We start from the raw sequence: 113225 nt of genomic DNA on the forward strand, positions 1-113225 counted from the left end.
ATGACGATGCCGGCCGACCCCGTCCAGGACCTCTGGTCGTCAGTGCTCGGGATCCTCGCCGACGACGAGCGGATCACGCCGCAGCTGCACGGTTTCCTGAACCTCGTCGAGCCGAAGGGCGTCCTCGCCGGGACGCTCTACCTCGAGGTCCCGAACGACCTGACCCGCGGCATGCTCGAGCAGCGCATCCGGGTGCCCATCACCGAGGCCGTCGCGCGCATCGGGGACGACTCGGTGGCCAACTTCGCGATCACCGTGAACCCCGACATGGCCTCCGAGCCGCGGGTCGACGCCGTCGCCGTGCCCTCCTACGCCGAGCCGGTGCAGGAGCACGTGCCGCAGACCGCCGCACCGCGCCAGTACATCGAGGCGCCGTTCGTCCCGAGCCCGGTGGACTCGCCCGGCACCGGTGGCCGTCCGGAATCCCGGCTCAACCCGAAGTACAACTTCGACAACTTCGTCATCGGTGCCTCCAACCGCTTCGCGCACGCGGCGGCGGTCGCGGTGGCCGAGGCGCCGGCGAAGGCCTACAACCCGCTCTTCATCTACGGCGACTCGGGCCTCGGCAAGACGCACCTGCTGCACGCCATCGGGCACTACGCCGAGAGCCTCTACCCGGGGATCCGCGTCCGCTACGTGTCGAGTGAGGAGTTCACGAACGACTTCATCAACTCGATCGCGAACAACCGGTCGAACCAGTTCCAGCAGCGGTACCGCGACATCGACATCCTGCTGATCGACGACATCCAGTTCCTGCAGGGCAAGGACTCCACGCAAGAGGCGTTCTTCCACACGTTCAACACGCTGCACGACCACAACAAGCAGGTCGTCATCACCTCGGACGTCGCGCCGAAGCACCTCACCGGGTTCGAAGACCGGATGCGCAGCCGCTTCGAGTGGGGTCTCATCACGGACGTCCAGGCGCCCGACCTCGAGACGCGCATCGCGATCCTCCGCAAGAAGGCGCAGTCCGACCACCTGCAGGTGCCGGACGACATCATGGAGTTCATCGCGTCCAAGGTGTCGAGCAACATCCGCGAGCTCGAGGGCACCCTGATCCGGGTGACCGCGTTCGCGAGCCTCAACCGGACGGCCGTCGACATGGCGCTGGTGCAGACGGTCCTCAAGGACCTGATCACGCTGGACGAGGACAACGTCATCGCGCCGACGGACATCATCAACCACACCGCGGAGTACTTCAAGCTCTCGGTCGACGACCTCTACGGCTCGTCCCGGTCGCAGGCCATCGCCACGGCTCGCCAGATCGCGATGTACCTGTGCCGGGAGCTCACCAGCCTGTCGCTGCCGAAGATCGGTCAGCTGTTCGGCAACCGCGACCACACGACCGTGATGTACGCCAACAAGAAGATCGCGGAGCTCATGAAGGAGCGTCGCTCGATCTACAACCAGGTCACCGAACTGACGAGCCGGATCAAGCAGGACCGTCGGTACCGGTAGCGCGTACCAGCCCGCCACCCCCCGTCCAGGAGGCCCGTCCCACACCCGGGATCGGCCTCCTTCTGCGCGCGTCCACCATCTGAGACGGTTCCATGCGGCGGATTCCCCACAGTGTGGAAAGCCTGTGGATAACTGTGGAGGACACGCCGCCCGCTTGTACACAGCTGGAGGGGTGCCTGTGGAAACTGGGGAGAGAAGTGGATAGATGAACTTTGCTCATCCAGAGGTCGCTCACACGCCACCAACAAGTCACACGGTTGTAGTTCCCAGTCGGGGAGCGGCATCCCCAGAGTTGTCCACAGTGTGCACAGGCGTTAAGACCATTACTCCTCTCTTCTCTCTCCTTCTCCCTGGGCCAACCTCTGGGGACGGCGAATGACACGGATCGGTGGTCTGCCGCCGCTGTGCCACAATGGGGGCCGCCGGGCAGTCAACCGATCGACAGGGGTCCACGCCGTGAAGTTCGAGGTCAACCGGGACGTCTTCTCCGAAGCCGTCTCCTTCGCGGTGAAGCTCCTCCCTCAGCGAACGACCCTCCCGATCCTGTCCGGTGTGTTGATCCACGCCGACGGCGATCGTCTGACGCTGTCGTCGTTCGACTACGAGGTCTCGGCACAGACCTCGATCGCCGCGCAGATCGACGACCCGGGCACGGTGCTCGTCTCCGGCCGGCTCCTCAACGACATCGCGAGCCGACTGCCGAACGCCCCGGTGAGCTTCTCGACCGAAGACTCCCGCATCACGGTCACCTGCGGCTCGGCGCACTTCACGCTGCTGTCGATGCCCGTCGAGGAGTACCCGACCCTCCCCGAGATCGGTCCGCAGACCGGCGTCATCCCGGGCGACTCGTTCTCCGAAGCCGTCTCGCAGGTGGCCGTCGCCGCCAGCCGTGACGACGTCACCCCGGTCATCACCGGCGTCCAGCTCGAGGTCGGCGAGCACGACGTCTCGCTCATCGCCACGGACCGCTACCGCGTCGCCGTTCGCACGATCCAGTGGGACTCGGGCCGCGCCGGCGACGACGGCGACGCAGCCACGACCCTCCACGCCCTCGTCCCGGCCCGCACCCTGCAGGAAGTCGGCCGCACCTTCGGGTCGGCCACGACCGTCTCGGTCTCGATCAGCGGCGGCTCGGACCGCGAGCTCATCGCGTTCCACGCCGACGACAAGACCGTGACGTCGCTGCTCATCAAGGGCAACTACCCGCCGGTCCGCCGGCTCTTCCCCGAGGCGGTCCAGGACCACGCGGTGATCAACACCGCGGAACTGGTCGAAGCCGTCCGACGGGTCTCCCTCGTCCTGGAGCGCGAAGCCGCACTCCGGTTCTCCTTCACGGTCGACGGGCTCACGCTCGAGGCGATCGGTTCCGAACAAGCGCAGGCGTCAGAGTCGATCGATGCGTTGCTGACCGGTGAGGAAACGGTTGTCTCCCTGAAACCGGCCTTCCTCCTGGACGGGTTGAATGCAGTGCACTCCGAGTTCGTCCGGATCTCCTTCACCAAGACGGAGAACCCGAACAAGCCGGGCCCGGTGTTGATCACCGGACAGTCCTCGCGAGAGGAACCGGCCACGGACGGATACCGGTACCTTCTGCAGCCCAACCTGCTGCTGCGCTGAGCGCAACAGACATCCAGCGCTGGCGGGTGGAAACCAGCACCAGCGCGACATCGACGAAGAAGAGGAAATCATGCAGATCGGTCTTGTCGGCCTCGGGAAGATGGGCAACAACATGCGTGCGCGTCTGCGCAACGCAGGGATCGACGTCGTCGGGTACGACGCCAACCCCGCCGTCTCGGACGTCCCCGACCTCGGCGCACTCGCCAAGGCCCTCTCCGGCCCGCGTCTGGTCTGGGTCATGGTCCCGCACGGGAAGATCACCGACGACGTCATCACCGACCTCGCCGAGGTCCTCGAGCCGGGCGACCTGGTCATCGACGGCGGCAACTCGAAGTGGCTCGACGACGAGATCCACGCCAAGCAGCTGGACGCCAAGGGCATCCGCTACATGGACGTCGGTGTCTCGGGTGGTGTCTGGGGCAAGGACAACGGCTACGGCATGATGGCCGGCGGCGACGCGGCCGACGTCGAGCGCGCCATGCCCGTCTTCGACGCACTCCGTCCCGAGGGCCCGCGCGAAGAGGGCTTCTCGCACGCCGGCGGCATCGGCGCCGGCCACTACGCGAAGATGGTCCACAACGGCATCGAGTACGCGATCATGCAGGCGTACGGCGAGGGCTACGAGCTCCTCGAGGCCAAGGACATCATCACGGACGTCCCCGCCGTCTTCGCCGGATGGCAGCGCGGCACCGTCGTGCGCTCCTGGCTGCTCGACCTCCTCGTCCTCGCGATCAACGAGGACCCGAAGCTCGACGCGCTCGAGGGCTACGTCGACGACTCCGGCGAGGGTCGGTGGACCCTCGAAGAGGGCATCGAGCTCGCGGTGCCGATGCCGGCGCTCTCCGCGGCCATGTTCGCGCGCTTCGTCTCGCGTCAGGGCAGCGCGTCCCCGACGATGAAGGCCGTCGCCGCACTCCGCAACCAGTTCGGCGGCCACGCCGTCAAGAAGGCGTAGTCGGTCGAGGTAACCCCCTCGACCCGTCTCGGCCCGCGTGCACGTCGACCATCTCCAACTCTCCGACTTCCGGAACTACCGGGAGGCGGACGTCGACTTCGCACGCGGGCCGAACCTGTTCGTCGGCCGCAACGGCCAGGGCAAGACCAACCTCGTCGAGTCCATCGCCTACCTGTCGACCCTCGGGTCGCACCGGGTACCGACCGACGCCGCCCTCGTCCGGCAGGGTTGCGACTCCGCGATCGTCCGGGCCCGACTGGCGCATGAAGACCGGAGCATCCTCGCCGAGGTGCAGATCAACCGGACCGGCTCGAACCGCGCGCAGGTGAACCGCTCGGCGATCAAGCCCCGCGAGCTCCCGCGCTACTGCACGAGCGTGCTCTTCGCACCGGAGGACCTCGCCCTCGTCCGGGGCGAACCATCCGGTCGCCGTCGGATGATCGACGAGCTCCTGGTCCAGATCGCGCCGCGGATGCAGGGCGTCCTGGCCGACTACGACCGGACGCTCCGGCAGCGGAACACCCTGTTGAAGTCGGCGCGGGCGACCGGAGCGAAAGCCGGGGCCCTCTCGACGCTCGACGTCTGGGACGACCGGCTCGTCGAGTTCGGTGCCGAGATCATCGCGGCCCGCGACCACCTCACCCGGCGCCTCGCCCCGTTCGTGACCGAGTCGTACGCGACCGTCGCGGGCGAGCGGCACCAGGCGTCGATCGCCGGCGTGCTCAGTGTCCGGGGTGCCGACCCCGAAGACGCGGCCGCCACCGACCCGGTGCTCGGGACCCCGGAGGAGCCGGTCTCGATCGCGTCCGCGGCCGAGGCGTTCCGCGGTGCCCTCGAGCGTCGTCGACGCGACGAGCTCGACCGCGGCCTGACCCTGACCGGCCCACACCGCGACGACGTCCTCTTCGAGCTGAACGGGTTACCGGCCCGGGGGTACGCGAGTCACGGCGAGTCCTGGTCCTTCGCGCTTGCCGTGCAACTGGCATCGGCGACCATCCTCCGGGCCGAGTCATCGCTCGGCGACCCGATCATCATCCTCGACGACGTGTTCGCCGAACTCGACGAGTCGCGCCGGGAACGCCTGGCCGGAGCGGTCGCGGACTACGAGCAGGTCCTCATCACCGCGGCGGTGCACGGCGACGTCCCGGGCCAGCTCGCCGCCCACACCGTGCGGATCGAAGCCGGCACGATCGTGAGCGACGAGGCGGACGCTGACCGGGCCTCCCGTCCGGACACCACCCCGGCGGCGTCCTGATGCCCGCGCCCCGGAAGCCCGCCGAACCGTCCCGTGTCTACCAGCACTTCAAGGCGATCTTCGGCGACCCGTCGAAGCGCGGGCTCGACGCGCGCCGACGCCGAGCCGCCGGCCAGGACCCGGACTCCGTGCCGTACGGCAAAGGACGCGAACCCACCGGGCTCGGCGACGTGATGGGCGCGCTCACCGCCGAGCTCGGCTGGACCGAGCCGCTGGCACGCTCCGAACTCTTCGTGGACTGGCCGAGCGTGGTCGGCGACGAGCTCGCGAAGCACTCCACCCCGGTGACGATCGAGGACGGCGCCCTGGTCATCCGGTGTGACTCGACGGCCTGGGCGACGCAGCTGCGACTCATGCGCGGGACGGTCACGACGACCATCGCCCAGCGGTACCCGGCCGCGGGCGTCGAGTCGATCCGGGTTTCCGGGCCCGACGCCCCCACATGGAAACGCGGCCTCAGGTCGGTCCAGGGGCGCGGCCCTCGCGATACCTACGGTTGACCAGACGAAATCATCCATCCGTCTGAGATTCGTCGCTCTGTGGGGCGTACGGCCCCCGGACCCGGGCCTCGCTGCGGTAGACTGGGGAGTGCAGTGTGCGGGCGTTCCGCGCGCAGGCAGGAGCACTCCCGACATGACATCTGAATCTGACGACGACCAGCGAGACCCGCAGAGTGACGAGGCCCAGCCGCAGGAGCAGGCCCCGCAGAGCGAACCATCGTACGGCGCAGACCAGATCCAGGTGCTCGAGGGCCTCGAGGCCGTCCGCAAGCGCCCGGGCATGTACATCGGGTCAACGGGCCCACGTGGTCTCCACCACCTGGTGCAGGAGATCGTCGACAACTCCGTCGACGAAGCCCTGGCCGGGTACTGCGACACCATCGACGTCACCATCCGTGAAGACGGCGGCGTCCGCGTCATCGACAACGGCCGTGGCATCCCCGTCGACATCCACCCCAACGAGGGCATCTCGACGGTCGAGCTCGTCCTGACCGTCCTGCACGCCGGCGGCAAGTTCGGCGGCGGCGGGTACGCGGTCTCCGGTGGTCTGCACGGTGTCGGTTCCTCCGTCGTGAACGCGCTCTCGAGCGAGCTCGACGTCGAGGTCCGTCGTCAGGGACACGTCTGGCGCCAGAGCTACACCGACGGTGTCCCGGTGTCGCCGCTGTCCCAGGACGAAGCGTCCGACGAGACCGGCACCACGATCACCTTCTGGCCGAACGCCGAGATCTTCGAGTCGGTCGAGTTCGACTACGAGACCCTGCGCACCCGCTTCCAGCAGATGGCCTTCCTCAACAAGGGCCTGCGCATCACCCTCGTCGACGAGCGCACCCCGGCCGAGGGCGAAGAGGCTCGCAAGGACTCCTTCCGCTACGAGCGCGGTCTCGCCGACTACGTCGAGTACCTCAACGCCCAGAAGAAGGCCGACCTGGTCCACCCGGACGTCATCGGCTTCGAGTCCGAGGACCCGGAGCGCAAGATCGCGCTCGAGGTCGCGATGCAGTGGAACACCTCCTACCAGGAGAGCGTCCACACCTTCGCGAACACGATCAACACGCACGAGGGCGGCACCCACGAAGAGGGCTTCCGCTCCGCGCTGACGTACCTGGTGAACAAGTACGCCCGCGAAGCGAAGATCATCAAGGAGAAGGACGACAACCTCACGGGTGACGACATCCGCGAAGGGCTCACCGCCGTCATCTCCATCAAGCTCGGCGAACCGCAGTTCGAGGGCCAGACGAAGACCAAGCTCGGCAACACCGAAGCGAAGGGCTTCGTGCAGCGCGTCGTCGGTGCCGAGCTCACGCACTGGTTCGAGAGCAACCCGACGCAGGCGCGCGACGTCGTGCGCAAGGCGATCCAGGCCTCCCAGGCGCGCCTCGCCGCCCGCAAGGCGCGCGAGACCACGCGACGCAAGGGCCTGCTCGAGTCGGGCGGCATGCCCGGCAAGCTCAAGGACTGCCAGTCGAAGGACCCGACCCTGTCGGAGATCTTCATGGTGGAGGGCGACTCCGCCGGTGGTTCCGCCGTGCAGGGCCGCAACCCGATGACGCAGGCGATCCTGCCGTTGCGCGGCAAGATCCTGAACGTCGAGAAGGCCCGGCTCGACCGCGCCCTCGCCAACCAGGAGATCCAGTCGATGATCACGGCGTTCGGCGCCGGCATCGGTGAGGACTTCGACCCGGACAAGGCCCGGTACCACAAGATCGTGCTGATGGCCGATGCTGACGTCGACGGCCAGCACATCACCACGCTGCTGCTGACGCTGCTGTTCCGCTACATGCGTCCGCTGATCGAGCGCGGCTACGTCTACCTCGCGCAGCCGCCGCTGTACCGCCTGAAGTGGACGAACGCGGCCGACCAGTACGTGTTCAGCGACCGGGAGCGCGACGCCATGCTGCAGGCCGGCATCGCCGCGGGCAAGCGCATCCCCAAGGACAACGGGATCCAGCGCTACAAGGGCCTCGGCGAGATGGACTACAAGGAGCTGTGGGACACCACGATGAACCCGGACACCCGGACGCTCCTGCAGGTCACGCTCGAGGACGCCGCCGCGGTGGACAGCGTGTTCGCCACGCTCATGGGTGAGGACGTCGACGCCCGTCGCCAGTTCATCCAGCAGAACGCGAAGGACGTCCGCTTCTTGGACATCTAGGCCGGGAGGCGCGGCGTGAGCCGCGTCGACCCGACCCGACCCCTCGTGGTCGCGCCCGGCGCGACCAACGGACGACGAGCCTCCAGGCTGTCAAGGAAGGCAACGCAAGCACATGGCTGACGACAACGAGAACGGCGCCGACGAGCCCGAGATCGTGCACGGCGACAGCGGGGACATCGTCGTCTCCGGTGACCGCATCTCGCAGGTCGACCTGCAGCTCGAGATGCAGCGCTCGTACCTCGACTACGCGATGTCCGTCATCGTCGGTCGTGCCCTGCCGGAGGTCCGTGACGGCCTCAAGCCGGTGCACCGCCGCGTGATCTACGCGATGTACGACGGTGGCTACCGTCCGGACCGGGCCTTCTCGAAGTGCTCGCGTGTGGTCGGCGACGTGATGGGGCAGTTCCACCCGCACGGTGACAGCGCGATCTACGACGCCTTGGTCCGCCTCGTGCAGCCGTGGTCGCTGCGGTACCCCCTCGCGCTCGGCCAGGGCAACTTCGGTTCGCCCGGCAACGACGGCGCAGCGGCCCCGCGGTACACCGAGACCAAGATGGCCCCGCTCGCCCTCGAGATGGTGCGGGACATCGAGGAAGAGACCGTCGACTTCCAGGACAACTACGACGGTCGCACCCAGGAGCCGTCGATCCTGCCGGCCCGGTTCCCGAACCTGCTCGTCAACGGCTCCGTCGGCATCGCGGTCGGCATGGCGACGAACATCCCGCCGCACAACCTCCGCGAGGTCGCTTCCGGTGCGGTCTGGGCGCTCGAGCACCCCGACGCCACGCGTGAAGAGCTGCTCGAAGCGCTGATGCAGCGCATCAAGGGCCCGGACTTCCCGACCGGCGCGCAGATCCTCGGCACCCGCGGGATCGTCGACGCCTACCGGACCGGTCGCGGGTCGATCACGATGCGCGCCGTCGTCAGCGTCGAGGAGATCCAGGGCCGCACCTGCCTGGTCGTCACCGAGCTGCCGTACCAGGTCAACCCGGACAACCTGGCGATCAAGATCGCCGAGCTCGTCAAGGACGGCCGTCTCGCCGGCGTCGCCGACATCCGCGACGAGACCTCGGGTCGTACCGGGCAGCGCCTGGTCATCGTGCTGAAGCGTGACGCGGTCGCCAAGGTCGTGCTCAACAACCTGTACAAGCACACCCAGCTGCAGGAGAACTTCGGCGCGAACATGCTCGCCATCGTCGACGGGGTGCCCCGCACCCTGGCGCTCGACGGCTTCATCAGCGCGTGGGTCGACCACCAGGTCGAGGTCATCGTCCGCCGCACCCAGTTCCGTCTGCGCGAAGCCGAGAAGCGTGCGCACATCCTGCGCGGCTACCTGGCCGCGCTCGACGCCCTCGACGAGGTCATCGCGCTCATCCGCCGGTCGCCCGACGTCGAGGAGGCCCGCAACGGCCTGATGGAGCTGCTCTCCGTCGACGAGATCCAGGCACGCGCGATCCTCGAACTCCAGCTGCGTCGTCTGGCCGCCCTCGAGCGCCAGAAGATCCACGAGGAGGCCGAGGCCCTCGAGCTGAAGATCGCCGACTTCGAGGACATCCTCGCCCGACCGGAGCGCCAGCGCACGATCATCATCGACGAGCTCACCGAGATCGTCGACCGCTTCGGGGACGACCGTCGCACCGAGATCATGCTCGGCTTCGACGGCGACATGAGCATGGAAGACCTCATCCCCGAGGAAGAGGTCGTCGTCACCATCACCCGCGGTGGCTACGTCAAGCGCACCCGCAGCGACCAGTACCGCTCGCAGCACCGCGGCGGCCGTGGTGTCCGTGGCGCCCAGCTCCGTGCGGACGACGTCGTCGACCACTTCTTCGTCACCACGACGCACCACTGGCTGCTGTTCCTCACCGACCAGGGCCGCGTCTACCGGGCCAAGGCGTACGAGCTGCAGGAAGCCGGGCGTGACGCCAAGGGCCAGCACTCGGCGAACCTCCTGGCCATGCAGCCGGACGAGAAGATCCAGCAGGTCCTCGACATCCGCGACTACGAGGCGGCGCAGTACCTGGTGCTCGCCACCGAGCAGGGTCTCGTGAAGAAGACGGCGCTCACCGAGTACGACACCAACCGCACCGGTGGCATCATCGCGATCAACCTCCGCGAGGGCGACAAGCTCCGGTCCGCACTGCTCGTCGACGAGCACGACGACCTGCTGCTGGTGTCGCGCCACGGCATGTCGCTGCGCTTCACGGCGACGAACGACACGCTCCGCCCGATGGGTCGCTCGACCTCCGGCGTGAAGGGCATGTCCTTCCGCGGGGACGACTCGCTGCTGTCGGCATCGGTCGTCTCGGACGACGGCTTCGTCTGGGTGATGACCGAGGGCGGCTACGCCAAGCGCACCTCGGTCGACCAGTACCGCATCCAGGGCCGTGGTGGTCTCGGCATCAAGGTGGCCCGTCTGGCCGCCGATCGAGGCGACCTGGTCGGTGCCCTGATCGTCGGTGAGGACGACGAGGTGCTCGTCGTGCTGCAATCGGGCAAGGTGGTAAGGTCTGCCGTGGCCGAGGTCCCAGCCAAGGGCCGGGACACGATGGGGGTCGTCTTCGCGCGGTTCGCGGAGAACGACCGGATCATCGCTGTGGCCCGCAACAGTGAGCGGAACCTGGACGACCAGGAGGACGCCGAGATCGAGCCTGCAGGCCCGGTCGAGACCGTCAGCCCGGACGAAGCGGTCGCCGACGCCGCCGACGCAGAGCTCGTGGAGGAAGTCTCCACCGACGCACTGCCCACCGACGCCGCGCCTGTCGAGGCCGGAGAGGACGAGTCAAGCAATGAGTAGTGTCGCCGAGAAGCTCCAGCGGAAGGCGAAGCGGCCCGTCGGGACTCGTCAGGTCCGACTCCGCCTGGTCTACGTCGACTTCTGGTCGATGGTGAAGCTGTCCTTCCTCATCGCCCTGGCCGGCTCGATCGTGATCGTCGTCGCCACGGCGCTGGTGTGGGTCATCCTCAACCAGACCGGTGTGTTCGACCAGATCGACAGCCTGTTGAAGGACGTCACCGGTCAGAACAGTTACTCGATCATGGACCAGTTCTCGCTGGGCCAAGTCCTCGGGTTCTCGATCGTCGTCGGCATCCTCAACGTCGTCGTCGGGACCGTGCTCGGCGCCATCGTCAGCGTCCTGTACAACCTCAGCGTGCGGATCACGGGCGGCGTGCTCGTGGGCTTCACCAACAACTGACCCGGTCCGGGTGGGCCGACTCGCTCGATTTCGCTCCGGCGCGATCGTGGGGTAGGCTTTCATCCGGTCTGAGGGGCTATAGCTCAGGCGGTTAGAGCGCTTCGCTGATAACGAAGAGGTCCAAGGTTCAAGTCCTTGTAGCCCCACCACAATTCAACTCCCGCGTCGGAAGTCTCGGCGTTGCGGCCCGTTCGGTCGCTTCGGGGCCTTAGCTCAGTTGGTAGAGCGCTGCCTTTGCAAGGCAGATGTCAGGAGTTCGAATCTCCTAGGCTCCACTCGAGAAGCCCCTGGTTGCGACTGTGTCGCTGCCCAGGGGCTTCGTTCTTTGCCCATACGCGCCGCCGCCCCTGCGGCGCGTATGGGTCGCCGGCGTGGCCGTTGAGCGCTGCCCGGGTTCGGCGTGCCCACCCTCGGTCCGCCGGCTCGCCGTGGGTCTCGCGTCGAGAGGTCACGAGTCGTCGGTTGGCGGGCCTCCAGGCGACGGTTCGTGACCGGTCGGCGGATCTCCTGCGGGGTGTCGTGGCAGGTCGGGCGGCGGCGCCTGGTGGCCGAGGTCGCAGGACCTGCCGTGTGGTGGTCGTCGAGGTCGCCCGAACTGCCGGGGCCGGCGACGTGCGGCGGCAGGTTGTGCGACTTCGGCGGGTGGGTGGCGGCGTGTTGTGCGACCTCGACGCCGGGAGGTGGCGTGTGGCCGAGGTCGCAGGACGTGCCGTGTGGTGGTCGTCGGAGTCGCCCGATCTGCCGGGGCCGGCGACGTGCGGCGGCAGGTTGTGCGACGTTGGCGGGTGGGTGGCGGCGTGCTGTGCGACCTCGACGCCGGGAGGTGGCGTGTGGCCGAGGTCGCAGGACCTGCCGTGTGCTGGTCGTCGAGGTCGCCCGAACTGCCGGGGCCGGCGACGTGCGGCGGCACGTTGTGCGACGTCGGCGGGTGGGATGCGGCGTGTTGTGCGACCTCGCGGCGAGGGGCAAGGGGCGTGGGCGGGGTCCGGCGGGCGAAGGCACGCGCACCCCGGGGACGACGAAGGGCCCCGGCGCAGTGCCGGGGCCCTTCGAGCGAACCAGGAGATCAGGCGGCGGGCTTGCCCGCGTTGTCCGCGTCATCGGCGACCCAGAGGTCGTCGTCGGCACGGAGCGTCTGGTACGCGGCGTACGCAGCACCGGCGACTGCCACGACACCGACGATGATGAGGGCGACCCCACCGAAACCGATGCCCTTCTTCGGTGCGACGGCCGGAACGTACTTGCCGGCAGCCTTGCGCGCGGTCTTGCTGCGCTTCTGTGCTTCCTTCACGATCTTCTGCACGCGGGGGTCCTTCGCCAGGTCCCCGACGCTGAGCACGGAGCCAGCGGTGGAGATGAGGCCGGGAACGACCTCCGACTGGAACCGGTGCGAGGCGTTCTGTGCTGCCGAGGTCGCAGCGTGCACCCCGGTCGCGACCGCGGGACGGAGCCCGTTGTCGATCGCGTTCTGCACGCGGGGAGCGAAGTCCTTGCGCGCAGCATCTGCTGCGTGCTCACGGGCCTCGGTCAGGATGGCGTTCGCGTGCTCCAGGACCTTCCGCTGCTCACCGAGCAGTGAGGCGGTCTTGCCCTTGAGCTTCTTGATCTGCTTCCGGCGCTTGCGCGGGATCTCGATCGACATTCGGTACCTCCATGGCTCGACGTGACCCCATCCTGCCACCCGAGTGCCTGACAGGTCACAGAACCCTGGCTGTGGGTCCCGTGCACATCCAGCGGCACATGCGAGAATCGGGTCATGTCTCTGCACACCGCTGTCGCAACGATCCACACCAACAAGGGCGACATCCGCGTCAACCTGTTCGGCAACCACGCACCGAAGACCGTCCAGAACTTCGTCGGTCTCGCGACCGGCACCCAGGAGTGGACGCACCCCGGCACCGGCAAGGTGTCGACCGACAAGCTCTACGACGGTGTCGTCTTCCACCGCATCATCAAGGACTTCATGATCCAGGGCGGCGACCCGCTCGGTCAGGGCATCGGCGGCCCGGGCTACCGCTTCGACGACGAGATCTCCCCGGAGCTCACGTTCCAGAACCCGTACATCTTCGCCATGGCGAACGCCGGCCTGCAGGGTGGCCGTGGCACCAACGGCTCGCAGTTCTTCATCACCACGGTGGCGACTCCCTGGCTGCAGGGAAAGCACACCATCTTCGGTGAGGTCGCCGACGACGAGTCGCGTGCCGTCGTCGACGCGATCGAGGGTGTCCCGACCGACGGTCGTGACAAGCCCGTCGAGGACGTCGTCATCCAGAGCATCGACGTCGAGGACGTCTGAACCGAGTGACCGACTCCACCTCGGCTTCGTCCAACACCTGTTACCGGCACCCTGACCGGCAGAGCTTCGTGCTCTGCCAGCGCTGCGGGCGGACCATCTGCCCGGAGTGCCAGACGCCGGCAGCGGTTGGGGTGCACTGCCCCGAGTGCGTGCGTGAGCAGCGGGCGAAGTTCACCGAGAACCGTCGCGCTTCCGGTCCGAGCAGCCTGACGGTCGCTCGGCGCCGGTTCGCGATGCTCGACCAGAAGGGGACCGTCGTCCTCATCGCGGTCTCGGTCGCCATCTGGCTGCTCGACCAGGTGTCGGGTGGGTTCCTGAGCCAGTGGCTCGCGTACAACTCGGCCCTGCTGCCGACCCAGCCGTGGCGCATCGTCACCGTGCTGTTCGTGCACTCGGGCGTCTTCCACATCCTGTTCAACATGTTGGCGCTGTTCATCTTCGGACGGATGCTCGAGAACATGTTGGGCACGTGGCGGTTCCTGGCGCTCTACTTCATCTCGGGCATCGCCGGTTCGATGCTCGTGACGTTCCTGGCTCCGGGGACATGGGTCGTCGGCGCCTCGGGAGCGATCTTCGGGTTGTTCGCGGCGTTCTTCGTGCTGCAGCGCAGCCTCGGCAACAACGCCGTGCAGTTGCTCGTGATCATCGGGCTCAACCTGGTGATCGGGTTCCTGCCCGGCACGAACATCTCGTGGCAGGCCCACGTGGGCGGTGTGCTCGCCGGCTTCGTGACCGGGTTCGTGTTCTCGCGGACGCGCAACGTCCGGCAGCGCGGGTTGCAGATGACGCTGCTCGCCCTGGAGGCCGTGGTCGCCATCGCGCTCTGCTTCGTCGGGTACGCGGTCACCACCGGCTGACGCCTGGATACACCAGAACGCCCCGTCGCTCTCGCGACGGGGCGTTCTGTCGTTGGTGCGTGATGTTGATCCGTCTCGGGCTCCGATGCCGTGCCGAACTGCGTGCCGAACGCCGAACGCCGAACGCCGATCGCCGATCGCCGAACGCCGATGCCGTGACGTGCCTGGCTGTGATGCCACGCCACGCCGTGCTGGGTGTGCCGTGATGCCGAGGCTCGCCGTCCCCTCCTGTGCCGTCCTGGGTGTGCCGAGGCTCGCCCTCCCTCCCGTCCCTGGGCGGGTGTGCCGTGTGGTGCCGAGACCCGCGGTCCCGTCCTGTGTCGGGGTGGGTGTGCCGTGTGGTGCCGAGACCCGCGGTCCCCTCCTGTGTCGGGATGGGTGTGCCGTGTGGTGCCGAGACCCGCGGTCCCCTCCTGTGTCGGGATGGGCGTGCCGCATCGTGCGAGACCCGCTGAGTCTCGCTGTACCGTCCAGTCCAGTCCCGTCCCGTCCCGGGCCGAGACTTGCCTCGGCGTGCCGTTCCGTCCCGTCTCGTTCCGTGCCGTGTTCCGGCGCCATGCATGCTGGGCCGTGCCGTGCCGTGCCGTGCCGCGGCGTGTGGTGCCGACACGCACCGAGTCGCGCCGTGCGGTGTTGCGGTGGCGTGCGGGTTGCGCGGTGGCGAGCTGAGCCGTGCAGGCTGCGACGGTGGGACGCGCCGTGCCCTGCAGCGGGGCGGCGCCGGCTGGGCGCGAGCGACGCCTCCCCAGAGCAGACCAGCGTTCGAATGGCGTCCCGACCAGGACGAGATCCGGCAGGTCCCGTGCCCACCGCCTCGTTCTCCACACCCATCCGCCGAGTTGTCCACAGCTGGGGATAGATCGGTGAGTTACACGCGTGTGATTATCCCCACTGTGGAGGAGCCTGTGGAGAACTCCGGGGCGCGGGTGGGGACAACCGTGTGGAGAACGTACGGATCTGTGGAGAACGGGGTTGAGCCTCCCGACCGGGACGCCCTCGCGCCGGTTGCTTGTGGACAGAGCCGACCAGAGCTGGTGCTGGCGCGAACGACGACGCCCGCCGCACCGGAACCGGTGCGACGGGCGTCGAGGAAGCGTTCGAGCGGGTGGTCAGCGCCACCGCGTGGTCATGAGGAAGCCGACGAACATGATGCCGAAGCCGATCAAGATGTTCCACGAGTTCAGCGACGGGACCGGGAGCGTGCCGCCGGAGACGTAGAAGACGATGACCCATGCGAGTCCGATCAGCATGAAGCCGAACATGACGGGCTTGAACCACACGGGGTTCGGCTGGTCCCCCGCGGTGTCGACCGAGTCGGCTCGGGTCGTCCGGGCGGGCTTGGTGCGGTCCTTGTCCATGGCCATGGCCGGTATCCTACCGTCACCATGCGTGAGTTCCGGCCTCGTCGGACGTGACTCACATCCCCCACGAGTACGGTGAACGGCCAATGACCAAGATCCTCGTCGTCGACAACTACGACAGCTTCGTGTACACCCTCAACGGCTACGTCCAGCAGCTCGGTGCGGACACCGACGTCGTGCGGAACGACGCCTTCCCGGAGAGTGAGATCGCCGACCGGATCGCCGAGTACGACGGCGTCCTGCTGTCTCCTGGCCCGGGCACCCCCGCCGACGCCGGCGTCTCGATCCCGACCGTGCGTGCGGCCATCGCGGCGGACAAGCCCCTGCTGGGCGTCTGCCTCGGACACCAGGCGATCGCCGAGGCCCTGGGCGCCACGGTCACGCACGCCGACGAGCTGATGCACGGCAAGACGTCGCAGGTCGACCACGACGACAGCGTGCTGTTCACCGGTGTCCCGCACCCCTTCACGGCGACGCGGTACCACTCACTGGCGATCGTCGACGGCACGGTCCCGGACGAGCTGACGATCACGGCCCGGACCGCGGGCGGCGTCATCATGGGTGTGCAGCACCGTGGCGCACCGGTCTACGGCGTGCAGTTCCACCCGGAGTCCGTCCTCACCGAGGGTGGCTACCGGATGGTCGGCAACTGGCTCGAGACGGCGGGCCTCAGTGGCGCCGCCGAGCGGGCTGCTGGACTCGGCCCGCTCATCTCCGGACGCTGACCAGCCGACGGCTGACCGCCCGACGGCTGACCATCGGCACGCTCCGGCCAGGTCGATGGAGTCGGCCCGACCGGCCGTTCCGGCCTGACGAGCCGAGTCGGCTGACCGGTCGCGGCGTGCCGGTCGTGTCGGCCCCGTTGTTCGCCTCGGACTGATCGGCCGCCGTCAGGACGTCGACCCCAGTGGTCAGTTGCCCCTGTCGCCCGGGTTCAGCGATCCGCCGCCGCCGTTCGTCGCGCCGCCACCGGTGGCCGCACCGCCGCCGTTCGACGTGCCGCCACCGGGTGCCGGCTGGCGCGACGGCTGCCGCTGCGGCTGTGCCGAGGCTGCGCAGTAGGTCAGCGTGACCGTGGTGCCCTGGGGGACGTCGCCCGCGGGCACGCTCTGCTGCGTCACCGTAGTGCCCGTGCAGGCGTACGACGGCGCGGGCTGCACGGTGAGACCCTTGCCGGCGAGCGTGGACCGGGCGGTGTCGAACGGCTGCTGTGTGACGTCCGGCAGCTGGACCTTGCCGTTCGACACGACGAGGTTCACGACCGAGCCCTTGGCCTGTGTGACGCCCGACGCCGGGTCGCTGCTCAGCACCGTGCCCTCGGGCACCGTCGGCGAGTAGTCCGAGCTGACCGCGCCGACCGAGAAGCCCGCGGCGTCAAGGGCCTTGGTGGCGGCGTCCTGCGTCTGCGACCGGACGTCCGGCACGGCGATCTGCTCCGGTCCGGTCGACACGACGACCCGGATCTCCTGGTCACGAGCAACGGAGGTCTTCGCGTCCGGGACGGTCCGGATCACGTCGTCCTTGTCGACGCTGTCCGAGGGTTCGTCGTCGCGCGCAGCCTTCAGTCCACGACGTTCGAGTGTCGCCTGGGCTTGGTCGTAGGTCTGGCCGGCGACGCTGGGCACCTTGATCGACGAACTGACCGGCGGCTTGCCCGGCTCGAGGTTCGCGACGAAGTAGGCGACGGCGGCGATGACCGCGATGGTGAGGACGATCCCGAGCCAGATCCAGGCGACGGGGGGCCGGTTCTGGGTCCGCTGGGGTCGGCGCTCGGAGGTGTCGTCGAGTTCGCGGAAGGCGACGTCGGCGTTGGCGGCCGCACGGGGGTTGACCCCGAACAGCAGCGCGGCGTCGTCCGCCGCGGCGGCCGCGAGCTTCTTCTTCGAGATCGGGACGTGTCCGGCGGCGGCCTGCTGCAGGTCGCGGCGGAACTCCGCAGCGTTCTGGAACCGACGGGTGCGGTCCTTCACGAGGGCGTGCAGGGTGACGGCGTCGAGTGCCGGCGAGACCGTCGACGTCATCGTGGACGGCGCGACGGGCTGCTCGCTGACGTGCTGGTAGGCGACGGCGACCGGGGAGGCGCCACGGAAGGGCGGGTGTCCGGTGAGCAGCTCGAACAGCACGATGCCGGTCGAGTACAGGTCGGTGCGGGCGTCGACGACCTCGCCGCGGGCCTGCTCCGGGGAGAAGTACGACGCGGTGCCGAGGATCGACGTGGTCTGCGCCACGGTGGCCGATGTGTCCGTGATGGCGCGGGCGATGCCGAAGTCCATCACCTTGACCTGGCCCGAGTGGGTGATCATGACGTTCGCGGGCTTGATGTCGCGGTGGACGACACCGGCGCGGTGGGAGAACTCGAGCGCGGTGAGGATGCCCTCGACGATGCGCGCGGCTTCTTCCTGCACGACCGGACCCTCGGCGACGATCTCGCTCAGCGGGCGGCCCTCGACGTACTCCATGACGATGAAGGGGACCTGCACCTCGGCGCCCGAGGACTCGCGCACGGTCTCTTCGCCGGCGTCGTAGACACGGACGATCGTCGGGTGGGCCATGCGGGCCGCCGCCTGCGCCTCCTGCCGGAAGCGCGTGCGGAACGCCGGGTCGTTCGCGAGACTCGGCTTGAGCAGCTTCACGGCCACTCGCCGGCCCAGTCGCGTGTCGGTGCCCACGTGCACGGTGGCCATGCCGCCGCGTCCGATGACGTCACCGATCTCGTACCGGTTGGCGAGGAGCGTGATCCCCGCGGTCACACCTTCAGGCACGTACTCCTCCGAATGTCCGTCCGGGCAAGTGTACGGCAGGGGTCTCTGGGGGGACGCTGGCTGGCCGTGCTCCACGAGCAACCGTTACCGGAACGTGGCGAGGCCCCGACACGTTCCGTGCCGGGGCCTCGCGGGGGTGGTGCAGGTGGTGCGTCAGTCCTGCGGCGTCGCCGTCGAGGTCGGCGCGTCCGTCGGCTCGACGGGGGCGACCCACGTGGCGGTGGCCGGGTCCGAGGTGCTCGACGCGGCGAGGTTGCCACACGTCACCGTGTAGGACAGGGTGACGTCGTCGCCGGCCTGGTCGGCCTGGATGTCGACCGACGTCTCCGAGGTGTCACCGCTCGTGGCGCCGCTGGCGTCCTTGCCGCCGGAGACCGTCCACGAGTACTTCGAGACGGTGTACCCGGTCGGGCAGGTGGCGGTCGACCAGCTGAACGTCACGGCTCCGGTGGCGGAGACCGCGCCGGCGCTCGGGGTGTTCGGCTTGTTGACCGACGGCGGCGCGGTGTACTCACGCAGGGTGATGAGTGCGCCGTCCGACAGGCTGCCGGTGGGGCTGATCGACTGCACCGTGTTCGCCTGCTCGGCGGTCTCGGCCGGATCGCCGTCCTGCACCTGGACGGCGAAGCCCATGCTCTGCAGTTCCGTCTGGACCTGGTCGGTCGCCCGCCCGATGTAGTCGGCGGGGTTGATCGTCGTCCGGGTCTCGGTCGGGGTTGCCGACGGTTCCTGGCTCGGCGCCTGCGACCTCGTCTGCGACGGAGCACTGCTCTGGGACGCGGACGGGTCGGGGTCCTGGTCTGCGTTCGCGAAGACGAGCACACCGATCACGATCGCCGCGATGAGCACGACGGCGCCGACGAGCCACCAGATCCAGGCGCGGCTCTTCTTCTCGTCGGTGTCGTCCTCGGGACCGGCGGGGCTGCGCGGCGCACCGCCACCGACGACCGGCGCGTTCGCCTGGGTGCCGATGAGGGCGGTGGCGGCGTCGTTGCCCGGGGGCGGGTTGAACGCGACCGTCCCGGCGCCGCCGATGGCCGGCACCGCCACGGTCGCCGCAGCGACGTCACCGCGACGGAGGGCCTGGGCGGCGCGGGCGAGGTTCGCCGCGGTCGCCGGACGGTCGGCGGGCTTCTTCGCGATGCAGGACATCACGAGGGCGGCCACCGGCTCCGGGACGGTCCCCGGCAGCGCGGGCGGCTGGTCGTTGATGTGTGCCATCGCGATGGCGACCTGCGACTCGCCCGTGAAGGGTCGACGACCCGCCAGGCACTCGTACGCGACGATGCCGAGCGAGTACACGTCCGTCGACGGCGAGGCGGGATGGCCGCTCGCCTGCTCCGGCGACAGGTACTGGACGGTGCCCATGACCTGGCCGGTCGCGGTGAGCGGGACCTGATCGGCGATGCGGGCGATCCCGAAGTCGGTGATCTTGACGCGGCCGTCCGGCGTGATGAGCAGGTTGCCCGGCTTGATGTCGCGGTGCACCAGGCCGACGGCGTGCGCTGCCTGCAGGGCATTCGCGGTCTGGGCGACGATGTCGAGGACCTTGTCGACGGGCAGGGTGTGCTCGCGCTCGATCATCGTGGACAGGGCTTCGCCGGGGACGAGTTCCATCACGAGGTAGGCGCTGCCGTCTTCCTCGCCGTAGTCGAACACGTTGGCGATGCCCTCGTGGTTGACGAGTGCGGCGTGCCGGGCCTCGGCGCGGAAGCGCTCGAGGAACCCGGGGTCGCCGAGGTACTCGTCCTTGAGGATCTTCAGGGCGACGGTGCGCCCGATGACGAGGTCAGTCGCCTGCCACACCTCTCCCATGCCGCCGATGGCGACTCGGGAGGAGAGCTGGTACCGCCCACCGAAGGTGAGTCCGCTGGTGGGTCTCATTTGTTCAGCACCGCCTCCATGACCTTCTTCGCGACGGGAGCCGCGACCGTGTTGCCGACTCCGGACTGCCCGAGCCCGCCGCCGTTCCCGACGACCACGGCGACCGCGACCTCCGGGTCCTTGGCCGGGGCGAAGCCCGTGAACCAGAGAGTGTAGGGATCGCCCGTGCCGCCCTCGGCCGTGCCGGTCTTGCCAGCGACGTCGACACCGTCGATCTTCGCATTCGTTCCGGTCCCCGCGTTCACGACGCTCTGCATCGCTTCGGTCAGGTCGGACGCCGCGTCGGACGACAGCGGGGCGCTGTACTGCTTCGGCGAGAACGAGTCGACCGTCTTCAGGTCGCTCGTCTCGATCGACTCGACGAGCGACGGCTGCATGACACGCCCGCCGTTCGCGATGCCGGCGGAGACCATCGCCATCTGCAGCGGGGTCACGCGGTCGCTGGCCTGGCCGAACGAGCTGAGCATGAGCTCGGCCGTCGACTCGGGCTCCGGGTACTGGCTCGGGGTCGCCGAGGTCGGCACGTCGATGACGTTGCCGAAACCGTACTCGTCCGCGGTCTTCTTGATCGTCTCGTAGCCGAGCTTCCGGCCGAGTTCGGCGAACGGGATGTTGCACGAGTACTGGATCGCGACGCGGAGCTTGACCTGGTCGCCACCGCCACAGCTGCCGCCCTCGGCGTTGTTGATCCGCGAGCTGCTGCCCGGCAGGGTCAAGGTCGACGGGTTCGGCAGTGTCGAGTCGAGCGTGTAGTCCCCGCTCGCCAGGGCCGCGGAGGCGACCACGAGCTTGAACACCGATCCGGGCGTGTACAGGTCGCCGGCGATGGCACGGTTCGCCAGCGGCTTCGAGGCGTCGGCCTCGAGCGCCTGGTAGCGCGCGATGACGTCCTTGGTGTCGTGCGAGGTGAGGGTGTTGGGGTCGTAGCCCGGCTTCGACACCATCGCCAGGATCTTGCCCGTCTTCGGCTGGATCGCGACGACCGCGCCGGTGTTCGCGCCGAGGGCGTCGTACGCGGCCTGCTGCACGTCGGGGTCGATCGTCAGGTTGACGTTGTCGCCCTGGACGTCCTGTCCGGTGAGGATCGCGTTGAGGTTCTGGAAGAACGAGTCGTCGCTGTTGCCCGACAGCACGGCGTTCTCGGCGCTCTCGATGCCCGAGTTGCCCTGACCGATCGTGAAGTAGCCAGTGACGGCCGAGTAGAGAGCGCCGTTGTTGTACTTGCGCTGGTACTGGTACTGGTCGTCGACCGCGGTGGACTCGGCGATCGGCTTGCCGTCGACCAGGATCGCCCCACGCTTGGTGGAGTAACTGTCCAGGATGGTTCGGGAGTTCCGGCTGTCGGCACGGAGCGAGTCCGCCGCGAAGAACTGGATGGACGTCGTCGACACGAAGAGCGCGACGAACATGAGCACGACGACGGTCGAGACGCCGCGGAGTTGGCGGTTCACCGGCGCTCCTTCCTGGACCGGCCACGGCCGGTGTTGCCCCGCTCCGACAGCGCACCCTGCTGGACGCGCTGTTCGGCGGGGATCGAGTCGGTCAGCCGCAGCAGCATCGCCGCGATGATCCAGTTCGCCACGAGGGACGAACCACCTGCCGCCATGAACGGCGTGGTGAGTCCGGTGACCGGGATGATCCGGGTGATGCCACCGACGACGACGAAGACCTGCAGGGCGATCGTGAAGCCGAACCCGATGCCGAGCAGCTTGCCGAAGTCGTCCTGCGCCATGAAGCCGACGCGGATGCCCCGGGAGACCAGCACCACGAACAGGCCGAGGATCGCGAAGACCCCGATCAGCCCGAGCTCTTCACCGAGCGAGGCGATGATGTAGTCCGCGTTGGCGACCGGCGTGATGTACGGCCGGCCCTGCCCGAGCCCGGTGCCGGTGATCCCGCCGTTGGCGAAGCCGAACAGGCCCTGCACGAGCTGGTAGCTGCCCTGCGTCTGCCGCAGGAAGATCTGCTGGTCGAACGGGTCGAGCCACTGCTCGAAGCGGCCCTGCACGTAGACCAGGACGCTCGCCGCGATGAGGGCACCGCCGATGAACAGCACCAGGCCGATCACGACCCAGCTGAGCCGGGCGGTCGCGACGTAGATCATCACGAGGAACAGGCCGAAGTACAGCAGGGCGGTGCCGAGGTCGCGCTGGAAGACCAGCACGCTCATCGCCACACCCCAGATGATGAGGATCGGGCCGAGGTCACGGGCACGCGGGAACGTCATGCCGAGGAACTTCCGGCCGACGATCGACAGGCTGTCCCGCGCGGTGACCAGGTAGCCGGCGAAGAACAGCGCCATGGTGATCTTCGCGAGCTCACCCGGTTGGAACGAGAACGGTCCGATCCGGATCCAGACCCGGGCACCGCCGATGTTCGTGCCGATGCCGGGCAGCATCGGCAGCAGGAGCAGCACGATGGTGAGCAGCATGAAGATGTAGCGGTAGCGCTGCAGGAACCGGTGGTTGCGCACGAGCAGGATCGTGATGATCGCGAACACCATCGCCAGCAGGGTCCACGCGATCTGCTTGACGCCGATCGCCGCCCACCCGGAGACGCCGTTGTGGATGTCGATCCGGTAGATCTCGGCGATCCCGATGCCGTTGAGCACGAGGGCCACCGGCAGGATGAACGGGTCGGCGTTCTTCGCGACGACGCGCAGGATGACGTGCATCACGAGCGCCAGGCCGAGGATCGAGGCCGCGGTCCAGAGCACCGAGGTGTCGAAGACGCGGCCCTTGGTGCCGAGCTGCACGAGCACCATCGCACCGCCGCAGATGCCGCAGGCGATGACGAGCAGCACGAGCTCGAGGTTCCGGGCCCGCGCGGGCTCCCGGAGCTTGATCGTGATCGCCTGGGTCAACGAGGGTGCGGCCGTGGCGCTCATCGTGCGCTCCTCGACGGGGAGGGTGACGGGGACCGGGGCGTTGCGGACCCCGAGGGGGAGGCGGACGGTGACGACGTCGGGGAGTCTCCCGAGCCTCCCGTCCCGCTCTGGTCCTGACCGGTCTCGGCGGCGGTGCGCAGCCGGTCGACGATCGCGCGGGCGTCCTGCAGGGACGTCGCGTTGATCGTCGAGCGGACGTTCTCACGCGTGTAGTCGGGGAGCTCGGTCAGCGAGATGTCGGTGTCCTCGTAGACGTCGGACAGCGCGATCGGTCCGATCGACTGCTGCACGCCCTTGTAGATCGCCACCGAGCCGCGGTCCGTGCCCACGTAGTAGTGGTCCTGCACGATCCGGTAACCGAGGAAGAGCGCGCCGATCAGCGCCAGGATCGCGATGACGAGTGCGATCGACCAGGACACCCGACGACGCACGCGGCGTCGGCGGTCCTCGGCGATGAGCTCGGCGAAGTACTGGTCCGACTCCGGCTCGAAGTGCGAGTCCTCCGGAGCGGCCGACACCTTGAGCGGGTGCAGCAGGATCGTGGGGAGGCGGATCGGCTTTCGGCCGGTCGACGCCTCGAAGGTCAGCGGGGCGGCGGCCGAACCGACCGTGGTGGCCGCGTCGTCGTCCTCGCCCGGCTCGGAGTCGGTGACGTCGAGCACGACGACCGTGACGTTGTCCGGGGCGCCGTGGTCGAGCGTCTCCTTGACCAGACGCTGCGTGACCTGGTTGGCGTCCATCGTGGACGCGAGCGCGTGCCGGATGCGCTCTTCTGCCAGGTACGACGACAGCCCGTCGGAGCAGAGCAGCCACCGGTCGCCCGGGCGGATGTCCATGATCGCGGTGTCGACCTCGGGCGCGGCGTCGACGTCGCCGAGCACCCGCATGAGGACCGAGCGGCGCGGGTGCACCGCGGCTTCCTCGGGCGTGATCCGCCCGCTGTCGACGAGACGCTGCACGAACGTGTGGTCGGAGGTGATCTGCTGCAGTTCGCCGTCGCGCCAGCGGTAGATGCGGGAGTCGCCGATGTGCGCGATCGCCAGCTGGTCGCCGACCCGGATCATGGCGCTCACCGTGGTGCCCATGCCGGTGAGCTCCTGGTGCTCGAACACCGTCTCGGTGATGAGCTGGTTCGCGGCGATCAGTGCCGACTGCAGTGCGAACTCGGCGTCGTGTGCCGAGGGGAACTCGCGGTCGACCTCTCGGATGCGCCGGATGGCGATCGCGGAGGCGACGTCGCCGCCGGCGTGCCCGCCCATGCCGTCGGCCACCGCGAACAGGTGCTGCCCGGCGTAGCCGGAGTCCTGGTTGTTCGCGCGGATGCGTCCGACGTGGGACACAGCGGCGCTCAGCGTGCGAGCCGTCATCCGGGACTACCGCCGCAGCTCGAACGTCGTCGTCCCGATGGTGATCGGGGTGCGTTCCGCCACGGTGGTGGGGACGGTGACCTTCTGGCCGCCCACGAAGGTGCCGTTGGTCGATCCGAGGTCGGTCAGGACCCAGGCACCGCCCTGCAGGTCGAGGCGGGCGTGGTTCGTGGAGGTGTAGTCGTCGCGGATCACGACGTTGCTCTCGCTGGAGCGGCCGATCGTGATCGGGCCGCCGCCGAGGGGCATCTCCATGCCCTCACGGGCACCCTCGGTGATGACGAGACGGGTGGCGACCGGACCCGCGGTGGAGGCGGTGGGTGCGCTGGCCTGACCGATCAGCTCGGTGAACGCACCGGGAGACGCCCCGGAGGCTGCGGCTGCGGTTCCGGCACCGGCCGGCATCGGCGGGGTGGTCGGGGTCGACGGGCCGGACTTGGGGTCGGTGGGGATCGCACGGACGCGTTGGCCGAAGAGGTCGCTGCGCAACGCGAAGACGATCACGAAGACGAACAGCCACAGCACCGCGAGGAACGCGAAGCGCAGGACGAGCAGGGTCAGGCCCGTGGTCATCGCGCACCTCCGTCGTTCTCCGGGATCACCCGGAACACCATACGGGTCCGACCGATCTCAATGGTTGAGTCCGGCTCGAGGATGGCCTGACTGAAGCGTTCGCCGTTGAGCTTCGAGCCGTTGGTGGACCCGAGGTCGTTCACCTGCGCGTGCTTGCCGTCCCAGAGGACCTCGACGTGCTTCCGGCTCGTCCCGGTGTCGGCGACCGTGATGTCGGCGTCCGTACCGCGGCCGATGACCGTGCGCCCGCGCTTCAGGTGGTGACGCTGCGACCCGATGTCGAGGACCGCCACCCAGGCCAGGTCGCGCTGCACCGTGGTCGAGTCGATCTCGAGGATGCCCGTGGAGAGGGTGCCGTCCTGCTGCAGGCGGATCGTGACCGGGCCGGAGAACGAGTAGTTCTGCGCCACCGCGTGCTGCTGCACCCGCTGCGTGAGTTCGTCGATGAGGGGCTGCCCGACGTCGTGCATGCGGGTGTGGTCCGGCGGCGCGAGTCGCACCGTGAACTCGTTCGGCACGAGGATGCGCTCGCGGGAGACCACGGCAGCCTTGGTGTCGAGTTCACGCCGCAGTGCCGCGGTGATCTCGACCGGCTGCACACCGGAGCGGAAGGTCTTCGCGAAGGCGCCGTTGACGGCGCGCTCCAACCCTCGCTCGAAGTTGTCCAGTAAGCCCATGGTCCCCACGTTCTCGGTCGTTGACCTCTGCATGGTAGTGGTTGGCTCCTGGCCCCGTCTGTGCGTGGTAGTGTTCTCGTCGCTGGCGCGAGTGGCGGAATTGGTAGACGCGCACGGTTCAGGTCCGTGTGCTGGAAACGGCGTGGGGGTTCAAGTCCCCCCTCGCGCACCAGAGCTCTTCACGCAAGAGCGAGCAGACGAAGGCCCCGATCGAGAGATCGGGGCCTTCGTCGTTCCGGCGGTCGGTCATCCGCCGACACGCCCAGCCAGCCCAGCCACGCCCGCCCAGGCCACCCGGCTCACCCGAGTGCGGCCGCGACCTCCCGCGCCGTGCCCGCCGGGTGCAGACCATGGTCCTGCGACTCGGGGACGACCACGAGCCTCCCGGCCGGCAGCAGCGCGGCGAGCCGGTCGGTCGCGGTGACCAGGAACGGCCAGGTCCGCCCACCCCGCAGCACGGTCACCGGCATCGACACGGCTGCCATCGCGGGGGAGGGCACGGGCGTCTCGCCGGTGATCGTCGCGTCGTACACGGTCGACTGGGCGACGTCGACGAGGGCGGGCCACATCGGTGCGTGCCGGATCTGCTCGATCACTTCATCGGGCAGGCCCACGGCCTCCCGCTGGAAGAGGCCGACGGCGTCCTCGGGCCGACCGGCGTCGACGTGCGCCTGCAGGCGGTCCACCAGGTCCGGTGACTGCGGTGGCCGGGACTCGTCGAAGCCGAAAGGCGGTTCGGAGAGGAAGAGGTAGTCGACGTCCAGCCGGTCGGCCGCCGCCCGGAGGGTCAGGACCGCACCCGACGAGTGTCCGAGCGCAGCCCGGACACCCCCGGCCGCCGCGGCGACGGCGATGAGGTCCTCGGCCTCCCGTTCGGGGGCGTACGGCCGGGTGTCGCCGGAGCCACCTCGGGCGCGCCGGTCGAGGACCACTCCGCGGAGTCCCACGTCGGCGAGGGCCTGCGCGAGCGGACGGGCGGCGTCGGCGGTGCTGAACGCACCGCCGGTGATGATCACACCGGGAGCATCGGCAGGGCCGATCGCCTCCCAGGCGATGGGCGTTCCGTCGGCGGAGTGGGCCTGCTGCATGGCGGCAGTCAACACCCGCCCGCAGCCCAGTGGAAGGAGCGCAATGGAAGGCGCCCAGTGGAAGAGGGGACGGACTCGGTGTCGTCCGCACCCGGGGATCAGACGGTGACGCTGCCCAGGACGCGGTGCGCGATCGAGATCGACTCGCCCGACACCACCGACAGCGGTGAGGACAGGAAGCCCACGAGGTCCGCGATCTGCTGCGGGCTGGACTCGCCACCGGCGCCGGGTCGGACCTCGGCGCTCGGCTCGTCCCGCACGGTCCCCGGGTTCACGACGTTCACGGTGACGCCGGTGCCCGCGGTCTCGTCAGCGAGGTTCTTGGCGATCACGTTCGTGGCCGCGTTGCGCAACGAGGTCGTGATGTTCCCCGACAGGTAGGCGTTCTGCCCGCTGACGACGACGACCCGGCCGAAGCCGGCCTGACGCTGCGCGGGCAGGACGGCGTTCGCCACCCGGAGGAACCCCAGGGCCTTGCCGTCGACGGCCGCGGCGACCTGGTCCGGGTCGGAACGGCGCTCGGGGTCGAGGGTGTTCGCCGCCGGGGCCGCGGTGACGACCAGCACGTCGATCCGTCCGTGCTGCTCGAGCACACGGGCGACCGCCGCGTCGACGGCGGCCTGGTCGGCGGTGTCCATCGCGACGCTGTCCGTCGCTGAGCCGTCGGTCGTGTCGGCGGTGCGGGAGGCGACGACGACGGTCGCACCCTCCTGGCGGAGGCGGTCCACGACGGCGGTGCCGATGTACCCCTTCCCACCGACGACGAGTGCGACACGGTCCTGCAGCTGGAGATCCACGTCGCTGACGGTACGCCGGTGGCCGGCCGGGTGCCGGACGGGAGGCCCGTGGCGGGGCCGCCCCGCGCCTCCCGTCCGGAGCGTGCCTGCATCGGACCGACGTGACCCGCCCGGGTCAGTACGCCCGGAGTGTGTCGGCGAGGACGTCCTCGATGCTGCGCGGCTCGCGGTCGAGGAGGTCGGCGAGCGTCGGGTCGACGGTGGCGAACTCGCCGTCCCGTGCGGCTGCGAAGAACCCGGTCATCATCGGGGCGAATGCCTCCGGGAGTCCACCCGCGACGAGTGCCGCGCGGTACTCGTCCTCGTCGACGACGGTCCGGGTGACCGTGCTGCCGGTGATCCGTGAGACGACCTCGGCGAGCTCGTCCATGTCCAGTGCACGGGACGCGGTGAGCGGCGGCGTGGTGCCGTGCAGCCGGTCGGGGTCGGTGAGGGCGATCGCGGCGGCGACGGCCAGGTCCGCCTGCGCGGTCCAGGCGACCGGACCGTCGGCGGGCAGCCGGAGCTCGCCGGTCCGGAGGCCCGCGCCGAGCATGAACGGCGCACTCGAGGCGTGGAAGCCGTTCCGCAGGGACGTCGTGGCGATCCCGGTGGCGGCGAGATCCTGCTCGGTGACGGCGTGCTGTCGTGCCGGGCCGAAGTGTGAGTCGGGCGAGGTCGCCATGTGTGCGGTGTAGACGAGGTGCTCGGCGCCGGCGGTGACCGCGGCCTCCACCGCGATGCGGTGCGGCTCGGGGTCGGCCGGGCCGGAGACGATCAGCACCCGGCTGGGGTCCGCGAACGCGGTGGGGAGAGTGTCCGGCTCGGTGAAGTCACCCCGGCGGACCTGCACGCCTCGGTCACGGTCGAGAAGATCGCCGGCACGGTGCAGGACAAGCTCAACAAGGAGTAGTCCGACCCGTTCCCCGCACGAGCCCTTCCTCCGCCGGAGGAGGGGCTCGTCCGCGTTCGCCCGGATCCGCGTTCGCCTGCCGCGTTCGCTTGGCCCACAGTCGTTCGGTGCGCGAACTGTACAACTCAACGAACTGTTTGTTGCCCTCATTGTTCACGTCGTGAAATAGTTCCCACGTCGGGACGACCAGACCGACGGCAGACCCTCGACGAGGAAGGCGCACCCATGCAGAGCACGTACCACGGCACGTCGCACGACACCCGGTTCGGCGGCTCCCACCCGCGCGTGGGACTGACCGACCCGGCCGTCATCGAGGCCTGGGTCGCCCAGCGGATCGAGGACCCGTCGCTGCTGTCCCGCCGCACCGAACTGTCCTACGCCGACTTCTTCGTCGCGCCGGCCGCCTGACCCGATCGCCTGACCGCAGGCGCCGGAGCCACCGCGTCCGCCCCACCCGCACGACCACCCGCCCGGACGGGTGAGGGAGACACCGACCCATGCCGTTGACCGTCGTCCGCCGCGAGCACGTCCACCTCTACGCCCGCGAGCCCCGCACCCGGTCCGCCAAGACCGCCGTCGACGCCCTGCTCCGGCTGCAGCACGCCGAAGAGGACCAGCTGGAACGTGCCCGGGGCGAGAGCGGCCTGACGAAGAACGAGTTCCTCACCGTCCGCTACATGCTGCAGGCACACCGCGACGGCCGGAGCATGGGCCCGAAGGACCTGGCCGTCATGCTGTCGGTCTCGAACGCCTCGGTCACCAAGATCGTCGACGGCCTGGTCGAGAAGGGCGACCTGCTCCGGGTCCCGCACCCCACCGACCGACGGGCGCAGGTGCTCGAGCCGACCGTGCAGGCCGCCCGCAAGATCGACCGGTCGTACGAGGTCTTCCACGAGGCCGTCGTCGAGGTCATCGACCACCTCTCCGCCGAGGACAACGAGGTCCTGGCGCGCTGCCTCGCGCAGATCACGGCAGCGCTCGACGCCGGCCTGCCGACACCGGTGGACGAGTACACGGTGCCGGAGGCCGGGGCTGACGCCGCCGGGCCTGCCGCCGGTTCCTGACACCCACCGGACGGGAGGCCCGTCACGGGTGGTGATCCGTGCCTCCCGTCCGCCACCGCGCCCTGATGCGTCACGTCGCTTGCGCGTCGAGTTGCCGACGCGTGGAGTTGCTCAGGATGCCGCCGCCGCCCTAGCGTTGGGCGCACCCCTGCCCCGGGGCTCCGGCACCGGAGTCAGCACCCATCGAAGGAACCAACTGAGCGCCGACAGCCGGATGAACGCTCCGGCACCGCAGCGCGCGGCGGTCGTCGTCAACCCGGTGAAGGGCAACCCGGAACGACTCCGGACACTCGTCGATGCCGAGGCAGCCCGCAGCGGCTGGGCCGAGACCGGGTGGTTCGAGACCGCTGCCGACGACGACGGGCGTGCTGCTGCGCGCGCTGCCGTCGACGCCGCGCCGGACGTGGTGCTCGTCGCGGGCGGTGACGGCACCCTCCGCGTGGTCGCCGAGGAACTGCGCGGGACCGGGATCCCGGTGTCGCTGGTCCCGAGCGGGACCGGCAACCTGTTCGCCCGCAACATCGGCCTGCACCGCAACGACATGGCCGGCGCAGTGCGGGCGGCGTTCACCGGCTCCGACCGGCCGATCGACGTCGGGATCGCCGAACTCACCGACGCCGACGGAGCGACCAGCACGCACGCGTTCCTCGTGATGGCGGGCATCGGTCTCGACGCCAGCATGGCGGCAGACACCAACGCCTGGGTGAAGAAGCGGTTCGGTTGGGTCGCGTACTCCGACCCCATCGCCCGGTCGATCGTCGGGAACCGGCAGATCCCCGTCCACTACTCGCTGGACGACGGGCCGACCCGGACGATGCACGCGCACACCGTCATCGTGGGGAACTGCGGCAGCCTCACCGCGGGCGTGCTGCTGCTGCCCCGGGCCGAACCCGACGACGGCATCTTGGACGCCGTCGCGTTCCGCCCCGAGGGCTGGCTCGGGTGGACCAAGATCGGGTACACGCTCTCCCTCAACCGGTTCTTCTCGAGCACCCGGCTCGGTCGGGTCATCGCCCGGGTGCTCCCGACGTCCCGAGCGCTCCCGACGACCCGCGCGCGGACCCTGCACCTGGAGCTCGAGACCCCGGAGCGGATCCAACTCGACGGCGACCCGTTCGGCACCGTCCGTGCAGCCACGCTCACCACGCATCACCACGGCCTCCTGCTCCGCTCCGCGCAGCCGGGAAGCGGAGGGACGGCGTCCGGCACCGGTGCACCCGCGTGAGTGCGGCCTCCCGTCCGCCACTGGCCGCGAAAACCTTCCAGCGGTAAGTTGGCACGATGACCGACCCCGTGGACGACGACGCCGGGACGCCGTCGCGCCGCGGCGGCTACCGCAAGGGCACCGAGCGGCGGGCCCAGATCCTGGACGAGATGATCCGGATGGTCGCCGAGCAGGGGGTCGACGCGTCCTCGCTGCGGTCCGTCGCGGACGCCCTCGGGATCACGCACGCGGCGCTCCGGCACTACTTCCCGAGCCGCGACGAACTGCTGCTCGCCGTTTACCGCGAGCACGAGGTGCGTGAGCAGGGTGCGCCGGAGCGGATGAAGTCCGCGATCGGCGACATGCGCGAGAGTGCCGCCCGCAACCGGGCCGTGCCGGGGCTCGTGCAGCTGTACACGACCCTCTCGGCCGACGCCGTGCAGGAGGGGCACCCGGCGACGCGGGAGTTCATGCGCGAGCGGTTCACCCGGCTGCGCGCTGACCTGGCCGACCTCATCCGGCGGGACCAGTCGTCGGGACGGATCCGGGACGACCTGGACGCGGAGGACCTGGCGAGCCTGAGCATCGCGGTGTCGGACGGGCTGCAGGTGCAGTGGCTGCTCGATCCGGACGCGGTTGACGGGGAACGGGTGTTGCGGTTGTTGGAGCGGATCGTGCCGGCGGGGGAGTCGCGGAGTGGCGGTACCGCGAACTCGGCTCTGACGTGAACGGGTCGGCGCTGATCCGGTGGGCCGCTCTCGTGATGGCAGTCGTCGCGCTCGTCGGCGGCGCAGTCCTCGGGCAGTCCGACGGTGCGGACGCACAGCTCGTCATCGCTGGGCATGGGGCCGAGACGATCAGGGCGGCCTGCTGGTCGGTCGGCGCACTCTGTGCCGCCTGTGCCGCCTGCACCTGGGCGTGGCACCTGACGCGGGCGGCACGCCGGGCGGGCCGGACGCCAGTTCGCGGGGCGGCGGTGCTCCTGTCGGTCGGGTTCGTGGCGTGCGCGCTCGGCTACGTCGCGCTCTCGTCCCTCGGCGGGTCGGTGCGGTACGTCGACGTCGGTTCGGCTTCCGGTCGCACGGTGACCATCGCCGACTACCGGTCCCTCGGCGGACGTCAACTCCAGCTCGGCTTCCGCGACGGGTGGTCCTTCCGTGCCGCCACGGGAGAGCGGGCCTGGGCGAACAGCAACCAGGTCAGGACGGACCCTGCGTCGATCGGTGGCGTCTTCCACCTGCACGTCGACGGGAGCCGGGTTGTGGTGGAGTACGGCGGCGACCGGCCGCTCGAGGCGCCGCTGCCCCGATGACGGGCGACCCCGCCGGCTCAGCCCTCCTGCCGGGCTGCGGCGAGGGCGACGTGCCCGAGGTCGTCGCGCCCGGGTTCCGCGGCAGGCCGGCGGGCCGCGCGCTGCCGGGCTGCGCCGGTGCCCCTGGTGAAGAGGTCGTCGATCCCGCGTTCGACCAGCTGGTCGTCGCCGTTGCACGTGAGGGCCGGCAGGACATGCGCGAGGAACTGCATCACGACCTCCCGCGCTGGCGCCGGACGCTCCGTCGTCGGGTCGACCAGGCACCCGTCGAGCCCCTCGAGGGAAGCCTGCCAGTTCGCTAGCCGGAGCGCTGCGGCGGGGCGGCTCGGAGCCTCCCGGCCGTCTGCGGCGTCGTTCGCCGCCGTGTCCACCAGGGCGCGCACCAGGCCGGCGACCGTGACGGTCGTGCCGGGGTCGAGCGGGACGTCGGCGACGCGGACCTCGACCGTCGGGTGGTTCGCGGACAGCCGCGCGTCGAGGTAGAGCATGCCGGGATCGAGCAGCGCGCCGGTGCCGAGCATCGCCTCGGTCACCGCACGGTAGCGGGACAGCGAGCCGAAGCGCTCCTGCGGGCCCGACGACGGCCACTGGTTCCAGAGCACCGACCGCCAGCTGGCGTGACCCGTGTCGACGCCGTCGTGGAACGGCGAGTTCGCGCAGAGGGCGATGAAGACCGGCGTCCACGTCCGGATCCGGTCCAGGACGGCCACACCTTCGTCCGGGGAGTCGATCGACACGTGCACGTGCAGGCCCGAGGTGAGCACCCGTCGCGGCAGGGCGCCGTACCGCTGCATGATCGCCAGGTACCGCGGCGACTCGGTCGGGTGCGGGGTCACCGGGCACGGCGAGGTGCCCAGCGGTGCGGCGTGCGCTTCGGCCTCGGACGCGAGCTGCTCGGTGAACGTACGGTTCGTCCGGACCTGGTCGCCGAGCGTCGCGAGGGACGAGTGCGGGCGGGTGACGAGCTCGATCGCCTCGCGGTGCATCTCGGCCACCACCTCGCCGCCGTCGCCCGGGCCGCCGGCCGCGATTGCACGGGCGAGCACCTGGTCCGCGACCGGGACCGGGTGACCAGTCCTCCGATCGATGAGCAGCAGCTCTTCCTCGACTCCCATGGTGCGCATGCAACGAGTGAATCCCCGCTCGGCTGCGCACGGGCACCGGGTGGGCGGGGCACGCGGCGGGAGGGTCCGCGGAGCGCGGGTGGCAGGCGTTGGGGAGGGAGGTGGCCGAACCGCGGGGGTGGACGTTCCGCTGTGGGGCGCGGCTACGACCGGGGTCGGTGTGAGCGGGAGGGATCGGCGGCGTGCGACTTCAGACCGATGTCTCCGATCAACCGGGCACATCGCGCGTCACGATCTTCTGGCGGCGCGCTGAGCCGCCACGTCTCCGCGACACGATGGGGGACGCCAATCGGGCCAGGGCCTGACCGACGCCTTCCCCTCGAAGGCGCGATCGGTGCCGCCTACGGCCTCGAGCGCCGCGGGCGAAGGTTTGATCGGTCGAGTTGATGCGCACGCGGGTGACCATCTGCCTCTGGTGTTGCATCACCTCTAGACCCTCGCGCAGATCTGTGGCGAAGGAGTCAAACGGACCCTAACAGCACGTAAGGGAGCGCGCCCGGCTGGCGTTGCGCTGAGGCATACCCCATCACTACTCCCAACGCACCGCACATGCCGCGCGTGTTCTCGCCGGCTCCTAGACTTCAAGCAAGATTAATCGACTAGGGGAGGGGCGATCCATGGCAGAGATGCCTCGACGGCCGCGTAATCATGCACTTGAGACTAAGTCCCGCCGCTTATTCGAAGCCGCGATACCCGACGATTGGGTAGTCACCGAAGCCGGGACGGACTATGGCGTCGACCTTCGCGTGGAGATTTTCGAGGATGGCTCCGCGACGGGACTGCAGTTCAACGTTCAATTGAACGCGACCGACGGGGACACAGGCGATCGATGGCCGATCAAGCGTCAGACCTTGAACTACTGGGAAGCACTTCCCTCCCCGACTTTATTAGCTATAGCTCACGCACCCACCGAGACTGTTAGATATCTGTGGCTGCATCTATATGCTATCCCATCGGCAAGTACCCGGTCAGTAGTGATTAAAACGACAGCCTCGCTGACCGTAGGCAACTCTGCCGAGCTAGCCACAGAAGTACGTGCATTTAAGCTAGCAAGAGAACTGTGGAAACACGTGCCTCTACCCGTCAAGATCGCAGGCGATCGCTTGAACGGCATGAATGCGACTCCCATCAAGCGCGAGATTCGCCGACTTCTGCGAAAGATTCCTTCCCTCGCAATCGCTACCGATAGCGAGACAGGCCTACCATTTGCCTCAGTACAGTTTTTAGGGGACCGAGTCGAGGTAGCTATTAGCGGGACACTGCCTCGCCCACTTAGCTGGGGAGGTATTGACGCTGACGCGCAGCGACTGAACGTTGCTTCCGACATCCTTGCAGCTATCGGTGTAGCAGCTGGGTCACTCGGTGCAGCCGACTTAGGCGCAGCGATGTTTCGGCTTGCGGCCCCGGAATCATGGATGATCGCAGAAACTGTTTCCCTCCCCGACATCATCCGGCTTCTAGCACAGACCGGCAACACTGAATCCATCCTGATACTGGTACGCCGAACCGCCGCCGTAGAGAACCACCCTAGTGCGGAAAAGGTCTTAGGTGCAGTCCTTTTAGCCCTACGAAGCGAAGACCATTAAGAGATCATCGCGAAAGTCGGTTGGACGCTCCGGGATTCTGCCCGGAAATGGGAGCAGCCTGCTCGATCACTCTATAATGCGGCTGGGCTACTGGCATCAGCTGACCCGCTCGAGGCGATCAAGCTCTACGATGCATCTGCCGCCGCAGACCATGCATACCTACAACGAGGGTACTGGTGGTGGGAAAAGGGCCGAGCATACTGGAAGGCCCAAGACGCGACTAACGCGGAAATCTGTTATCGCAAGGCAGTCTCTCTCGACGAAAAGCGGGCAGAGGGCCCGCTCGCAGACGTACTCCTTCGAACTGGCCGTTTTACCGAAGCGAAGACGGTAACTGATTCTGCTGACTTCTTGCAAAGACCCGACCAAGCCCAATGGCGGCTCACGACTCTGATGTTGGACTACGTCGTCGACGATCTGAAGATCGCTGATCAGAACCCGTTGGCCTGGGAAACAACAAGTTTCCAGCCCGGTTCCGATCCGGAACCAGACCTCGACCTGTACGCAAGAGCGGTCAGTTCGCTGCATCGAAACGCCATGGACTGCTGGGCGTACGGCGCAGTATCCACGGCCACTGAGCCTTCGTTTAGGATGAAAGCGTCGATATCCGCCGCAATTTGCTCACTTGAAATTCCGATGCTATGGGTACGAGTTATTGAAGCCGCAATGGAGGATGGCGCATTAGATCAAAATCAAAAGCTGATGATTTTGCAAGACGCGTTATTCTGCGCGTGGGCCTACAGTAACGACGAATTTAAAGAAGCAATCGAAGACGACCCCTTCATTCCAGATCAGTTGAAGCAGTCAATCATCCGTGCTTTTGATGATATCCGTCCGGGAGCGCCAGTTCCGGAGATTAGAGTCTGGAACGATGAGACAGGCGAACAGATTTTCAATTCGGCGGACGAGCAGGCTGTCTATGAGGAGCCGAAGAACTCAGTCTGAGACGTGCCTACCTCTCGCAGAGGCCGTGCTCGCTCATGCAGGTCGTCGGTACTGAAGGTCCTCACCCTTCCGCCCAAGGCTGCATTGAGATCTGCGGCGCCGAGTAGCTCTGAGGCAGGTTCCCAAACGGCAAGCGGGTTGATCGTGCCATCATTCCAAAGTGCGAATATTTCCTGAGGCTTCGCCTTCGGGTCGACGCGGGGATAGGCGCTCACCGTTACCGAAGCTACTTGAGCCCGAGCCGGAGCGGCGTACGTTACATGGGCGTGCCCGATCAGGATCTCAGACCGTCCGAATTGGGTCAAATCGACAAAAAACCGTTTTCTGTCACCGGAGAGCAGCCCTCGATCGCCAATTGAATGTAATCTAGAGCGGCCGTTAGGCTTAGCAACCAACGCGAAAGAAAAACCGATAATCCACGGCCACCGATTGTCGGAAACGCAAAAGTCGCCGGCCCGTTCGAAGGGTTTAACGGGAAGCTCCCACGGACGCACGGCGAAAACAGACAAGAATTGACTACGAGACGTGGTGTGAAGCGGGGGATACTGCACGGATCGAGTTGGCAGCCTAGTTCCAGTTTGCGACACTGAAACAAACCCTGAGTTGTGATAGTGCAGCTTGGGCCGCACCGTTGTGATGGAAGTCAACTTAGCGGATGGGCGCTGGTCGCTCACCAAGCGCCCATACCGCCAATGAGCAAAGGAGATCTCCGCTGGAGTAATGTGAATACCACCGTCTCGGACAAAGCTAAGGGTGGCGATAGGTCGAAATTCTGAGGAAGTAGCGCCTGCTCGTAAAGCGCCAATTCGAATGCCTCTTCGTAGCGGCCGCGGTTTCATGAAGTCATGATAGCAATGTGGGCTCTGGGAGCGGCGGACGCGGCGTTGAAGGCCACAGGTTGCCCGTTCCGCCAAATTGCACGACCTGACATAAGAGGCCACTATCAGCGCGATCGGCAACGGCCGGCTATCCCTCGGGGTCGCCGGCCGTTGCCGTAGGTGGGGGAGTGGCGTCAGTGCGCGGTGTCGTACGCGTCGCGCACGGCTTGGCTGATCCGGCCGCGCGAGGACACTTCGTGGCCATTGGCTGCCGCCCACTCGCGGATCTTGGCGAGTTCTTCGGAGTTGCCACGCTTCGGGGCGCTGCCAGAGGATGCGCGGCCGCTGCGGTTGCCGGTCTTGCGAGCTGCAGCGATGTAGTCGGAGAACGCTTCGCGGAGCTGCTCGGCGTTGTCGTCGGACAGGTCAATCTCGTAGTGACTGCCGTCGAACGAGAACTGAACCGTTTTGCCGCTTCCTTCTTCGATGGTGTCACCGGTGAGGTCGTCGACGAGGTGTGTGGTGACCTTCTGCGCCATGAATGCTCCTATCCGTTGAGGTGGACCCAGTCTGGCACCTCCGCATTCGGAACATGATGCTCAGGCAACGCACGATCCGGACGCGGCTAGAACGGGGGCTGCCCGCTGCGGAGGGGTGGCGACAGGATCGAGGTACTACGCCGGCATCCCGTCGGGGGCAACAGGGAGAAGCTCATCATGCAGTACGTGGTCGTGCAGGTAGTGCTCAAGGAAGAGCTGCTGGGCACTGGCTCTGGGAATCTGACTTCGGTGGAGCGAGTCCTCAACGAGCATGCGGCGAAGGGGTACCGGCTTCACACGATCACGACAACGAGCAGTGGCAGTAAGGGCCTCGGTGGCGGGGACCGAATTCAGGCGACCATGGTGTTCGAAAGCCTGTCTTAAGTGCCGCGCCGCCGGCGCCGGTCGATGAACAAGCCGACGCCGCTGTCGGATCGTCCCGAGGTACAGCGGCACCTGCACCGTGACAACGATGTAACTCGGGATCGTTTGGACGCGTTTGTCACAGATGACGATGCGACCCGGCTGCGGGTGCTCGCTGAGTTGCGCACTCGCTCGGTCGACCAGGAAACGACACTCACGCTGACCCTCCAGGCGGCAGGCATTTCCACAGTCGCGGTCATGCTCGCAGCTGTCCGTCGCGACGTGGTGCCGGCGGCACCTCACGCGGCGGACGGCGTCGTCGGGTATATCGCCTACCTTCTGGCGTGCATCGTCCTGGGGGTGTTCGCTGTGGTGATCGTGCTGCCATCAGTCTGGCGGGCAGTGAAGGGGAACCGAGACACCGCGCGGGCTGCTGTTTGGCTTGCCGCCTATGAAGACGCTCTGGCAGCGGCGCGGTCGCCTCGCCGGAGCCTGTTTCGCCGCCGATGACGTTGGGCGGGGATGGTGTGCCCGTCCGCCTCGATGAGCGATCGGCCATCGAGACAATGGCGCTCACCGCCAGCGACATGCCGAGGCGGCGGAGTTCGTGCGTCCCGGGCGTGCGTCGCTGCACACGACTAGGGCGGGTACCGTAGGCGATCACATGAGCGACCACTCAGGCGGCCACGGAACTACCCCCCTCCGATCAGGGGTTTTCAAAGCACCCCCCAATCGAGGGTAGACGGCAAATTTCCAGGAAACCCTAGGCTGCGTCCGGCGACGGCAAGTAGTGCTGTCTCGTAACTAGGGGGTCTCGTGCGCGTACTGCACCCCCAACGCTCGAAAGCCCGCAGCATCGCTGCTGCGGCGCTCGGCGCGTTGGCTCTTATCAGCTCACTCTTGGTCGCGGCTCCCGCGCAGGCGTTGAGCGACACTGGTACCGGCGGGATCTTCACGCCGACCACCGGACGCATCCTCGACACGTCGAAGGGCACCGGCGGTTTCAGCACGCCGATGGTGGCAGGGACGTACCGCACCATCAAGGTCGCTGGCTTGGCAGGCGTCCCAGATGATGGGTCGGTGGCCGCCGTTTCTCTGAACGCGACGGTTGGTTCGGCACCGGACAACGGCACACTCTTTGGCCGCCCCGATGGCAACACGGCGCGCACCACGATGTTGGTCTACAACAATCTGTCGGGGCAGTACACCTCCAACAGTGCGGTAGTCGCGGTAGGTGCCGATGGCACGATCCAGGTCATGACCGAGACCTCTGCTCGGGTCATCCTCGATGTGCAGGGCTATTACACCGCCAGTGCGGACGGGACCGCCGCCGGTGGCTTCGTGCCTCTCGCGAAGCGCATCGTCGACACGCGAGCCGGCCTTGGAGCCCCGAAGGCGACGCTCGCGCCGGGCGCCAGCGTCGATGTGCAGGTCGGCGGGGCCAACGGGGTACCCGCCAGTGCATCCGGGGCTGTTGTGAGCCTGATCGCGCTCAACACCACCGCTGCCGACGGCTACTTCACGCCGTACGAGACGGGGGCTACGAAGCCTGCGAATTCGCTTCACTACGCGCCGTCCGCAAGCACCTCGATTCAGGCCCAGGTTCCGCTGTCCGCGACCGGCAAGATGACGATCGCCAACTCGTCAACGACAGCAAGCCTGATCGTGGATCTGCAGGGCTACTTCACCGCGAGCGACCAAGACGGCGCTATGTTCACTCCGGCGTCTGGCCGGGCCTATGACACCCGTGCAACGGGAAACACGGCACTGGCCGAGCAGGAGACTCGCTCGATTCAGATCGCTGGCACCGCTGGAGTCCCGACGATGGCTTCCGGCATCAACGCGGTCGTCCTCACACTGATCGTCGCGCACGGCGGCGGGAACGGCTACGCCGAGGCATGGGCTGATGGCACCGCCCGACCCGGAACGTCGGTCGTTAACTTCAACGCAGACGAAATTCAGACGAACACCATCACCGTGCCTCTTGGTGCAAACGGGAAGATCGCCCTGCGAAATGCCGCGAAAGCGACCAACTACGTCATTGACGTGCAGGGTTGGTACGTCAATCCGATCGCGCCGACGGTCAGCTGCCCGTATGGCGATGGCACAACCACTCTTGCTATCCCGACCGCTGACTTCAACTGCACGGTCAAGGCGCCAGCCAACAGCGCTTCCGGGCAGCAGCTCACCACCACTGTTGATGGTGTTGAGGGCGATAGTGCTGCTATGAGCGATGCAGCCGCCACGACGCAGCGCGTCACCGTCCCCGCCCGGGGTGGTGACCACCAGATTCTGGCGCAGGTGCTGAACAATGACGGCTCCGTTGCCACGAGCTCGACAACCACGTTCCACCTCGGCGGCGACTGGGCGACCGAGCCGCTGACGACCCTTCCCGCGGACGGTGCCTACGCCTCGACGAGTACGTGGGTATCTGCCGAGTCGGCAAACGACATCTTCTCGGATGACACCACGGTTGTTTACACGGTGTCAGCAAGTTCGGACGGAAAGTCGAACCCGATCCTGACAAGTGGCCCCGTCGCTGGTGGATACTCCGTCCCGGACGGGGTCCTACAGGATGGTCAGACCTACTACTGGACAGCCGTGGTATCCGGGACCTCGGCGGGAGCGCCGGCCACAGTCGCAACACCTGCGCACCAGTTCGTAGCCACCAGCGCGAAGGTTTCCAACCGATGCGCAGCAGCGTTGCAGACGAAGGCTGTCAACCTCGGAGTAAGCCTAAATCGGGCTGACTACGAGTCAACGTGTGCTGGTGACGACTCGGCGGACCCGAGCGCGACTGGCGACGTTGACGACGAAGTCGGTGCAGACATGACCGACTCGTCGGATAGCAGCGCGACGACTACTGACGCCGCCACTTCGAACGGAGCCGTGTCGCGAGCCGCAAGCGCGCCTCACGCAAAGTTCGGCTCAGTGAGCGGCCACTCCCGAGGATACCTTTGGAAGGAGGTCATGAACGTGAAGTGGTATTACGACGGTGTACACGCATGGTCGAAGAAGGCATATCGCGGAGTAAAGGGATACCAGCGCTGTCACGCCGACGGCTCGTACGCTGTTGGAGCGTCCGTAACCAAGCTTGCCTGCGGAAACTACTCACCCGCCGGGAAGGACCTCTTGTACGAGACTGTCCAAGTGGACTACGCTTTCAAGGGATCGCCGTTCAGCTATGTTCAGTCCTTCCATGCTGCCATTACGAAGACGGGCAAAACCTCTGCCGGATCAGGGGTTGGCTTTTGAGTGACACGCAGGCTCTCGAGTCCCGTAGGGTGATTATTGCCGTTGTTCTCACCTTGCTCGGCGTGGCGCTGGCCACAGCTCTCTTCCCGGGGCTTGGAGCAGTGGCGGCAGTCGGAGGCTTGTTCGTACCCGTCGTGCGCAGAAGTCTACCGGCAACTATAACGGTGGTCATAGCTGGGATTGTTTCCCTGCTTATCTCGGCATTGATATTATTTGCCGTATATGGCCCGATGGATGTGAATTACACTTTCCATTAAGCTACAGGCAACATAAGTCCAATCGAAACTGCCTCCAGTCAAAAGCTGGGGGCAGTTTTGCGCGGTCGCCCGGCGCCATGGGTGCCGCGGCGAAGCGTCCACAAGAGTCAAGGACGGGACTATGCCGAGTGGGGTAGGCCCCCTGACATACACCCATCGCAAGTGGTCTACTTGGAGCATGGATGAGACCCGTCGCCGTGAGCCCCGCTACTAGCTGTGGGTGGCGCTTGGGGTCGGCGTACCATCCGTGACGCTCTCCGTGCTGATGAGCGTGATCCTAGTGACGGGGCGCCTCAGCTACTGAACTGTTCGGTCGGAAGCTTGTGGGCTGGCGAGGGCGTTCTGGCTGCCGGTTGATCTCTTACGATGCTGTGCGGAACTCGATGAGGGTGACGCCCCCGTAGGTGTTCGTTTCGGCCGGGCGGTACCCGTGTCCCAGGATCGCCTGGGTTACCAGTCGCACTTCGGGGCTGTTGGTCTGTCCGACGTACCAGACGACGTCGACGGAGTCGGAGCGTCCGACCGCGGCGCCGACGTCCCCACGGGTCGGCCAGAACCCATCCGCGGGCGGCGCCGGCGTGCGGCCGAGGTCCGTGACGCCCTGCAGTTGTTGCGGGTAGTCCACCCGCAGCTGTGTGGGCGGACGGGCCATGGTGCCGTAGATGATGCCGGCCCGATCGGTCCCGTCGGCCAGACGTTCTGTACGGATCTCGTCTGCGACGGCGTGGAAGTCTGCGGTGACGGGGATCCCCCACCGGACCTGCTTCCACGCGGAAGCTCCGAGCACGAGCAGCAGTACGAGGCCGATGACGGCGACGATCGCCGTCAGTCGGCGGCGCATGAGCGCGTCGAGGCCGGCTGCGACGAGGAGGGAGAGAGCGGGGACGCTCATCGCGAGGTACCGGTCGGTGAACGTCGGCGACACCAGGACCGTCACCACCAGCAGCCCGAGCGGCGGCACCACGAACCACGGAATGAGCAGCCCGAGCGCCGGACGGAGACGACGAGTCCGGAGCATCCACACGATGCCGACGATGGCGAGCAGCCAGCTGATGATCGCTGCAACGGTCGGCCATCGAGGGCTCTGCTGCACCAACGGCAACAGGAACGACGCGTCCCGGAACACGGTGCGGAAACCACTGGACACGGTCGGCGCTTTCAACCAGCCGATCTGTCCGCTCTGACCGGCAGCGAGGACAGCGAACGGGGCAGAGAACACGGCGACGATGACGATGACCCCAAGGCCGATCACGGCTGCTCGGTTGCCGGAACGGCCTCGACGACGCCAAATGAGTAGGACCGTCACGGCGTGTGCGGCGATGAGGAACACGATCCACAGATCCAGCAGCACTCCGGCGTACGCGACCACCGCGTAGCCGGCCCACGCCGCCGCTGCGTGCCACCGCTTCCTCGTCGTGCTCGGATCAACGGCGACAAGGAAAAGCATGGATGCGGCGACTGCGGCCAGCATCTCGAGCGCCTGGGAGCGTCCGTTCGTCGCAGCGAGCAGGACTGCAGGCGTCGCGAGGAACACGACCGCGGCGAGCACTCCTGCCCGAGCGCTGAGCAGTCGGGCACCGAGTGGCACCAGGAGCGCCGCAGCTGCCGCGGCGGCCACGGCTGATGGGACGCGGAGCGCGAGCGGCGAGTAGCCGACCAGATCGAACCAGACATGCAACACCGCGTAGTAGGCGGCGTGCACAACGTCGATGTGGCGCACCAACTCGGCGAGCCCCGCCCAGGAACGCGTTGCCGAGATGACGGAAGCGGACTCGTCAAGCCAGAGGGTGCGCTGGGCGGCCCACGCGACGTTCAGCGCCGCACCGAGTACGAAGACCACGGCCGCTGCCAACCAAACGTTGCGCTGCGGCGTCACACGATCTGCAGCTTGGTGGGACACCGCTGCAGCCTAACGGCGCTGCCACTCCCACCACCGCTGGGGTGTGAGTTGCTGCCCCACTGGCCGCTCCACCCAAGCAGGGATCGAATGCGTTATTGATGCGCGGGAGGCCTCGGAGCTGACCTTGGGCTGGGGCGGCCCGAGGTCTGGCGCGCTGGCGGGTCTCAGAACTGGCACCGTCACCGGACTGGCATACGGACCCCTCTTCTGAGACCCGGCGCGAAGCGCTGCTTCGGGCATGACGAGCGCTCTCGAAAACGGATCCCCTATCGGAACCCTGCCTCCCCCTCCCCCGCTCGCGTCCAGCAGCAACCGACGGTGACCGGTCTGGAGCCGATACTCATCCTTATGTCAGAATTGGGTGAGCTCGCCTGCCGCTGCGGTGCGTCGGCCGATGTGTGCGCCGCACTCTGCGGAAGTGCGCGTCACGGAATCTCGAGGACTCAGAATGCAGCGACGACGAGACCCGCGACGCATCCGAAGATGCCGACGATCGTCATGGCGTTCGCGAACACCAGGGCGGCACCCTCCGTTCGGACGCGCTCAAGTGCCCACGTTGCCAGGACCGTTGCGACGATGGCTACTGGGAACGAGGCGATCCAAGTGACGCCCTGGGTTTGATGAGCAGCCCTGACGTCGGCGGGAAGCGCAGGAAGGACCCCGCGGCCACTCTCGTCGGTTGCTCGGGAGGCAGCATCGATCGGAGCGGTGTGCATGTCATGTATGCCAGGACGTACGCCAGCGCGTGGCCGGCGATGAGGACGAAGGCGATCGAAGGCATGCGCCAGGCGAACATCTGCCCACGTCGGATCTGACTCACGCTTTCAGCCCGCCGCAACCGGGGTCAGTCGCCGGGGAGACCGATCTTCGAGCCGCGCGGGTCGAGGTTGCGGCGTGCGGGGGCATCGACGGCCGGGGCCGGCTCGAGCGCGAGGGCTCGGTGGCGTGCGGCGTCGGACCTCCCGATCCCCGTCACCACGGCGATGAAGGACGCCGACTGCAGCAGCATGAGCATCGGTGGCCAGAACAACACGAGCGGGGAGTCGAGCGAGCCGAGCCCCGACAGCAGCGCCCCCGCCCAGACGAGCGCCCAGGCGATCGGCAGCAGGACGAACCGGGCGGCGAGGGCGACGGACGGGCCGAGGGTGCGCTCGGCCCGGGCGAGGACCTCGTCGCGGTCCTCCGGGAACATCGCCGGAGGACGAACGGCGAACTGCCGGTCGATGCGCTCATCGCGGCGCCAGTCACCGGTCCCGGTCCCGGTGGCGGTGCCTCGGAGGTCGAGATCCCGACGGTCGACCCGGAGGAACACCCCGACCAGGCACCCGAGTGCGGCCGCCAAGCAGACGATCGCCAGGAGGCGCAGGGGCCACGGCCCGTCGAAGATGCCCCAGAGCAGATCGGCGATGACCATGACAACGCCCGAGACGACGGCGACCGTGCCGGTCACGACGGTCCGGCGTCGGAGCCGCGCCGGGTCGAGGAACTCCGACCGCCGTGTGCGGGCGATGCGCCAACCGGTCGAGAACGCGTTGCGCATGCCGTCATCCTGCTCCCTCGCCGGGGAACACGGAACGGCCGACCCTGCAGGAGGGCCGGCCGTTCCGGTGGTGGGGCTGCGGCTACTCGCCGGCGGTCAGGACCGCGGCGGCCGGGTCGAAGTCCTCCGGCAGCGGCGGGATCGCGTCGACGGACGACGTGATCTCGACGGCGGAACCCGACTCGGCGGCGTCGCGGATGCCGAGCAGCACGTCCAGGACGTGCAGGGCCACGGCACCGGAGGCGCGTTCCGGTCGGTCCTCGGCGATCGCGCGGGCGAGCTCCACGACCCCGGTGCCACGGCCCCAGGTGGAACCGACGGCGGGCAGGGTCTCGGGCTCGTCGTGCCCGTAGCGCCAGAGGGTCGACTCGCCCTCGAACGTGTTCGGGTCCGGCAGCGAGATGGTGCCGAGGGTGCCGTTGATCTCGACGAAGCCCATCCGCGGCAGAGCGTGCTGGAACGAGAACGTCGACTGGGCGGACTGCCCGCCGGCGAACTCGATGAGCGCTGCGTGGTGCGTCGGGACCTCGACGGGGAAGGTCTCGCCGGCACGGTCACCAGAGGCGATCGTGCGGCGGTCGAGCGACTTCGACGAGACGGCCTGCACGCGCGAAGCGGTGCCGAACGCGTGCACGAGCGTGGTCACGTAGTACGGGCCCATGTCGAACAGGGGGCCGGCACCGGTGGCGAACAGGAAGTCCGGGTTCGGGTGCCACGCCTCGGGTCCGGGCACGTGGAACAGCGTCGTCGCGGTGAGCGGCTCGCCGATGTCCCCGCGCGCGATGGCCCGGAGCGCCGTCTGGATGCCCGCGCCGAGCACGGTGTCCGGAGCGGTCGCGACGCGGAGGCCCTTCGCCTGCGCCGACGCCAGCACGGCCGCGGCCGAGTCGTGGTCGGTGGCAATCGGCTTCTCGCTCCACACGTGCTTGCCGGCGTCGATGATCTGCTGGTCGACCTCGGCGTGCACGGCGGGGATCGTCAGGTTGATGACGATCTGCACGTCGTCACGGGCCAGGAGCTCGTCGACGCTGCCGGAACCGGCGACGCCGTACTTCTCGGCCTGGGCGGCGGCCCGGTCGAGCAGCACGTCGGCGACGAAGCGGACCTCGACGTCGGCGAACTGGGTCAGGTTCTCGAGGTACTGCGTGGAGATGTTCCCCGCGCCGATGATGCCGATGCCGGTGCGGCTCACTTGTCGTTGTCCTTCAGCCAGGTGAGGGACTCGGTGATGCCCTCGAAGACGTCGCCCTTGTACGCGTCGAACTCGACGACGCGGATGGCCTGCGGCGCCGCGGCGAGGATGCCCGCCACGTCGACGTCGCCCTGGCCGGCCGGGGTCTGGTTCTCGAAGGCACGCTGCAGGGCCTCGGGCACGATGAGGGCGCTCTCGGACGAGGGCAGTGCGGTGCGGATGTCACCGTCGACCTTGCCGTCCTTGACGTGGATGGCGACGACGCGGTCGCCGAGGCCACGGAGCACGGCGGCGGCGTCCGCGCCACCGACGGTCGCCCAGAAGGTGTCGACCTCGAGGACGGTCTCCGGCGCGAGCTGCTCGACGAACAGGTCGTAGACCGTGCGGCCGTCGACCTTGTTCGTGAACTCCCACTGGTGGTTGTGGTACCCGAACTGCAGGCCACGGGACGCGGCCTCGGCGGTGAGGACGTTGACGCGCTCGGCGATCTTCGCGACGTCGTCCGCGGTCTGCCAGCGGTCGGTCGGGATGAACGGGTCGATGACGGTGTGGATGCCGAGGCGCTCCGCAGCGTCCCAGATCGGGGCGGTGTCGTCGGCGTCGATCACGGCGACGTGGCCGGAGGGGGCCTTCAGGCCGGTGGCCGCGAACGCACGCTCGAGGTCGGTGGCGCGCTCGACGAACGCGTAGGGCTCGACGTTCTCGTAGCCGATCTCGCGGACCCGGGCGATGGCCTGGTCGAGGTCTTCGGCGATCGCGTCGCGCAGTGAGTACAGCTGCACAGAGGTGGTGGGCATTGCAGAGGCTCCTTCGATCCTGACGTGGTGTGCGGCCGACGGAGACACTGCTCCACGGCGAGACGATCCGACGCTACCGCAGAAACCACCCGCTGTGTAGTTTTCATCCCCGTGTGACGTGATCCGTGCCTCCCGGACCGTCGTACGGTTGCAAGGTGACCGCCGCGACGACCCGCATCTTCAGCACGCCCGTCGGCCGGATCGTCGGCCACCGTGACGGCGGCGTGGTCCGCGCACTCGGGATCCCGTACGCCCGCGCCGAGCGGTTCGGGCGACCGCAACCGGTCCCGCCGTTCACGACCGACTTCGTCGCCGACACCCCCGCGCCGGTGCCGCCGCAGCCGGCGACGCCCGTGCTCGAGGAGCTCATCCACCCGATCGAGGCCGAGGTGTCCGAGGACTGCCAGGCCCTGTCGGTGACGGTGCCCGCGGACCTCGGCGAGGACGAACTGCTGCCCGTGATGGTGTGGATCCACGGCGGCTCGTACGTCGTCGGTGGCGGGGACATCCCGATCCACAACCCGCGGGCGCTCGCCGAGGAGCAGCGGGTCGTCGTCGTCGCGGTCACCTACCGACTCGGTGTGCTCGGCTTCCTCGGCGACGGGGAGCGGGTGCCGGCGAACCTCGGGCTGCTCGACCTGGTCGAGGCGGTGCGCTGGGTGCACGCCAACATCGCGGGGCTCGGCGGCGACCCGGACCGGATCACCCTGTTCGGGCAGTCCGCCGGCGGCGACGCGATCGCGCACCTGATGGTCGCCGACGGCACGGCCGGGCTGTTCCAGCGGGCCATCGTGCAGAGCGCTCCGCTCGGGCTGTCGCGTCGTCGGGCGCGGATGAACCGGGCGATGCTCCGCGCGGTCGGGACCGTTGCCCCGGACACCGCGTTGGACGACGTGCTCGCGCTGCAGGCGGCCGCCGAGAAGGTGGCGCTGCCGTACGGGCTGCGCGGCGGGATGCCCTTCGGCACGCAGTACGGGCACGCACCGCTGCCCGCCGAACGCGACCTGCCGGACGCCTGGCGCCGCGCGGCCCCGCACGTGGAGGTGCTCATCGGGTCCGCCACCGACGAGGCCGCCCTCTACGTGCCGATGATCCCGGGCCTCCCGGCCGTCGCGCGCACCCGGATCGGCCGGGCGCTGCTCCGGTGGTGGCTCGTCCGTCCGCTCAGCGAGGTCATCTACGGCCGCGACGCCCGGGCCTTCGCCGCCCGACACCGCGCCGCCGGTGGTCGGGCCGTGGTCTACCGGCTGCACCGCGGGGTGACCGTCCGGCCGACGGGGGCGGTGCACATGAGCGACGTGCCACTGCTGCTCGGCGACCGAGCGGCGTGGGCCGGCAGCCGCTTCGTGCCGGAGCAGGACTGGGCCGCCGTCGAACGGCGCGGGCCGGGTCACCGGGCGATCTGGGCGGAGTTCGCGCGCACCGGACGGGTCACCGCGGCTGACGACGAGACGCTGACGTTCGACCGGGGCTGACTGTCCACACCCCTCGAACTGGCGGTCGCGCCACCCGGGCCCGGGCCGGATGATCGTCCTCATGCCCGCGCCCGATGCCGACCTCCGTCCCCGCATCGTCCAGGCGGCGATCGAGGCATTCCGGCGCTCGGACTTCCATGCCGTCGGGCCCGCCGAGGTCGCGGCGCTCGCCGACCTCACGCCCGCAGACGTCACCGACGCCTACCCGGTGTGGGAACTGCTCGTCGTCGCCGTCATGAACCGCTGGAACAACGGCGACCGAGCGTCCCTGTGGTCGATCGCCGAACAGCACGGCGCTGCCGCGTACCTCCGCGCCCGCCTGCAGTCCGGGCTCGCCGATCCGGGGCTCGTCCGCATCCGGATCGCCACGCTCAGTGCGGCCTCGGCGCCGTCGCACCCGGCCGCCGGGTGGTTCCGGAGCCAGTACGTCCACTCGTTCGAGGACATCACCCTCGCCCTCGTGCGGGACGTCGTCGCCGGTCGCGAGCCGCGCGGGACGTCGCCCCGGCATGCCGCCGAGCAGCTGGTCGCCCTCTACGAGGGGTTGCAGGTGCAGTCGCTGATGCGCGACGACAACGACCTGCTGTCGGGGTGGGACCGGGCCGTCGCCCGGATGCGCGCCGGGTGGGGTGCGGTCGCGCTCGTCTGAGTTCTGCGCGATCGGGTGCCCCACGATCAGGCTCGTCGCGCTACGGTCGAGGGTCGCCCGGCCACCGCGCACCTGACCACTGATCTGGAGGACCCATGTCCGGCAGCACGTTCGGAGAACTGTTCCGCGTCACCAACTTCGGCGAGTCACACGGTCCTGCCATCGGGTGCGTCGTCGACGGATGCCCCCCGGGGATCCCCCTGACCGAAGCGGACATCCAGCACGACCTGGACCGGCGGCGCCCCGGGACGTCCCGGCACGTCACGCAGCGTCGGGAGCCCGACCGGGTCGAGATCCTGTCCGGGGTCTACGAGGGGCGGACGACGGGCACGCCGATCGCGCTGGTGATCCGGAACGAGGACCAGCGGAGCAAGGACTACGCGGACCTGCTCGACACCTTCCGTCCGGGCCACGCGGACTACACGTACTGGCGCAAGTACGGCCTGCGCGACCCTCGTGGCGGCGGGCGCTCGTCCGCCCGGTTGACGGCGCCGATGGTCGCGGCCGGTGCGATCGCCCGCCAGTGGCTCCGGAGTGAGTGCGACCTGCAGATCGTCGGGTGGATGAGCCAGCTCGACGACATCGCCGTGCCCTTCGTCGACGAGTCGCAGATCCCGCTGAACCCGTTCTTCGCCGCGGACGCGGCGGTCGTGCCGCAGCTCGAGCAGCGGATGGACGAGCTCCGCGCCGCCGGTGACTCGTGTGGTGCGCGGATCGACGTCGTGGCCCGGAACGTCCCGGCGGGTCTCGGCGAGCCGCTGTTCGGCAAGCTCGACGCCGACATCGCCAGCGCGATGATGAGCATCAACGCGGTCAAGGGCGTCGAGATCGGCGCCGGGTTCGACAGCGTCAGCCAGCGTGGCAGTGAGCACGGCGACGAACTGACCCCGGACGGCTTCGCGAGCAACAACGCGGGCGGGGTCCTGGGCGGGATCTCGACCGGTCAGGAGCTGCGGGTCTCGATCGCGATCAAGCCGACGAGCTCGATCCGGACCCCGCGCCGCTCGATCGACCGCGACGGAACACCGACCGTCGTGGAGACCAAGGGCCGGCACGACCCGTGCGTCGGGATCCGTGCCACGCCGGTCGTCGAGGCGATGCTGGCACTCGTGCTGATGGACCACATGCTGCTCCACCGGGCGTACGACGGGGCGGTGTCGTTGCCCGTCCCGCCGATCGAGGGCCCGGTCTGGCCGAGCGCATGACGGCCCGATGACGACGACGACGCCCGGGACGGTCCGGAGCTGGAACGGCGAGGAGGGGTGGGGAGTCGTCGACCTGGACCCGGACGTCGGAGGCGACCCGGGCCTCCCGGCAGTGGTGCGCGACGTCTGGGTGCACTTCAGCGCGGTCGTCGGGCGCGACTTCGGGTACCTGGTACCGGGCGAGCGGGTGTCCGTGGCGTGGGACGAGGCCCCGAACTCGCCGCACGGGAGGCAGGCGAGCGCGGTCGTCGTGGCCGACGGCGGGTCGGGTGGCGGGCCGATCGAGGCGTCCGACCACGGCGCGATGAGCAGCATCCTGACGATCAAGTGGGACGACGGCTCCGCGAGCTGACCGTGCCGCTGCCATACTGACCCCATGACGACGGCGCAGCCCGTCATCGGGCGTGAGCGGGAGACCGCCGCCCTCCGACATGCCGTCGGTCACGTCACCGACGGCGGTGCCGCGTTCGTGGTCGATGGGGAAGCCGGGATCGGCAAGTCGTCCCTCGTCGCCGACCTGGTCGAGTACGCGGACGGTCGAGGTCTCCGGGTCCTGACGACGACCGGCACCTTGGCCGAGTCCAGCGAGCCCTACGCCGCGCTCCACCTGCTCCTGTACCCCCTGCGGGCGGGCATCCCGGACCTGCCGCAGCCGCAGCGACGGGCGCTCGACGTCGCCTTCGGGGTCACGTCCGGGGTGCAGCCCTCGCCGCTCCTCGCCGGACTGGCGGCGCTGACCCTGCTCTCCGACGCCGCCGCGGCACGTCCGCTCCTGGTCGTCGTCGAGGACCTGCACTGGATGGACGTGCCGTCGCGGTGGGCACTCCGGATGATCGCCCGCCGGGTCGGCGAGGACTCGCTGGTCATCGTCATGACGACGCGGGACTCGGACGCGGCCGAGGACCCGGGCGTCCGACGGCTGCACCTCGCGCCGCTGGACGCGCCGGCCGCCGACCTGCTGCTCGACGGCGTCCCCGGAGCGCCGCGGGGGCAGGCTCGGCGAGACCTCGTGCTCCGCGCCGAGGGCAACCCGCTGGCGCTGCGCGAACTGGGCCGGTCGGCGTCGGAGGAGCACGCTCGCGACCGTCCGGTGGTGGGCCGGGTGGAGCAGGAGTTCGCCGGTCGCTTCGCCGGACTCGAGCAGTCGGTCCGCTTGGCGGTCCTCGCCGTGGCACTGTCCGGCAGCACTGGTGCGGAGGAGGCGGCACGGGTGGCTGCCCGGGCGTTCGGGAGGTTCCCACCGCCGACGTGGACGGAGCAGGCGTCGGCGTCGTCGCTCCTGGTCTGGGAGGCCCCGCGCGCGATCCGGTTCCGGCACCCCCTCGTCCAGTCGGCGGTCCTCGCCGTTGCGTCGCCGACCGAGCGCACCGCGGTCCTGCGGTCGCTCGTCACCGAACACGAGGACGATCCGACCCGGACGGTCTGGTGGCGTGCCGAGCTCACGACCGGACACGACTACGCCCTGGCCGAGGAGATCGCCGCACTCGGCGCGGGACGGACGGCGATGTCCGATCCGCTCGTCGCGAGCCGCGCCTACGAGCGAGCCGCCGAACTGACGTCGGACGTCGTCCGACGCGTCGAGCGACGCATCACCGCGGCGGAACTCGCCGGGCTGTCCGGCCGGATCGCCGACGCGGCGCTCCTGGTGCAGCGAGCCCGCGACGAGGCGCCGGACCGGTTGCTCGCGGCGCGTGCGGCCTGGTTCGCCGAGATCCTGCCCACCGGCCGGACGGGGCTCGCCGTCGGCGACCTCGGACCGGCACTCCACGCGGTCTCCGAGATGCAGGCGGCCGGCGGCGTCGAGGACGCCACCACCGCCCTGCTGCACCTCGCCGCGATCGCCTGGGACCACACCGCCGAGCCCGACCCGGGGGACCCGATGCTCGTCGTGGTCGAGGCACTCGCGCTGCCCGACGACGACCCGCGGGCGATCCTCCTGGCCGCGCGGACGGAACCGGTGGTCCGCGGCGACCACGTCATGGAACGCGCGCTCGCAGCGGCTCCGACGGCCGAGGACGAGGAGTCGGCGTGGCTCCTCGGCTACGCGCTCAACCTCGTCGGCGAGGTCGAGACCGCCCGGGTGCTGCTCGACCGGGCCCTCGCGAGCATGCGGGCTCGTGGTGAGTTGCGGACGTTCCCGCAGGCACTGATGGGCACCTCGATGACCACGTACCTGGCCGGGGACGTCGCGAAGGCCCGGTCCCTCGCGGAGCAGGCCGAGTCGCTCGGCCGTGACCTCGGTGACGCCGGTTTCTCGGCGGCGGCTCGTTGTGCGCTCGCCTGGTTCGACGCCCTCGAGGGGGTGGTGCCCGACGCCGAGCAGATCGCCGGCGGGACCCAGGCGGGTGCGCAGGTCCTCCGGTCCGGGGCGATGCGTGCGACGCTGCGTGGGGCTGCGGGGCTGGTCGACCTGCTCGCGGGCCGTGCGTCGGAGGCCCTCGAGCGCCTCCGTGGCCTGTCCGACCCGGCTCACGACGGGTACCACCCGTGGTTCGGCGTCGCGACCTCGCACGACTTCGTCGACGCCGCGCTGGAGTCGGGCCGACGCGGCGACGTCGAGCAGCGGCTGGCGGACCTCGAGCAGCTCCACGCGCGCTGGCACGCACCGATCGTCCGGACCGCCGTCGACTACACCCGGCTCGCGCTGGTCCCTGACGACGAGCTCGAGTCGGCGTGGGTGACACTGCAGCACGAGCGCTGGGCGATGCCGTACGTCCAGGCGCGTGCGCTCCTCCGACTGGGCCGCCGACTGCGCCGAGCACGCCGGACGACGCTCGCCCGGGCGGTGCTGCACGCGGCCCTCGACCTGTTCGCGGCGATGCCGGCACCGACGTGGGAGGAACGGACGCGCGACGCCCTCCGTGCCGCCGGCGAGCGGTTGCCGGCCGCCGGGGCACGCGACGTCGAACTCCTGACCCCGCAGGAACTCCGCGTCTGCACCCTCGCGTCGCGCGGGATGAGCAACCGGGCCATCGGTGAGCACCTGTTCGTCTCACCCCGGACGGTCGGCGCGCACCTGTACGCGGCGTTCCAGAAGCTCGGGATCTCGACCCGCCAGCAGTTGCCCGGTGTGCTGCCGACCGAGGCCGAGGCCGAGGCCGACGGCGACGCCGTGGACCGGGCAGCTCGCCCCTAGGTCATCCGGCGGCGGATCTCGGTCATCATGACCGATGTGCTGCGGTCGTGCCCGCTCGTACCTTCTGAGCGGAACCCCACGGTCACCACCGACGCCGGGCCGCGCCACGGGCTGCGGACCGGGAAGGAGCGAACGCACCATGTCCGGAGCCCCCACCATCGTCCTCGTCCACGGCGCCTTCGCCGACGCCGCCAGCTGGGCACCCGTCACGAAGCTCCTGCTCGAGCAGGGCCACCGGGTCCTCGTCCCGCCGGTATCCAACCGCAGCCTGTCCGCCGACGCGGCGTACATCCGGTCCGTCGTCGAGCAGGTCGACGGGCCGGTCCTGCTCGCCGGACACTCCTACGGAGGCGCGGTGGTCACGGTCGCCGGTGCCGCAGACAACGTCGTCGGGCTGGTGTTCGTCGCCGCGTACGCACTCGAGGAGGGCGAGAGCCTCGGCGAGCTGCAGGGCGGCTTCCCGGACAGCGACCTCGCCGCCGCCCTCGTGTACGCGCCGTACCCGGTGGACGGCGCCGAGCCCGGCACGGACGTCTCGGTGGCGATCGAGGCCTTCCCCGCCGTCTTCGCGGGCGGCCTCGACCGGGAGACGGCGGAGGTGCTGGCGGTCTCGCAACGCCCGCTGTCCGCGGTCGCGTTCGGTGAGCCCGCGGCCGTCGCCGCGTGGAAGAGCCGCCCGTCGTGGGGGATCGTCTCCAGCGCCGACCACACCATCAACCCCGACGTCGAGCGGTTCGGGTACCAGCGCGCCGGGGTCCGCCGGGCGGTCGAGCTCGACGCCCCGCACCTGGTGATGCAGACCCACCCCGCCGAGGTGGCCGCCGTCATCACCGACGCCGTCGCCGAGCTGGCCTGACCCCACACCGACCCACCCAGCACACCGCACGACCACCACACCGCACGACCACCACAGGAGGGCACCACACATGGGCTACATCACCACCGACGACGGGGCAGAGATCTACTTCAAGGACTGGGGGAACCCCGACGCGCAGCCGATCGTGTTCCACCACGGCTGGCCGCTGTCCTCGGACGACTGGGACGCGCAGATGCTGTACTTCCTGGCCGAGGGGTACCGCGTCGTCGCGAGCGACCGGCGTGGCCACGGGCGGTCGTCGCAGATCGGCACCGGCCACGACATGGACCACTACGCCAGCGACGTGTCCGCCGTCGTCGAGCACCTCGACCTGCACGACGCGGTCCACATCGGTCACTCCACCGGTGGCGGCCAGGTCGCCCGGTACGTCGCCCGGTACGGCCAGCCGCAGGGTCGGGTCGCGAAGGCCGTCCTGGTGTCCGCCGTGCCGCCGCTGATGCTCAAGACGGAGTCCAACCCGGAGGGCACCGACCTCTCGGTCTTCGACGGGTTCCGTGCCGCGCTGACGGCGAACCGCGCCGAGTTCTTCCAGGCCGTCGCCTCGGGCCCGTTCTACGGCTTCAACCGGCCCGGCGTGACGACGTCCGAACCGGTGGTCGCCAACTGGTGGCGCCAGGGCATGACGGGCAGTGCGGTCGCCCACCTGGAAGGCATCAAGGCGTTCTCGGAGACCGACCAGACCGAGGACCTGCGGGCGATCACCGTGCCGGTGCTGGTCCTGCAGGGCGACGACGACCAGGTCGTCCCGTACCGGGCCGCCGCCCTGAAGCAGGCCGAGCTCCTCAGTGACGCGACCCTCACGATCTACGAGGGGTACCCGCACGGGATGCTGACCACGCACGCGGACGTCATCAACCCGGACATCCTCGCGTTCATCCGCAGCTGACGTCGCTGCACCGACGTCGCCGACGCTGCGTCCGCAGCGGACCGGACGGGAGGCGCGGTGCCGGTGGGCCGACCAGGTCACCGGCACCGCGCCTCCCGTCCGGCACCCCGCCACCGACGCAGGCCCACGCGTGCCGACGTGGCAGGGTGGCGTCATGCCGGAGTGGGGGAACGCGAGCGGAGCACCGGTCTGGGGTGCACCGCCGGCCGCACCACCGCGTCGTCGCGGCTCTGCCTGGGCGGTCGCCGGGATCGTCGTCGCCTCCGTGGGGTTCGCGGCCTCGTTCATCGGCGCGGTGCTGGGAGTGTCGGCGCTGCTGGGTGCCGGGCTGGTCTACGCCGCCAGCCAGGGCGAAGCCGGACACGGCGGCCTGTTCCGCGAGGTCACCCGGATCGGTGACGTCTTCGTCGTGCTCCCGCTGGCACTGGTCGCCGTGGTGTGGACGGTCGTCGCCTGGCGACGCACCCGTGGACCGGACCGGTCACGGGTGACGACCGTCGTCGCGACCGTCCTGGCCTCGTGTCTGCTGCTGCTGTCGCTGTTCACCGCCCTGTTCGTGGTCTGACCGTCGGCATCACTCCAGTTCGCTGACCAGCCGCTCGCTCGCCGCCCGGCCCGTGGCTCGCGTCCCGGAGGACCGGCCGGGCGGGTCGCCAGGACGGGAGGCCCGGCGCGGCGCTCCGGCATCGGTCCGGTCCCTGGGATGGTCGGGACATGGAGTACACCGACTACGACACCCGGCTGGCGTCCTACGCCGTCGTCACCGACGGGGACCGGGTGCTGCTCGCCCGGTTGAGCTGGCCGGACGCCGGGCTCTGGACGTTGCCGGGCGGCGGGGTGGAGCTCGACGAGACCGTCGAGGAGGGCGCCGTCCGCGAGGTGCTCGAGGAGACCGGGTACGACGTGGTCGTCGAGGAGCTGCTCGGGGTGCGCTCCCACGTGGTCCCGCCCGAGCGTCGGAAGACCCGGAACGGCCGACCGATGAAGGCCGTGCAGGTGGTGCACCGGGCCCGGGTCGTCGGGGGCTCGCTGCGCCACGAGGCCGAGGGGACGACGGACCAGGCGGCCTGGGTCCCGATCGCCGAACTCGGGGCGCACCGCCACGGGTTGCTCGTGGCGCAGGCCCTGCGGTGGGCGGGCGTCACGACGGAGTGAGCCGCGCCTCCCGTCCGGTCGGTCAGTGCCCGGCGACGAACGGGTCGAGCACGGCCCAGGTCGCCTCGGGCGCCTCGAGGTGCGGCAGGTGTCCGGCGGCGGGGACCTCGGCGAACACGGCACCGGGGACGGCCGTGGCGACCGCTCGGCCGTAGGCGGGGGTGACGACGCGGTCGCTGGCGCCCCAGACGACGAGGGTCGGCACGGACACCGCCGACAGGCGCCCGAGCAGGGTCGGGTCGCTCATCGCCCGGCCGGCGAGCACGGCCATCGTCTGCCCGTTCGCCCGCAGGACCGCGCGCTGCTCCTCGGTCACGAGTGCCGGGTCCTGGTGGCCGCGCTCGGGGTCGTGCCAGGCGACCTCGGCGAGGCCGCGGGCGTCGAGCGCGAAGAAGTCCGCGATCGGTTCCCCGTCGACGACGACCCCGACGGTGTCGATGACGACAACGCTGCCGAGGACCCCGGTGTACCGGTCGTCCGCTGCGGCCCGGACGGCCATCTCGAGGGCGGTCCACCCGCCGATAGAGGACCCGACCACCAGCACGTCGCGCTCGCCGTGGTCGAGGAGCCGGGTCAGGTAGGCCGACGCCAGGTCGGCGATCGACGCGATCGACTCCGGTCGCGCGGTGCCGTCCCAGCCCGGGTGCGTCGGGGCGTGGACGTGTCGGGTGGCGGCGAGGTGCCCGACGATCGGGGCGACCGTCCGGGGTCCACCACCACCGTGCAGCACGAGGGCGGTCGGTGCGGCGGGGTCGCCGGCGCGGAGGACGGGCAGGTCGTCGGGGAGGGTGTTCGGCATGGTCGGGACTCCTGAATCAACATGTTGATCTAAATGTGTTGATACCGTAGCACCATGACGACGGACCTCGAACGGCTGGGCCAGGCGGTCAAGCGCGCGCAGTACCGGAACCACCGCACGATGGACCTCGCCCTGCAGGACGTCGGGGTGAGCCTGGTGCAGTGGGACGCCCTCCGTGCCGTCGACCGGATGCCGGGGGCGTCCGGTCACGACCTGGCCGTCGCCACCTTCCAGAGCGACCAGGCGTTCGGCACGCTGGCGTCCCGACTCGTCGAGCGCGGGCTCATCGAACGGTCGGCGGGACGCGGGCGTCGGCTCGTGCACACCCTCACCCCGACCGGGCGCGAAGCACTCGATGACGGACACCGGGTGGCCGCCCGGGTGCTCGACGAGCTGTTCGCCCCGCTCGACGAACCGGGCCGCGCGGCACTGATGGCCGCGCTGACCACCCTCACCGCGGGGGAGTGACGACCTCGGTCGGCTGCGGGTCGTAGCGGACCGCGAGCACCGTGACGTCGTCGGCGTGGTGGCCCGCACGGCCGAGCTCCTCCAGGCGGGACACCAGGCGTTCCGGGTCCGGCTCGGTCAGGGTGAACGCCTCGAACCGGTCCAGCGCGTCGAGCCCGTCGCCGAAGAGGTCGAGGACACCGTCACTGACCACGAGGACCACGTCGCCAGCGTCGAGCACCGTCTCGTGCGTGGTCCAGCTCGTCCCGACGCCGATCGGGGTGTCCGTGCCCCGCAGCCACTCGTGGCCCCCGCCCGCTCGGAGCACCAGCGCCAGGCCGTGCCCGGCGTCGACCCACCGGGCGACCCCGCGGACGTCGAGGTGCATGTGGAAGCACGTGGTGAACTGCTCGGTCGCCGGCGCGTCCAGACCGACGTCCAGGCCGGTCGCCGTGCGGCTCACCGCTTCGTCCGGTGCCCCCTCGCGCACCGACGAGCGGAGGACCGACCGCACCACCGCGGCGATCATCCCGGCGCCGACGCCCTTGCCCATCACGTCCCCGAGGGTGAAGGCCGCGCCCGCGGTGGTCGGGAACCAGTCGTAGAAGTCGCCGCCGACCGAGCGCGTCGGCAGGCACACGGCCCGGACGGTGAACGCCGCGGGCAGGTCCGCCGTCGACACGGGCAGCAGGGACCGCTGGACCAGCGCCGCCTGGGAGATCTCCGCCTCGGCCTGCCGTCGGAGCTCCTGCACCGTCTGCAGGCGGACGGAGCCCTGCCGGGCGAGCTCGTTGGTGACCCCGGCGACGGCGGTGAAGACCACGAGCACGACGACGAGCCGCACGACCTCGCTCGCGCCCAGGTCGGCGTGCCCGAGGAGCACCGGCACCAGGAAGGTCGCCGCGGTCCCGACCAGGGGGAAGAGGACGTTCTGCCGGCCGGGTCGGGCGGCGATCCAGATCACCGGCAGCAGGACCGCGGCGAGGAACGGGGACCGCGCGTCACCCGTGCCGTACCGCAGCAGGCCGATCGCGACGAAGTCGAGCGCCGGCACCAGGAGCTCGAAGCGCATCAGCGTCGGTCGGGCCGCGAGCAGTCCGGCGAACGCCAGCCCGACGACCGCCAGGGCCGTCCCGGTCCACATGCTCGTCGCGTTGGTCACCGTCAGCCAGGGCAGCAGCACGCTGCACACCGCGGCGATCACGGACACCACGACGATGACCGCCTGGTTGACCACCGGGTTCGCTCTCGCCCCGGTCCGCTCGGAGGCGGCGTCCGCTCGGTCGACCGCGGTGTCCGGGACGACGGTCCGACCGGTTGGCGTCTTCGTCATCAGGAGCTGACGCTACCGGCAGCAGGGGCCCGTGGGAACGCGCCCGTTCGTGGGGCAGACGGCTGGTCCGGGCGACGTGCCACGGGCCTCCCGGCTCGTCGCCGACGGGTCACGAGTCGGTCTCGTACCGGTCTCGATCCCGCATCGAGCGGTCGACGGCCCCGGCCGGTCCGCCAGGATCGTCCGCATGGGGAACCACCGAACCGTCCGGACGTCCGTCGTCGCCGTCACCGTCGCACTGCTCGCGACGACCGCCCTCGCCGGGTGCTCCGCCGACGACGGAGCCGGCGCGGCGCCGAGCACGTCGCGCACACCCTCCGCCGCGGCGGCGGCCGTGGACCCGGAGCAGGCGACCCCGGAGCCCATGGACATGGACCAGGACGACAGCGCTGCTGCGACGTGCGGCCAGGTCAGCGCGCTCGAGACCGTCGCGCACAACGCGCGCGACGGTCTGTCCCGCGGAGCGCTCACCCAGGCGCAGTTCGACGCGCTGGCGGCGTCGGTCCGGTTCGGGTTCGAGCACCTCGTCACCTCGGACGTGAAGGTGTCGCCGGCCGTGGACTGGGCCCAGCGGTACCTCGAGGAGCACCCGGGGCCGACGATCGACGACACGACGGCGGACTGGGACCTCCGGGTCCGGACGATCAGGACCGCCTGCACCGAGTCCGGCTCCAACATCGTCGTGTCGGCGCAGTACGGCGGCTGACCGGCGTCAGCCGCGGCGGCTGAGCGGTGTCAGCGCGGCGTCAGCCCTTCCACACCGAGACGGCGCCCGCGTGCCCGATCACCACGACCTCGATCAGCGAGACCACGCCGACGACGACGAGCAGGACCGGGCCGACGACCGCGACCGCTCGGACCGCACCGCGGTTCGTGATGCGCTCGGTGCCGAAGCGGTGCCACCCCCACCACAGCACGAGCAGCGCGAAGACCGCGATCGACCACGGCAGCAGGCCGTCGGCGAGTTCGGTGTGCCGCTCGAGCAGTGCGGTCTCCTTCTCGCGTGACTCCAACCACTCGCCCGACGACGTCGCGAGCGGCACGGAGACCAACGCCACCAGACCGATCAGCGGTGCGCCGACCGCCAGCCACCGTCGTGCGGCCGGCCAGACCGCGACGGTGATCGCGACCAGCGCGGCCACGGGGACCGCGACCGAGGTCAGGTGGACCAGGAGGGGGTGGAGCGGGAGTCCGCCGAGTTGCCAGTCCATGTCGGACCTTCCGTGCCGGGGCGACCAGGGTGGCCGCGCCGTTCCAGGCAACCGGAGCCCGCCGCTGGTGGACTGCGCGCTGGCGGGTCGGTTCGTTCGAGACCACACACGAACACCGGTCCGCGCTCGGGTGGGTGCGGTCCGGGCTGCCGCTGCCGCATGATGGTGCTGCGGGCGACCGTGCGCGGCCGACGGTGCGCGGGCGACCGGGCGGAAGGGATCCACGTGGCGAACATCCTGGTGGTCGAGGACGACCCGGAGATGGGTGCCCTCGTGGCACAGGGCCTCGGCGACGAAGGGCACGTCGTCACGGTGGTGACCGACGGCATCGCCGCGCTGACCGCCGCACGCGCCGAACCGTTCGACGCCGCGGCCATCGACGTGATGCTGCCCGAGATGTCGGGGTTCGAGATCTGCCGGCGGCTCCGCGAGATGGGACAGGACCTGCCGGTGATCCTCGTCACCGCCCGGGACGCCGTCGACGACCGGGTCTTCGGACTCGACGCCGGTGCGGACGACTACCTCACGAAGCCCTTCGCGATCGCCGAGCTGAACGCCCGCATCCGTGCCCACCTGCGTCGCCGTGCCGCCGGGGCCACGGTCCTCGAGGCCGCCGACGTCCGGCTCGACGTCGTCACCGTCCGGGCCAGCGTCCGTGGCCGGGACCTGCCGTTGAGCGTCAAGGAGTTCTCGCTCCTCCGGTACCTCATCCAGGGCTCGCCCGAGGCCCGCAGCCGCCGTGAGGTGCTCGACGAGGTCTGGGGGAGCGCCGACCACTTCGACCCCACGATCGTCGACCAGTACGTCAGCTACGTCCGCAAGAAGCTGCTCGCGGCCGGTGCCGGGGTGCGCATCAGGACCGTCCGCGGTGTCGGGTACGCGCTCGAGCTCGGGACCGCCAGGTGAGACTGCTGCGCCGGCTGTCGGTCCGGGCACGGATCACGCTGGGCAGCCTGCTGGTCGGCGCGGTCGTCCTCGCCGGCGCCGCGGTCGCGCTGCACCTGCAGATCGCACACGCCACGCTGGAGACGGACCGGTCGCTCGCCGCCGCCGACGCCGCACCCTTCGTCTCCGACCTGCGCGGGAACCCCGGGGAAGCGCCGGACCGGCCGGCCGCGGGGGTCCTCGTCGGGATCCGCTCGGCGGACGGCGACTGGGTCGTGGACGCCCTGCCCCGCGCGGTCAGCCGTGCCCTGCCGACGACGGTGCCGGGCGACGAGGTCACCCTGCGCTTCCGCACCCCGCGCGGCCCGGTCACCGTCGTCGGCGTCCCGGTCCGGAGCGCCGATCGGACCTCCGTGGTCTGGGCGGCGCGGGACGGCCGCGCCGGGCACGAGACGCTCGAGCGCATCGACCGGTCGCTCGTCGGCGGCACGCTCCTGGCGCTGACCGCGTTCGGCCTCGCCGCGTGGCTGCTGTCGACGATCGCGCTCCGCCCGGTGTCACGGATGCGTCGGGCAGCGGAGGACCTCAGCGTCGGGCGGACCGCGGGGCACCTGCCGGTCGGGCCGTCGGACGACGAGCTGGCGGACCTCGCCCGGACGCTGAACACCTTCATCGACCGGCAACGCGAGAACACCGAGCGCGAGCGGCGCATCGTGTCGGACGCCAGCCACGAACTCCGCACCCCGCTCGCCGCCCTGACCGCGCGCCTCGAGCTCGCCCACCGGTCCGCCGGCGACGCCGTGGCGCTCGAGGGTGCGTTGACGGCGGCCGAGGCGGACGTGGCGCGGTTGACGTCACTCGCGCAGACCCTCCTGGAGCTCAGTCGGCTCGACGAAGCGACCGACACCGGCCGTGCACCCGCCGTGACCACGACGGCCGAGGCGCTCGTGACCGAGGTCATGCAGGGCGTCGACCGGGCGCGGATGACCGCCGGTGCCGGTGCCGGTGGGGGTGCCGGTGGCGGTGCGCGGGACGGCGTGGGTGGCGCGCCGGTCGACGTCGACTTCACGGTCGACCTCCTCGACCCGACCGTCGGGTACGGCATCGACTCCGCCGCGTTCGGCCGCATCGTCGACAACCTGGTGACGAACGCCCTCGCGCACGGCACCGCGGCGACCGCCGTCACGATCGAGCTGGCGCAGACGCCGGACCGGGCGCTGCGCCTGGTGGTCGAGGACGACGGTCCCGGTGTCCCCGAGACGTTCCTGCCGGTCGCCTTCGAGCGCTTCGCCCGTGCGGACACCGCGCGTCGAGCCGGAACCGGCGGGGCGGGTGGCGCCGGCCTCGGCCTCGCGCTGGTGCGCGGGCTGGCCGGGCAGGCCGGCGGGACGGCCACGCTGACGAACCGCCGGACAGGAGGCGCGTCCGCCGCCGTCGTGGTCCCGCCGGCCTGACCACGTGGTGCGTCCACCCCCGATCACTCGAGATCTCGAGCGATCCCCAGTGCTCGTTCCGGGCAGATCGAGAGGGGCGGTGCCGATGCTGAACGGCACCTGATCACACGCTGGAGAGGAACGAGCCGATGATCGACACCGCTCGCCCCGCACCGAGGACCGCCCCGGTCCCACGGTCATCGCACCCATCGACACCGCATCCGCCGGCCGTCGTCGAGCCGTGGGACGTCGCCGCACGTCGCCGCCGCCGCTCCGGACGCCGCCGCCTGGCGATGGCGGACCTGCTCGTGGTGGCGACCTGGGCCTCCGCCGCGGTGGCCGTCGCCCTGTGGCTCGTGTCACCGGGCTCCCACACCGTCACCGGCGTCAGCGGCGTCCTGACCGACGCCGGGATCGTCACCGGCCTCGTCGCGACCGACCTGGTCCTCGTGATGCTCGTCCTGGCTGCCCGCGTCCCGCTGCTCGATCGCGTCGTCGGCCAGGACCGAGCGATCGCGGTGCACCGCTCCCTCGGCAAGCCGGTCCTCTTCCTGCTGCTCGGACACGGGGCGCTGCTCACCCTCGGGTACGCGGCGGCGGACGGGTCCGGTCCGGTCGCCGAGACGATCGCGCTGTTCTCGAGCCCGGACATGCCGCTGGCGTACCTGGGCCTCGGGCTGTTCGTGCTCGTGGTCGTCAGCTCGCTCGTCGCCGTCCGTCGACGCCTGCCGTACGAGGTGTGGCACGGCATCCACCTGCTCAGCTACGCCGCCGTCCTGGTCGCCCTGCCCCACATGCTCAGTGCCGGCAGCGTCCTGGCCCACGGCTCCTGGCAGCGGGCGTACTGGATCGCGCTGTACGTCCTGTCCCTCGGGCTCATCGCGGTCTACCGCTTCGTCGTCCCGGTCGTCGTGAGCCTGCGGCACCGGATCCGCGTCGTCGGCGTCGAACCCATCGCCCCCGGGGTGGTCTCGATCCACCTCGCCGGACGGGACCTGGACCGGCTCGGCGCCCGCGGCGGGCAGTACGGCGTGTGGCGGTTCTGGACCGGTGCGACGTGGTGGCACGCCCACCCGGTGTCGTTCTCGGCGGTCCCCACCGTCGACCGCGCGCGCATCACCGTCCGCGACCTCGGTGCGGGCTCGGCGCGACTCGGTCGGATCCGACCGGGTGCCGCGGTCTCGCTCGAGGGGCCGTACGGACTCTTCACGACGCACGCCCGGACCGCGCCGTACCTGGCGCTCGTCGCGTCCGGCATCGGCATCACGCCGGTCCGTGCCCTGCTCCAGGACACCGACCTGCGGCCCGGCGAGGCCACGGTGCTGTTGCGTGGCACCGACGACCGGCAGCAGTACCTGTGGCGGGAGACCGCGGCGCTCGCCGACGCCTCCGGCAGCGCGGTCTGCGCGATGGTCGGGCCGCGCGCCCGGTCCCGGCCCAGCTGGATGACGGAGGAGGACCTGCGCCGCGGGGTCACCCTCGGCTCGGTGTTCCCGCACCTGCTCGAGTCGGACCTGTACGTCTGCGGCCCGCAGTCCTGGGCCGACCTGGTGGTGCAGGACGCCCGACGGGCCGGGGTGCCCGCGCACCGGATCCACCACGAGCGGTTCGGCGCATGAGGGCCCGGGCGGTCCTCGGCGGCGTGCTGTCCTCGGTCGCCGTGCTCGTGATCGGGTGGCAGGTCGGCGGGCAGACGGCGACGACGGCGAGCCCGCCGACGTCGACCTCGGACACGAGCGGGTCGGGCACGAGCGGGTCGGACACGAGTGGGTCCGGCACGAGCGGGACCTCCGGGTCGGCAGCGTCCGGGTCCACGACGTCCGGCACCTTCCTCGGTGCCGTCGCCCAGACCCGCTACGGACCCGTCCAGGTGCGCATCGTCGTCAGTGACGGCACGATCACCGACGTCACCGCACCACAGCTCACCGACGCGGACGGCCGATCGGTGGCGATCAGCGCCCAAGCTGCCCCGGTCCTCCGCCAGGAGGCCCTGCAGGCGCAGTCCGCCCAGATCCAGGCCGTCAGCGGTGCGACCTTCACCAGCGAGGGCTACACGACGTCCCTGCAGTCCGCGATCGACCAGGCCGGACTGTGACGGTCCCCGCCGTCCCGGTCCGGACCTTCCCGACGATGGGCACCGTCGTGAGCCTGCGCGGCGCGGACGCCGAGACGGCCGCGCGGGTCCGGGCGGTCTTCGCCGGGTACGACCACCGGTACAGCCGGTACGACCCCGCTTCGGTGCTCAGCCGGGTCGCCGCCGGGACCCTCCGCCTCGCCGACACCCCCGAGGAGGTCCGTGACGTCTACGCGCTGGCCCTGACCTGGCGGGACCGGACCGCGGGTGCCTTCACCCCGCACCGCCCGGACGGGACCATCGACCTGTCCGGCGTCGTCAAGGCCCTCGCCGTCCGCGACGCCGGCGTGCTGCTCGACGACGCCTCCCCGGACTGGATGCTCAGCGCCGGCGGTGACGTCCTGGTCCGCGGCACCCACGACGGTGCACCCTGGCGGGTCGGCGTCGTCGACCCGGACCGGCGCGACGCCCTGGCCGACGTCGTGCAGCTCGACGCGCCCCGACGTGCGGTCGCGACCTCCGGCACCGCCGAACGGGGGGAACACGTCTGGCGCCGCTCGGTCCCGACCTTCGCGCAGGTCACGGTCGTGGCCGACGACATCGTCACGGCCGACGTCCTCGCCACCGCGGTCCTGGCCGGGGACGAGGCCGACCTCGCCCGCACCACTGCGGACGGCACGGTCGACGTCCTGGCGTTCGGCGTCGACGGCCGCGCCTGGGCGACACCCGGACTCGCCGCCCGGTCATGCAGCAGGATGGGGGCGTGAGCACGCCGGAGCCCCTGTCCGCCGACCAGGCCGTCGCACGCGCGGTGGCGCTCGCCGGGGCGGGTGGCCGGAGCGTGCTCGGCATCGCGGGTGCTCCCGGCGCGGGCAAGTCGACCCTCGCCCGCCGGGTCGTCACCGCGGTCACCGAGCAGCTCGGCCCGGGCGTCGCCGTCCAGGTCCCGATGGACGGCTTCCACCTGGCGAACGCCGCACTCGACGCCCTGGGCCGGCACGACCGCAAGGGCGCGATCGACACCTTCGACGCGGCCGGGTACGTGGCGCTGGTCCGACGGCTGGTCGGAGGTCCGGACGCGGAGGGTGCCGAGACGATCTGGGCGCCGGACTTCGACCGCCGCGTCGACGAACCCGTCGCCGGCAGCATCGCCGTCCCGCCGGAGACCGTGCTCGTCGTCTCCGAGGGCAACTACCTGCTCGACCAGTCCGCCCCGTGGCGCGAGCTGCCGGGACAGTTCACCGAGACCTGGGCCTGCGTGGTCGACGACGACGTGCGCATCGACCGCCTCGTCGGCCGGCACATGCGCCACGGCCGCGACCACGAATCAGCCCGGGCCTGGGCCGTGCAGGTGGACGGCGTCAACGCCGCACGCGTCACGGCGGACCTGCACCGGGCCTCCGTCCTGGTCCGGACCTGAGACCCCGCCACCGCACCATCCCGCACGACCCGACCGACAGGAGCACGACGTGACCATCGCCATCACCGGGGCCACCGGCAACATCGGCGGCGCCGTCGCCCGCGCGCTCGCCGCGGACGGCACGCCGTTCCGCATGGTCGTCCGCGACGCCGCCCGTGCCCCGGAGCTGCCCGGCACCGAGGTCGCGGTCGCCACCTACGCCGACGCCGACGCAGCCCGCGCCGCCTTCGCGGACGTCGACGTGCTGTTCCTGGTGTCCGGGGCGGAGGCCCGTGACCGGCTCGACCAGCACCGCACCGTCATCCGGGCCGCGGCCGACGCCGGGGTCCGGCACGTCGTCTACACGTCGTTCCAGGGCGCGGCCGCCGACGCCACCTTCACGCTCGGTCGTGACCACTTCTGGACCGAGCAGGCGATCCGTGACACCTCGATGGCGCACACGTTCCTGCGGGACTCGTTCTACCTGGACTTCGTCGAGGACCTGGTCGGCGAGGACGGCGTGATCCGCGGTCCGGCGGGCGAGGGGGCGATGGCCGCGGTCGCCCGTGCCGATGTCGCACGCGTGGCGACGGCCGTCCTCCGCGAGCCGTCGCGGCACCTCGACCGCACGTACGACCTGACGGGTCCGGCCGCGATCACCCTCGAGCAGGCGGCGTCGGTCGTCAGCGAGGTCCGTGGGCGCCCGGTGTCGTACCACCGCGAGTCCCTGGAGGAGGCCTACGCCTCCCGGCAGCGCTGGCAGCCCGAGCCGTGGCAGGCCGACGCCTGGGTCAGCACCTACACGGCGATCGCGGACGGGTCGCTCCGCAAGGTGTCCGGTGACGTCGAGCGGGTCACCGGCCGTCCGCCGATGACGCTCCGTCAGGTCCTGGAGGCCCGGGGGGACTGATCCGCGCCGGTCCCGTCAGCCGCACTGCTCCCGTCAGCCGCACTGCCACAGGGTCCAGCCCGTCTGCCGGTGGTGGGCTCCAGCACCGGACGGGTGGCGGGCCTCCCGGTCGGCCGGACCCGCGTGTCCGCCGAACCGGAGGTGCGACGGGTCGGACGACCCGGGCCGCACACCGGGCCCGTCCTGCCGGACCAGCCGGCAGGGGTCGTGCGCCACGTACTGGCGGACCGGGTCGTCCGCCGAGGCTCCGGTGCGCTCCACGAGCAGCCGGGCGCCGGAGCGGACCTCGGCGCCGACCTGCCCGACCGTGAAGACGGGGACGCGTCCGGAGTAGCCGCCGTCGGTGAGCACGGCCCGACCGGTGGTGGCGATCACCTCGGCGGAGACGCGCCACGAGTCGGACAGGAACAGCGGCCGACCGTCCCGCCCGCCGCCGAGCGCCAGCGCGGTCCGGACGAGCAGGCGGGTGTCCGACGGCACCGGTGTCGTCCCTCCGGTGACCGCCGGTGCCGACACGTGGAAGACCTCGCGGTCCTCGTGGGTGCCGCGTGCCGCCAGGCTGTCGACGGTCCCGACGGACGCGTCCTCCCCGGTCCCGTCGCGCTGGGCGTCCAGGGCCTGCAGTGAGAACGCGGCCGGTCCGGCGAGCAGTGCGGCGGCGGTCGCGAGGGCGACCAGGCGCCGCGCGCGCCGACGGACGGGCCGGCCCTTCGTCGTGGCGCGGCGTGCAGACCACCGGTCCGGGGGGACCACCGCGAGCACCAGTGCGACGGCGGCGGCCGCCAGGCCCGCGAGGACCGCGGGCAGTGCCAGGACCTCGGGCGTCCCGCCCGTCCGGTCCAGCCACCGCCACCAGACCGTCTCGACCAGCAGCAGTGCGGCGAGCGTGTACCGGGGCACCGGCCGGGAGGCACGCAGCAGTCCGACCGCCCCGCGCCACCCCGAGGCGGCCAGCAGGCACAGCTGCACGCCGAGCGCCGCGACGTACGCGGTGTGCGGGAGGTGCATGACCGACAGGACCGCGGCGGCCGTGACGGTCCAGACGAGCACGGTGACCGCCGTCGCCCGGGCGGCCCGACCGTCCCCGCCGGTGTGACGGGTCCCGTGCGCGCCGGTGTGACGCGTCCCGTCCGCGCCGGTGCGGGGCCGGAGGGAGGCGAGCGCGAGCACCGCGCCGAGGACCGCGGCGGGCAGCAGCCACCCGATCTGCGTCGCGTACTGCGGGTCGACGAGCTTCGTCAGACCGGTCCCGTGGCCCGCGCCGGGGATGGGGTGGATCCACGGGGAGCCGCCACCCTCGGCGGGCACCGCACCCGGGACCAGCCCGGGCAGGAACCGACCCAGCCCGTTGTACCCGAACACCATGGCGAACGGGTCGTCGTCCGTCGTGCCGTCGATCCACGGCCGCTGGCCCGCGGGCGCGAGCGCCAACGCGACCGTCCATGACAGCGACGACACGACCGCGACGGCCGCCAGGACCGACGTCCGCACGACCCGTCGACCGGAGGCGGAGCCGAGCCAGGTGCCGAGCAGCAGGGCGGGGAGGACGAACCACGCCTGCAGCATCTTCGCCTGGAAGCCGACGCCGACCGCCAGGCCCGCGGCGACGAGGGGCCACCACCTCCCGGTCAACACCGAGCGCTGCCAGCAGCAGAGCGCCACCGCCAGGGCCGCCGTGACCATCGCGTCCTCCATCGGGTGCGCGAACATCGACACGAAGACGGGCGTCGTCGCCGCTGCGGCCGCGGCGACCAGGCCGGTGCCCGGACCCGCCCAGCGCAGTCCGACGAGCGAGCAGGCCCAGATGGTGACGAGCCCCTCGACCACCTGGGGGAACGCGAGTGCCGCGGTCGAGTTCCCGAGCAGCCGCAGGCTGAGTGCCTGCGGGACCGCGAAGCCGCTGAGCTTGTCGAGCGTGACGGTCGCACCGGGGTCGAAGGCACCGGAGGCCAGCGCTGCCCAGGACTCGGACATCGACCGCGCGGCCGACTGGTAGAAGGTGAAGTCACCGCCGCGGCCGAGGTTCCAGCAGAACAGCACGAGGGCGCCGACCAGGATGCCGACGAGGGTCCAGCGTGCGCTCGGGCGTTGGTCGCGCCACCGGGCGGGTCTCGTCGTGTCGTCCACGTCCGGGAGGCTGTCGGTCCAGTCGATGGACCAGCCGCGGTGGTGCCGTCAGATCGCTGCTGATCGCCGGCGGACACTGAGACGACACCCAGCGGACGCCGAGCGGCGGACCGGACTTCCCAGCCCCGACGGCTTGGACGGCCCGGTCGGTCCGTGCGTCCTGGTCTGGCTGGACGGCCTGGTCAGCGGACCTTCCGCGCCGCAACCGACCCGACGACCCCGAGCAGCAGCACCGCGACCAGCACGGTCAGCAGCGGCGCCGTCCAGCCGCCGGTCGCCCCGTGCAGCGCGCCCGCAACGAGGGGCCCAGCCGAACCGAGCAGGTACCCGCCACCCTGCACGAACGCGGACATCCGGCGGGCGTCGTCGTCGTTCGACACCAGCCGGACGATGACGATGAAGATGATCGTGATGCCACCACCCTGGGCCGCACCACCGAGCACCGACCACAGCAGCCAGAGCTGCGGGGCGACCAGGAGCCCGAGCGGCATCGCCAGCCAGAAGAACGCGACCAGGACGATGATGACCCGCGGCCGGAACCGGCTGGCGAGCACCGGGACTCCGAGCGCCCCGACGACCGCGAGGATCTGGAACACCGACGAGCTCGCGCCCGAGGACGCCGTGTCGAAGCCGATCTCGTCGTGCAGCAGCGTCGGGATCCACGCGGTCAGGGCGTAGTACGAGAACGCCTGGCCGCCGAACGCGAGCATGAGCCCCCACGTCACCCAGCGCTTGGCGGGGTGCGGCAGGGTCTCGACCTCGGCCGTAGCGCCGCGCGACGTGACGGTCCGCACCGACCCGGTGTCGAGCACCTGGTCGATCGGCCCGGTGACGGGCAGCGGCTCCGGGTCGTGGTCGGTGCCGCGCCAGGCAGCGCCCGCGCCCACCGTGTAGGTCCAGGCGGCGGCCGCGACGAGCGCCAGGACACCCCACACCGCGATCGCGACGGGCCATCCCCAGGCGGCCGCTATCGGTGCGGTGCCGAGCGAGGTGATCATCGACCCGACGTTGAGCGCCGACGTGTACACACCGGTGACCAGGCCGACCCGCTCCGGTGACGTGTCGCGGCGGATCACGACCGGGATCACCACGTTGCCGATCGTGATGCCGATGCCGATCACCGCGGTGCCGATGAGCAGCGCGGCCTCGTGCGGGATCGACCGGACGACGGTCCCGACCAGCACGATGACGAGCGACAGGGACACCGCACGCTCCGCGGTGAAGCGGGCGATGACCCAGCTGGCGAACGGCGTCGCGAGGGCGAAGCAGAGCACCGGGATGGTGGTGAGCAGACCGGCGACCGTCGCGGTCATGCCGAGGTCGGCGCGGACGTCGCCGATCACCGGCGCCGGGGCGACGATCGGCCCGCGGAAGTTCAGGGCGACCAGGACGATCGCGGCCGGCAGCAGCCAGGCGGCTCCGCGCAGGCCGGACCGGACCGTGCCGGTGGTCATGCGGTCGGCAGCAGGATCGGCAGCAGGTCGAGCGGGGTCGCCGCCTGCGCGATGGTGTCCGCGGCCTCGGCGGGGGAGCCGTAGCCCCACTCCGCGAAGACCGTCGGGACGCCGTGTGCCGCGGCACCCTCGACGTCGTGCAGGCGGTCGCCGACGAGCACCGGGCGGGACACGTCGAACCCGCGGGCACGCAGGCGACGCAGGGCCTCCTCGACGACGTCGGCCTTGGCGGAGCGGACCTCGTCGTCGCTCGCTCCGGTGATGACGTCGATGTCCCCGGTCAGGCCGTAGTGCTCGAGGATGTACGTCGCCGGCGTCTCGGGCTTGCTCGTCGCGGTCGAGATCGGCACGCCGGCCTCGTGCAGGGTGTGCAGGACGACGTCGATGCCCGGGTACATCAGGCTGTCCAGGGCCCCGTGCGACAGGTAGTGCTCGCGGTACACGGACAGGGTGCGTTCGGTGAGCTCGTCGTCCATGCCCATCGCGATCCGGAAGGTGTCGAGGATCGGCGGCCCGACGAACGACAGCAGGGTCTCGCGGTCCGGCACCGGGACGCCGACCTGCTGGAACGTGTACGTCAGGCTCTCGAGGATGCCCGGCGCCGAGTCGCTGATGGTGCCGTCGAGGTCGAACAGGACGGCGGTGAAGGGGCGCTCCGGGCTGCTTGTCATGACCTGTCCAGCCTAACCGCGGCGGACCGTCAGGCCGCGACGGACGGCCGGGCCGCGACGCAGGGTCGGGCCGCAGCCGGATGCCGGGCCGGGCGTGCGGGGCGGGGCCGGGACGGGCCTCCCGTCAGAACAGGCGGGCGTGCCCGCCCTCGATGCCGCGCATCTCGTCGTAGTCCAGCACCAGGCAGCGGATCCCGCGGTCCTCGGCCAGGGTGCGTGCCTGCGGGGCGAACGACTGCGCCGCCAGCACGCCCTGCACCGGCCGCAGGTGCGGGTCGCGGTTCATCAGCTCGAGGTAGCGGGTGAGCTGCTCGACCGCGTCGATGTTGGCGTTGCGCTTCATCTCGACCGCGACGCTCGCACCGGCGTCGTCGCGCGCCAGGATGTCGACCGGTCCGATGGCGGTCATGTACTCGCGGCGGACCAGCGTGTGCCCGTCGCCCAGGAGTTCGATCTGCTCGGCCAGGAGCTGCTGCAGGTGCGCCTCGACCCCGTCCTTCACCAGACCCGGGTCGACGCCCAGGTCGTGGGACTCGTCGGCGAAGACCTCGTGGATGCTGACGATCAGGCGGTCCTGCGTCTTCTTCTGCGTCACCGTCCACACCTGGGTGATGCCGGCGGCGGCCTGGTCCTCGTCGGGCTCGGCGATCGCGATGGAGCACGGCGGGCTCATCCAGTTCAGCGGCTTGTAGCTGCCGCCGTCGGAGTGGACGAGCAGCGAGCCGTCCGCCTTCAGCATGAGCAGGCGGTTCGCGAGGGGCAGGTGTGCCGACAGGCGACCGGCGTAGTCGACGGAGCAGCGGGCGATGACGAGACGCACCCGGGAAGCCTAACCGGGATCGGCGGTGGCCCGGCGGGTCGGCGGGCCGGGGGGCGTGGGTGCGGTCGCGGGCAGCCGGTGCTGGCAGGGTCAGCGGCGGTCGGCGTCGACCGCGCGGTCTGCGTCGGACGGGAGGCCCGCCCCACCCCCGCCGCGCGCGTCGCCGGCCGGGGCGGTCGGCGTGGCACCCGCACCCACCCCGGTCCGCTCGCGCGCTGCGCCGGACGCCAGGCCCGCCGCGATGATGAACACGAACACGATGAGCAGCCCGTGCAGCAGCCCGACGTGGTCCCCGGCGAACCCGATGATCGGCGGCCCGGCGAGGAACGCCACGTAACCGATCGTCGCGACCGCGCTGACGCGGGCGGCGGCGGTGCGGGGGTCGTCGGCCGCGGCGGACATGCCCATCGGGAAGCCGAGGGACGCACCGAGCCCCCAGAGCACGACGCCGACGATCGCGAGTGGGACACTCGGCACGAAGATGAGCATGCCGAGGCCGACCACGGCGACGGCCGCGCTGACGCGGAGCACCGGCACGCGGCCGAACCGGTCGATGAGCGGGCTGCCGGCGATGCGCCCGGCGGTCATCGCGGCGAGGAACACCGTCAACACCGCAGAGCCGCCGTCGTTCTCGAGGCCGTGCCCGTCGATCATGGCGAGGGGTAGCCAGTCGTTCGCGGAGCCCTCGGCCAGCGCCATGCCGAGCACGATGACGCTGATGAGGAGCGTCGACGGCTGTCGCCAGACCGCCCAGCGCGAGACCGGCAGGGCGACGGGGCTGGTGTCGGTGGCCTCGGGCTCGACGTGTCGGTCGTCCCCGAACCACCGGATGGCGACGATCATCGCCAGGCTCGTGAGGACCCCGACGACGATGAAGTGCAGGGCGACCGGGATCTCCAGGCGTTCGGCGAGGGCGCCGAGGCCCGCGCCGGCGAGCGTGCCGACGCTGAACGCGGCGTGGAACAGCGGCATGATCGTCCGGCCACCGAGTCGTTCGGCGGTCGCACCGGCCACGTTCATCGACACGTCACACAGGCCGTTGCCGAAGCCGAACGCGATGAGGCAGATCCAGATCGCGGCGAAGCCCCAGCCCAGGGTGACGGCGACGCCCGCGGCGACCAGGCCGAGCGCGAGCGCGGCGGAAGCGACGAGGACCCCGCGCCGGGCACCCAGACGGGCGACGATGTGGCCGGCGAAGGTGAGCCCGCCGATCGACCCGACGGACATGCCGAGGACCAGCAGCCCCATCGTCGAGGGCGAGGCGTGGAGCGAGTCGCGGACGCTCGGGATCCGACCGAGCCAGGTGGCGATGTCGAGCCCGGAGAGCGTGAACACGACGAACACCGCGTTGCGCCAGGCGCGCGTCGTCGGTGCGGTGCGGGTGACGGCCGTCGTCATGGGTCTGTCCGATCGAATCGATTCGAGCTGGTCTGCCCGTTACGCTAACCAGCGATGGACGACACGGCAAGCGAACCCGGCGAGTCGGACGACCGCGCCCCGGTGCCCGGTGCGAGCAGCCCGGACGGCGCGTCCAGCCCGGCCGGCCCGGCCGGTGTTCCCCGCCCGCCGCGGTCGGACGCGACGGGCGGTACCCGGGTGGGGCGTGCCTCCCGGCCGACGCTCGCCGCCGTCGCCCGCGCTGCCGGAGTCGCCCCGTCCACCGCGTCCCTGGCGTTCAGCGGCAGCGGCCCGGTGTCCGAGGACACCCGCCAGCGCATCCTCGCCGTCGCCGCCGAACTCGGCTACGACGGCCCCGACCCCCGCGCCCGATCGCTGCGCCGCGGCCGGTCCGGGGTCATCGGCGTCGTCCTCGACGACCGGCTGAGCGACGCCTTCCGCGACCCGGTGAACGTCCTGACGCTCGACGGCATCGCCGAGGTCGCCGGGGCCGCCGGGGTCTCGCTGCTCCTGGTGCGCAGCCCTCTCGACGACGAACGCGGCATGGCCCCGCTCGTCGACGCACCCATGGACGCCGTCATCCTCATCGGCTGCAACGTGCGGATCGACCCCGCGGTCGCCGTCCTCCGCCGTCGCGCGATCCCCGTCGTCGCGATCGAGGCCGACGTCATCGAGGGCGCCGTCCCGATCCACCTCGACAACCGCGACGCCTCGCGCCGGGCGGCCGCGTACCTCCGCGAGCTCGGCCACGAAGCCGTCACCGTCGTCGCTCTGCCGCTCGACAGCTCGCGCGAACGCGGACCCGTCGACGCGGAGCGAGAGCGCTCGTCCACCGCCTTCACCACGATGGAGCGCCTCCGTGGCGTCCGCGAGGTCTACCCCTGGGCACCGGCCGTCGTCACCGCCGGCAGCTCCGTCGAAGAGGGTCGGATCGCCGGCGCCGGGCTCTTCGCCGCCGGACTCGACGCTCCCACCGCCGTCGTCGCGCAGAGCGACCTGCTCGCCGTCGGGGTGATCTCCGCCGCACTCGAGGCCGGACTCCGCGTCCCCGAGGACGTCAGCGTCGTCGGCTTCGACGGCATCCACGTCGACGACAGCCTGCTGCACCGCTCGCCGATCCGGCAGCTGACGACGCTCGTGCAGCCGTTCGTGCCGAAGGGGGAGGCGGCCGCGCGGGCTGCGCTCGCGATGCTCGAGGGCGAGGCGCCGGAGCCGGCGTCGTTCCGCTCCGAGCTGCAGATCGGCGACACGACGGCGCCCCCGCGGGGGTAGGCGCGCGGCGCGCGGTGGGCGCTTCGCGCCCGTGGTTCCGTCCGGCTGCGCCCAACGCAAACCGCCTCGAACCGCGGGATCCCGCGGTTCGCACGGGCGACGGTTGTGCGGGTCCGCCCTGAACCGCGGCCCTGCGGCCCTGCGGCCCTGCGGATCCGGACGCGGGCCGGACGCAGCGTCGGCCGGGACGTGCGGTCCCGGACGGCCACGCGCCTCCGCCCAACCGAATCCGGCTCGAACCGCCGGATCCCGTGGTTCGCGCGGGCGAGGGTTGTGCGGGTTCGCCTCGAACTGCGGGGTCGGGCCCGGCCCCCGCAGCGTCGGCCGGAAGGCGCCGGGCCGGCCGCGCACGCGCCTCCCGTCCGACGGTGGGGCCGGGGCGGTGTCGGACGGGAGGCGCGGACGGGGCTGGCCACGCGCCTCCGCCCAACGAAAGCCGGTCCGAACCGCGGGATGCCGCGGTTCGGGTTGGCAAGGGTTGTGCGGGTCCGCCTCGAACCGCGGGGCCGGGCGCTGCAGGGCGCGGCGTCGGCCGGGAGGCGCGGGCCTGACGGGCCACGCGCCTCCGCCCAACGCAAACCGCTCCGAACCGCGGGATCCCGCGGTTCGAGCGAGCGAGGGTTGTGCGGGTCCGCCTGGAACCGCGCGGCCGGGCGTGCCGGACGGGAGGCGCGGACCGGCCTGGCCACGCGCCTCCCGTCCGGCGGCGGCTTCGGTACTCTCGCAGCCACACGACGGAGGGGACCGAGATGGACGTGCAGGCGGCGCTGGGACGGGCGCGACAGGTGATCGCGGTCGTCATGACCCCGAAGCTCCTGGCGGGGATCGGGAACGATCGTGCCGACGAGCTCGGGGACGAACGGACCCGGGAGGCTGTGGCCCGGTTCGACTGGATCGGCGCGGACGGAGCCGTGGACGCCGCGCTGCTCGGCCAGGCGAAGGACGCGGTCGAGCTGCTCCGCTCCGACCGGGCGGTGTTGCACGTGGGTCGAATCACCGCGCTGCCGCTGGACGCCGGTGCGCGTCAGCAGGTGTCGACCGCAGTCGTCCGGCTCGTGTTCGACCGACTCGGGCCGTCACGCCGTGTCCCGGAGAGCACGCTCAACGCGGCGCTGGCGATGCTCGTCGCCGACGTCGCGCTGGTGCGGCGGGACGCCGTCGACGCGGGTGTCCTCACGCGGTCGGCGGACGGCTCGGCGTACGCGCTCCGGGCGGAGTGACCGAGTGACGGAGTGACGGAGTGACGGAGCGAACGGCCCGACCATGCCGCGGTGGGTGTGGTTGGTTGGGCTCGTGACCACGACCCCGAGCGCCCCTCCCGCGGCGACCCCCGACGCCGCGATGCTCGAAGCTGCCCGTCGTGTCGAACGGCTCGCCGAGCACGGGCCGACCGTCCACGGGCCGTCCGTCACGGCTGTCATCGCCGTCGGCGCGGTGCTCCTGACCCTCGCCGTACCTGTCATCGTGTTCGGCGAACGCTGGTGGCTCGGGCCGGTCACCGTGGCGGTGCTCGGCACGGTGCTCGCCGTGCGGAACTGGTTCGTCGCCCGTCGGCGTCACACCCTGCAGCCGTTCCGGATCGCCACCGACGAGCGTCCGTTCGCGGTCCTCGACCGCGGGCAGCGGCAACGGTCGTGGCGTCAGGTCACCGGCCGCGGTCCGGTGTCGGCGGACAGCGCACCACTCGTCCGCGCCTTCCTGCAGTGGCAGCGGCGGTCATCGCGGGCGGCCGTGCCGGGTCTCGTCGCCTTCGGTGCCGTCCTGATCGGGTCGTCCTGGGGCCTCGCGTTGTCGTCCGGCGACGCGTGGCTCCTCGTGCTCCTGCTCGTCGTGGCCGTCTTCATCGCCGTGATGACCGCGATCGAGGCGCGTCGCAGGGAGCGCGTGCTCCGCTCCTTGCCCGACCCGTCGTCGCCGTCGACCGCCCCGACCTCCGGTCCGATCGCGTAGCCCGGCCGTCGGGCGCGTTCGGGTTCAGCGGGCGAGCGCTGCCGCGATCCACCCCGGCCGGTGTGCCCGGACCCCGAGCGTGACCGCGCGGATGCCGATGTAGCCGAACGAGAAGACCGCCCACAGCGACGCCAGGTCGTCCCCGAGCCACCACAGCAGCGGCAGGTACACGGCCAGGTTCACGACACCGGCGAGGGCCAGGTACCGGGCATCCCCGGCGCCGATGAGCACCCCGTCGAGCACGAACACGTACCCGGCGACCGGCAGCCCGGCCGCCAGGAGGACCAGGACGAGCGGCAACGCTGCCCGGACCGCACCGGAGTCGGAGAACACCGGCCCCAGGATGCCGCTGACGGCGAGGGTCAGTGCCCCGAGCAGGACGCCACCCGCGATGCCGAGGAGGACGAGCCTCCCGGTCACGAGCCGGACGCGCTCGGCGTCCCGTGCCCCGAGCGCGTGACCGACCAGTGCCTGGCCGGCGATCGCCAGCGCGTCCAGCGCGAACGCGAGCGTGCTGAACACCGTCAGCCCGATCTGGGTGGTCGCCAGCCCGATGGTGCCGAGCCCGGTCGCGGACGCGATCGTGGTGAGCATCGCGATCCGCAGCGACGCGGTGCGGAGGAACAGCCAGGCCCCGGAACGCAGCGCCCGGACCACACCCGAGGCACCCGGTCGCAGCGGCGCACCGGAGGCGCGCGCTGCCCGGATCGCGATCCAGACGTACACGGCGGCCATCGCCCACTGCACGACGACGGTGCCGGCCGCGGACCCCGCCACGCCCCACCCGAGCCCGTAGATGAGGAGGGCGTTGAGCAGGCCGTTCGCGATGAAGCCCACGGTGGCGACGACGAGCGGGGTCCGGGTGTCCTGCAGTCCGCGGAGCAACCCCGTCGACGCGGTCACGACCAGGATGCCGGGCAGGCCGATCAGCGAGACGAGCAGGTACGTGGTCGCGGCTGCGGACACCTCCGGCGCGGCGCCGAAGAGGTCGATGAGGGGACCGGCGAGCGGCCAGCCGACCAGCGCCAGGACGACACCGAGGCCGAGCGCGAGCCACATCCCGTCGATGCCGGCGTGCACCGCGCCGCGGCGGTCACCGGACCCGAGAGCGCGTGCGACGGCCGGGGTGGTGGCGTACGCCAGGAAGACCAGGAGGCCCGTGACCGTCTGCAGGACCGCGCTCGCCACGCCGACTGCCGCCAGTGACGTCGCCCCGAGGTGCCCGACGAGGGCCGTGTCGGTGAGCAGGAAGAGCGGCTCGACGACGAGTGCCCCGAGCGCCGGCAGGGCGAGCCGGACGATGTCACGGTCGACCGAACGACGATCCCGGCGCGCATCGGTCGCCGTCACGACGACGGTCGCGGTCTCGTCCTCGGAGTCAGGGGGCACCAGGACATCCTGCCAATGGCTACGGTCGAGGTGTGGACGTCGTCGCACTCGTCCCCGCCGTGGTGGGGATCGCACTCAGTCCGCTCGTGATCGCCTCGGTCGTGTTCCTGCTCGGCCACCGGGGTGGGTACTCCTCCGCTGCCGCGTGCGCCACGGGGTGGGTCCTCAGTGTGGCCACCGCGCTCGTCGTCGCCGTCCTGCTCGGCGAACGGCTGCCGTCTCCCACAGGCGGGAAGACCGACGTCCGAGCCGTGATCGAGGTCGCCGCCGGTGTGCTGCTCCTCGGACTCGCGGTGTGGCAGTGGACCGTGCGTCGGCTGCCCGACGGCCGTCCGCGCAGCGCCGGGTGGTCGGACCTGATGGCGGCGATCGGGCCGGCGCGGGCCTTCGGCGTCGGTGTGGCCTGGTTCGTGACGAACCCGAAGGCGTTGGTGCTGTCGTTGACTGCCGGTCTCGTGGTCGGCGACGCGGACCCGTCGGTGGCGGGCCTGGTCGTCGCGGGGACCGCCTACGTGGTGCTCGCGGGGTCCACGGCCGTGCTGCCGATCGCGGTCGCGGCTGCGCTCGGGCGCCGAGCCGAACCGGTCCTCGTGGCCACGAGGCGGTTCATCGCGAAGCGCGGCTCCGTCGCCCTCGTCGTCGTCCTCGTCGTGCTCGGCGTGGTGCAGCTCGTCACCGGGGTCGTCGGGCTCCTCTGAGTGGTCGTGCCTGGGCCGTCGCATCTGGGCCGTCGCACCTGGCCCGTCGTGTCGGGCCAGTCGTCTCCGGCCGGTCAGCCGCGCTTCGCGGTGTCCGGGCGGGGTTCGGCGGGGACACCGCCGGTGGCCGCCCGCTCGGCGTCCGTCGCCGCGGGGCTGGCCGGGTCGGTGCCACGAGCTCGACCGATGAGGTCCATCAGGTGGTAGACGACGATCGCCGCGATGGTGCCGATGATGATGCCGCCGAACGTGGCACCACCGAAGTGGAACGTGAAGTCGGCGATGCCCATGATGAGCGCGATGCCCGCGGTCAGCTGGTTCTTCGGCTTGGCGAAGTCGACGCGGTTCTCGACCCAGATCCGGATGCCGATCACGCCGATCAGACCGTAGAGGGCGGTGGTCGCACCACCGAGGACACCGGCCGGGACGGTCGAGATGACCGCACCGATCTTCGGCGACAGTCCGAGCAGCACCGCGGCGATCGCAGCGACCCAGTACGCCGCCGTCGAGAACACCCGCGTCGCCGCCATCACGCCGATGTTCTCGCCGTAGGTGGTCGTCGCCGAGCCGCCACCGACACCGGCCAGGACAGTCGAGATGCCGTCGGCGAAGAGCGCGCGTCCGGTCAGCGGCGTGAGGTCGCGTCCGGTGAGCTGCCCGACGCCCTTCACATGGCCGACGTTCTCGGCGACCAGGGCCAGGACCACGGGCAGGAACCCCAGGTACACGGCCATCTGCGACGGGTCGAACGCGGGTGCCGTGAATGTCGGCAGGCCGACCCAGTCCGCCTTGGTGACCGCGCTGAGGTCGACCTGTCCGCCGATCAGTGCCGCGACGTAGCCGACCACCACACCGACGACGATCGACAACCGGCCGAGCAGTCCCCTGAAGAGGACCGTGCAGAGGACGATGGCCGCCAGCGTGATCACCGCGACCACCGGGGCGGCGACGAAGTTCTCCCGCGCGGCCGGAGCCAGGTTGAAGCCGATCAGGGCGACGATCGCACCCGAGACGACCGGTGGCATCAGGCGGTCGATCCAGCCGGCGCCGGCCAGGTGCACGATGAGCCCGACGACGGCCAGCAGTGCGCCGACGACGATGATGCCGGACAGGGCGAGCGGGATGCCGCCGATCTTCGTCGCGGCCCCGATCGGCGCGAGGAAGGCGAACGACGAGCCGAGGTAGCTCGGCAGCCGGTTGCCGGTGAGGAGCAGGAACAGGATCGTGCCGATGCCGCTGAACAGCAGCGTCGTCGACGGCGGGAAGCCCGTGATGAGCGGCACCAGGAACGTGGCGCCGAACATCGCGACGACGTGCTGCACCCCGAGCCCGATCGTGCGGGGCCAGGTGAGGCGCTCGTCCGGCGCCACGATCGTCGCAGCGGAGACGGTGCGGCCGTCGCCGTGCAGCTTCCACGGAAGTCCCATGCGATGACCGTAGCGGGCAGACGGCCAGCGCGGCGGTCTGGGTTCGACCGCTGTGGAGAACGACTCGGGGCGACCGACGTGCCAGATATGGTGTGTGGAACGTCACGAGGAGCACCATGCGTCTGAACCACCCTGTCCTGGCCCCGACCGCGGTCGCTGCTGTCCTCGCCCTCGGCGCGCTCACCGCGTTGCCGGCGCTCGCCGCGGAGCCGGCGGCCGCAGCGGGGCAGCGTGCTCCGGGGACGCCCGGGGTCCAGCACCACGAGGGGGCCGTCGGCGTCACCACCGACTTCACGGCGGCCGTGCACTCGATCGCGCACGGCCCCGGCATCGTCACGCTCCGGGGGACGGTGGACCGCGGCACCAGCGTCGAGGTGGGCGGTGACGTCGTCGACCCGGTCTGGACCGAGGGTGACGCCGACGGACGTTGGGAGGCGCAGGTCCGGGTCCGCCGTGGCGAACACGTCATCCGGGTCACCTCGGCGGTCTCCGGGCAGGTCCTCGAGGTCCCGGTCGACCTGCTCATCCTGTTGCCGCCCGACATGCTGGCGACCGTCGACGGCATCGACCGGTCGATCGCGCTCGAGGGATTCGCGTACCCGGATGCGCACCTCGTGGTCCGTGAGTCCGACACCGTCCTGGCCGAGACCGATGCTGCGGAGGACGGCTCCTGGCAGGTCCTCCTCCGTGACCTGGCCTTCGGCGCGCACCACATCGAGGTGGCGCAGTACTTCGACGGGACCCAGAACGGCGGCGTCGACGACGTCTACCAGGTGTCCGGTGCAGCGGTCGTCGAGACCACCTCGGTCTCGAGGGAGACCGGGCGCATCACGCTGGCCGGCCGCGCCCCGGTCGGTACCACCCTCACCTTCGCCGACACCGCCGGCCCGGTGACGGACGGGGACGGCTCACCCCTCGTCGTCGAGCCCGGCCGCGACACCGGGTGGCAGGCCTCCTTGCCGATCCCGGACGACGTCCGCTTCGACCGGATCACCGTCGTCACCGCGGACGGCGACGACGAACTCGGACGCACCGAGACCCGGGTGACCATCCCGATCGCGCTCGCCGGCGGCGTCGAGGAACTGCCGGACGGTCGGGTGCGGCTGCACGGCACCGGTGAGCCCGGCGGGACGGTGACGCTCGAGGACCAGTCCGGGACCGCGATCACCGACACCGCCGGAGCGCCGATCCGGACCGACATCGCGCGGGCGTGGGAACTCGTCGTGCCCCGAGCGGAGCTCCCGGCGGGCAGCGTCATCGCACGGCAGCGGGTCGGGGGCGTCGAACAGGGTGCCCTCCGCCTGGTCCTGCCCGCGCTGCCCGAGCGCCCGGGATCCGGGGCCGGTTCCGGGGCCGGCAGCGGGCCGGGTGTCGGCACGGGCGCCGGGGGTGGTGTGGTCACCGGCCCGGGTGTCGGCCGGCCCACCGCTGGCCGGTTGCACGCCGACGTCCACAGCACTGCCGCCGGTCGACTCGCGTACACGGGCGCCGAACTCGTCCGCCCGACGGTCACCGCCGGCGCGCTCGTCCTCCTCGGCGTGCTCGCGCTGCCGTGTGCCGGGGTGCTCCGCCGACGCGCAGCCCGACACCGATGAGCGCCGACCGGGTGGCGGACGGTGCCTCGGTGGCTATCGTGGTGAGCATGACCGACGTCGCAGGCACCACCGGAATCCGTACCGACGAACTCGACGAGTCGGTGCGGCCGCAGGACGACCTCTACCGGCACGTCAACGGCAGGTGGATCGACGAGACCCCGATCCCGGACGACAAGGCCCGCTACGGCTCGTTCACCGTCCTGGCCGAGGAAGCCGAAGCCGCCGTGCGCACGATCATCGAGCGCGCACAGAGCGCCGCGCCGGGCACCGAACAGCGCAAGGTCGGCGATCTCTTCACGTCCTTCACCGACGAGACCGCGCTCGAGGCACTCGGGTCCGCCCCGATCGAACCGCTCCTCGCCGACATCGCCGCGATCGAGGACAAGGACGACGTCCTGCGCATGGTCGGCCGCTTCGAACGACTCGGTCTGCCGAGCTTCATCCAGCTCTTCGTCGACAACGACCCGGGCGACCCGGACGCCTACGTCGTGTTCCTCGAGCAGTCCGGCCTGGGTCTGCCCGACGAGTCCTACTACCGCGAAGAGCGCTTCGCCGACATCCGCGAGAAGTACCGCGAGTTCGTCGGCTCGATGTTCCCGCTGGCCGGCTACGACGAGAGCGGCGACCGCACCGAGCACGTCATCGCCCTCGAGACCGCCATCGCGTCGGCGCACTGGGACAACGTCGCCACCCGCGACAGCCAGAAGACCTACAACAAGCTGCCGTGGGACGAGGTCTCGGCGCTCGCCGAGGGCGTCGACCTGCGGCTCTGGTGGCAGGCCATCGACGCACCTGCCGGGGCGTTCGACACCGTCGTGGTCCGCCAGCCGTCGTTCCTCACCGGTCTGGCGCAGCTGTTCCGCGAGCAGCCCCTGCCGGTCTGGAAGGACTGGCTGTGCTGGCAGGTCATCCGTGCGTCGGCGCCCTACCTGACCAGTGCGTTCTCGGCGACGAGCTTCTCGTTCTACGGCACCGCGCTCACGGGTGCGCCGAAGCAGCGTGACCGCTGGAAGCGCGGTGTCTCGCTGGTCGAGGGCGCGATGGGCGAAGCGGTCGGTCGCATCTACGTCGAGGAGCACTTCGACGAGACCTCGAAGGCGACGATGGACGACCTCGTCGCCAACCTGGTCGAGGCCTACCGCCAGAGCATCACGGGCCTCGAGTGGATGACCGACGAGACCCGGGCCCGCGCGCTCGACAAGCTCGAGAAGTTCACGCCGAAGATCGGCTACCCGGTGAAGTGGCGCGACTACAGCGCCCTGCCGGTCACCGCCGACGACCTGCTCGGCAACGTCCGGGCGATCGCGTCGTTCCAGGTCGACCGCGAGCTGGGCAAGATCGGCAAGCCGATCGACCGCGACGAGTGGTTCATGACCCCGCAGACGATCAACGCGTACTACAACCCGGGCTTCAACGAGATCGTCTTCCCGGCCGCGATCCTGCAGTTCCCGTTCTTCGAGGCCAGCCGTGACGCCGCCGCCAACTACGGCGCCATCGGGGCGGTCATCGGCCACGAGATCGGGCACGGCTTCGACGACCAGGGCTCGCAGTACGACGGCGACGGTCGCTTGCAGAACTGGTGGACCGAGGCCGACCGGCAGGCGTTCGAGGAGCGCACGAAGGCCCTCATCGCCCAGTACGACGCCCTGGCGCCGACCGAGGTGCCGGACGGCCACGTGAACGGTGCCCTCACCATCGGCGAGAACATCGGCGACCTCGGTGGGCTGTCGATCGCGTGGAAGGCCTACCTGATCTCCCTCGACGGCGCGGAGCCGCCGGTGATCGACGGTCTGACCGGTGCCGAGCGCTTCTTCCTCAGCTGGGCGCAGGCCTGGCGGATGGCGATCCGCCCGGAAGAGGCCGCACGGCTGCTGAGCATCGACCCGCACTCGCCGAACGAGTTCCGCTGCAACCAGATCGTCCGCAACATCGACGTCTACTACGACACCTTCGACGTCTCGGACCGTGACGCGATGTACCTGGCCCCGGCCGAGCGCGTCGCCATCTGGTGATGACGGAGCCGGACGCGCCGCACTCGTCGCGCCGGCGCCGCCCCGGACGCCCCGCTGACGACGGCTCAGCGGGGAACGGTCCCGCCGGCGGTGGTCGAGCTGGCGGTGGCGGTCGGAGCCGTGGCAAGCACCGCGGTGGGGCGGACGAGCGCTTCACCGCCACGACGGAGGCGCTCGGCACCATCGCGCAGGACGGTGCCGGGGTCAGCGCCTCGATCATCGACACCTCGACCGGTCGCGCCCTGCTGGCGATCGACGACCGGCTCGTGCAACCGGTCTCCGGGCTCGGACGCGTGCTGCTCCTCATCGAGGTCGCGGCACAGCTCGAGGACGGTCGGCTGCACGGCGACCGTCTGCAGCGCATGGCCCGGGACACCGCGACCGGGGCAGGCCTGTGGCAGTTCCTGCAGGAACCGACCATGCAGGTGTCGGACCTCGCCACGCTGGTCGGTGCGACCGCGGACGCCTGGGCGACGAACGCCCTGCTCACGACGGTCGGGATCGACGCGGTGCGTGCCCGTGCCGAGTCGCTGGGTGTCGAACGGTCCGCACTGATCGACCGGGTGCGGGACCGCCGCGGGCCGGACGACGCCCCGGACGTGTCGGTCGCTGCCTCGGGGGAGCTCAGTTGGCTGTTCCGGGGGCTGGCGCTCGGCGAGGTCGTGGACCAGACGGTGTCGAACCGGGTCCTCGGGTGGCTGTCGCTGGCGGCAGACCTGTCGCTCGTCGCCGGGTCGTTCGGTCTCGATCCGCTGGCGCACCGGGCACTGGACCACGGCCTCCAGTCCGTGGCGGTGACCGGGTCAGGGCCGGGCATCCGGGCTGAAGCGGGCGTGCTCCGTGGCCCGGCGTCGTCGGTCTGTTACGCCGTGACGGTGCGGTTCGAGGACGACTCGCTGCAGCGCCGACTGGCGGTGGTGGAGGCGATGCGCACGATGGGCACCGAAGTGCTCGAGGTCGTGCACGCCCCCGCCGAGCGCTGAACCAGCGAACGACGAACCACCGAACGACGAACCGCCGGATGCTGAACCACCGAACGACGAACCGCCGAGCGTTGAACCACCGGACGTAGACCCGCCGACCGCTGCGCCCCAGCACAGCAGCGTTCAGGACGCCGCGTCCCCGCGCTGCCGGTCGTAGTCCCCGCGCATCCGCCACCCGGCCATCGCGCGGGTGACCTTCCCGTGTGGTGACCGGGTCAGCACCGACCAGAGCGCCAGTGCCAGAAGGACGATCGGGACGGTCACCGCGGCGAGGACGATGCGTCGGCCCGCCGCTCCACCGTCGTCGAGCCAGCCGACGTGCACGAGGTGCAGGAGCAGGAAGGCGAGCGTCGAGACGACGATCACGATGCTGGTCCGCCAGTACCGACGGACGGCGTCGCGGAACCCGGTGTCCAGGACCGTGCCCTCGGCGAGTTGCACGGTGTCCCCGACGGTGAAGGTGTGCGCACCCGCCCGGAGCACCGTGCGATCGTGGTCCGGCACGGCCGGCCGTCCGCGGCGCGGGCGCTGCCAGTCGACGTCCTCCAGGTGTTCGACCTCGTCGTCGATGACGAACCACCCGCCCTCGAGGTCCTCGGGCCCGGTGACGACGCGGTGGCTGCTCACAGCCCCATGATGGCGGACCGCGACGAGCCCGCGGACCGCGACGAGCCCGCGGACCGCGACGAGCCCGCGGACCGCGACCAGCCCACCGCCAGCACTACCGCTGCTGCTGCCCCTCCGGCACGAACGCCCGCACGGACAGCAACTCCGCGGACTGCTGTCGGCACGCCGTGTACGCCGTCGACGCGACGAACAACGACTGCTTCGACCCGGGCGGGTAGACGCGGAACCCGTCGGGCTGCTGCGTCGTGCAGTTCCCCGGCTCGAGGTTCCCGGCCTGCACGATGCGGAGCGGCGCGTACGCCGTCTGCCCGGCGGTGAGGGTGACGGTCGGGTGTGCACCGCTGCGGTCGAGCGTCGCCGACGCCCCGATCTGTGTGCCGTTCCCGTCGCCCACGAAGGACACCCCCGGCCAGCCCTGCAGCGTGCACGAGGCGTTCCCGGTGTTCCGCAGTGCCAGGTTCAGGTACACGCTGCCGGCCCCGCCGCCACCGCCGTCGACGATCGACCCGGCCAGCGTCGACACCGCGCAGGTCCCCGCTCCGGAGGCCGTGCCACCGTCCGCCGGACCGGCCGCGGCAGCGCCGGTCGAACCGGCATCCCCCGACCCCGCAGGAGACGACGCCATCGGAGACGACGACGGCGCAGTCGACACCGGCGGCGCCGGCGACGATGGTGCTGACGACGAGGGTGCCGACGACGAGGACGGCGCCGTGGTCGACACCGCCGACGACGCACCCCCACCGCCACCCGACCCGCCCGTGCACCCGGTCAGCGCGAGGACGACCGCCCCCGCCAGACCCACCGTCCCGACCAGTGCGCGCAGCGGGCGCGATCCGGTCACCTTCCTGGTGATGTCTCGACTGCTCTGTCCCATGGGCGCCACACAACCACTTCCACTGTGGAACTGTCTCGCACGTCCTCCCATTGGCGCACCACCCGCCAGCGAGTTCGGGCAGGATCGGCATCGTGCACGTCGACGACGACGTGCGGACACGGAAGGCACAGACCGATGGCAGCAGGAAAGCACGAAGCAGCACGCGGCGACGACGAGCGGGCGGACGGCGTGGACGCACGCGCCGGCCAGTTCGTGGACAGCGACATCCCCGGTGAGCACCGCGTCACCGACGACGAGCCGGCCGGCGAGTTCGTGTCGAGCGACATCCCCGGCGAGGCCCGTCCGGAGCCCGACGGCGAGTCGGGCGAGTACGTCGAGTCGGACATCCCCGGCGAGCCCCAGCCGGCCGGACCGGAGGACACCGGGCACTACACCGACCGCGACCAGTAGCGGCCGGTCACCCGCTCAGTTGGCCACCCGCCCGTCGGTCAGTCGACGAGTCCCGCCTGCGTCAGCAGGCGGAGGGTCTCGACCCCGGCCGGCGGGCAGCGTCCGGCGTCCTCGGAGGTGACCCACTCCACCTCGTCCACCTCTGCGGAGGCGACGGGTGTGGCGGTGTCCAGCGTGCCTCCCGGCCGTGCCAGGAAGAGCGTCATCGCGACGATCGTTCCGGGCGCCTGCCCGTGGGCGGGTTCGGTGACGACGGCGAACTCGTCGACGTCGTCGGCGGTGAGCCGCAGGCCGGTCTCCTCGTACGCCTCGCGGACGGCGGCGTCGACGGCGGACTCGCCGGGTTCGACCTTGCCTCCGGGCAGGTACAGGACGTCGCGCCCGCGGGCGCGCACCATCAGGACGCGGCGGTCGCGGACCAGTAGGAGCGCGCTGACGTCCAGGACGGGCACGGCCGGGAGGCCCGCCCCACCCGAGCCGGTCAGCTCGCGTCCGCCTCGTCGTCGCGCACGCGCGAGGCCAGCGGCACGACCGCCGAGGGCACGTCCGCGACCGGCTCCGGGCGCACCCCGAAGAGGGCGTCCAGCGCCCCGGTGAAGTCGTCGCCGCGACCGGCGCGGCCGAGTTCCCGGGCCCGCACGGAGGGGCGGTGCAGCAGCACGCCGACCAGGTGCCGGAGCGCCCGTTCGGTCTGTTCCGCGGACTCGGGGGTGGTGTCGCCGCGACGCTTCACGCGGTCGATCTCGTCGTCCAGGATGCCGAAGACGTGCTTGCGCAGGGCGACCAGCGCCGGGGTGGTCGACTGCTCGAGGGCCTGGGCGCGGAACCGGGAGACGGCGTCGTCGACGATGGCGCGGGCCTCGGTCTCGGCGTTGAGCTCGGCGATCGGCGCGTGGATGCTGATCGTCTCGAGGTCGAGCATCTCGACGCCCTCGACGTCGGCGGCGTCGGGGTGCACGTTGCGGGGGAGGCCAAGGTCGATGACGATCCGTCGGGCACCGTCGTCGAGGTCGCACGCCTCGACCACCGGGACCTCGCTCGAGGTGCAGGTGATGACGACGTCGCTCGCACCGATCGCGGTGCGCAGGTCGGTGGCGGCGACCAGGTCGTGCTTGGCGGCGAACCAGGGGGCGCGGCCGGAGGGCGAGAAGACCTGGATCTGCTCGGCACCGCGGTCGCGGAGGGCGGCGATGGTGGTCGCGGCGTAGCTGCCGGTGCCGACGAGCAGCACGCGGGTGGCGGCCCAGTCGGTGATCCGCGACGAGGCGAGCTCGAGTCCGAGACGGACGAGCGACCGGCCGGCGGCGCCGATGCGGGTGCGGGTCTTGACCCCGCGTGAGGTGTGCGCCGCCTCTTGGAAGAGGCGTTCGAGCTCCGAGGTGGTGGTGCCGTTGCGGCGGGCGTCCTCGAGGGCCCGTCGGACCTGGCCGGAGATCTCGGTCTCGCCGACGACCACGGACTCGAGCCCGCTCGACACGGCGAAGAGGTGCTGCACGACGTCGCCGCCGCCCAGGACCTGTACGGAGTCGAGGACCTCGTCCGCCTGCAGCTCACTCGCTGCCGACACGGCCTCGACCGTGGCGCGGACGGCGGCCTCGTCGTCACCGGCGATGTCGAGGTAGGCCTCGAACCGGTTGCACGTGGCGAGGACCACGGCGCCGTCCAGGACGTCCGAGTCCGTGACGAGGTGGCTGGCCGCCGCGGGTGCTCCGATGCTCAGACGCTCCAGGAGGTCGAAGCTGGCGTTGCGATGCGACGCCGTGAGACAGATGAGCACGTCTTCAATCGTAACCCCGCCGTCCCGAGTGCCAGATCGGAGATCCGCCCTGTTCGCGGTGGGAGAATCACCGGGTGACCGACGCGCTCCCGACCACCCATCCGCTCGCCGACGGCCGCACCGCGGGCTCGCGGCTCGTCCGGGCCCTCCGGGGCGACCGCCCGGAGACGCTGCCGGTCTGGTTCATGCGCCAGGCGGGCCGTTCGCTGCCCGAGTACCGCGACCTCCGGGTCGGCACGGCCATGCTCGACGCGTGCCTCGACCCGGCCCTGGCGTCGGAGATCACCCTGCAGCCGGTGCGCCGGCACGGGGTCGACGCCGGCATCTTCTTCAGCGACATCGTCGTGCCGATCAAGCTCGCGGGCGTGGACGTCGAGATCGTCCCCGGTCGTGGCCCCGTCCTCGGTTCCCCGGTCCGGACCGCCTCCGACGTCGACGCCCTCGGTCGCCTCGAGCCGGAGGCCCTGGCACCGATCTCCGAGGCCGTCGCCCGCACGGTCGCCGAGCTGGGCACCACGCCGCTCATCGGCTTCGCCGGTGCCCCCTTCACCCTGGCCGCCTACCTGGTCGAGGGCGGTCCGTCGAAGGACCACATCCGCGCCCGCACGATGATGCACGCCGACCCGGAGACCTGGTCGCGCCTGCTGGACTGGGCCGCCGACGTGTCGGGGGCGTTCCTCCGTGCCCAGGTGCTCGCCGGCGCCTCGGCCGCGCAGCTCTTCGACTCGTGGGTCGGTTCCCTGTCGCGGGCGGACTACGTCGAGCGGGTCGCACCGCACTCGGCGACCGCGCTGTCCCACGTCGCCGACCTCGGCGTCCCGCGCATCCACTTCGGTGTCGGCAGCGGTGAGGTCCTGGCCGACATGGCGACCGTCGGCGGCCACGCCGAGGCGGTCGACGCGGTCGGCGTGGACTGGCGCCTGCCGCTCGACGAGGCCGTGCGGCGCGTCGGCACGGGCGTCACCGTGCAGGGCAACATCGACCCGGCGATGCTCGCGGCACCGTGGGAGGTCCTCGAGGCCCACGTCCGCGCGGTCGTCCGCCGCGGTGGGGTGGCCCGGGCGCACGTGGTGAACCTCGGCCACGGGGTGCCGCCGGAGACCGACCCGGACGTGCTGACCCGCGTCGTCGAACTCGTGCACTCGCTCGGCGACGGCACCGACGGCACCGGCGACACCGATGGGACGGACCAGGCCCGGAGCGCCGCGGCATGACCGACGTCGTCGTGGTCGGTGGCGGGGTCGCCGGGCTCGTCGCCGCGCGGGACCTGGCGAAGGGCGGCGCACACGTCGTGCTGCTCGAGGCGTCCGGGGAGCTCGGCGGCATGATCCGCCGACACACCGTCGCCGGGCTCGACCTCGACATGGCCGCGGACTCGTTCGCCACCCGGACGGACGCCGTGTCCTCGCTGGCGATCGAACTCGGACTGGGCAACGACATCGTCTCGCCGGACCCTCGCGGAGCCTGGCTGATGACCCGCGACGGCCGGACCGCTCCGATCCCCTCGACCGGACTGCTCGGGATCCCGGGCACCCCGATGGCCGCGGACGTCATCGCCGTCGTCGGCGGCCCGGCGGCGCTGCGTGCCCAGATGGACGCGCTGCTGCCCTCGCCGGTCGGTGCCCGTGCGACGTCCCTCGGCACGCTGGTCCGGCGGCGGATGGGCGCGAAGGTCCTCGACGACCTGGTCGTGCCGATCGTCGCCGGCGTGCACTCCACCCACCCCGACGACCTGGACCCGGACCGGGTCGCCCCGGGGCTGCGTGCGGCACTGCAGCGCGAGGGCTCGCTCGCCCGTGCGGTGCTCGCGCTCCGGAAGCGTGCCGTCGCGGGTTCCGCCGTGCAGGGCCTCCGTGGCGGCATCGCCCGCCTGGTCGACGAACTCGTCGCCGACCTCGACACGTACCGCGTCGACGTCCGGCTGCACACCCGGGCGACGCGCGTCGAACGTGCCGCGGTCGAGGCCACCTCCGCCGACGGCCGGACCGAACGACTGGCCGCTGACCACGTCCTCGCCACGGTCGCCGACCCGGCCCGGACGGCGGCGCCCAGGCGGTCCGGCATCGAGCTGCTCACGCTGGTGGTCGACCGGCCGGAGCTGGACGACGCCCCCCGCGGGACCGGCATGCTCGTCCACCCGGCAGCCGCCGGCGTCGCCGCGAAGGCGCTGACGCACGCGACCGTCAAGTGGCCGTGGCTGGCCGAGCGTGCGGCCGGGAGGCACGTCCTCCGTCTCAGCTACGCCCTGCCCCCGGCAGGTGCGGGCCAGGCGACCGGCGCTGCCGACGCGACGGGTGCGGACCCGGTCGCCACGAGCCTCCCGGTCGACCCCACCGGACCGGTGAGCACCCGCGCCACCACCGACGCGTCCGCCCTGCTCGGCCTCCGCGTCGGACCGGAGCACGTGGTCGGCGCCGCACGCGTGCTCTGGCACGGACCGGACGCCGAGGCGGCCGGACTGGCCGAGGGCGTCGTCGGCATCGGCGAGGCGTCGTCGGGCCGAGGCCTCTCCGGCATCGTGACCGGCGCCCGCACCGCGGCTGAGCGCATCCTGGATTCCTGAGCGGACCGCCGACCCGCCGAGGGCTACTGTTGGGGGAACCGTCGGACACATGCCGATCGGTGCATGACCCCGCAACGGTGCATCACCAAGCACACTGACCCAACGGAGGAAACGCTCATGCGTGGAAAGCTCCTGTTCGTCGCCGGCGCAGCACTCGGGTACGTCCTGGGATCGCGAGCCGGACGGGCGCGGTACGAGCAGATCAAGTCCGTCAGCGGCAAGGTCTGGAACAGCAACGGCGTGCAGAAGAGCGTGCACGACGTCGAGGGCTTCGTGCAGGACCGCACGCCCGACGTCGCCGACTTCATCGGTGAGCAGACCAAGAAGGTCGTCCGCAAGGTGAGCTCGAAGGCGTCGTCCAACAAGGGCTCGCAGATCTCATGACCGACACACGCGACCGGAAGTCGCGGTCGCTGTTCGGCCTCGTCAAGGACCTGCCCGACCTCGTCAAGGACCTGGTGAAGGGCGAGATCTCGCTCCTCAAGGCCGAGATGATCGGCAAGGCGAAGGTCTTCGGCATCGCCGCGGGCATCCTCGTCGCAGCGCTCGTCGTCGTGCTGTACGCGATCGGCGTGCTCCTCACCGCAGCGGTGATGGGCCTCGCCACCGTGATGCCGGCATGGCTGGCGGCGCTGCTGCTCGGTGTGCTGATGCTCATCGTCGCGGGGATCCTGGGTCTCGTCGGCTGGAAGCGCCTGAAGAAGGGCCTGCCGATCACGCCGAAGCGCACGATCGCCAGCGTCAAGAACGACGTCAACGCCGTCAAGGGCCTCGGCAAGAAGCCGACCCCCGAGACGCAGCGTGGCTCCCGCAAGCCCGACGTCGACGGCCGGTTCTGACCCCGTCGTCCTCTGACCCCCGTCATCCCCACGACCCCACCGGAGGACCAGTGACCGACCCCAAGGACGAGCACGGCGACATCGCCGACCGCGTCGCCGCCACCCGTGCCCAGCTCTTCGACACCCTCGACGCGATCGAGGACAAGCTCAACGTCCCGAAGCAGCTCGGCATCGCGGCGTCGAAGGTCAAGCGTGGCGTGGACGAGAACCCGGTGCCGTACCTGGCCGGGCTCGCAGCGGGAGTGGCAGTGGTCGGGGGTATCGTCGTAGCGGCGCTCCGACGACGGTGAACCACAGGCGGCGAGCCACCGCGAGCCACTGTGGAACGCAGCCCCGGACGCCCGCTCGGCGACGGGGACGGGCGACCCACACCCCTGGCAACCGTGCCGCTGGCGATCGTGCTCGCGGCCACCGTGGAGGACGACCGATCCATGAGCACTGACGTGCCCACACCAGCAGGAACCGCCGCCGCGCACAGCGCCGCGGCACACACCGACGCAGCGCACGAGACGGATCCCGCTTCCGGGATCGACCCGAACCTGCTCACCGCCTACGCGCTCTGGGCGGTGTTCCGCCGTCCGGTCGGCGCGGTCGCCCGTGGCGGTGACGACTCGGTCGCCGAACTCGACGCGGTCGTCGCGGCCGGTGCCGAGCGCGGCGTCACCATCCGTGGCTTCTACGACGTCTCCGGCTTCCGCGCCGACGCCGACGTCATGATCTGGCTGCACGGCGACGACGCGCAGGCGATCCAGGCGGTGCTGCGGGACATCCGTCGCACGGCGCTGTTCCAGGACGCCGAGCCGGTCTGGCACGCGATGGCCATGCATCGCGAAGCCGAGTTCAACAAGCGGCACACGCCGGCCTTCCTGCGCGGCAAGGACCCCGAGGCCTGGATCACGGTCTACCCGTTCGTCCGGTCCTACGAGTGGTACCTGCTGCCCGAGGACGAACGGTCGAAGATGCTCCGCGACCACGGTGTCGCCGGCGCCAAGTACCGCCGCGTGCTCACCAACACCATCGCCTCCTTCGCCCTCGGCGACTACGAGTGGATCCTGCCGCTCGAGAGCCCCGACCTGGTCGACCTCGTCGACCTGATGCGCGACCTCCGCTACACCGAGGCCCGCATGCACGTCCGCGAAGAAGTGCCCTTCTACACGGGTCGTCGCGTGACGACCGCCGAGCTCCCGGAGGTGCTGTCATGACCGACACCAGCATGATCACGAACGGACAGACCGTCCTCGCCGCCACCCCCGCGGCGGCGTCCGGCCCGGAGCACGTCGAGGAGCCGACCGCGTACGACGCGATCCTGCTCGCCGGCTTCGGCGGACCGGAGGGCCAGGACGACGTCATCCCGTTCCTCCGCAACGTCACCCGCGGCCGCGGGATCCCGGACGAGCGTCTCGAAGAGGTCGCGCACCACTACCGGCACTTCGGCGGCGTCAGCCCGATCAACGCGCAGAACCGTGCGCTCAAGGCCGCGCTCGAGACCGAGCTCGCGTCCCGTGGCATCGACATGCCCGTCCTCTGGGGCAACCGCAACTGGGAGCCCTACCTCGAAGAGGCGTTCACCGAGGCGGCCGACAAGGGCTACACCAAGCTCGTCGCGATAGCCACGAGCGCGTACTCGTCGTTCTCCAGCTGCCGTCAGTACCGCGAGGACTACGCCCGCGTGCTGAACGAGACCGGCCTGATCGACACCATCCAGATCGACAAGATCCGGCAGTTCTTCGACCACCCCGGCTTCGTCCGGCCGTTCATCGACGGTGTCCGCGACGGCATGGCCCGGGCGATCGCCGAGAACGACGGCCTCGACGTCGCGACCGAGCTGCAGGTGCTGTTCTCCACGCACTCGATCCCCTCGACCGACGCCGCCCGGTCCGGCCCCGACTTCCGCGGGTTCGACGAGCACGGCGCGTACGAGGCCCAGCACCTGGCCGTCGGCGAGGTCGTCCTCGACCAGGCGTGGGCGGAGCTCCTCGAGCAGCCCGAGCACGCGCACCTGCAGGGCACGTCGAAGCCCGCCTGGAAGCTCGTCTACCAGTCGCGCTCCGGCCCCCCGACGCAGCCGTGGCTCGAGCCGGACATCAACGACTACATGAACGAGGACCTCAAGGGCGGCCCGACCCGCGCCGTCCTCATCGTGCCGCTCGGCTTCGTGAGCGACCACATGGAGGTCATGTGGGACCTCGACGAGGAAGCCACCGAGACCGCCGGCGAGCTCGGCTACTGGTCGCTCCGCACGCAGACCCCCGGCATCGACCCCGCGTACGTCTCCGGACTCGTCGACCTCGTGCTCGAGCGGGTCAACGGCACCCCGAAGGCCGAGCGTCCGCACATGACCGACATCGGCCCCTGGTACGACGTGTGCCGTCCGGGCTGCTGCGAGAACGTGCGAGCGGGGTTCAAGCCCGCCGCCGCCGGCGTCGCTCCGTGACCGACGGCTCCACATCGAAGGACCCAGCAGTGCAGGACCCCGCAACACCGAAGACCCCGGGTGACAAGCCCGCGATCCGGCTCGGCACCCGTGCCAGCCGGCTCGCGGTCGCCCAGTCACAGGACATCGCCGACCGGCTCGCCAAGGCGTCCGGTCGGCCGGTGGAACTCGTCACCGTGACCAGTGAGGGCGACACGAACCGTGCCTCCCTGGCGTCCCTCGGCGGTACCGGTGTCTTCGCGTCGGCCCTCCGTGAAGCCCTCGTGGCGCACGAGGTCGACGTCCTCGTGCACTCCCTCAAGGACCTGCCCACCGCGCCGTACCCGGGCCTGACCATCGGGGCCGTGCCGAAGCGTGCCGACGCCCGTGACGTCCTGGTCGCGCGGAACGGTGCGACGGTCGAGACCCTGCCCGAGGGCGCGACCGTCGGCACGGGGTCACCCCGCCGGGCCGCGCAGCTCCGTGCCGACCGACCGGACCTCGACGTCGTGGACATCCGCGGCAACATCGACACCCGGCTCGCACGGGTCGAGGACGACCTGGACGCCATCGTGCTCGCGGCCGCCGGACTCGGCCGCATCGGTCGACTCGACGCCGCGACCGAGCTGCTCGACCTGGGCTTCTGGCCGAGCGCGCCCGGACAGGGTGCCCTGGCCGTGGAGATCCGCGCGGACGAGGACGACCGGAACCTGCTCGCCGCCCTGCGGAAGATCGAGCACGCCCCGACCCGCCTCACGGTGACGGCGGAGCGCGAGGTCCTGGCGAAGCTCGAGGCCGGCTGTTCCGCGCCGATCGGGGCGACGGCCGTGGTCGACGCCGAGATGCTCCTGGTGTCCGCGACCGTGTACAGCCCGGACGGGTCCGAGTACCGCACGGCCTCGCACGCGGCGATGCTCGACGGCTCCGCGCAGGACCGGCTCGACGAAGCGCTGTCGGTCGCCGGCCGGGTCGCCGACGAACTCCTCGAGAACGGTGCCGCCGAACTCGCCGACCTGCCCGCGACCAGCGGCCCCGGCACGGACGAACCGGACACCGGGCACACCGCCGGCCCCGGGCTGGCGAGCCCGGCCGAGTAGGGCGGGCACCACGGACGACACCCGGAGCCCCACGGACACCGCTGCCTCGGACACCGCTGCCTCGGACACCGCTGCCACTGGCCGCGCTGTCGTGCTGGTACCGCGTGGCGGTGGCTGGGGCACCCGGGTCGCCGAGTCCGCTCGGGCGCGGGGACTCGAGCCCGTGGTGGTGCCGCTCATCACGGACGAGCCACCCGCGGACACCGGCCCCCTCGACGTGGCGATCGCGCAGCTCCGTGCGACAGCCGCGGCCGCGACCGGAAGCGGCACGGGCCCCTGGCTCGTGGTGACCAGTGCGACCACCGTGCGCGTGCTCGTGGGACGCATGGCGGGCCTCCCGTCCGGCGTCCGCGTCGCCGCCGTCGGCACCGCGACCGCACGCGCTGCCCGCGCGGCCGGCTGGCCCGTCGACCTGGTGCCGGACGACGCCTCGGCCGCGGGCCTCGTTGCCGCCCTGCCGGACACCGACGGACTGGTCGTGCACCCGCGCTCCGACCTCGCCGCCCCGACCCTGGTCGACGGCCTGCGGGAGCGGGACATCCTGGTGGTCGACGTGGTCGCGTACCGTACCGTGGGCACCGGCGACGGGCCGATCACCCTCGACCCGGCGCCGGACGTCGTCCTCGTGACGAGCGGCAGCGTCGCCCGCGAAGTCGCCCGCCGCCTCACCCCACTGGACCCGCGGACCCGGATCGCCTGCATCGGCCCGGGTACCGCCACCGAGACCCGCGATGCCGGACTGCCCGTGCACGTCGTCGCGGCCGAGCGGTCCGCCGAAGCCCTGCTCGACGCCGTCGTCGAGACCCTCACCCCACACCCCGAACAGGAAGGTCACTCGTGACTGGACGCTTCCCCCAGGTCCGCCCCCGACGTCTCCGGGCCACCCCCGCGATGCGTCGACTCGTCGCCGAGACCCGGCTCCACCCCGCCGAGCTCGTGCTGCCGATGTTCATCCGCGAAGGCGCCACCGACGCCATCGACATCACGAGCATGCCCGGGGTCCAGCAGCACTCCCTCGACTCGTTCCGCCGCGCGCTCAACGAGGCCGCGTCGGTCGGCATCGGCGGCGTGAACCTGTTCGGGGTGCCCGAGCACAAGGACGCCGTCGGGTCCGGCGCGACCGACCCGGACGGCATCCTCAACGTCGCGATCCGGGTGGCGAAGGAAGAGGTCGGGGACGCGCTCGTCGTGCAGTCCGACCTGTGCCTCGACGAGTTCACCGACCACGGCCACTGCGGCGTGCTCGCGAGCGACGGTTCGGTCGACAACGACGCCACGCTCCTGCGGTACCGGGACATGGCCGTCGCGCAGGCCGAGGCCGGCGCCGAACTGGTGTGCATGAGCGGGATGATGGACGGTCAGATCGCCGCCGCCCGCGACGCCCTCGACACCGCCGGCCACTCCGGCACGGCGCTCCTCGCCTACGCCGCGAAGTACGCCTCCGCCTTCTACGGGCCGTTCCGGGAGGCCGTGGCCTCGACCCTGCAGGGTGACCGCCGCACCTACCAGCTCGACTCCGGCAACGGACGTGAAGGGCTGCGCGAGGTCGAGCAGGACATCGAGGAGGGCGCCGACATCGTCATGGTGAAGCCCGCCATGAGCTACCTCGACGTCCTCGCCCGCACCGCTGACACGTCGCCGGTGCCGGTCTGGGCGTACCAGATCTCCGGCGAGTACGCGATGATCACCGCAGCCGCCCAGAACGGCTGGATCGACCGGGACGCCGCGGCGATGGAGGCCCTCATCGGCATCAAGCGCGCCGGCGCCGACGCGATCCTCACCTACTTCGCGGTCGACATCGCCCGCAAGCTCAACGACGAAGCGGGCCTGCGCGCCTCCGGCAGCACCGCGGACGTCGCCGGCATCGCCACGACCGGGAAGGCACCCGAATGACCCCGACGACGACCAACGACCAGCTGTTCGGCCGCGCGAAGAACAGCATCCCGGGCGGAGTGAACTCCCCGGTCCGTGCCTACGGCTCCGTCGGCGGCACCCCGCGGTTCCTCGTCAACGCGAAGGGGGCCTACGTCACCGACGCCGAGGGTCGCGAGTACGTCGACCTCGTCGCGTCCTGGGGTCCGGCGATCCTCGGGCACGCCCACCCCGGCACCGTGGAGGCCGTGCAGCAGGCGGCGGCCCGCGGGCTGTCGTTCGGCGCCTCCACCCCGGGCGAGACCGAGCTGGCCGAGCTCGTGAAGCAGCGGGTGCAGGTCGACGGCGACGGTCCGATCGAGAAGCTCCGCATGGTGTCCACCGGCACCGAGGCGACGATGACCGCGATCCGCCTGGCCCGCGGGTACACCGGCCGCGACCTGCTCGTGAAGTTCGCCGGGCACTACCACGGCCACTCCGACTCGCTGCTGGCCGAGGCCGGCTCGGGTGTCGCGACGCTCGCCCTGCCCGGCAGTGCGGGCATCACCGCCGAGACCGCCGCGCAGACCCTGGTGCTGCCGTACAACGACCTCGACGCCGTCCGCCGCGCGTTCGAGGAGCACTCCGGGCGCATCGCCGCCGTGATCGTCGAGGCCGCCGCCGCGAACATGGGCGTCCTCGCTCCCGACCGCGGCTTCAACCGGGCGCTGTCGCAGATCACCAGTTCGAACGGTGCGCTGCTCATCGTCGACGAGGTCCTCACCGGCTTCCGCGTCGGACCCGCCGGCTGGTGGGGTCTCGAGGCGTCGAACACCGTCCCCGACGGCGCCGGCTGGAAGCCCGACCTGGTCACCTACGGCAAGGTCATCGGCGGCGGCATGCCCCTCGCCGCACTCGGTGGTCGTCGCGAGGTGATGGACTTCCTCGCCCCGCTCGGCCCGGTGTACCAGGCGGGCACGCTGTCCGGGAACCCGCTGGCGGTCGCCGCCGGCATCGCCACGCTCCGTGCCGCCACGGCGGACGTCTACGCGCACCTCGACCGCACCGCCGACGTGGTGTCGCGGGCGACGAGCGAGGCCCTGTCGGCCGAGGGCGTCGCACACACCGTGCAGCACGCCGGCAACCTGTTCTCGTTCGCGTTCACGGACACCCCGCCGCGGAACTACGACGACGTCCGGGCGCAGGACGTCTTCCGGTACGCGCCGTTCTTCCACAGCATGCTCGACTCCGGCATCACGCTGCCGCCGAGTGTGTTCGAGGCGTGGTTCCTGACCGCGGCGCACGACGAGCGTGCGGTGTCGCAGATCCTCGACGCCCTGCCCGCCGCCGCGAAGGCGGCTGCCGCCGCCTGACCCCCGCAACACGCAACGTCGGCGTCGTCACGCAGCGCAATGTCGCTGCGGAACGGCGCCGACGTTGCGTTTCGCGAGACGGACGGGCGGACGGGAGGCGCGGGGCGGCTAGTCCGCGCGGCGTGCGTGCCAGCGCCCACCGCTCCGCTCGACCGCCAGCGGGAAGTCGAACGCCGCCGACACCCGCGCCGAGCTGATGACCTCGTCCGCGCGCCCCTGCGCCACGACGGCCCCGTCACGCAGCAGCATCGCGTGCGAGGTGGACGCCGGCAGGTCCTCGAGGTGGTGGGTGACCATCACGCTGCCGAGCTCCGGCTGCCGCACCCGCAGCGCGTCGACGGTCTCGAGCAGGTGTTCCCGGGCGGCGACGTCGAGCCCGGTCGCCGGTTCGTCGAGCAGCAGCAGCCGCGGCTCGGCCATCAGCGCCCGCGCGATCAGTGCCCGACCCCGTTCACCCTGCGACAGCACCGGCCAGCGGGCGTCCCGGCGGGCGGACAGTCCGACGTCGGCGACGTGCTGCTCGGCACGGGCGACCTGCTCGGCGGTCGGTTCCCACCGCACCATGAGGTCGGTCGTGCCGGTCAGCCCGGTGAGCACGGTCTCCAGGACGGTGAGCGGCGAGAGCATCCGGTGCCGTGGGTCGACGTGGCCGATGTGCTCGCGGAGCTGCCGGACGTCGGCACGACCCAGGCGGTGCCCGAGCAACTCGACGGTGCCCGCGGAGGGGTGCCCGGTCGCGCCCAGGACGGCCAGCAGCGTGGACTTGCCCGCGCCGTTCGGGCCGAGCAGTGCCCAGTGCTCGCCGGCCCGGACGGTCAGCTCGACGTCGTGCAGCAGGTCGCGGCCGCCGCGGGTGACGCGGAGTCCGGAGGTGCGGAGGAGGGCGTCGGTCATCCCGTCATCCTCGCGCACCCCGGTGGACCCGACGGCGGTCAGGCCTTCGCGGCCCGGGCGGTGGCGAGGTGCTCGGCCATCCCGCGACCGAGTCCGCGGACGAGTGCTCCGCCGGCCTCCCCGTCGCGACCCTTCGCGGCGGCGCGGAAGCCGTCGAGGGCCTGTTCGACGTCCCAGAAGACGAACTCGGGCTCGCCGATTCGGACGAACTTCGCACGGTTCAGCAGCGATTCGCTCGTCTTGAGCAGCAGTTCGTTGCCGGACTTCTGCACCATGAACGCGATCGCGCGGTCGATGTCGTCGTTGAGGGCGCGGTCCTCGGCCTTCGCGTGCGCGCGCATGTCGTCGAGGATGGCGCCGAACGCCTTCACGTCGTCGTCCTCGAAGCGGGGGAAGGACCAGCGCGCGGCGAGTTCACCGAAGCCGAAGAGCATCTGGAAGGCGTCGTCGTAGGCTTCGCGGGTCGGGGAGGCGACGCGGGTGTACCGGTTCGCCTCCATCTCGACCAGGCCGTAGTCGACGAGCTTCGCGATCGCCTCGCGGATCGGGGTGCGACTCACACCCAGCCAGGCCACGAGCTCGTCGTCGTTGAGGCGTTCGCCGGCCTGCAGGGTCCCGTCCTGGATGGCCGCGAGCATCTTCTCGAGGACGACGTCCCGGAGGAGCTTGCGCGGCGAGTTCTCGACGGTCGACTTGGGTACCGGCATCCGGGTCTCCTTCAGAAGGTGTTCGGTATTCAAATCCTAACGTGACATTGCGCAAACGGTTGCAAAATCACTGGCGGGAGGCGCGGATCACCGCCGCACGTCGACCACCGTCCGCCCGTGCACCCGTCCGGCGACCACGGCAGCGCCGACCTCGATCGCCTCGGCCAGCCCGACGGTCCGCGACACCGCCCGGAGCAGCGCCGGGTCGAGGTCTGTTCCCAGCCGCGCCCACGCCCGCTGCCGCAGGTCGAGCGGCGCCGCGACCGATTCGATGCCGAGCAGGGACACCCCGCGCAGGATGAACGGCAGCACCGTCGTCGACAGCGCGGTGTCCTGCGCCAGCCCGCACGCCGTGACCGCCCCGCCGTACCGCGTCGCCGCGAGGACGTTCGCCAGGGTCGCACCCCCGACGCTGTCCACGGCACCCGCCCAGACCGCCCGCTGCATCGGCTTGCCGGGGTCGGCGAACTGCGCCCGGTCGACGACGTCCGTCGCACCGAGTGCCCGGAGCGAGTGGCCGTTCTCCGGCCGACCGGTCGACGCCGTCACCCGGTACCCACGAGCCGCGAGCAGGGCGATCGCCACCGTGCCGACCCCGCCCGAGGCCCCGGTCACCAGGACCGGTCCGTCTTCGGGTGCGACCACCCGCTCGAGCGCCAGGACGCTGAGCATCGCCGTGAAGCCCGCCGTGCCGATCGCTGCCGCCAGGTCGTCGTCGAGGTCCTCCGGAAGCGTGACGAGCGAGTCGACCGGGACCACGCACTGCTCCGCCCAGCCGCCGTGTCGGGTCTCGCCCGCGCCCGCGCCGGTGAGGACCACGCGCTCGCCGACGGCCACGTCCCGCACGTCCGAGCCGAGCGCGGCGACGGTGCCCACCACGTCGATGCCCGGCACGAGCGGATCGGCCCGCACCACGCCGGGGTCGCCGGCGACGGCCAGGCCGTCCTTGTAGTTGACGCTCGACCTCGTGACGGTGACCAGGGCCTCACGGCTGCCGGGAGCGGGCAGGTCGACGTCGGTGACGGCGGGGGCGGCGGAACGGGACACGAGGACGGCACGGGTCATGCGCGCGACGCTACCCCGGGCCTCCCGGTCGGGTGCGGGCCTGATGCGTGCCCGACGGTTCGCGCTCAGCGACAACGTTCGCGCCCGCTCGCACGAACGGTGTCGCTGAGCGCGAAACGCGCCCGCCCGCGGACCGCCCGCGATCAGCCGAACATGATGGCGGCCTCGTCGTACCGGTCCTGCGGCACGGTCTTCAGCTCGCCGAGCGCGTCCGCGAACGAGACGTGCACGATCTCGGTCCCCTTCAGGGCGACCATCCGGCCCCAGCGCTCCTCGACGACCGCGTCGATCGCGGCCAGCCCGAGCCGGGTGGACAGCACCCGGTCGTACGCCGTCGGGGTGCCACCGCGCTGGATGTGGCCCAGCGTGGTCGCACGCGTCTCGATGCCGGTCATCTCCTCGATGAGCGGGGCGAGGCGCTCGCCGATGCCACCCAGGCGCGGCCGGCCGAAGGCGTCCAGGCCGCGCTCGGTGTGCGCGGTGTCCTCGTGGTCGGGGACGAAGCCCTCGGCGACCACGACGAGCGGTGCGCGGCCGCGGTCGTAGGCGGCCTGCACCCACTCGCCGATCTGCGCCAGCGACGTCTTCTGCTCGGGGATGAGGATCGCGTGCGCGCCCGCCGCCATGCCCGAGTGCAGGGCGATCCAACCGACGTGGCGGCCCATCACCTCGGCGACCATGCAGCGGGAGTGGGACTCGCCGGTGGTGCGGAGGCGGTCCATCGCCTCGGTCGCGATCGCCACGGCGGTGTCGAACCCGAACGTGTAGTCGGTGGCGCCCAGGTCGTTGTCGACCGTCTTCGGCACGCCGACGATCTGCAGGCCGGCGTCCGTGAGGCGCTTCGCGGCCGCCAGGGTGCCCTCGCCGCCGATCGCGACGACGGCGTCGATGCCGTGTCGTTCCAGGGTCTTCGTGATGTTCTCGACGCCGCCGTTCGGGCCCTCGAAGGGGTTCGTGCGGCTGGTGCCGAGGATCGTCCCGCCCTGCTTCGCGATGCCCTGGATGTCCTTGCGGCCGAGCGGCACGATGTCGCCCTCGACAACACCCCGCCAGCCGTCGCGGAAGCCGACGAACTCGTGGCCGTGGATGGCGATGCCCTTGAGCACGATGGCGCGGATGACCGCGTTGAGGCCGGGGCAGTCGCCGCCGGAGGTGAGGATGCCGATGCGCATGGTGACTCCCGTGGTCGGGTCCGGAGGGACGTGCCCATCATGTCTGACGGCGGTTCCGCTTACCATCCCTGCATGCCCTCCGTCCGTCCCGTCGCCGCAGCTCCGGCGGCCCGTCCCGGCGCGGACGACGGTGCGGGTCGCGTGGACACCGTGTACCGGCCGGGAGGCCCGGTGGACGTGGTCGCGACGCTGCGGCCCCTGTCGCGCGGCTCCGGCGACCCGGCCCACCGGGTGGTCGGCTCCGACGTGTGGCTCGCGCTCCGCACCCCGGAGGGGCCGGCGTCGGTGCTCGTGCGCCCCGTCGGTGACACCGTCGCGATCAGTGCCTGGGGTGCCGGAGCGTCGTGGGCGGTCGCGCACGGACCGGACCTGGTCGGCCGCGGGGACGACTGGACCGAGCTCGACGTGTCCGCACATGCCTTCCTCGCCCAGGCGCGACACCGTCAGCCGGGGTTACGGCTGCTGCGGACGAACACCGTCGTCGCGATGCTCGTGCCGGCGATCATGGAGCAGAAGGTGACCTCCCGCCAGGCCTGGCGGGCGTGGCGGTACCTCGTGCAGCGCTTCGGCACGCCCGCTCCCGGGCCGGCTCCGGCGGGCATGGTCGTCCCGCCGGACGCCGACACCTGGGCGCGGATCCCGAGCTGGGAGTGGCACAAGGCCGGCATCGAGCCCGGACGGTCGGCGACGGTGATGCGCGTCGTGCGGGTCGCGCCGGCGCTCGAGCGGACGCTGACCCTGGGCCGGGGTGGCGAACTCGTCGCGAGCCGGCTGCAGTCGATCCCGGGCGTCGGGCCGTGGACCGCCGCCGAGACGGCGCAACGGGCGCACGGTGATCCGGATTCGCCAAGTGTCGGGGACTACCACGTGCCCGCGCTCGTCGGGTGGGCGCTCACCGGCGGACCGGTCGACGACGACGGGATGCTCGAGCTGCTCGAACCCTGGCGGGGGCACCGGGAGCGGGTCGTGCGGTTGATCGCGGGCTCGGGCTTCCGGAAGCCGACGTTCGGGCCGCGGATGACGATCCAGGACCACCGGGGCCACTGAACTCAGGGGTGGTGGGTGCCCTCGCCGGCCAGCACCGCGCGGTAGCCCTCTCGGAAGGTCGGGTAGCGGAACGCGAAGCCCGTCGAGCGGAGCAGCGCGTTCGACAGGCGCTTGTCACCACCCGCCTGCCGGTCCGATGCGGGGCCGTGCTCCGGTGTCGGCAGATCGAGTTCGTCGGCGAGGAACCGCAGCACGTCGTCGAGACGGACCGGCTCGTCGTCCGTCCCGAGGTACGTCGGTGCCGGGTCGTCCAGCGTCGCGAGGTGCACGATCGCGGCGGCGGCGTCGTCGCGGTGGATGCGGTTCGTGTGCGGGGACGCGGCATCAGCCGGAGCGAGCCGGGCACTGCCGGAGCGGACCTGGTCGATCAACCGCTCGCGGCCGGGGCCGTAGATGCCGGACAGGCGGAGGAGCACCGCACCGGCGACCCGTTCGCGGAGCAGTGCCTCGGCCTCGACCAGGACCCTCGCCGTCGGGGTACCGCCAGCGGCCGGGGTCGCCTCCGTGACCTCGCTGCCGTCGGACACGTCGTACACGGCGGTCGAGGACACGACGACGACCCGCGGGCTCGCCCCCGATCGGTCGATCCCGTCCAGCACGTTCCGCAGACCGTCGACGTAGGTGGCGCGGTACTCGTCCGGGTCGCGGCTGCCCGCGGCCAGGGCGACGACGACGATCGCGGTGTCGGGGTCGATCTCGGGGACGTCACTCCGGAGGTCGGTGCTCCGGCCCTCGATCGGCACCGGCAGGAGTTCAGCGCGGCGACGGAGGCCGACGACGCGGTACCCGAGGTCGGCGAAGCGGAGGGCGGCCTCGGTGCCGAGGTCGCCGCAGCCGGCGATGACGACGGTCTGGTGTGCTGACATCTGTCGACCTTCCCACGGATGCGGTCACGGCATCACATCGCCGGAGTTGGGTCCGAGCGTCTGCCCGGTGTACAGGTCGCCCGCTGGTGAGGACGCGAGCAGCAGGGCGGTCGGGGCGACCTCGTGCGGGACACCGAACCGCCCGATCGGGAGTTCGGCTGCCTTGTCGGCCCGCCACTGCGGCGTCATCCGGTCGGTCATCGGCGACACGACCGGACCGGGCGCGATCGCGTTGACGAGGACACCCCGCCCGCTCCACTCGATCGCCGCGCTCTTGGTCAGTGCGATGACGCCGGCCTTCGCGGCTGCGTAGTGCGCGACCTCGGACCCGCCCTTGATCGCCAGTTGCGAGGCCAGGTTGATGATGCGCCCACCGCCGTCGCGGAGCATCAGACGACCGACCGCGCGCATCATCAGGAACACGCCGGTGAGGTCGACGGCGACGATCCGGTTCCAGTCGGCCGTGGACAGCTCCTCGAGCGGCGCCTGGGAGAGGACACCGGCGGCGTTCACGAGGACGTCGATGCCGTCGAGTTCGGCGTCGACGGTCACGACGACGGCCTCGACGTCCGCCTCGTCCGTGACGTCCAGGACGACGGTCAGGACGTCCAGCCGCCGGGCGACCGCTTCGAGGGCATCGACGTCGCGGTCGGCGACGGCGACCTGTGCACCGGCGGCGACGAAGGCCTCGACGATCGCGAGCCCGATGCCGCTGGCACCGCCGGTGACGAGCGCGGTGGCTCCGTCGAGGTCGAACACGTCGCCGCGCATCAGTCGGCCATCAGGATGGTCATCCCGCCGTCCACGAGGAGCTCCTGTCCGGTGACGTACCGCGCCTCACGGCTGAGCAGGAAGCGGATCACGGCCGCCGCCTCCGCCGCGGTCCCGACACGACCCCACGGGATGCGGGCACCCGCTGCCTGGAGGCCCGCCGCTCCGAGCGAGTTCGTCGCGTCCGTCGACTGCGGTGTCTCGATCAGGCCGGGGATGACGGTGTTCACGCGGATCCCGCGCGGCGCCAGTTCGGCGGCGGCACTCCGGGCGAGCCCGATCACCGCCGCCTTGCACGCGGCGTAGTGGCTGTGCGCGACCCAGCCGTAGACGCCGCCCGCGATCGAGGAGACCGCCACCATCGACCCGCCGGAGCCGAGGTGGCGCGCGCCGGCGCGGAGGGTGCGCATCACGCCGTTGAGGTCGACCTGCACCATGTCGTCCCAGGCGGCGTCGGTCATGGTGTCGAGCGGCTGCCGCCGGAGCACGCCGGCGCCGGCGACGACGTGGTCGACACGGCCCCACCGGTCGAGCGCCGCCTGGAACACGGCGTCGACGTCCTCGGTCCGGCGGACGTCGGCGGGGACGGTCAGCGCTCGACCTCCGGCCGCCTCGACGGCTGCGACGACGACCGAGGGGTCGTGCGGGTCACCGGCGAACACCGGGATGACGATGTCGGCCCCGTGCTCGGCGAGCTGGACGGCGAGTGCTGCGCCGATCCCGCTCGCGGCGCCGGTGATGACGGCGACCCGTCCGGCGAACTCGGAGTACACGGCCTCCGACGTGGGCGTGCTCAATGCTCGATCACCGCCACGCGCTTGGTCGCGAGCATGATCAGCCCGGAGAGGACCATGCCGCCGGCACCCACGACGACGGCCGCCGGTCCGAGACCGACGTTGCCGGCGACGAGGGCGGTGAGCACCGCGGACCCGATGATCGATCCCGGCTGGCCCATGGCGGTGACGAACGCGGAACCGGTGGCGCGGCAGCTGGAGTCGAAGCACTCCGCCTGCAGGAACAGCAGGGAGGCGTACGGGCCGAGCAGGAAGAACAGCGTCAGCATGTACGTGATCAGGACGTACCCGAAGTCGTCCGGGCCGAGGACGAACAGGGTCCAGCACACCCCGGCGAGCAGCCAGCCGCCGACGATGGTGGTCTTGCGGCCGATGACGTCCCCGAGCCAACCGTGGAACAGGTACCCGGCGGCGCCGACGACGTTGGAGAGCACGATGATCAGCAGCGACATGCTCGTGTCGACGCCCTTCACGTCCTCGAGCATCGTGGTGCCGAGCACGCTCGTCGTGGTGATGCCGAAGTAGTTCACGATCCACGCGATCGACAGCACGACGGTGTTGCGGGCGTAACGCTTGCCGAAGATCGCCCGCAGTGACGGTCGCTCGTCCTCGACGACCCCGAAGCGGGCCGCGATCCGGCTCGCCTCGTCGGCGCGACCGGACTTCCGGAGCTGCCGCAGGTACGTGTTGAGACGGTGCTGCGGGGTCTCCTTGATGCCCTTGCGGAGGAACAGCACGAACAGCGCGGGGACGGTGGCGACGAGGAACGCGATCCGCCACGAGTCGGGTCCGAACAGCCCGTTGATCCCGGCGATGAACGCGGCGGCCAGGAGGGCACCGATCGGCCATCCGGTCTGCACCAGGCTGTAGAAGAAGCCGCGGCGCTTCCGGATGCCCTCGATCTCGGTGAGGGCGAAGACCTCGTTGAGGTAGGTGGAGTTGACCGACTGCTCCGCCATGCCGAACCCGCTCAGCGCGCGGAAGCCGACGAGCGAGGCGACCCCGGTCGAGGCCGCCGTCAGCAGGGACGACAGTGCCGCGCCTCCGATCGTGACCATCATGCCGCGACGGCGGCCGAGCCGGTCGACGAACAGCCCGACCAGGATGACGACGACGAAGACCCCGACGCTGACGAGGGTGTTCGCCAGCAGCGCGGTCTGCTGGTTCCACCCGAAGTCCTCGGCGATCCGGGGCAGGAGCGTGCCGAACATGATGAAGTCGTAGACGGCGAGGGTCCAGGCGAAGAAGGCCAGGGTGGCGCCGCGTTTGGTCTCGGCGGCGCCGATCGCCGGGAACGTCCCGGTGTCGAGCTGGACGTCCTCCGGCTCGCGGATGGTCGTGGTGGACATGGTCTTCCTCTCGATGCTGCGGTGCTGGCGGATCGGGTGGGCCGTGCGTGGTGGAGCGTCGGCGGATCAGGAACGCGGATCAGGGACGGCGCTGGGGGTAGGAGCCCCGGCCGCGCGCGCGGAACTCCGCATGCACACGGTCGTGCGGAGCGTCGACGGCGAGCAGGACGGCGAGCAGCAGGCGGGACTTGAGTCCGTCGAGGGACCCGGCGGGGACGAGTCCGGCGGCGAGCAGGTCGACCTCGCCGCCGGGGAAGCCGTAGGTCGCCGCGAGGGTGGGCCCGGCGCCGGTCCGCGACGCCATGACGACCGGCATCCGCCGGGCCAGCGTGCGGACGGCGTCGAGGGTGCGTTCCGCCACGTGCCCGCCGCCGAAGCCCTCGATGACCGCGCCGCGGTAGCCGAGGTCCCCGAGCGCCTCGAGGACACGTCCGTCGTCGTCGAGGCTGACGCGGTGCAGGGCGACCGGTGGCAGCGGGGCGACGTGGTCGGTGACGGCGGGTGCCTGCTGTGCGGGGGCGTGGAAGACGGGCAGTCCCTCCGCGACCCAGCCGAGTGGCCCGGTCCCGGGCGAGGTGAACGCCCCGGTCGAGGACGTGTGCGTCTTCCGCACCGTGCTGGCGGCGTGGACCTCGTCGTCGAGCACGACGAGCACGCCGCGGCCCCGTGCGGCCGGTTCCAGGGCCACGCGCACCGCTGCCAGCAGGTTGGCCGGACCGTCCGCGCCGGGCGCGGACGCGTGGCGCATGGCGCCGGTGACCACGAGCGGTTCCGGGTGGTCCCAGCCGAGGTCGAGCAGGTAGGCGGTCTCCTCGATGGTGTCGGTGCCCTGCGAGACGACGACACCCGATGCGCCGGCCTCGACCGCTCGCCGTGCGGCTCCGAGGGCGCTCTGCACGTCGTCGAAGCCCAGGGACGGCGAGGGGACCAGGGTGAGCTGGTGGGCGTCGACCCGGGCGGCCTCTGCGATCGCGGGCACGCCGGCGAGCAGGTCGTGGGCGTCGAGTCGCGGGACCGCACCGGGCCGGTGAGCGGGGCCTCCCGTGTCTCCGGTGCCTCCGGTCGTGATGCTCGCGATGGTCCCGCCGAGGGCCAGGTAGGTCACCGTCGGCAGCGTGGTGTCGATCACAGCGCCGGCTCCCGCCGTCGGGCCACCGCTTGCGCGAGGCTCCGGTACGTCCAGTCGGCGCCGTCGTCCGGACGGGAGGCACGCAGCCGCTCCGCCACGACGGTCCAGTCGGTGGTCCCCGGCCCGACCCGGTCGACCGCGTCCAGCACCCCGTCGACCCCCTGCGCGAGGACACCCTGACCGGTCGGCCCGACGACGAGCACCCGGACGGTCCCGGGCGCCTCGTGCACCCGCACGTGTTCCGGGGTGAACAGGCGAGCGCCCCAGGCGACCAGCGCCAGTTGCGCCCGCTTGCGTGCTGCCGGCGAGTCCTCGACCCCGCGGGCGTACGCGTCGGGCGTTCCGCCGGCGCTGCCGCATGCGCCGCACATCAGTACTCGCGCGGACGCTCGGGGCGGGCGAAGGGGAAGCGGACGCGGAAGTCGTCGGCGATCTCGTTCATGGTGACGAACCGGACGCCCTCGTGTCCGCCGATGTACTCGATGAGCCGTTCGATCATGAGCAGCACCTGGGGTCGCCCGGACACGTCGGGGTGGATCGTGATCGGGAACACGGCGTAGTCGAGCTCGCGGTACACCCAGTCGAACTGGTCCTTCCACATCTGCTCGACGTCGCGGGGGTTGACGAAGCCGTGGCTGTTCGGGCTCGACTTGATGAACATCATCGGCGGCAGGTCGTCGACGTACCAGTTCGCGGCGATCTCGACGAGGTCGATCTCGTGGCCGTGCACCAGCGGGGTCATCCAGGTGTGCGGGTCCTGGGCGTAGTCGATCGGCGTCCACGAGTCGCCGACGATCGAGTAGTAGGGGACGAAGTCCTTGTGCTGCTGGCTGTGGTCGTAGCTGAACCCGAACTTCTCCAGCAGCGTCGGCGTGTACGCGCTCAGCTCCCACCAGGGGGCGACGTAGCCGGTCGGCTGGGTGCCGGTGAGCTGGGTGATGAGTTCGACCGAGCGCTCCATGACGGCGTCTTCCTGCGCCTCCGTCATCGCGACGGGGTTCTCGTGGCTGTACCCGTGGGCGCCGATCTCGTGCCCGGCGTCGAACAGGGCCTGGCACTGCTCGGGGAAGGTCTCGAGCGAGTGGCCGGGGATGAACCACGTCGCCTTGATGTCGGCGCGGTCGAAGACGCGCTGCAGCCGGGGCACGCCGGTGCGGCCGGCGTAGATCCCGCGCTGGATGTCCGACGGTGAGTCGGCTCCGCCGTAGGAGCCGAGCCAGCCCGCGACGGCGTCGATGTCGACGCCGAAGGACACGAAGATCTCTTTCACCATGGGGCACCGTCTCTCGTCTGCTCTGCAAGATGTGCAATCGTTTGCAACTGGTGAGAGCGTGCCATCCGACTGTTTCCGTCAGCGTCGGCGGACGTAACGAACGTGTTTCGCCAGATCGGCAACCGGGACGGTGTGTGCACGGTTGCAACCGTTCGCTGCGGCGCTGGCGCGACGATGTGTCACTTACACTGAGCGGATGGGCAGCACGGACGACCAGGTCGGGCACGAGCCCCCGGGTCGTCGCGGCGAGGTCAACCTCCAGGCGATCGCGGGGCGCGCCGGGGTGCACGTCTCGACCGCGTCGCGGGTGCTGCGACAGACCGAGCCGGCCCGGGGCTGGAGTGCTCCGGCCCAGCGCGTGATCGCAGCGGCAGCGGAGCTCGGCTACCGCCCCAACCGGCTCGCCTCGTCGTTGCGCACCCGGCGGTCGAACACCATCGGCGTCGTCATGCCGCGGCTCGCCGACACCGTCATCGCGTCGATCTGCCAGGCCGTCGAGTCGGCTGCCCGTGCCGCCGGCTACCAGCTGCTGCTCACGACGCCGCCGGACGAGATGGGTGCCCAGCTCGAAGCCGTCGACTTCCTGCTCTCCCGCCGGGTCGACGGTCTCATCGTCAGCTCCCTGCACCTGTCGTCGCAGATCCCCCGTCTGGCGAACCTGTCGGTGCCGATCATCGCGACGAACCGGCACCCCGGCGACTGGCTGCCCGCCGTGGTCGCCGACGACGTCGAGGGCGGCCGCCTCGCCACCGAGCACCTCCTCGCCCTGGGACACCGGCGCATCGGTGTCGTGGCCGGTCCCCGCCACGCCAGCACCGCGGTGGAGCGGGTCGCCGGCTTCCGGCTGGCGCACGAGCAGCGGGACCTGCCGGTCGACGAAGCGCTCGTCGTCCACACCGACTTCGAGGTCGAGGGCGGCGTGGTCGGGGCGCACACCCTGCTCTCGCTCGCCGACCCACCCACCGCCGTCTTCGCCGTCAACGACACGGCGGCCATCGGCGTGATGGGTGCGGCTCGCCAGCGCGGCCTGCGCGTCCCCGAGGACCTGTCGATCGTCGGGTACAACGACATCGCGGTGGTCGCGCAGCTCCCCACGCCGCTCACGACCGTGCACTCCCCGCGGGCGACGATGGGGGCCGTGGTCGTGGAACGGCTGCTCGCCGCGATCGGCGGCGGCGCGGTGGACGGGGCGGTCCTGCCGGTGTCGCTCGTGGTGCGGTCCTCGACGGCGGCCCCGGCGCACTGACGACGACGTATGCTCATGTCGACGTCACGTCGACACCGACGCGTCGTCCGTCCGGATCGTGCCACGAAGTCGAACATCGATGCACTCCTGAGGGGCATGATGGCCACCGTCGACGACGGACCTCTGCACCAGCCGACGCACGACACGCACGCCGCCTGGCACGACGTCCGCATCGAGGCGGTCGGATCGGACCCCGAGACGGCGGCGGCCGAACTGAGTGCCTTCTACTCGGGCCACGACTGGGCGGTCGTCACGACCGATCGGCCGTTCTCGTACCGCTACAGCGCCGTGGGGGACGGTGACGTGACGCTGCGGCGGTTGCAGTTCTCCGGCGGGCTCCGCGGCACGGTCCCGCCGACGGACGACTACATCGTGCAGTGGCTGACGGCCGGGGCGGGCACTCCCGACGTGCTGCAGGACCGCGTCCCGGTGGTCCTGGACGTCCCGATGCTGTTCCCGACGGCGCGCGAGTTCGTCGTCGAGTACGCCGACCACGACCAGCGCCTCGTGCACATGTCCCGCCGACTGGTCCACGAGGTCGCGGACGAACTCTTCCACACGGGTCCGGTCAGCGACCTCGGGATCGACCACCTGCACCCACTCGACCCCGCAGCGGTCGCGCGGTGGCGCAGCAGCCTGCACCTGCTCTCGCGTGCGCTCCGGGAAGGTCCCAGCGGCAGGGACGGCGGCAGGAGCGGCGGCGGCAACCTGTTCCGGGCCGCCCTGTCGCGGGCCGTCGTCGTGGCGTTCCTGCGGATGTACCCGCCGCGAGCGGTCGCGTTGCCCGCCTCGGTGTTCCTGCCACGGCGCGAGCGGCTCCGTGCCGCGGTCGAGTACATCCACGAACACATCACCGAGCCGCTCCGGGTCGCGGACATCGCCCTGGCGGCTGGCTTCAGCGTGCGGGCCACCCAGGAGGCCTTCCAGCACTCGATCGGTCGGTCACCGCTCCACTACCTGCAGCACATCCGCCTGCACCGGGTCCGGCTGGACCTCCAGCACGCCGGACCGGGGACCTCGAGCGTCCGCGAGGTCGCCCAGCGGTGGGGGTTCGAGCACCTCGGTCGGTTCTCGGCGGCCTACCGGGTGGCGTTCGGCGAGTACCCGCACACCACACTGCGACGCTGACGGAGCGCCGACGAGACCCGGACGCACCCGCCGCCGGAGTCCACCCACGTCCAGATGTCCGACCACACATGTGGCGGGCCTACCGTCAGGATCGGTTGTCGGTCCCGGTGAGCGGCGCAACAGGAAGTCGGCGCTCGTGGATCGTATGCAGGCCATCACATGGCGGAACGACGCGGGTGGGCACTGGACCGCCCGCCGCGACGGGGTCGTCGTCGGCACGATCGACCAGGGCCAGGGGTTCGAGTTGCACTCCACGGACGGCACGGTCCACGGATCGCACAACTCCCTCGGCAACGCGCAGGCACAGCTCGACGCCTGGGCCGCGTGGGGGACCGGGCCGCAACACCCCTAGCTCAGCAGGCCGGTACCAACGGTCCTCGTCGTGCGCAGATCAGGCGGTCGACGCACCACCTTCGGCGGCCGCGTCGCCCGCCGCAGCCGTGCTCGTCACCGGCGCCTCGGCCAGTGCCGGGTCCACCGGCTCCGCGACCGACACCGGCGTCACGCGGCGGACGACCTCGTCCGCGCCGGCGATCCCGAGACCGGTGAAGAGCGCCGACCAGAGGTCCCGGAGCTGGAGTTCGGTGGCCTCCACCGTGCGCGAGCTCGCCCGGGTGCGCAGGACGCCGAAGGTCGACGAGATCACCAGGTCGGCGGCGCGGGCGGCCTCCGGGTCGTCGGCGTCCAGCCCTCGGGCGACGGCGAAGTGCTCCAGCGTGTACCCCCGCCAGGTGAAGGCCCGGGGGAGCGGCTGCCCGGCCTCGCCGAGCTCCTGGCTGACCCGGATCGCCCCGGCGGCGACCGGGCACCGCAGTGCGTCGAGGCACGCGGACAGCAGCATCGTCACCAGGTTCGCGAGGCCCGCGGGCTCGGTCGTCCGGGCCGCCATCTCGAGCCAGCGCGCCTGCTGCTGCTCGACGACGGCCGCGGCGAGGTCGAGCTTCGACGGGAACAGGTGGTACCCGACGGCCGACTTCGGACGGTTCATCGCGGCGGCGACGCTCGCGAACGAGGTGCCGTCGTAGCCGTGCTCGGCGAACTCGGCAGCGGCTGCCTCGACGATCTGCTGGCGTGTGCGGGCCTTCGCGGCCTGGCGTTGGTTCATGCTGCTCCTCGCCCGACGATCCCGGTTGGTTCGTGCCGCTCGATACTACGAGCCCGGTACCACTGTCGCAGGTCGGGGCGGACTGAGCAGTTCATCAGACGATCGTCTGGTGGAACTCGGCACTTTCCCGTGTTCGGACGCCAGGTTGTCACCCACCTCAGTTGCAGCGTCGCGCCCGCGCGCCCTGCGGCTCCGTCGACCTGGAAGGCACACCGTGCAGATCTCCCGCCGCACTGCGCTCCTCGGCATCGCCGCCTCCGTCCCGATCGCCTCGGCCGTCCTGGCCGCCCCCGCCGAAGCGGCGACGACCACGACCGCCACGTCCGCGGCGACCACCGCGTCCGACCCCGGCGTCCTCGCCGTCCAGAAGTGGCTCAACAAGACCTTCGGCCACGTCGCCGGCTGGGTGCACGTCACCGAGGACGGCCAGACCGGAGCCGGGACCGTCACCGGTCTCGCCCAGGCGACCCAGTCCCTCCTGGGCATCACGCCCGTCGTGCCGACGGTGGGACCGGCCACCAGGAAGGGTCTCGAGCAGCACGGGGACGTCGGCCACGAGGTCGGACCCGACGCCGAGACCTGGCGGAAGCTGGCCCAGGCCGGGCTCGTCTGCAAGGGCTTCCCGACCGTGGCGACGACCGGCACGTGGGACGCCCCGACCGTCGCCGCGGTGCAGGAGCTCCGGACCGAACTCGGTGTGGCCCTCGGCG

107 protein-coding genes, 3 tRNA genes and 1 pseudogene (1 of these 111 running past the window's edge) are annotated in these 113225 nt (G+C 71.0%); 67 read left to right on the plus strand and 44 right to left on the minus strand.

All coding sequences use genetic code 11. The annotated features are described in order from the left end of the window. The 10 genes from dnaA (at position 1) to DEI97_RS00050 (ending at position 11412) form a co-directional block, all read left to right on the plus strand. Positions 1 to 1458, plus strand: a complete 1458-nt coding sequence (dnaA, locus tag DEI97_RS00005; protein ID WP_111075314.1) for a chromosomal replication initiator protein DnaA — start codon at positions 1 to 3, stop codon at positions 1456 to 1458. A gap of 456 nt (positions 1459 to 1914) precedes the next feature. Further along, positions 1915 to 3075 carry a DNA polymerase III subunit beta gene (dnaN, locus tag DEI97_RS00010; RefSeq protein WP_111075315.1) on the plus strand — a complete coding sequence of 387 codons (1161 nt, stop codon included), beginning with the start codon at positions 1915 to 1917 and terminating at the stop codon, positions 3073 to 3075. A 70-nt stretch (positions 3076 to 3145) separates the two neighbouring features. Continuing rightward, a complete protein-coding gene (gene gnd / locus DEI97_RS00015) occupies positions 3146 to 4030 on the plus strand; it encodes a phosphogluconate dehydrogenase (NAD(+)-dependent, decarboxylating) (protein WP_111075316.1) in 885 nt (294 codons plus the stop codon). Between the two features lie 37 nt (positions 4031 to 4067). Beyond that, a complete protein-coding gene (recF, locus tag DEI97_RS00020) occupies positions 4068 to 5285 on the plus strand; it encodes a DNA replication/repair protein RecF (RefSeq protein WP_111075317.1) in 1218 nt (405 codons plus the stop codon). Continuing rightward, positions 5285 to 5785: a DciA family protein gene (locus tag DEI97_RS00025; RefSeq protein WP_111075318.1), complete on the plus strand. Its 501-nt coding sequence runs from the start codon at positions 5285 to 5287 to the stop codon at positions 5783 to 5785. Before recF ends, DEI97_RS00025 begins: the two co-directional genes overlap by 1 nt. A gap of 133 nt (positions 5786 to 5918) precedes the next feature. Next, complete coding sequence (gene gyrB / locus DEI97_RS00030) at positions 5919 to 7940, plus strand: DNA topoisomerase (ATP-hydrolyzing) subunit B (RefSeq protein ID WP_111075319.1); 2022 nt, start codon at positions 5919 to 5921, stop codon at positions 7938 to 7940. Between the two features lie 112 nt (positions 7941 to 8052). After that, positions 8053 to 10737, plus strand: coding sequence for a DNA gyrase subunit A (gyrA, locus tag DEI97_RS00035; protein ID WP_253465853.1), 2685 nt, complete (start codon positions 8053 to 8055; stop codon positions 10735 to 10737). Next, a complete protein-coding gene (locus tag DEI97_RS00040; protein WP_110902908.1) occupies positions 10730 to 11137 on the plus strand; it encodes a DUF3566 domain-containing protein in 408 nt (135 codons plus the stop codon). Before gyrA ends, DEI97_RS00040 begins: the two co-directional genes overlap by 8 nt. Positions 11138 to 11209: 72 nt before the next feature. Further along, positions 11210 to 11286 (plus strand) — tRNA-Ile (locus DEI97_RS00045). Positions 11287 to 11339: 53 nt separating this feature from the next. Continuing rightward, a tRNA-Ala gene (locus DEI97_RS00050) sits at positions 11340 to 11412 on the plus strand. A gap of 791 nt (positions 11413 to 12203) precedes the next feature. On the opposite strand, the gene DEI97_RS00055 is transcribed toward DEI97_RS00050, so the two are convergent. After that, positions 12204 to 12779, minus strand: a complete 576-nt coding sequence (locus tag DEI97_RS00055; protein ID WP_111075320.1) for a hypothetical protein — start codon at positions 12777 to 12779, stop codon at positions 12204 to 12206. 114 nt (positions 12780 to 12893) lie between these two features. Between DEI97_RS00055 and DEI97_RS00060 the strand changes: the two genes are divergently transcribed. Together DEI97_RS00060 and DEI97_RS00065 are read left to right on the plus strand one after the other, a co-directional pair. Then, positions 12894 to 13433 (plus strand): peptidylprolyl isomerase, encoded by a 540-nt coding sequence (locus DEI97_RS00060; RefSeq protein ID WP_111043631.1) that lies wholly within the window; start codon positions 12894 to 12896, stop codon positions 13431 to 13433. Between the two features lie 149 nt (positions 13434 to 13582). Continuing rightward, positions 13583 to 14290, plus strand: coding sequence for a rhomboid family intramembrane serine protease (locus DEI97_RS00065; RefSeq protein WP_258376729.1), 708 nt, complete (start codon positions 13583 to 13585; stop codon positions 14288 to 14290). 1109 nt (positions 14291 to 15399) lie between these two features. Here the strand turns inward: DEI97_RS00065 and DEI97_RS00070 are convergent. After that, positions 15400 to 15654, minus strand: a complete 255-nt coding sequence (locus DEI97_RS00070) for a cell division protein CrgA (RefSeq protein ID WP_110902913.1) — start codon at positions 15652 to 15654, stop codon at positions 15400 to 15402. Between the two features lie 83 nt (positions 15655 to 15737). On the opposite strand from DEI97_RS00070, the gene DEI97_RS00075 reads away from it, so the two are divergent. Further along, positions 15738 to 16376, plus strand: a complete 639-nt coding sequence (locus DEI97_RS00075; RefSeq protein WP_111075322.1) for an anthranilate synthase component II — start codon at positions 15738 to 15740, stop codon at positions 16374 to 16376. A 186-nt stretch (positions 16377 to 16562) separates the two neighbouring features. On the opposite strand, the gene pknB is transcribed toward DEI97_RS00075, so the two are convergent. From pknB to DEI97_RS00110, 7 genes are all read right to left on the minus strand, one after another. Further along, positions 16563 to 18413 (minus strand): Stk1 family PASTA domain-containing Ser/Thr kinase, encoded by a 1851-nt coding sequence (pknB, locus tag DEI97_RS00080; protein WP_258376730.1) that lies wholly within the window; start codon positions 18411 to 18413, stop codon positions 16563 to 16565. Between the two features lie 153 nt (positions 18414 to 18566). Further along, entirely contained in the window at positions 18567 to 20297 is a 1731-nt protein-coding gene (locus DEI97_RS00085) for a protein kinase domain-containing protein (RefSeq protein WP_111075324.1), read from the minus strand. Then, a complete protein-coding gene (locus DEI97_RS00090) occupies positions 20294 to 21748 on the minus strand; it encodes a peptidoglycan D,D-transpeptidase FtsI family protein (protein WP_111075325.1) in 1455 nt (484 codons plus the stop codon). Before DEI97_RS00090 ends, DEI97_RS00085 begins: the two co-directional genes overlap by 4 nt. Then, on the minus strand, positions 21745 to 23184 hold the full coding sequence (locus DEI97_RS00095) for an FtsW/RodA/SpoVE family cell cycle protein (protein ID WP_111075326.1): 1440 nt from the start codon (positions 23182 to 23184) through the stop codon (positions 21745 to 21747). The genes DEI97_RS00090 and DEI97_RS00095 overlap by 4 nt, the downstream gene beginning before the upstream one ends. Further along, positions 23181 to 24551, minus strand: a complete 1371-nt coding sequence (locus DEI97_RS00100) for a Stp1/IreP family PP2C-type Ser/Thr phosphatase (RefSeq protein WP_111075327.1) — start codon at positions 24549 to 24551, stop codon at positions 23181 to 23183. The genes DEI97_RS00095 and DEI97_RS00100 overlap by 4 nt, the downstream gene beginning before the upstream one ends. A 6-nt stretch (positions 24552 to 24557) precedes the next feature. Next, complete coding sequence (locus tag DEI97_RS00105; protein WP_111075328.1) at positions 24558 to 25124, minus strand: FHA domain-containing protein FhaB/FipA; 567 nt, start codon at positions 25122 to 25124, stop codon at positions 24558 to 24560. Then, entirely contained in the window at positions 25121 to 25801 is a 681-nt protein-coding gene (locus tag DEI97_RS00110) for an FHA domain-containing protein (protein WP_111075329.1), read from the minus strand. Before DEI97_RS00110 ends, DEI97_RS00105 begins: the two co-directional genes overlap by 4 nt. 85 nt (positions 25802 to 25886) lie before the next feature. Here DEI97_RS00110 and DEI97_RS00115 point away from each other — a divergent pair. Further along, positions 25887 to 25973 (plus strand) — tRNA-Leu (locus DEI97_RS00115). A gap of 127 nt (positions 25974 to 26100) precedes the next feature. On the opposite strand, the gene DEI97_RS00120 is transcribed toward DEI97_RS00115, so the two are convergent. The 3 genes from DEI97_RS00120 to DEI97_RS00130 all read right to left on the minus strand — a co-directional run bounded on the left by DEI97_RS00120 (position 26101) and on the right by DEI97_RS00130 (position 28518). Next, positions 26101 to 26889: an alpha/beta fold hydrolase gene (locus DEI97_RS00120; protein ID WP_111075330.1), complete on the minus strand. Its 789-nt coding sequence runs from the start codon at positions 26887 to 26889 to the stop codon at positions 26101 to 26103. Between the two features lie 98 nt (positions 26890 to 26987). After that, complete coding sequence (locus tag DEI97_RS00125; RefSeq protein ID WP_111075331.1) at positions 26988 to 27686, minus strand: SDR family NAD(P)-dependent oxidoreductase; 699 nt, start codon at positions 27684 to 27686, stop codon at positions 26988 to 26990. 115 nt (positions 27687 to 27801) lie between these two features. Beyond that, a complete protein-coding gene (locus DEI97_RS00130; protein ID WP_220039218.1) occupies positions 27802 to 28518 on the minus strand; it encodes a Rossmann-fold NAD(P)-binding domain-containing protein in 717 nt (238 codons plus the stop codon). A 285-nt stretch (positions 28519 to 28803) separates the two neighbouring features. Here DEI97_RS00130 and DEI97_RS00135 point away from each other — a divergent pair, with 285 nt between their 5' ends. The 5 genes from DEI97_RS00135 (at position 28804) to DEI97_RS00155 (ending at position 32158) form a co-directional block, all read left to right on the plus strand. After that, on the plus strand, positions 28804 to 28986 hold the full coding sequence (locus DEI97_RS00135) for a hypothetical protein (RefSeq protein WP_111075333.1): 183 nt from the start codon (positions 28804 to 28806) through the stop codon (positions 28984 to 28986). A gap of 89 nt (positions 28987 to 29075) precedes the next feature. Continuing rightward, entirely contained in the window at positions 29076 to 29642 is a 567-nt protein-coding gene (locus DEI97_RS00140) for a MarR family winged helix-turn-helix transcriptional regulator (RefSeq protein WP_111075334.1), read from the plus strand. A gap of 214 nt (positions 29643 to 29856) precedes the next feature. After that, positions 29857 to 30867, plus strand: coding sequence for a diacylglycerol/lipid kinase family protein (locus DEI97_RS00145; protein ID WP_111075335.1), 1011 nt, complete (start codon positions 29857 to 29859; stop codon positions 30865 to 30867). Between the two features lie 56 nt (positions 30868 to 30923). Further along, positions 30924 to 31574 (plus strand): TetR/AcrR family transcriptional regulator, encoded by a 651-nt coding sequence (locus DEI97_RS00150; protein ID WP_111075336.1) that lies wholly within the window; start codon positions 30924 to 30926, stop codon positions 31572 to 31574. A 35-nt stretch (positions 31575 to 31609) separates the two neighbouring features. Continuing rightward, on the plus strand, positions 31610 to 32158 hold the full coding sequence (locus DEI97_RS00155) for a hypothetical protein (protein WP_146248162.1): 549 nt from the start codon (positions 31610 to 31612) through the stop codon (positions 32156 to 32158). A gap of 17 nt (positions 32159 to 32175) precedes the next feature. On the opposite strand, the gene DEI97_RS00160 is transcribed toward DEI97_RS00155, so the two are convergent. Then, positions 32176 to 33282 (minus strand): carboxylate-amine ligase, encoded by a 1107-nt coding sequence (locus tag DEI97_RS00160; protein ID WP_181439287.1) that lies wholly within the window; start codon positions 33280 to 33282, stop codon positions 32176 to 32178. A gap of 626 nt (positions 33283 to 33908) precedes the next feature. Here DEI97_RS00160 and DEI97_RS17690 point away from each other — a divergent pair. The 3 genes and pseudogenes from DEI97_RS17690 to DEI97_RS00165 all read left to right on the plus strand — a co-directional run bounded on the left by DEI97_RS17690 (position 33909) and on the right by DEI97_RS00165 (position 35813). After that, positions 33909 to 34868, plus strand: coding sequence for a DUF4365 domain-containing protein (locus tag DEI97_RS17690; RefSeq protein WP_349814974.1), 960 nt, complete (start codon positions 33909 to 33911; stop codon positions 34866 to 34868). Between the two features lie 117 nt (positions 34869 to 34985). Continuing rightward, positions 34986 to 35123: pseudogene (locus tag DEI97_RS17695) on the plus strand (hypothetical protein); the annotation flags it as partial. Positions 35124 to 35261: 138 nt separating this feature from the next. Further along, positions 35262 to 35813: a hypothetical protein gene (locus tag DEI97_RS00165; protein ID WP_258376731.1), complete on the plus strand. Its 552-nt coding sequence runs from the start codon at positions 35262 to 35264 to the stop codon at positions 35811 to 35813. Between the two features lie 1012 nt (positions 35814 to 36825). On the opposite strand, the gene DEI97_RS00170 is transcribed toward DEI97_RS00165, so the two are convergent. Next, on the minus strand, positions 36826 to 37170 hold the full coding sequence (locus DEI97_RS00170; RefSeq protein ID WP_111075340.1) for a histone-like nucleoid-structuring protein Lsr2: 345 nt from the start codon (positions 37168 to 37170) through the stop codon (positions 36826 to 36828). Positions 37171 to 37347: 177 nt separating this feature from the next. On the opposite strand from DEI97_RS00170, the gene DEI97_RS00175 reads away from it, so the two are divergent. The 3 genes from DEI97_RS00175 (at position 37348) to DEI97_RS00185 (ending at position 40788) form a co-directional block, all read left to right on the plus strand. Then, positions 37348 to 37554, plus strand: a complete 207-nt coding sequence (locus DEI97_RS00175) for a DUF4177 domain-containing protein (RefSeq protein WP_111075341.1) — start codon at positions 37348 to 37350, stop codon at positions 37552 to 37554. A 24-nt stretch (positions 37555 to 37578) separates the two neighbouring features. Then, positions 37579 to 38043 (plus strand): hypothetical protein, encoded by a 465-nt coding sequence (locus tag DEI97_RS00180; protein ID WP_146248163.1) that lies wholly within the window; start codon positions 37579 to 37581, stop codon positions 38041 to 38043. A 306-nt stretch (positions 38044 to 38349) separates the two neighbouring features. Then, positions 38350 to 40788 carry a hypothetical protein gene (locus DEI97_RS00185; protein WP_111075343.1) on the plus strand — a complete coding sequence of 813 codons (2439 nt, stop codon included), beginning with the start codon at positions 38350 to 38352 and terminating at the stop codon, positions 40786 to 40788. 618 nt (positions 40789 to 41406) lie between these two features. Here the strand turns inward: DEI97_RS00185 and DEI97_RS00190 are convergent. The 4 genes from DEI97_RS00190 to DEI97_RS00205 form a co-directional block, all read right to left on the minus strand. Beyond that, complete coding sequence (locus DEI97_RS00190; protein WP_111075344.1) at positions 41407 to 42945, minus strand: glycosyltransferase family 39 protein; 1539 nt, start codon at positions 42943 to 42945, stop codon at positions 41407 to 41409. Between the two features lie 844 nt (positions 42946 to 43789). Continuing rightward, positions 43790 to 44485 carry a hypothetical protein gene (locus tag DEI97_RS00195; protein WP_111075346.1) on the minus strand — a complete coding sequence of 232 codons (696 nt, stop codon included), beginning with the start codon at positions 44483 to 44485 and terminating at the stop codon, positions 43790 to 43792. Positions 44486 to 44567: 82 nt separating this feature from the next. Next, the gene (locus DEI97_RS00200) at positions 44568 to 45677 is read right to left on the minus strand and encodes a Gfo/Idh/MocA family protein (protein ID WP_111075347.1); all 1110 of its coding nucleotides are present in this window, start codon (positions 45675 to 45677) and stop codon (positions 44568 to 44570) included. Continuing rightward, entirely contained in the window at positions 45674 to 46474 is an 801-nt protein-coding gene (locus DEI97_RS00205) for a sugar phosphate isomerase/epimerase family protein (RefSeq protein WP_181439288.1), read from the minus strand. The genes DEI97_RS00200 and DEI97_RS00205 overlap by 4 nt, the downstream gene beginning before the upstream one ends. A 155-nt stretch (positions 46475 to 46629) precedes the next feature. On the opposite strand from DEI97_RS00205, the gene DEI97_RS00210 reads away from it, so the two are divergent. The 9 genes from DEI97_RS00210 (at position 46630) to DEI97_RS00250 (ending at position 55857) form a co-directional block, all read left to right on the plus strand. Further along, positions 46630 to 47949: a carboxylesterase family protein gene (locus DEI97_RS00210; protein ID WP_111075348.1), complete on the plus strand. Its 1320-nt coding sequence runs from the start codon at positions 46630 to 46632 to the stop codon at positions 47947 to 47949. A gap of 61 nt (positions 47950 to 48010) precedes the next feature. Continuing rightward, positions 48011 to 48598, plus strand: coding sequence for a TetR/AcrR family transcriptional regulator (locus tag DEI97_RS00215; RefSeq protein ID WP_146248164.1), 588 nt, complete (start codon positions 48011 to 48013; stop codon positions 48596 to 48598). Positions 48599 to 48693: 95 nt separating this feature from the next. After that, positions 48694 to 49803 carry a chorismate synthase gene (aroC, locus tag DEI97_RS00220; RefSeq protein WP_111075350.1) on the plus strand — a complete coding sequence of 370 codons (1110 nt, stop codon included), beginning with the start codon at positions 48694 to 48696 and terminating at the stop codon, positions 49801 to 49803. Between the two features lie 7 nt (positions 49804 to 49810). Next, a complete protein-coding gene (locus DEI97_RS00225) occupies positions 49811 to 50155 on the plus strand; it encodes a S1 domain-containing protein (RefSeq protein WP_181439289.1) in 345 nt (114 codons plus the stop codon). 24 nt (positions 50156 to 50179) lie between these two features. Further along, on the plus strand, positions 50180 to 52939 hold the full coding sequence (locus tag DEI97_RS00230) for a helix-turn-helix transcriptional regulator (protein ID WP_111075351.1): 2760 nt from the start codon (positions 50180 to 50182) through the stop codon (positions 52937 to 52939). Between the two features lie 139 nt (positions 52940 to 53078). After that, entirely contained in the window at positions 53079 to 53795 is a 717-nt protein-coding gene (locus tag DEI97_RS00235) for an alpha/beta fold hydrolase (RefSeq protein WP_111075352.1), read from the plus strand. Between the two features lie 70 nt (positions 53796 to 53865). Beyond that, positions 53866 to 54702 (plus strand): alpha/beta fold hydrolase, encoded by an 837-nt coding sequence (locus tag DEI97_RS00240; RefSeq protein WP_111075353.1) that lies wholly within the window; start codon positions 53866 to 53868, stop codon positions 54700 to 54702. Positions 54703 to 54856: 154 nt separating this feature from the next. Then, positions 54857 to 55267, plus strand: a complete 411-nt coding sequence (locus tag DEI97_RS00245) for a hypothetical protein (protein ID WP_146248165.1) — start codon at positions 54857 to 54859, stop codon at positions 55265 to 55267. 149 nt (positions 55268 to 55416) lie between these two features. After that, entirely contained in the window at positions 55417 to 55857 is a 441-nt protein-coding gene (locus DEI97_RS00250; protein ID WP_111075355.1) for an NUDIX hydrolase, read from the plus strand. A 22-nt stretch (positions 55858 to 55879) separates the two neighbouring features. On the opposite strand, the gene DEI97_RS00255 is transcribed toward DEI97_RS00250, so the two are convergent. Continuing rightward, positions 55880 to 56656: an alpha/beta fold hydrolase gene (locus DEI97_RS00255; protein ID WP_111075356.1), complete on the minus strand. Its 777-nt coding sequence runs from the start codon at positions 56654 to 56656 to the stop codon at positions 55880 to 55882. Positions 56657 to 56710: 54 nt separating this feature from the next. Between DEI97_RS00255 and DEI97_RS00260 the strand changes: the two genes are divergently transcribed. Further along, positions 56711 to 57124, plus strand: a complete 414-nt coding sequence (locus tag DEI97_RS00260) for a MarR family winged helix-turn-helix transcriptional regulator (protein WP_111075357.1) — start codon at positions 56711 to 56713, stop codon at positions 57122 to 57124. Here DEI97_RS00260 and DEI97_RS00265 read toward each other — a convergent pair. Further along, positions 57108 to 58436 carry a PP2C family protein-serine/threonine phosphatase gene (locus DEI97_RS00265; RefSeq protein WP_111075358.1) on the minus strand — a complete coding sequence of 443 codons (1329 nt, stop codon included), beginning with the start codon at positions 58434 to 58436 and terminating at the stop codon, positions 57108 to 57110. The genes DEI97_RS00260 and DEI97_RS00265 overlap by 17 nt on opposite strands. Before the next feature lie 187 nt (positions 58437 to 58623). Between DEI97_RS00265 and DEI97_RS00270 the strand changes: the two genes are divergently transcribed. Next, on the plus strand, positions 58624 to 59142 hold the full coding sequence (locus DEI97_RS00270) for a hypothetical protein (RefSeq protein ID WP_111075359.1): 519 nt from the start codon (positions 58624 to 58626) through the stop codon (positions 59140 to 59142). A 40-nt stretch (positions 59143 to 59182) separates the two neighbouring features. On the opposite strand, the gene DEI97_RS00275 is transcribed toward DEI97_RS00270, so the two are convergent. Beyond that, complete coding sequence (locus DEI97_RS00275) at positions 59183 to 59647, minus strand: DUF2231 domain-containing protein (RefSeq protein ID WP_111075360.1); 465 nt, start codon at positions 59645 to 59647, stop codon at positions 59183 to 59185. 225 nt (positions 59648 to 59872) lie between these two features. Here DEI97_RS00275 and DEI97_RS00280 point away from each other — a divergent pair, with 225 nt between their 5' ends. The 7 genes from DEI97_RS00280 to DEI97_RS00310 all read left to right on the plus strand — a co-directional run bounded on the left by DEI97_RS00280 (position 59873) and on the right by DEI97_RS00310 (position 66348). After that, entirely contained in the window at positions 59873 to 60553 is a 681-nt protein-coding gene (locus tag DEI97_RS00280; RefSeq protein ID WP_253465939.1) for a response regulator transcription factor, read from the plus strand. Then, complete coding sequence (locus DEI97_RS00285) at positions 60550 to 61986, plus strand: ATP-binding protein (RefSeq protein ID WP_146248166.1); 1437 nt, start codon at positions 60550 to 60552, stop codon at positions 61984 to 61986. The genes DEI97_RS00280 and DEI97_RS00285 overlap by 4 nt, the downstream gene beginning before the upstream one ends. Positions 61987 to 62114: 128 nt before the next feature. Next, the gene (locus DEI97_RS00290) at positions 62115 to 63584 is read left to right on the plus strand and encodes a ferredoxin reductase family protein (protein ID WP_111075362.1); all 1470 of its coding nucleotides are present in this window, start codon (positions 62115 to 62117) and stop codon (positions 63582 to 63584) included. Beyond that, the gene (locus tag DEI97_RS00295) at positions 63581 to 64060 is read left to right on the plus strand and encodes an FMN-binding protein (RefSeq protein ID WP_111075363.1); all 480 of its coding nucleotides are present in this window, start codon (positions 63581 to 63583) and stop codon (positions 64058 to 64060) included. The genes DEI97_RS00290 and DEI97_RS00295 overlap by 4 nt, the downstream gene beginning before the upstream one ends. A gap of 35 nt (positions 64061 to 64095) precedes the next feature. Beyond that, positions 64096 to 64806 (plus strand): FAD:protein FMN transferase, encoded by a 711-nt coding sequence (locus DEI97_RS00300; RefSeq protein WP_181439290.1) that lies wholly within the window; start codon positions 64096 to 64098, stop codon positions 64804 to 64806. Continuing rightward, positions 64803 to 65459, plus strand: a complete 657-nt coding sequence (locus DEI97_RS00305) for a nucleoside/nucleotide kinase family protein (RefSeq protein WP_258376732.1) — start codon at positions 64803 to 64805, stop codon at positions 65457 to 65459. The genes DEI97_RS00300 and DEI97_RS00305 overlap by 4 nt, the downstream gene beginning before the upstream one ends. Before the next feature lie 49 nt (positions 65460 to 65508). Then, complete coding sequence (locus tag DEI97_RS00310; RefSeq protein ID WP_111075366.1) at positions 65509 to 66348, plus strand: NmrA family NAD(P)-binding protein; 840 nt, start codon at positions 65509 to 65511, stop codon at positions 66346 to 66348. A 33-nt stretch (positions 66349 to 66381) separates the two neighbouring features. Here DEI97_RS00310 and DEI97_RS00315 read toward each other — a convergent pair whose 3' ends face one another. The 5 genes from DEI97_RS00315 to DEI97_RS00335 all read right to left on the minus strand — a co-directional run bounded on the left by DEI97_RS00315 (position 66382) and on the right by DEI97_RS00335 (position 72818). After that, positions 66382 to 68475: an ArnT family glycosyltransferase gene (locus DEI97_RS00315; protein WP_111075367.1), complete on the minus strand. Its 2094-nt coding sequence runs from the start codon at positions 68473 to 68475 to the stop codon at positions 66382 to 66384. Positions 68476 to 68657: 182 nt separating this feature from the next. Continuing rightward, entirely contained in the window at positions 68658 to 69929 is a 1272-nt protein-coding gene (locus DEI97_RS00320) for an MFS transporter (RefSeq protein WP_111075368.1), read from the minus strand. Continuing rightward, positions 69926 to 70600, minus strand: coding sequence for an HAD hydrolase-like protein (locus tag DEI97_RS00325; protein ID WP_111075369.1), 675 nt, complete (start codon positions 70598 to 70600; stop codon positions 69926 to 69928). Before DEI97_RS00325 ends, DEI97_RS00320 begins: the two co-directional genes overlap by 4 nt. A gap of 124 nt (positions 70601 to 70724) precedes the next feature. Then, a complete protein-coding gene (gene nucS, locus DEI97_RS00330; protein ID WP_111075370.1) occupies positions 70725 to 71420 on the minus strand; it encodes an endonuclease NucS in 696 nt (231 codons plus the stop codon). Between the two features lie 90 nt (positions 71421 to 71510). Beyond that, on the minus strand, positions 71511 to 72818 hold the full coding sequence (locus DEI97_RS00335; RefSeq protein ID WP_111075371.1) for an MFS transporter: 1308 nt from the start codon (positions 72816 to 72818) through the stop codon (positions 71511 to 71513). 54 nt (positions 72819 to 72872) lie between these two features. Between DEI97_RS00335 and DEI97_RS00340 the strand changes: the two genes are divergently transcribed. From DEI97_RS00340 to DEI97_RS00350, 3 genes are all read left to right on the plus strand, one after another. Beyond that, complete coding sequence (locus DEI97_RS00340; RefSeq protein ID WP_111075372.1) at positions 72873 to 74090, plus strand: LacI family DNA-binding transcriptional regulator; 1218 nt, start codon at positions 72873 to 72875, stop codon at positions 74088 to 74090. A gap of 749 nt (positions 74091 to 74839) precedes the next feature. Beyond that, the gene (locus tag DEI97_RS00345; protein ID WP_111075373.1) at positions 74840 to 75310 is read left to right on the plus strand and encodes a DUF2087 domain-containing protein; all 471 of its coding nucleotides are present in this window, start codon (positions 74840 to 74842) and stop codon (positions 75308 to 75310) included. Positions 75311 to 75383: 73 nt separating this feature from the next. Next, entirely contained in the window at positions 75384 to 76040 is a 657-nt protein-coding gene (locus DEI97_RS00350; RefSeq protein WP_111075374.1) for a hypothetical protein, read from the plus strand. Positions 76041 to 76064: 24 nt separating this feature from the next. Here DEI97_RS00350 and DEI97_RS00355 read toward each other — a convergent pair whose 3' ends face one another. Next, positions 76065 to 77327 carry an MATE family efflux transporter gene (locus tag DEI97_RS00355; protein WP_181439297.1) on the minus strand — a complete coding sequence of 421 codons (1263 nt, stop codon included), beginning with the start codon at positions 77325 to 77327 and terminating at the stop codon, positions 76065 to 76067. 134 nt (positions 77328 to 77461) lie between these two features. Between DEI97_RS00355 and DEI97_RS00360 the strand changes: the two genes are divergently transcribed. Continuing rightward, on the plus strand, positions 77462 to 78127 hold the full coding sequence (locus DEI97_RS00360) for a GAP family protein (RefSeq protein WP_181439291.1): 666 nt from the start codon (positions 77462 to 77464) through the stop codon (positions 78125 to 78127). A gap of 74 nt (positions 78128 to 78201) precedes the next feature. On the opposite strand, the gene DEI97_RS00365 is transcribed toward DEI97_RS00360, so the two are convergent. After that, the gene (locus DEI97_RS00365) at positions 78202 to 79554 is read right to left on the minus strand and encodes a uracil-xanthine permease family protein (protein WP_111075375.1); all 1353 of its coding nucleotides are present in this window, start codon (positions 79552 to 79554) and stop codon (positions 78202 to 78204) included. Positions 79555 to 79670: 116 nt separating this feature from the next. Here DEI97_RS00365 and DEI97_RS00370 point away from each other — a divergent pair, with 116 nt between their 5' ends. The 3 genes from DEI97_RS00370 to DEI97_RS00380 are packed head-to-tail and all read left to right on the plus strand — an operon-like array spanning position 79671 to position 84144. Beyond that, positions 79671 to 81149 carry a hypothetical protein gene (locus DEI97_RS00370; protein ID WP_146248167.1) on the plus strand — a complete coding sequence of 493 codons (1479 nt, stop codon included), beginning with the start codon at positions 79671 to 79673 and terminating at the stop codon, positions 81147 to 81149. A 47-nt stretch (positions 81150 to 81196) separates the two neighbouring features. Next, positions 81197 to 83161, plus strand: coding sequence for a M13 family metallopeptidase (locus tag DEI97_RS00375; protein WP_111075410.1), 1965 nt, complete (start codon positions 81197 to 81199; stop codon positions 83159 to 83161). Continuing rightward, on the plus strand, positions 83161 to 84144 hold the full coding sequence (locus tag DEI97_RS00380) for a serine hydrolase (protein WP_111075377.1): 984 nt from the start codon (positions 83161 to 83163) through the stop codon (positions 84142 to 84144). Before DEI97_RS00375 ends, DEI97_RS00380 begins: the two co-directional genes overlap by 1 nt. A gap of 123 nt (positions 84145 to 84267) precedes the next feature. Here DEI97_RS00380 and DEI97_RS00385 read toward each other — a convergent pair whose 3' ends face one another. Then, positions 84268 to 84771: a hypothetical protein gene (locus tag DEI97_RS00385; protein ID WP_111075378.1), complete on the minus strand. Its 504-nt coding sequence runs from the start codon at positions 84769 to 84771 to the stop codon at positions 84268 to 84270. A 94-nt stretch (positions 84772 to 84865) separates the two neighbouring features. Next, a complete protein-coding gene (locus DEI97_RS00390) occupies positions 84866 to 85396 on the minus strand; it encodes a DUF4232 domain-containing protein (RefSeq protein WP_146248168.1) in 531 nt (176 codons plus the stop codon). Positions 85397 to 85780: 384 nt separating this feature from the next. Here DEI97_RS00390 and DEI97_RS00395 point away from each other — a divergent pair, with 384 nt between their 5' ends. Next, the gene (locus DEI97_RS00395; protein ID WP_111075380.1) at positions 85781 to 86056 is read left to right on the plus strand and encodes a hypothetical protein; all 276 of its coding nucleotides are present in this window, start codon (positions 85781 to 85783) and stop codon (positions 86054 to 86056) included. Between the two features lie 38 nt (positions 86057 to 86094). Here the strand turns inward: DEI97_RS00395 and DEI97_RS00400 are convergent, their stop codons facing one another. Continuing rightward, on the minus strand, positions 86095 to 86508 hold the full coding sequence (locus tag DEI97_RS00400) for an NUDIX hydrolase (RefSeq protein WP_258376733.1): 414 nt from the start codon (positions 86506 to 86508) through the stop codon (positions 86095 to 86097). A 29-nt stretch (positions 86509 to 86537) separates the two neighbouring features. Continuing rightward, positions 86538 to 87833, minus strand: a complete 1296-nt coding sequence (locus tag DEI97_RS00405; protein ID WP_111075381.1) for a glutamyl-tRNA reductase — start codon at positions 87831 to 87833, stop codon at positions 86538 to 86540. 74 nt (positions 87834 to 87907) lie between these two features. On the opposite strand from DEI97_RS00405, the gene hemE reads away from it, so the two are divergent. From hemE to hemL, 11 genes are all read left to right on the plus strand, one after another. Next, complete coding sequence (gene hemE / locus DEI97_RS00410; RefSeq protein WP_111075382.1) at positions 87908 to 89047, plus strand: uroporphyrinogen decarboxylase; 1140 nt, start codon at positions 87908 to 87910, stop codon at positions 89045 to 89047. Further along, positions 89044 to 90396, plus strand: coding sequence for a protoporphyrinogen/coproporphyrinogen oxidase (locus tag DEI97_RS00415; protein WP_111075383.1), 1353 nt, complete (start codon positions 89044 to 89046; stop codon positions 90394 to 90396). The genes hemE and DEI97_RS00415 overlap by 4 nt, the downstream gene beginning before the upstream one ends. A 117-nt stretch (positions 90397 to 90513) precedes the next feature. Beyond that, entirely contained in the window at positions 90514 to 90780 is a 267-nt protein-coding gene (locus DEI97_RS00420) for a hypothetical protein (protein WP_111075384.1), read from the plus strand. Continuing rightward, the gene (locus DEI97_RS00425; RefSeq protein WP_111075385.1) at positions 90777 to 91235 is read left to right on the plus strand and encodes a phage holin family protein; all 459 of its coding nucleotides are present in this window, start codon (positions 90777 to 90779) and stop codon (positions 91233 to 91235) included. The genes DEI97_RS00420 and DEI97_RS00425 overlap by 4 nt, the downstream gene beginning before the upstream one ends. A 50-nt stretch (positions 91236 to 91285) precedes the next feature. Next, positions 91286 to 91525, plus strand: a complete 240-nt coding sequence (locus DEI97_RS00430) for a DUF3618 domain-containing protein (RefSeq protein WP_239539903.1) — start codon at positions 91286 to 91288, stop codon at positions 91523 to 91525. A 141-nt stretch (positions 91526 to 91666) separates the two neighbouring features. Further along, complete coding sequence (gene hemQ / locus DEI97_RS00435; protein ID WP_258376734.1) at positions 91667 to 92437, plus strand: hydrogen peroxide-dependent heme synthase; 771 nt, start codon at positions 91667 to 91669, stop codon at positions 92435 to 92437. Further along, positions 92434 to 93669, plus strand: coding sequence for a ferrochelatase (locus tag DEI97_RS00440; RefSeq protein WP_181439292.1), 1236 nt, complete (start codon positions 92434 to 92436; stop codon positions 93667 to 93669). The genes hemQ and DEI97_RS00440 overlap by 4 nt, the downstream gene beginning before the upstream one ends. Positions 93670 to 93698: 29 nt before the next feature. Next, positions 93699 to 94745 (plus strand): hydroxymethylbilane synthase, encoded by a 1047-nt coding sequence (gene hemC, locus DEI97_RS00445; RefSeq protein WP_111075386.1) that lies wholly within the window; start codon positions 93699 to 93701, stop codon positions 94743 to 94745. A gap of 91 nt (positions 94746 to 94836) precedes the next feature. Then, positions 94837 to 95586 carry a uroporphyrinogen-III synthase gene (locus DEI97_RS00450; RefSeq protein ID WP_111075387.1) on the plus strand — a complete coding sequence of 250 codons (750 nt, stop codon included), beginning with the start codon at positions 94837 to 94839 and terminating at the stop codon, positions 95584 to 95586. Next, positions 95583 to 96638, plus strand: a complete 1056-nt coding sequence (gene hemB, locus DEI97_RS00455) for a porphobilinogen synthase (RefSeq protein WP_258376735.1) — start codon at positions 95583 to 95585, stop codon at positions 96636 to 96638. The genes DEI97_RS00450 and hemB overlap by 4 nt, the downstream gene beginning before the upstream one ends. Beyond that, positions 96635 to 97969 carry a glutamate-1-semialdehyde 2,1-aminomutase gene (gene hemL, locus DEI97_RS00460; protein ID WP_111075389.1) on the plus strand — a complete coding sequence of 445 codons (1335 nt, stop codon included), beginning with the start codon at positions 96635 to 96637 and terminating at the stop codon, positions 97967 to 97969. Before hemB ends, hemL begins: the two co-directional genes overlap by 4 nt. A gap of 108 nt (positions 97970 to 98077) precedes the next feature. On the opposite strand, the gene DEI97_RS00465 is transcribed toward hemL, so the two are convergent. From DEI97_RS00465 to DEI97_RS00480, 4 genes are all read right to left on the minus strand, one after another. After that, positions 98078 to 98863: an ABC transporter ATP-binding protein gene (locus tag DEI97_RS00465; protein ID WP_111075390.1), complete on the minus strand. Its 786-nt coding sequence runs from the start codon at positions 98861 to 98863 to the stop codon at positions 98078 to 98080. Positions 98864 to 98901: 38 nt separating this feature from the next. After that, a complete protein-coding gene (locus DEI97_RS00470; protein ID WP_111075391.1) occupies positions 98902 to 99570 on the minus strand; it encodes a GntR family transcriptional regulator in 669 nt (222 codons plus the stop codon). An 87-nt stretch (positions 99571 to 99657) separates the two neighbouring features. Next, positions 99658 to 100635: an MDR family oxidoreductase gene (locus tag DEI97_RS00475; RefSeq protein WP_111075392.1), complete on the minus strand. Its 978-nt coding sequence runs from the start codon at positions 100633 to 100635 to the stop codon at positions 99658 to 99660. Between the two features lie 143 nt (positions 100636 to 100778). Next, entirely contained in the window at positions 100779 to 101807 is a 1029-nt protein-coding gene (locus tag DEI97_RS00480; RefSeq protein WP_111075393.1) for a 6-phosphofructokinase, read from the minus strand. A gap of 72 nt (positions 101808 to 101879) precedes the next feature. Here DEI97_RS00480 and DEI97_RS00485 point away from each other — a divergent pair, with 72 nt between their 5' ends. Next, positions 101880 to 102854: a DNA-3-methyladenine glycosylase family protein gene (locus DEI97_RS00485; RefSeq protein WP_258376736.1), complete on the plus strand. Its 975-nt coding sequence runs from the start codon at positions 101880 to 101882 to the stop codon at positions 102852 to 102854. Between the two features lie 2 nt (positions 102855 to 102856). Here DEI97_RS00485 and DEI97_RS00490 read toward each other — a convergent pair whose 3' ends face one another. The 7 genes from DEI97_RS00490 to DEI97_RS00520 form a co-directional block, all read right to left on the minus strand. Next, a complete protein-coding gene (locus DEI97_RS00490; RefSeq protein WP_111075394.1) occupies positions 102857 to 103720 on the minus strand; it encodes an NAD-dependent epimerase/dehydratase family protein in 864 nt (287 codons plus the stop codon). A 24-nt stretch (positions 103721 to 103744) separates the two neighbouring features. Further along, positions 103745 to 104491 carry an SDR family NAD(P)-dependent oxidoreductase gene (locus DEI97_RS00495; protein ID WP_111075395.1) on the minus strand — a complete coding sequence of 249 codons (747 nt, stop codon included), beginning with the start codon at positions 104489 to 104491 and terminating at the stop codon, positions 103745 to 103747. Then, on the minus strand, positions 104491 to 105288 hold the full coding sequence (locus DEI97_RS00500; RefSeq protein ID WP_258376737.1) for an SDR family NAD(P)-dependent oxidoreductase: 798 nt from the start codon (positions 105286 to 105288) through the stop codon (positions 104491 to 104493). Before DEI97_RS00500 ends, DEI97_RS00495 begins: the two co-directional genes overlap by 1 nt. Then, positions 105285 to 106634, minus strand: coding sequence for an MFS transporter (locus DEI97_RS00505; RefSeq protein WP_181439293.1), 1350 nt, complete (start codon positions 106632 to 106634; stop codon positions 105285 to 105287). The genes DEI97_RS00500 and DEI97_RS00505 overlap by 4 nt, the downstream gene beginning before the upstream one ends. Positions 106635 to 106713: 79 nt before the next feature. Continuing rightward, the gene (locus DEI97_RS00510; protein WP_220039219.1) at positions 106714 to 107763 is read right to left on the minus strand and encodes an asparaginase; all 1050 of its coding nucleotides are present in this window, start codon (positions 107761 to 107763) and stop codon (positions 106714 to 106716) included. After that, positions 107760 to 108134, minus strand: a complete 375-nt coding sequence (locus DEI97_RS00515) for a hypothetical protein (RefSeq protein ID WP_220039220.1) — start codon at positions 108132 to 108134, stop codon at positions 107760 to 107762. The genes DEI97_RS00510 and DEI97_RS00515 overlap by 4 nt, the downstream gene beginning before the upstream one ends. Continuing rightward, positions 108134 to 109036, minus strand: coding sequence for a polysaccharide deacetylase family protein (locus DEI97_RS00520; RefSeq protein WP_111075396.1), 903 nt, complete (start codon positions 109034 to 109036; stop codon positions 108134 to 108136). Before DEI97_RS00520 ends, DEI97_RS00515 begins: the two co-directional genes overlap by 1 nt. A 196-nt stretch (positions 109037 to 109232) precedes the next feature. On the opposite strand from DEI97_RS00520, the gene DEI97_RS00525 reads away from it, so the two are divergent. From DEI97_RS00525 to DEI97_RS00535, 3 genes are all read left to right on the plus strand, one after another. Then, complete coding sequence (locus DEI97_RS00525; RefSeq protein WP_111075397.1) at positions 109233 to 110282, plus strand: LacI family DNA-binding transcriptional regulator; 1050 nt, start codon at positions 109233 to 109235, stop codon at positions 110280 to 110282. A gap of 99 nt (positions 110283 to 110381) precedes the next feature. Continuing rightward, complete coding sequence (locus tag DEI97_RS00530; RefSeq protein ID WP_181439294.1) at positions 110382 to 111410, plus strand: helix-turn-helix transcriptional regulator; 1029 nt, start codon at positions 110382 to 110384, stop codon at positions 111408 to 111410. 145 nt (positions 111411 to 111555) lie between these two features. Then, a complete protein-coding gene (locus tag DEI97_RS00535; RefSeq protein WP_111075399.1) occupies positions 111556 to 111762 on the plus strand; it encodes a hypothetical protein in 207 nt (68 codons plus the stop codon). A gap of 39 nt (positions 111763 to 111801) precedes the next feature. Here the strand turns inward: DEI97_RS00535 and DEI97_RS00540 are convergent, their stop codons facing one another. After that, positions 111802 to 112515 (minus strand): TetR family transcriptional regulator, encoded by a 714-nt coding sequence (locus DEI97_RS00540; protein WP_111075400.1) that lies wholly within the window; start codon positions 112513 to 112515, stop codon positions 111802 to 111804. Positions 112516 to 112729: 214 nt separating this feature from the next. Here DEI97_RS00540 and DEI97_RS00545 point away from each other — a divergent pair, with 214 nt between their 5' ends. Next, positions 112730 to 113225 carry the start of a glycoside hydrolase domain-containing protein gene (locus DEI97_RS00545; protein WP_181439295.1) on the plus strand. Its footprint extends 1157 nt past the window's final position, so 496 of the gene's 1653 nt are visible here — the first part of the coding sequence; it begins with the start codon at positions 112730 to 112732; the stop codon falls past the right edge of the window.

This window comes from Curtobacterium sp. MCLR17_032 (assembly GCF_003234795.2).
Lineage (GTDB): Bacteria > Actinomycetota > Actinomycetes > Actinomycetales > Microbacteriaceae > Curtobacterium.

What these genes read in the sequence shown, in the direction of transcription:
- dnaA (WP_111075314.1), top strand. Translation starts at nt 1, where the DNA reads ATGACGATGCCGGCCGACCCCGTCCAGGACCTCTGGTCGTCAGTGCTC.
- gnd (WP_111075316.1), top strand. Translation starts at nt 3,146, where the DNA reads ATGCAGATCGGTCTTGTCGGCCTCGGGAAGATGGGCAACAACATGCGT.
- DEI97_RS00025 (WP_111075318.1), top strand. Translation starts at nt 5,285, where the DNA reads ATGCCCGCGCCCCGGAAGCCCGCCGAACCGTCCCGTGTCTACCAGCAC.
- gyrB (WP_111075319.1), top strand. Translation starts at nt 5,919, where the DNA reads ATGACATCTGAATCTGACGACGACCAGCGAGACCCGCAGAGTGACGAG.
- gyrA (WP_253465853.1), top strand. Translation starts at nt 8,053, where the DNA reads ATGGCTGACGACAACGAGAACGGCGCCGACGAGCCCGAGATCGTGCAC.
- DEI97_RS00040 (WP_110902908.1), top strand. Translation starts at nt 10,730, where the DNA reads ATGAGTAGTGTCGCCGAGAAGCTCCAGCGGAAGGCGAAGCGGCCCGTC.
- DEI97_RS00055 (WP_111075320.1), bottom strand. Translation starts at nt 12,779, where the DNA reads ATGTCGATCGAGATCCCGCGCAAGCGCCGGAAGCAGATCAAGAAGCTC.
- DEI97_RS00060 (WP_111043631.1), top strand. Translation starts at nt 12,894, where the DNA reads ATGTCTCTGCACACCGCTGTCGCAACGATCCACACCAACAAGGGCGAC.
- DEI97_RS00070 (WP_110902913.1), bottom strand. Translation starts at nt 15,654, where the DNA reads ATGGCCATGGACAAGGACCGCACCAAGCCCGCCCGGACGACCCGAGCC.
- DEI97_RS00075 (WP_111075322.1), top strand. Translation starts at nt 15,738, where the DNA reads ATGACCAAGATCCTCGTCGTCGACAACTACGACAGCTTCGTGTACACC.
- DEI97_RS00085 (WP_111075324.1), bottom strand. Translation starts at nt 20,297, where the DNA reads ATGAGACCCACCAGCGGACTCACCTTCGGTGGGCGGTACCAGCTCTCC.
- DEI97_RS00095 (WP_111075326.1), bottom strand. Translation starts at nt 23,184, where the DNA reads ATGAGCGCCACGGCCGCACCCTCGTTGACCCAGGCGATCACGATCAAG.
- DEI97_RS00100 (WP_111075327.1), bottom strand. Translation starts at nt 24,551, where the DNA reads ATGACGGCTCGCACGCTGAGCGCCGCTGTGTCCCACGTCGGACGCATC.
- DEI97_RS00105 (WP_111075328.1), bottom strand. Translation starts at nt 25,124, where the DNA reads ATGACCACGGGCCTGACCCTGCTCGTCCTGCGCTTCGCGTTCCTCGCG.
- DEI97_RS00110 (WP_111075329.1), bottom strand. Translation starts at nt 25,801, where the DNA reads ATGGGCTTACTGGACAACTTCGAGCGAGGGTTGGAGCGCGCCGTCAAC.
- DEI97_RS00120 (WP_111075330.1), bottom strand. Translation starts at nt 26,889, where the DNA reads ATGCAGCAGGCCCACTCCGCCGACGGAACGCCCATCGCCTGGGAGGCG.
- DEI97_RS00135 (WP_111075333.1), top strand. Translation starts at nt 28,804, where the DNA reads ATGCAGAGCACGTACCACGGCACGTCGCACGACACCCGGTTCGGCGGC.
- DEI97_RS00140 (WP_111075334.1), top strand. Translation starts at nt 29,076, where the DNA reads ATGCCGTTGACCGTCGTCCGCCGCGAGCACGTCCACCTCTACGCCCGC.
- DEI97_RS00145 (WP_111075335.1), top strand. Translation starts at nt 29,857, where the DNA reads ATGAACGCTCCGGCACCGCAGCGCGCGGCGGTCGTCGTCAACCCGGTG.
- DEI97_RS00150 (WP_111075336.1), top strand. Translation starts at nt 30,924, where the DNA reads ATGACCGACCCCGTGGACGACGACGCCGGGACGCCGTCGCGCCGCGGC.
- DEI97_RS00155 (WP_146248162.1), top strand. Translation starts at nt 31,610, where the DNA reads ATGGCAGTCGTCGCGCTCGTCGGCGGCGCAGTCCTCGGGCAGTCCGAC.
- DEI97_RS00160 (WP_181439287.1), bottom strand. Translation starts at nt 33,282, where the DNA reads ATGCGCACCATGGGAGTCGAGGAAGAGCTGCTGCTCATCGATCGGAGG.
- DEI97_RS17690 (WP_349814974.1), top strand. Translation starts at nt 33,909, where the DNA reads ATGCCTCGACGGCCGCGTAATCATGCACTTGAGACTAAGTCCCGCCGC.
- DEI97_RS00165 (WP_258376731.1), top strand. Translation starts at nt 35,262, where the DNA reads ATGTTGGACTACGTCGTCGACGATCTGAAGATCGCTGATCAGAACCCG.
- DEI97_RS00170 (WP_111075340.1), bottom strand. Translation starts at nt 37,170, where the DNA reads ATGGCGCAGAAGGTCACCACACACCTCGTCGACGACCTCACCGGTGAC.
- DEI97_RS00175 (WP_111075341.1), top strand. Translation starts at nt 37,348, where the DNA reads ATGCAGTACGTGGTCGTGCAGGTAGTGCTCAAGGAAGAGCTGCTGGGC.
- DEI97_RS00180 (WP_146248163.1), top strand. Translation starts at nt 37,579, where the DNA reads ATGAACAAGCCGACGCCGCTGTCGGATCGTCCCGAGGTACAGCGGCAC.
- DEI97_RS00195 (WP_111075346.1), bottom strand. Translation starts at nt 44,485, where the DNA reads ATGCGCAACGCGTTCTCGACCGGTTGGCGCATCGCCCGCACACGGCGG.
- DEI97_RS00205 (WP_181439288.1), bottom strand. Translation starts at nt 46,474, where the DNA reads ATGCCCACCACCTCTGTGCAGCTGTACTCACTGCGCGACGCGATCGCC.
- DEI97_RS00215 (WP_146248164.1), top strand. Translation starts at nt 48,011, where the DNA reads ATGCCCGCGCCCGATGCCGACCTCCGTCCCCGCATCGTCCAGGCGGCG.
- aroC (WP_111075350.1), top strand. Translation starts at nt 48,694, where the DNA reads ATGTCCGGCAGCACGTTCGGAGAACTGTTCCGCGTCACCAACTTCGGC.
- DEI97_RS00225 (WP_181439289.1), top strand. Translation starts at nt 49,811, where the DNA reads ATGACGACGACGACGCCCGGGACGGTCCGGAGCTGGAACGGCGAGGAG.
- DEI97_RS00230 (WP_111075351.1), top strand. Translation starts at nt 50,180, where the DNA reads ATGACGACGGCGCAGCCCGTCATCGGGCGTGAGCGGGAGACCGCCGCC.
- DEI97_RS00235 (WP_111075352.1), top strand. Translation starts at nt 53,079, where the DNA reads ATGTCCGGAGCCCCCACCATCGTCCTCGTCCACGGCGCCTTCGCCGAC.
- DEI97_RS00240 (WP_111075353.1), top strand. Translation starts at nt 53,866, where the DNA reads ATGGGCTACATCACCACCGACGACGGGGCAGAGATCTACTTCAAGGAC.
- DEI97_RS00245 (WP_146248165.1), top strand. Translation starts at nt 54,857, where the DNA reads ATGCCGGAGTGGGGGAACGCGAGCGGAGCACCGGTCTGGGGTGCACCG.
- DEI97_RS00250 (WP_111075355.1), top strand. Translation starts at nt 55,417, where the DNA reads ATGGAGTACACCGACTACGACACCCGGCTGGCGTCCTACGCCGTCGTC.
- DEI97_RS00255 (WP_111075356.1), bottom strand. Translation starts at nt 56,656, where the DNA reads ATGCCGAACACCCTCCCCGACGACCTGCCCGTCCTCCGCGCCGGCGAC.
- DEI97_RS00260 (WP_111075357.1), top strand. Translation starts at nt 56,711, where the DNA reads ATGACGACGGACCTCGAACGGCTGGGCCAGGCGGTCAAGCGCGCGCAG.
- DEI97_RS00265 (WP_111075358.1), bottom strand. Translation starts at nt 58,436, where the DNA reads ATGACGAAGACGCCAACCGGTCGGACCGTCGTCCCGGACACCGCGGTC.
- DEI97_RS00270 (WP_111075359.1), top strand. Translation starts at nt 58,624, where the DNA reads ATGGGGAACCACCGAACCGTCCGGACGTCCGTCGTCGCCGTCACCGTC.
- DEI97_RS00275 (WP_111075360.1), bottom strand. Translation starts at nt 59,647, where the DNA reads ATGGACTGGCAACTCGGCGGACTCCCGCTCCACCCCCTCCTGGTCCAC.
- DEI97_RS00290 (WP_111075362.1), top strand. Translation starts at nt 62,115, where the DNA reads ATGATCGACACCGCTCGCCCCGCACCGAGGACCGCCCCGGTCCCACGG.
- DEI97_RS00295 (WP_111075363.1), top strand. Translation starts at nt 63,581, where the DNA reads ATGAGGGCCCGGGCGGTCCTCGGCGGCGTGCTGTCCTCGGTCGCCGTG.
- DEI97_RS00300 (WP_181439290.1), top strand. Translation starts at nt 64,096, where the DNA reads ATGGGCACCGTCGTGAGCCTGCGCGGCGCGGACGCCGAGACGGCCGCG.
- DEI97_RS00320 (WP_111075368.1), bottom strand. Translation starts at nt 69,929, where the DNA reads ATGACCACCGGCACGGTCCGGTCCGGCCTGCGCGGAGCCGCCTGGCTG.
- DEI97_RS00325 (WP_111075369.1), bottom strand. Translation starts at nt 70,600, where the DNA reads ATGACAAGCAGCCCGGAGCGCCCCTTCACCGCCGTCCTGTTCGACCTC.
- DEI97_RS00335 (WP_111075371.1), bottom strand. Translation starts at nt 72,818, where the DNA reads ATGACGACGGCCGTCACCCGCACCGCACCGACGACGCGCGCCTGGCGC.
- DEI97_RS00340 (WP_111075372.1), top strand. Translation starts at nt 72,873, where the DNA reads ATGGACGACACGGCAAGCGAACCCGGCGAGTCGGACGACCGCGCCCCG.
- DEI97_RS00345 (WP_111075373.1), top strand. Translation starts at nt 74,840, where the DNA reads ATGGACGTGCAGGCGGCGCTGGGACGGGCGCGACAGGTGATCGCGGTC.
- DEI97_RS00365 (WP_111075375.1), bottom strand. Translation starts at nt 79,554, where the DNA reads ATGGGACTTCCGTGGAAGCTGCACGGCGACGGCCGCACCGTCTCCGCT.
- DEI97_RS00370 (WP_146248167.1), top strand. Translation starts at nt 79,671, where the DNA reads ATGCGTCTGAACCACCCTGTCCTGGCCCCGACCGCGGTCGCTGCTGTC.
- DEI97_RS00375 (WP_111075410.1), top strand. Translation starts at nt 81,197, where the DNA reads ATGACCGACGTCGCAGGCACCACCGGAATCCGTACCGACGAACTCGAC.
- DEI97_RS00380 (WP_111075377.1), top strand. Translation starts at nt 83,161, where the DNA reads ATGACGGAGCCGGACGCGCCGCACTCGTCGCGCCGGCGCCGCCCCGGA.
- DEI97_RS00390 (WP_146248168.1), bottom strand. Translation starts at nt 85,396, where the DNA reads ATGGCGTCGTCTCCTGCGGGGTCGGGGGATGCCGGTTCGACCGGCGCT.
- DEI97_RS00395 (WP_111075380.1), top strand. Translation starts at nt 85,781, where the DNA reads ATGGCAGCAGGAAAGCACGAAGCAGCACGCGGCGACGACGAGCGGGCG.
- DEI97_RS00415 (WP_111075383.1), top strand. Translation starts at nt 89,044, where the DNA reads ATGACCGACGTCGTCGTGGTCGGTGGCGGGGTCGCCGGGCTCGTCGCC.
- DEI97_RS00420 (WP_111075384.1), top strand. Translation starts at nt 90,514, where the DNA reads ATGCGTGGAAAGCTCCTGTTCGTCGCCGGCGCAGCACTCGGGTACGTC.
- DEI97_RS00425 (WP_111075385.1), top strand. Translation starts at nt 90,777, where the DNA reads ATGACCGACACACGCGACCGGAAGTCGCGGTCGCTGTTCGGCCTCGTC.
- hemQ (WP_258376734.1), top strand. Translation starts at nt 91,667, where the DNA reads ATGAGCACTGACGTGCCCACACCAGCAGGAACCGCCGCCGCGCACAGC.
- DEI97_RS00440 (WP_181439292.1), top strand. Translation starts at nt 92,434, where the DNA reads ATGACCGACACCAGCATGATCACGAACGGACAGACCGTCCTCGCCGCC.
- hemL (WP_111075389.1), top strand. Translation starts at nt 96,635, where the DNA reads ATGACCCCGACGACGACCAACGACCAGCTGTTCGGCCGCGCGAAGAAC.
- DEI97_RS00465 (WP_111075390.1), bottom strand. Translation starts at nt 98,863, where the DNA reads ATGACCGACGCCCTCCTCCGCACCTCCGGACTCCGCGTCACCCGCGGC.
- DEI97_RS00470 (WP_111075391.1), bottom strand. Translation starts at nt 99,570, where the DNA reads ATGCCGGTACCCAAGTCGACCGTCGAGAACTCGCCGCGCAAGCTCCTC.
- DEI97_RS00475 (WP_111075392.1), bottom strand. Translation starts at nt 100,635, where the DNA reads ATGACCCGTGCCGTCCTCGTGTCCCGTTCCGCCGCCCCCGCCGTCACC.
- DEI97_RS00480 (WP_111075393.1), bottom strand. Translation starts at nt 101,807, where the DNA reads ATGCGCATCGGCATCCTCACCTCCGGCGGCGACTGCCCCGGCCTCAAC.
- DEI97_RS00485 (WP_258376736.1), top strand. Translation starts at nt 101,880, where the DNA reads ATGCCCTCCGTCCGTCCCGTCGCCGCAGCTCCGGCGGCCCGTCCCGGC.
- DEI97_RS00490 (WP_111075394.1), bottom strand. Translation starts at nt 103,720, where the DNA reads ATGTCAGCACACCAGACCGTCGTCATCGCCGGCTGCGGCGACCTCGGC.
- DEI97_RS00495 (WP_111075395.1), bottom strand. Translation starts at nt 104,491, where the DNA reads ATGCGCGGCGACGTGTTCGACCTCGACGGAGCCACCGCGCTCGTCACC.
- DEI97_RS00505 (WP_181439293.1), bottom strand. Translation starts at nt 106,634, where the DNA reads ATGTCCACCACGACCATCCGCGAGCCGGAGGACGTCCAGCTCGACACC.
- DEI97_RS00515 (WP_220039220.1), bottom strand. Translation starts at nt 108,134, where the DNA reads ATGTGCGGCGCATGCGGCAGCGCCGGCGGAACGCCCGACGCGTACGCC.
- DEI97_RS00520 (WP_111075396.1), bottom strand. Translation starts at nt 109,036, where the DNA reads ATGGTGAAAGAGATCTTCGTGTCCTTCGGCGTCGACATCGACGCCGTC.
- DEI97_RS00525 (WP_111075397.1), top strand. Translation starts at nt 109,233, where the DNA reads ATGGGCAGCACGGACGACCAGGTCGGGCACGAGCCCCCGGGTCGTCGC.
- DEI97_RS00530 (WP_181439294.1), top strand. Translation starts at nt 110,382, where the DNA reads ATGGCCACCGTCGACGACGGACCTCTGCACCAGCCGACGCACGACACG.
- DEI97_RS00535 (WP_111075399.1), top strand. Translation starts at nt 111,556, where the DNA reads ATGCAGGCCATCACATGGCGGAACGACGCGGGTGGGCACTGGACCGCC.
- DEI97_RS00540 (WP_111075400.1), bottom strand. Translation starts at nt 112,515, where the DNA reads ATGAACCAACGCCAGGCCGCGAAGGCCCGCACACGCCAGCAGATCGTC.